Here is a 115,343-nt window from a genome sequence, read left to right on the forward strand (position 1 = left end):
TTCTCCAGAGCTAAACCCAATAGAGCAAGTATGGCAATGGTTAAGACAGCACTGTTTGGCAAATCGGTGTTTTGAAGGCTATAACGATATTGTTGAGCAGTGTTGTAAAGCTTGGAATATATTTATTCAGTGCAAAGATAGGGTAAAAAGTTTATGTACACGAGACTGGGCTAATATGGGCAAAGTCTAATGCGGATTGGTATAAGTTTAAAATGCACTTATCATGTCACATGATTCAGCTGTGATCATGAGCTAAAAATTAAACATAACTCTCACTTTAAACTTAAAGATGTATTTTATGTGCTTTTTATAAAGAAGATGTTTCTATATTAGGCATTAGTAAGATATATTGCTGCTTTAACGCTTAGGTAAAATTATGGATTGTCGTCTTGGTTGCGGTGCATGTTGTATTGCTCCTTCTATTACTAGCCCGATACCTGGTATGCCAAATGGTAAACTTGCGGGTGAACGCTGTATTCAACTAAATGACGATAACCTATGTAAGCTATTTGGTGACCCATCTAGACCAAAAGTTTGTACTGATTTCAGTGCGACGATTGATGTATGTAGCACCACCAATGAACAAGCTTTATGGCTAATCACAGAGCTTGAATCTTCTACTTCCTAAGCCAATTAATTTAACGCTGGAATTAACTTATGCAACTAACACGATATACAGATTACGGCATTCGTATTTTAATGTACCTTGCTGCGCAACCGAAAAGAGAAACGTTATTCCGTATTGCGGAAGTGACGACTGTTTTTGAGCTGTCTTCAAATCATGTTGCAAAGATCATCCACCATTTAGGCAAGCTTGGATATATTCAGACTATTCGAGGAAAAAGTGGTGGCTTTAAACTAGCAGTAAAAGCTGCAGATATTAATCTTGGTAAATTAGTGGGTGAGTTGGAGCCGTCTCTAGCCCCTGTTAACTGCACAGAGCCGTACTGTCGTTTTACGCCTGCATGTAGTTTAAAAGGAATTCTGGCTGAAGCCGTCGCCGCTTACATGGCAGTACTTAACAAGTGTACTTTGGCTGATATTGTTAAGAATGCAGATGAATTAATGGAAACACTGCCTGATATGTCTATCTCAGTACTTGAGCTGAGCTAGTTCCTTCGTTTTTAGCCATGCTAACAGGCAAAAGTTTTGAGGTATGAACAAGGTTAATACCCTTTAACTCTAGTCTGTGAAGATTCTCATTTAAAAAGCGCACTGTTTCTGGATAAGGGTGCGCTATAACAACGATGTTCCCTTCCGTTTTCGCCTTGGTAATGATTTGGCTAAATTGTTTCTCTAATGCGTTTTCACTGACATCATTATCTAAAAAAATCTCTCTTCTCAGTAAAGGCACACCGTATTGCTGAGCCTTGTCGCTTGCTTTGCTATAGCGTGTCGTAACACTATCCACAAAGTAGAGATCCTTTTGCTTTAAGCTTTCCATAAGCCAGTTCATTGGGTTGTCTAATTGAGTTAACAAGCTTCCCATGTGGTTATTCGCGCCTTTAGCATAGGGAATATTTTCAAGTGATGCTTTCAGTTGGCTTTTCAGTTGTTGCTCGCTCATATCATTAGTTAAGCCGCCATCACCCAGCTTTTTACCATTTAATGCCTGCATAGGTATATGCAACATGATTTCATTACCTTGATGGTGCCCTTGTTGAGCCAAAGTTTGGCCTAAAGGTGTATGAGGTAATACAGATAGAGTGACAGTATTGGGTAAGGTCAGTACAGCCTCATCTGATTGACGATAACCAATATCGTCAATGATGATAGCGATGTTTGCTGCTTGTACGTGTCCTGTAATGAGTAGAGCTAATCCAAAAAATATTTTGCGCACAGAGTCTGCTTTTTAGTTATGAGTAGTTATCCATGCAATAGCTGAAGAAATCTGACCATCCTGTGGTTCATCATATTGCGCAGTTGATTGCTCAATTATATCCAGATAATCAGAATTTAGAATAGCTTCGTTTGAAATTTTAATATCAGGTTCAATCCCTTTACTGTGAATGTCATTACCATCGGGGGTGCTGTACTTAGCAATAGTCAGTTTAATCGCATTGCCCATTTCTAGCATAGGGATCAAGCTTTGGACTGTGCCTTTACCGAAGCTGGTTTCACCGACTAGTGTCGCTCGTTCATTTTCTTGTAGTGCAGCCGCCAATACTTCTGAAGCTGAAGCCGAACCTTTATTAATTAACACCACCATTGGGATATCTTCAAAGATAGTGGGCTGTGAAGCGTAATAGACTTCATTAGCATCGAAAAAACGACCTTCGGTAGAAACGATTAATCCTTTCTTTAAAAAGAGATCTGCAATACTGATAGCTTGGCCAAGTAGACCTCCTGGGTTATTACGTACATCTAAAATGATGCCGCTTATGGTTTCGTTTTCCCAGAGTTTGGCTTGTTTGATGATGGCGCTGGTTGCATCATTTTGGAATGAGTTTAACTGAATATAACCAATATTATCTTTAAGAATTTTAGCGTTTATTGATTCGATATGAATAAGCTCTGGATTTAAGGCAAGCTTAAAGGGATCATTAGTATCGCGCTCAATGGTGAGGTTGATTGTTCGTTTGTTGTTACTGTTTTGCTTAATATCCATCAGTACATCAGTCAGGTTACTACTATCGATAACTGTATCGTTAAGTTGCAATACTTTATCGCCTGGCTGCAAATTAGCCCTTGCGGCTGGTGAGTTAGGGTAAGGGGTTATAATGGTGATTTGGTCATCATCTGTTGCCACTTCAAAACCGTATCCAAAGTACTGACCACTGTTGCTGTCATTGATACTTTGAAAGTCATCAGAATCTAAAAAACCAGAATAGGGATCTAGGTTGGTGAAAATGCCATCTATGGCGAATTCAATTAAATCTTCACGATCTACATCGTTAAAATAGTAGGTATGAATGGTGTCGATGACATCTAAAAGCAGAGTGTAACTGTATTCTGATTCGTACTTATAATGTTGCTCTGAACTAGATAAGCTCATTGAAAGCGCAACTGAAATACCTAAGAAAAAACATAATAAATAACGTGCAAATTGCATCATAATCGCCCCTTAATACCATTAAAGGTATATATAGGGCGTCAGTCTTTCAGCGAGAGTGGCCTTTCCTAGCCTAAGTTTATCGACAATATTTCGCTGGGTTAACGGCTTGCCCTTTGTGTCGTATTTCAAAGTATAGGCCAGAATCTGTTTGTCCGCCTGAACTCCCGACAAGCGCAATTGAATCTCCTTTTTGAACCGTTTCTCCAGGCTGAATTAATAGTGCTTGAGCATGTCCGTACAGACTCATGTAGCCTTCGCCATGGTCAACAACCATTACCATACCAAAGCCGCGTAACCAGTCCGCATATATAACAGTCCCTGGTGCGACGGCAGTGACATTGCGACCTTCAGGTGCGGCAATAACTACTCCTTTCCAGCGAATTTGTCCTGAACGACGACTACCAAACTTAGAGGCTAAATGACCTTTTGTTGGCCATGTTAATTTGCCACGTTTTTTAGCTAAGCCATCCATTTGAGGATTGTCTTTCGCTGCCAGCAAAGCCTGTTCGATAAGGCGTTTTAAGCTAGCCTCTTCAATTTGCATTTGTTCCAGTTCAGCGCCTTTACTGGTTAAAGTTCGCTGAATTTGGGCTAAAGTTTGTTGGCGTTGGCTTTTTTCTTTATTAAGTTGCTGCGCTTGTTGTTTTTGCTCAATAATTAATGCATTTAGTTTTTGCTGTTCATTGATTTGCTGACTTTTGATTGTGTCTAATTGCTCAATGGTTTCTTTGAGATTAGTGATAGCGGCAATTCTGGCATTATTCAGGTATTGATAATAAGCCAACATTCGCTCAACCGTGGCGGGATTTTGTTGGTTCAGCATCATTTTAGAGTAATCGTGATTACCTGCTAAATAGGCACTTGAAAGTTGTTTCGATAAGGTTTTTTGCTGTGTCGCTCGTCGTTTATCCAGTTGGATTTTTTCAACATCTAGCTCACTGAGTTTAGTGTTTACTTGCGAGAGAGAGGCTTGGGTTAAATTGACTTTTTGAGCAGCACTAGAGATAGCTTGCTCATCGCGTTTTAATAACGAAATGAGCTTTTCTCGTTGACGACTGGTGTCTTTCAAAGAGCTTTGTTGTTGGTTAATCTGAGCTTGAATCGCTTTAAGCTCGGATTGACGCTTATCCAGATCGGCACTTTGAACTGATGATGAAAGTATCAGAAAGCCAGCAATTATGCTGGCTTTAAACAATAGTCGTTTTTTCACGAGTGGCTATTTACTCTTTGAGTTTAATGATTGAGTGGCCTGTCATTTCTGATGGCACTTCTTGTTCCATCAAGGTTAACATAGTTGGCGCTATATCGCTCAATCGGCCACCATCTTCAATAGTGGCATCACGTCCAACATAAATAAACGGAACCAACTCGCTGGTATGCGCCGTATGCGCCTGTCCCGTTTCTTCGTTAGTCATTTGCTCAGCATTACCGTGATCGGCAGTAATTAAACATTCACCGCCTACTTTTTGTAGGGCATCTACGACGCGACCAATACAGGCATCAACGGCTTCACAGGCTTTAACTGCAGCATCAAAGTTGCCAGTGTGGCCAACCATGTCGCCATTAGGATAATTACAGATAATGACGTCATAGTCTGTTGATTCAATTGCTGCGACTAATTTGTCTGTCAGCTCAGTTGAATTCATTTCAGGCTGAAGATCATAGGTTGCTACATCAGGAGACTTAATCAGTTCACGGTTTTCGCCTTCAAATGGCTGTTCTTTACCGCCATTGAAGAAAAAGGTCACATGAGCATACTTCTCAGTTTCAGAAATACGCAGCTGAGTCTTACCTTGGTTTTGTAAGGTTTCGCCTAACGTATTCACTAAATCAGAGGATGGAAATGCTACCGGCACTTTAATGTCATCAGCGTAGTTAGTCAGCATGACAAAGTTAACCGCAGGAGTGACAGCGCGATTAAAGCCATCAAAGTCAGCATTAACAAAACTACGGGTTATTTGGCGAGCTCGGTCAGCACGGAAGTTCATGAAGATAAGCGCATCGCCATCAGATAAATGCGCCGCTTCACCAATAGTGGTTGCTGCAACAAATTCATCATTTTCGTCGCGGGCGTAAGCGGCTTCTAATGCTTCAACAGCATTAGCGTAATTGAACTCTGCTTTGCCTTGAGTGATGAGATTATAAGTTTTCTCGACACGATCCCAACGGTTATCTCGGTCCATGGCATAGTAACGACCAATGACTGAAGCAACTTTACCGTGACCTAAGTTTTCAAATAATTCTTCGAAATGAGCCAGAGAGTTTTTGGCGCTACGAGGAGGTGTATCGCGACCATCTAGGAAAGCGTGCAAGTACACTTTAGTTGCGCCACGCTCAACGGCCATTCGGCACATTGCTTCAATATGATCTTCATGACTATGCACGCCGCCTGGAGACATAAGCCCCATGATATGTACAGCGCCATTATCACTAATCGCTTTGTCGATAGACTCACATAAGGCTTGGTTTTGAGAAAACTCGTTGTCAGCAATTGACTTACTAATACGGGTTAATTCTTGATACACAATACGGCCAGAACCAATATTGATATGACCCACTTCTGAGTTACCCATTTGACCATCAGGTAGGCCGACATCTAGGCCTGAACCTGAAATCAAACTGTGTGGGTATGTAGCATTCAATTTATCTAAAACGGGGGTGTTAGCGTGAAAAATCGCATTTTGATGCGTATTTTCGCGATAGCCCCAGCCATCTAAGATAAGTAGTGCCAATGGACGCTTTTGAGTCGCCATGGAAGTACCTCTATATGAAAGTTTAAAGTTTATGAGAAGGTTAAAATTTTAATTGTATGAATATTACTACTTATGCAGGCGCTGAAAAAGTAATTTACTTTCATCTATGGGCTTCAAGTAAAGATTTCAGTGGCAAGAGCTCTGTATAAGCGCCTATGGGACTCGATGAATTATTTGCAATAAAAGCATAAATACTGTGGTTTTAATCAATGCTTGTTAATTAAATGCAATCTTTCGTCACTAAAGTGGCACTATTAAATCATCAGAGTCGATGAATAGGCGTGAACTTGCTGCATTATAAAGACGCAATCGGTATACTCTGTGGCTTATTAATTTTAGCCATTTTTAAAGTAGGCAGAGAAGATGCAAGAATATATTGAATTTTTTCAAGCTAACCCAGTACTAAGTATTGCGTGGGTTGGTTTGTTCATTGCTGTGGTAGTGACTACGATTAAAGCAGCGACCTCTAAAGTTGTTAATATCAATACGCAACAATTGACCATGCTGATGAACAAGCAAGACGGTAAAGTCATTGATGTTCGCTCTCAAGAAGAGTTTCGCAAAGGCCACATCGTAGATGCGATAAATGTGCCTTTGTCTGAAATTAAAAATAATAAAGCTACAAGCCTTGAAAAGTATAAAACGAGTCCCATTATTACTGTATGTAGTGCTGGAATGACGTCTTCGCAAGCTGCTCAACTTCTTGTTACACAGGGCTTTGAAAATGTCAGTAACCTAAAAGGCGGTATGGGTGACTGGACAGCAGCAAACTTACCAACTGTTAAAGGTAAGAAGTAAAGATAACCAGCTACTCGCTGATATTAATGTTAGCGAGTAGAACAAGATCCTACTTGTTATAAAGGGCTTAAAAGCGTTTTGTTACTTAGTTAGATCAACTTTAATCGGGATGAACTAAAACAAGGCTCTTGCCATATTTTAGGAATAAAAGCCCAAATCTAAAATTAGCTTCATAGAAAAGCTAAAACACAATTTGAAGGTAGAAAATCATGGCTGAAGTAGCTAACAACGAAGAACAAGCACCACAATTCAACATTCAACGCGTATTCACTAAAGACGTTTCTTTTGAAACGCCTAACAGCCCAGCTGTTTTCCAAAAAGAATGGAACCCAGAAGTTAAGCTTGATCTAGACACTCGTAGCAACAAACTTTCTGATGACGTGTATGAAGTTATTCTTTCTTTAACTGTTACTGCACAAAACGGTGAAGAAACTGCATTCTTATGTGAAGTTCAACAAGCTGGTATTTTCTCAATCACTGGTTTAACTGAACAGCAACTAGCTCATTCTTTAGGTGCTTACTGCCCGAACGTATTATTCCCATACGCACGTGAAACAGTAGGTAACTTAGTATCTCGTGGTACTTTCCCACAGCTAAACCTTGCTCCAGTGAACTTTGATGCATTATTTGCACAATATGTTCAACAACGTCAGCAAGACGCTGCTGCAGCTCCAGCTGCTGAAGAAGCAAACGCTTAATCAATATGAATAATACTGCCGAAATAACTGTTCTAGGTGCTGGGTCTTACGGCACCGCTCTTGCCATTTCTCTCGCAAGCAGTGGTCATAAGACCTTGCTATGGGGCCATGAGCCAGAGCACATGGAAACCCTAGCCAAAGAACGAGCTAATAACGCATTTCTGCCAGGGATCAACTTTCCTGACTGTCTTGAATTAGAAACCGACTTAGGCAAAGCGCTTGCCGCGAGTAAAAATGTGTTGGTTGTGGTACCAAGTCATGTATTTGGCCTAGTACTACAGCAGGCAAAACCTTTATTACGAGATGATGCACGCATTGTCTGGGCCACTAAAGGATTAGAGCCTGAAACCGGTCGATTACTGCAAGATGTTGCTCGTGAGCAACTTGGGGATGCTTTCCCACTGGCAGTATTATCAGGACCAACATTTGCCAAAGAACTGGCTGCTGGCATGCCAACAGCAATTTCGGTAGCGGGCACGTGTGCTGACTTTACTAATGATTTAGTGGAGCTTTTACATAGCCCGAAACGTTTACGTGTTTACGCAAATGACGACTTTACCGGTTTACAATTAGGTGGCGCAGTTAAAAACGTTATCGCAATTGGTGCGGGTATGTCTGATGGTATTGGTTTTGGTGCCAATGCCCGAACTGCATTAATCACTCGAGGACTAGTTGAGTTAACTCGTCTTGGTGTGGCTTTAGGTGCAGACAGTAATACCTTTATGGGTATGGCGGGTCTTGGTGATTTAGTTTTAACCTGTACAGATAACCAATCTCGTAATCGCCGTTTTGGCTTGGCATTAGGTAAAGGCAGCGATGTTGATACCGCTCAAGAAGAAATTGGCCAAGTGGTTGAAGGTTATCGTAATACCAAAGAGGTTTACACCTTAGCGAAACGTCTTGGTGTGGAAATGCCAATTACTGAGCAAATTTACCAAGTGCTTTATAAAGGTAAAGCGCCAGTAGATGCTGCTAAAGAGCTGCTAGGACGTGAACAAAAGTCTGAAACAATCTCAGACTGATGTTATGGCTTAAGCCAGTGTGAATGCGACTAAAAGGGTGCTAATATAGCGCCCTTTTTTGTGACTGATGAAAAATTCGCCACTGAAATAACTGACATAATTGAATGACAACAGGCTACATTTAGGTAGCGGATGAATGAGAGATGACACTTTGACACATCATGACGTAATTATTATTGGCGCAGGCGCAGCAGGGTTAATGTGTGCATCAACCGCTGGCTATCGTGGTCGTGATGTTTTGGTACTAGACAATGCCAAGCAAGCGGGTAAAAAAATCCTGATCAGTGGTGGCGGTCGCTGTAATTTCACCAATCAAAAAGTTGAGCCGCATAACTTCTTATGTGGCAACAGTCACTTTGTTAAATCCGCATTAGCCCGTTACCGCTCAAGCGATTTTATCGAATTAGTTGAACGCCATGGGATTGAATATCATGAGCGCGATCATGGTCAGCTATTTTGTAATGATTCAGCTAAAGAAATCGTCACCATGCTGATGACCGAATGTGACTGGGCTGGCGCAAAAGTGCAACTACGCACTGAGATTAATCACGTCAGTAAAAACGACCAAGGTCAATTTACTGTGACTACCTCTAACGGTGACTTTAGCTGTGACTCGTTAGTGATTGCGACTGGCGGCTTATCTATGCCAAAGCTTGGTGCATCGCCTTTTGGCTATAAATTAGCAGAGCAATTTGGTTTGTCTGTGTTGCCTACCCAAGCAGGTCTTGTGCCTTTTACTTGGCATAGTGAACAAAAAGCGCGTTTTGAACCACTATCAGGTATCGCGGTTCCATCAACGATTACCGCTGAAGATGGCACTGAGTTTAGTGAAGCCTTGTTGTTCACTCACCGCGGTTTATCTGGCCCTGCTGTACTGCAAATTTCAAATTATTGGCAAGCAGGACAAGCGATTAGCATTAACTTACTGCCAAATGAAAGTGCTAAAGACAAGATTGAAATAGCCTTGGCCAATAACCCTAAGCAAAGCTTACGCAATACCATTAGTCAGTGGTTGCCTAAGCGTCTAGTTGAAGCTCTATTTGAAGCAACGCAACTTGATAAAGCGCTTAATCAACTTGGTCACGGTGAGCGAGATCAAATCGCTAAAGATTTAAATGAATGGTCAATTGTGATGAATGGGACCGAAGGTTATCGCACTGCCGAAGTGACCTTAGGTGGCGTCGACACCAATGAGCTTTCGTCTAAAACCATGGAAGCGAAAAATATTTCAGGCTTATTCTTTATTGGTGAAGTTATGGACGTCAGCGGCTGGCTTGGCGGCTTTAACTTCCAATGGGCATGGTCATCTGGTGTGGCAGCAGGAATGGCGGTTTAGTTGTTTGGCACAATAAAGTGTTAAAGAGGCTATAAAGCTCCTTTGAACATGCATTTAAAGTATTTTGTGCAAATTTTAGATTTAAAAATCGTTTTAGGGTGTCTGTTTATAACAACATTCAATCTATACGGCTCTTTAATTTATAGGCACCTTTAATAGCGCATTTAACATCATTCTTTATACGCGCTATTAAAGGTGCTCTTAAACTGTTTTTCTTTTTCTCATTATGTCGCTTTTACAAAAGCTAATGATTACATCTTTCGCGATACTATTAGCTTTAGTGAGGGCAACATTGATTCATTAAACTCTTACCTGTCCAGTTCCGTTTACTAAAAACTTTTCAGTGGTAAGAGACTCAATTCCCATTGGGCCGTAGGCATGTAACTTAGTGGTTGCAATACCAATTTCGGCCCCTAAACCAAGCTCTGAACCGTCTGAAAATCGAGATGAGGCATTAACCATTACCACGGAAGCATCAACAATCTGTTGGAATTTTGCCGCTGCTTGTTCATTTTCAGTGCAAATAACTTCTGTATGATAACTGCCAAAATCTTCAATGTGTTTTATTGCCATATCAATGCTATCAACCACACTCACGGCTATTTCAAGGCTGAGGTATTCTTGACCAAACTGATCGGGCTGAATAGGGGTGAATGAGTTAAAATAACTGCCTATGGAGGCATCGCCGTTTACTTTGACATTATTTTGCTCGCAAATGTCATTCATCATCGGGAGAAAGCGTTCTGCAATGTCTTTATGCACCAACACGCCTTCAAGGGCATTACATACCCCAGGTCGTTGAATTTTACCATTAACGAGTATGTTAAGCGTTTTGTCCAAGTCAGCATCTTTATCGACATACAAATGACAGACTCCCTTATAATGCTGAATAACAGGGATTTTACTGTTCTCGCTTACAAAATTAATTAACCCTTCGCCACCTCTAGGGATCACTAGGTCAATATATTGTTTTAACGTTAGTAATTCATTTAATAGAGCTCGGTCTGGGTTTGGAATGACAGATACAATGGACTTTGGCAGATTATGTTTCTCAAGTTCACTTTGTAGCACATGAGCAATCGCCAAGCTTGTATTTAAGGCTTCTTTTCCGCCTCTAAGTATTACTGCATTACCTGACTTAATGCATAGTCCTGCGGCATCAGCTGTGACATTTGGCCTAGCTTCATAAATCATGCAAATAACACCGAGTGGCACTCGCATTTTTTTGATTTCAATTCCATTGGGCCTAGTTTCTATCGGTCGGGTTGTTCCTACCACTTCAGATAAGCCAGCAACCGTTTCAAGGCCGATGGCCATATCTTCAATACGTTGCGTATTTAACGTTAGGCGATCCATCATGGCGTCAGACAAACCGTTAGATTTAGCATTGGTCAAATCTTCGATATTGGCATTTAAAATATCCACATGGTTTTTTCTTAAAGCATTTGCCATATCAATGAGTAATGCTTTTTTTACTTCTGCGGATTTAGAGGCAAGTATTTTTGCACCAATTGCGGCTTGTTCTGCGATATTTTGTATTAAAGACATTATGCTCCCAATAAGGTGATGTATTGTTTAGAAAGAATTGGTTCGTCGGTATTATCTAGCTGCTCTGAAATGTGCTCACTGTTTTGAGTCGCGACGAAATTTAACAGGCAGCTACTGTAATTTGTTTTTACTTTGGCAAGTTTATCGCCATTGTCTTTTCGCACGAGTACAACATCACCTGCGGAGAAATTACCAGTGACATGGAGCAAATCTTGCGGCACAAGTAGATCTCTCGTTGCTTCATCCTTCATCATGAAGGTGTCACCCACTACCAATTCACCTTGAATTTTAGTGGTATGTTTCATCCAGTGATGTTGATCTTGCATAGGTTTTTTATGAGGGTGGAAATGTGTACCCGGATTTCTGCCTATGAGTAATTCATTAAAACTCACTTCATTGAAGCCGTTTACAATATAAGTATCGATACCATGTGATACCGCTTTATCTGCAGCTTGAATTTTAGTTTTCATACCGCCAGTGCCCACATCGCTGGTTGCTCCCCCAGCCATCTGGTATATATCTGCATTAATATCATAAACATCTGCAATTAATTGGGCTGTGCTATCTAGTTTGGGGTTGGCGTTATAGAGCCCATCAATATCTGAGCATATTATTAAAGCATCAGCATTTGCAGCGCTTGCCACCATCGCTGATAAGTTATCATTGTCGCCAACTTTTAACTTATCAGTCGTTACAGTGTCATTCTCATTAATAATTGGCAGTATATTGTTATTAAGTAAGGTATCTATAGTGTCTCTTACACTGATATATCTATCTCGTTCTTTAAGATCTGCATGGGTCAGCAGAACCTGTGCAGTATTAAAGTCAAACAATCTGTCCCATGTCGCCATCATTTCTGATTGCCCTGCAGCAGCCATTGCCTTTTTGACTGTCATGCTAGAATTATCTTCAGCGTTAAATAGGTGTGCTCCTGCAGCGACAGAGCCCGAAGATACCAGTACTACTTGAGTTCCAATCATCCGGCAACGTACGATAAAATTAGCGATACTTAATAAGTATTGGCTACTACACCCATTTCTATTTGGAGCAATAAGTGCACTTCCCACTTTAATGACAATTCTTTGCCATTGTGGGGCTTCCGGGTCAATATTCATTATCAAATTCCGTTAAGTTTTCTATTCGTGGCGTCAAACCACTCAATTGCCTGTTCTGTAGGCTGTTGTGTGTTAAGGCTAACTACTACTATTGCTAATAAGCTAGCTAAAAATCCTGGTAATAACTCATAAAAATAAGTACTTAGTGTTTGGCCGTCACTCAGTAAAGGAGCATATGCCCAAATCAAAACGGTTATCGAACCAACCAAAATGCCTGCAACAGCGCCACTATGAGTTAACTTTTTCCACCATAAGCTGAGGATGATTAAGGGGCCGAAAGCTGCGCCAAACCCTGCCCAAGCATTAGACACTAAACCCAGCACGCTACTATTACTGTCCAAAGCGATTAGTGAGGCAACAACTGCAACAGCGATGACACATACTCTACTGGTCATTAATAACTGTTTTTTAGACGGCTTTTTTGTTGAGTAACTTTGGTAAATGTCCTCAACGAGTGAACTTGAAGAAACTAATAGTTGAGAAGAAATGGTACTCATTATTGCTGCTAATATTGCAGCAAGTAGCCAACCAGCGATAAAAGGGTGAAACAAGTATTGAGACAAGACAATAAAAATGGTTTCAGGATCTGATACTGTTTGATTGCTTTTAGCTATATACGAAGCACCTATTAATCCTGTGGCCAATGCACCAATAGTCGATATTGTCATCCAAGATAAACCAATATTTTTGGCTTTATTTAGGTTTGTGTGGCAGTTAATTGCCATAAAGCGAACAATAATATGTGGTTGACCGAAGTAGCCTAGCCCCCAAGTCATTAAACTAAAAGCGGCTATCAATTCAATATTTTCTATACCTAGCGACATAGATTCAGTGAGTGCTTGTGCTTGTTCAACATCAAAGTGACTGAATGTGACAGCCGGAACAGCTACCAATGCGATAAGCATTATGACACCTTGGATAAAGTCACTTAGGCTAACAGCTAGAAAACCACCGAGTACCGTATAAATAACGACAACACTAACTGTTGCGATAATTCCCCAAACATAATTAATGCCAAAAGCCGATTCAAATAATTTACCGCCAGCAACTAAACCTGAGGCTGTGTATACGGTAAAGAATAAAATGATCACAATTGAGGCGATTAATCTAACGCTGCCGTTATTTAATGCAAAGCGCTTAGAGAAAAATTCTGGAATAGTCAGTGAGTCATCAGCTAACTCTGTGAAGATTCGTAATTTTGGGGCGACAATTTGGTAGTTAACATAAGCACCAATAACAAGTCCTAAGGCTAGCCAAATACTGTCTAAGCCACCTAAGTAAGCAGCGCCAGGTAAACCCATTAACATCCAGCCACTCATATCAGATGCGCCTGCGGACAATGCCGTTACTTTAGCACTGACATTTCGGCCACCTAGTAGGTATTCATTGTTATCTGAGGTTGATTTCTTCATGGCGTAAATACCGATAAATATTAACAACACGAAGTAAAGAATTATTGCGATTGAGGCGTAATCAAACATATATAGTACTAACTATCTCACTTATTAGAAGAGTTGGTCGATGGGAGTTTGGTTTGCTTGTTTTTTAAAAGGTTAAGACTATTTACCCCTGTTGAAAGAAGGGCTAACACAAAACCGATCCCTAGTATTATGTGGAAACATATATAACCAGATATTTCATTTTTCATTTTCAATATAACCATTGATAAGAATAATAATTAGTAGTCTAATCATTACAGGTCTAATTATCAAGCGGTGTTTGTGAGTTTTTTGTTAGATAAATGATTCAGGTTGGAAGTTAGGTAAATTATTTGCTTTAGCTTTCTGGATTTAATAGTGATAATACGCACTGGGGTAAACTTAAAAAGGCTATAACGTGGAAAGACACGAAGAGTTATTTGTTTCTATTCGTAAAATTATTCGAGCGATTGATATTCGATCCAGAAAACTAAGTAAGGAAGCAGGAGTTACTGGGCCTCAATTAATCATATTGCAGGAGCTTGCGCGAATTAAAGGGGTAACAGCTAAGGAGGTCTCAACACAAGTGAACCTCAGTCAGGCGACGGTAACCAATATTTTAGATAGATTAGAATCTAAGCATTTTATCAAAAGAGTAAGAAGCGAAAGCGATCGTCGCAGAGTCGCGCTTTTCTTAACTGATGAAGGTAAAGAAGCGCTATTAAATGCGCCACAGCCAATTGAAGAAAGTTTTGTTGAAACATTTTCAGCACTAAAGGATTGGGAGCAGTTTCAGTTACTTTCAAGTGTTGAACGAATAGCAGAAATGATGGGAGCATCAGGGATAGACGCGGCACCAGTTCTCAACCTCGGTGATTTAGATAGTCATAATCAAGCTCAAGATAACAAAAACGATTAAGCGATGATGAGACTTATAAGTCATTAAAAGAGGGCGTTTGATATTCTGTGTCAGGTTAATTTTTTAACTTTCTAGTACGCTGTCTAAACGCCCTTAAAACCAACCGCTGATAGAGCTCACTCAGCCCCCTATTATAGATAAGCATCATCCACTTCATTAGGCGTATTTAATATTCCATCCCCAGCCACTTTAAAGGCTATTTTATTACTGCTAATGGCCTGCTTTTAATCTGAATAAATTGATAAAAGATGACAGCGATGTCAGTTATTGCTTGCATCTTGTATCCATTGTTATTTATGTTAACAAGAGCGGGTGCTTTTTATGCGATATCCGTAATAAAAATAATAGCAAAGGATGGTATATGAGTTTAGGCTCCAAGATTATCGCGTTTTCAGTAGGTATATTTCTGGCATTCATTAGTACTGCTTTTTGGGGGTTACAAGCTTTATCGAGTTCTAGTGAAAGTGACAACATCGCTCGAATAAACCAACTAATGAAAAGTACCGTCAATATTGTTGAGCAGTTTGAACAGCTGGCTCAGTCAGGGCAACTTACTGAAACTCAGGCCAAACAGTATGCAAGCCAGCTACTCAGAGAAAATAAGTATCACGACTCAGAATATGTATATGTAGTAGATAATCAACTCGATTTTATCGCAGCGCCACACGATCCTCAATTACATGGCACCAGCTTTAATGACTTTCACGATGCTGATGGCAATAGCATAGGGCAAATGGTGCAACAACTCGTCGGCCAGCAAACCTCAAATATTATCACTTACCATTGGAGCTCAGAGCGTGATGGCCAAGTGGTGGACTTAACTTCAGTTGTGCAACAAACACCGGTATGGCATTGGTATGTGGGCACAGGTATCAGTTACGCTGAAGCTGACAGTCGTTATTGGTCGGTCGCAAAGTGGTTACTGACCTTTTCGATGATTATTGCCAGTGTTGCTACCATTTTATTAGTGCGTTTTGGCTTAAACTTACGTAATGCATTAGGCGCCGAAATTGAGCAAGTTCGACGATTTGTAATGGACGTTTCGCGGGGAGACTTAAAACAGAATCCGCAATTTACTTCAGCAGATAAAGACAGTGTTGTAGGTGCGATGAATTACATGCAGCTGGGCTTACAGGGCGTGGTGAAAGGAATTGGTGATGTCACCCAGCGCTTAAGTCTACAAACTCAAAATGCAGAGCAACAAGCTGCTGAATTAGATTCATTGACCAATGCCATGAATAGCGAAACCCAAATGGTGGCTTCATCAATTACTGAGCTGACCGCATCATCTGCTAATGTCGCAGAACTGGCAAAACATGCCGCCGAATCTGTTTACGCTGCCGAGCAGCAGGGTCAGCAAGCACATTTATTGACGCAACAATCGTCTGAAACTATCAATTTACTGGAGAGCCAAATTGATAACGCAGGACAAAATATTCAATTGCTTGATGATGAAGTGAATAATATTGCCAGTGTGTTGTCTGTTATCCAAAGTATTGCCGAACAAACTAACTTGTTAGCGCTAAATGCGGCAATTGAAGCTGCGCGGGCAGGTGATCAAGGCCGTGGATTTGCCGTAGTGGCAGATGAAGTGAGACAACTTGCTCAGCGAACGCAATCAAGCACCGAGCAAATTCATCAAATGATCGCCAAGCTTCAACATGCAACTCAAGATGCCAAGTTGTCAGTATCTCAAAGTGTGCAAACAAGCAGTCACACTGTCGAAAAGTCAAAGTTGGTGGCGGATGAATTGAGTAATATTGCGCAATCATTATCGGCTATCTCTTCAATGAGCGAGCAGATCTCTGTGGCGGCTCGTGAACAGTTGGCAGCAGGAGAGGATTCAGCTGAACGTATCACTGTTATTGCAGATACGGCGCAAAATACCTCGCAAGTTTCAGTTAAAGCCCATAATGCAACGGATGAAACTCAGCAACTTATTAGCCGTTTAGAAACTGAGATTAATAAGTTTTCTGTCTAATGATTATTTCAGATTACACTTATTCTGGTCGTGAATCTTTGATTACCATAAAATCTTTGCTTACCATAATAAGTACAGTCAAATAAAAAGGTCATCGATGGATGACCTTTTTTGCTGAGCTTTAGATTTTACTTCAAACGATTTTTTTACTGCATTAGCCCAATAAAATAAGGAATGATCAGCGCATTAGCTAAATCGATAAAGAAGGCGCACACTAAGGGTACGATAATAAAGGCTTGAGCTGAATAACCGTAACGCTGCGATACAGCTGACATGTTTGCCATTGCCGTAGGGGTCGAGCCAAGTGATATCCCGCCGAAACCTGAACAAATCACCGCAGCATCATAGTTTTTATCCATTACTCAGGCGGAAATAAAGCATGTTTAAAAAGATTGTTATCACGCTTATTAGCCTGCTACTTTCTGCTTGTGCCAGTCAAGTTGATACAAATGTTCCTATTCCCCCAAACTCTGCAGATATTCCCAGTGTCGATAGAGCACTCTGGAATGAGGCGCGGTTATTACAATTTCATCAGCAGTGGCAGGGCACACCATATCGATTAGGTGGGTTAACCAAAAAAGGCCTAGATTGTTCAGGTTTAGTGTATGTGGCTTATCAAGACTTGGTTGGACCCAGTATTCCAAGGACAGTTCAAGGACAAACTAGTCTAGGTACTCGCATTGTAAAGAGTGACTTACAAAGTGGTGATTTAGTCTTTTTTAAAACCACAGGCCGTGGTCGCCATGTAGGAGTGTATTTATCTGGTCATCGATTCTTACATGTGTCGACTAAAAAAGGCGTGATGATTTCGAGTATGGATAATGTGTACTGGAAGCCGCGCTATTGGTTTGCGAGTCGCCTTTAATGGCAAGTCTACAGATTGCGACGACAGATGGTTTAATTCTGTTGTTTCGTTAATTCAACTCTTGATCAATCTCTCCGCCTTAAAACTAAAACTGTGGTATTTTAGCCCCATCTAAAGTCTAAATGGTGATTTAGGCTTACAGCAATTTAAATGATCAAGTTTAAGGACCTAGTCATGACCAAAGCAAAAATCGGCATTGTTACGGTAAGTGATCGTGCAAGTGCAGGTATCTACGAAGATATTTCAGGTAAAGCGATTATTGATGTACTAAATGAATATTTAACCTCTGAATGGGAACCTGTTTATAAAGTGATCCCAGATGAAACTGCGGATATTGAAGCCACATTAATTGATATGGCAGATGTGCAAAACTGTAGTTTAATCGTGACGACTGGCGGTACAGGTCCTGCTAAGCGTGACGTAACACCTGAAGCGACTGAAGCAGTATGCGATCGCATGATGCCAGGTTTTGGTGAGCTGATGCGCGCTGAGTCATTAAAGTTTGTGCCAACGGCTATTTTATCGCGCCAAACGGCAGGTTTACGTGGCGACTCATTAATCGTCAACTTACCGGGTAAGCCTAAATCAATTCGCGAGTGTTTAGACGCGGTATTCCCAGCGATCCCTTACTGTATTGATTTAATGGATGGCCCATTCTTAGAATGTGACGAGTCTGTGATTAAGCCATTCAGACCGAAAGCTAAGTAATCGTAACAACTCACTTTAAGTGATTAAAAAGTCCGTTTAACTTAATCAGTTAAACGGGCTTTTTGTTACCGTTATGATGTATCTATTAGAGTTAAAGACTGTTTATCTGTTGCTTTAACTCATTAGCTGGATCAGTGGCAAGCTTTTCAAGCACTTGAATACGTTGTTGTAAAGCTTGGTTTTGCTCTTTTAGCTGCTCAACTTGCTTGTGTAATTGTTTACCACTACTCGAGTTTACTAAAGGGCCCAAGTGATTATGTTTAAAGTAATGCTTAAACAATTCACTGGCAGTAGTGCCAACAGTAATCACAATGACTAAAGCTACAATGGTGTATTCTTGTTCCATAACAGACTCCTTCCTATATGAGGGTTTAGCATGATGAGCAAGCTTGGTATTCAACCCTGCCTATGCATGCCATTAACGTTTACAAACCAAATACTACTTTCTCGCTTTTCAGCAGTTTCTCTAGTCCTAATGCCAGTGCAATTGACAGTACCAGTGTGGCGCTAGATGACACCAGTAATTGCAGCATCGGGATTTCACGACCTTTAATAAAGGCCATAAGTGCTTGTTGCTGACCAGAAACTGGCAGCCATTCAAGTACATCGGGTGCAATGTTGTAGCTGGCAGCTATCGATAATGCCGCTGGCACAAATAACACTATGGTTAAATATGATTGTGCTTCTTTAAAGCTTTTAGCCATAAACGACACAAACAGTTGTAAGGTTGCTGCCATAATGGCTAGCGGAGTACCAATAAATAGCATGAGACCCATAAAGTCTGGCGAGATATTCACGCTAAAACCAAGCTCTTGCCAAGGCACAAAGGTGTAGGCAATCTTCGACACAATCAGGATGAGTAATAATCCCAGCAACGCAAAGCTGGTCACTGCGATAATCTTACCTAATACTAGCTGCCTAGTGCTGATAGGGTGGCTTAGCAATAAGGCGAGTGAGTTACGCTCACGCTCACCGGCACTGGTATCAATGGCCAGATTCATTCCTGAAATAAATACCGAGTAAATCATGGTGAAAATCGCAATCCCTAGAATAAAGCCGCCTTTTGAATCAGGGGTTGCCTGATCTTCAACAATCACTTTGATAGGCTGCACTACTACAGGGTTAATCCCCCGTGCAATCAGACGCAAACTACCCATTTCGCTACTGTAAGCTTGTAGTTGCTGCTCAACGCGGCGAATTGATTGCTGCAGTTTCTCATTAGAGTTATCAGCAATCAGAGTGATTTCAGCAGGCTTAGCTTTTGCCATTTGCGCTGCATATTCATCACTGATGATCAACTCGATATCTTTGACATCTTTTGCGACAACACCTTCGTCAGTAGAGGCATTAATGCCGCGGTTATTCAGAAAGCGCACTAAGTCTGGTGCATTGTTGCCGTTAGTGATCTTAATGGAGAGATCTTCCGGGCTCGATAGTTGACCAATCAACACCATAAACATGCCGCACATTAATAGCGGTGTACCGATGGCATAATATAAACCTGCCATTACAGAGCGTTTATCACGCATGGCGTCGATAAGTTCTTTACGAACCATAGCTAGGATAGTTTTCATTAGGCTGCGATCCCTTCGTCAGTACCAATTAATTCGATAAATGCATCTTCAAGTGACTCTTTGCCAGTTTGTTGGCAAAGCTCTTCTGGACTGCCTGTGGCAACCACTTTACCGTCGGCCATGACAATCACTTGGTCACATAGTGCAGCGACCTCTTGCATCACATGGCTTGAAAACAGCACACAATGGCCAGCGGCTTTAAGGGATAATAAGATGTCACGTAATAATCGCGTGCTCATTACATCTAAACCACGGGTTGGTTCGTCCAAAATAATATTGGTTGGCTTGTGCACAATAGCCTGAGCCAATGCAGTTTTCATCCGCTGTCCTTGGGAAAACCCTTTACAACGGCGGTCAGCAATATCTTCTAGCTTGAGCTGATTAATCACGTTTTGAGTCGCTTGTTTGGCATCAGCTTTTGACATTCCGCTGAGTTCGGCAAAATAGCTGATATATTCCCGTGGCGATAAACGCTCGTATAGACCAAAAGGGTCAGGGAATAACCCTAATTGAGCCTTGGCTTTAGTAGGCTCTTTAGCGACATCAATACCATCAATTTCAGCATGACCTTCATCTGCGGCGAGTAAGCCAAATACTGTACGAAGACAGGTGGTTTTACCTGCGCCATTTGGGCCAAGTAAGCCAGTAATGTGTCCGTCATGGGCGCTAAAGCTGAGGTTATCAAGTGCTTGTACGTCACCAATTTTCTTTGATAAGTTCTTTACAGTAATCATGATTATTCTTCCTCTGCTGAAGCTTGGATCACTTCAACGGTGTTGGCATTTAAGTAAAAGCTTCGACGAACATCTTTTTCTAAACACTCCCCGTCGACGTTATCTAACGAGCCTGTTTTCACGAGATCAGCAATCAGATCATTACCACAGCTTTGGTAGGCAACCCCATGAGTAGCAAATGCTGAGGTAAAGTGTTTGGCATTGGTGAGTTTTTCGGTGGCCATGTCACCCCAACTTGGTGGGGTTGCTGGGTCTAATTCACCTGATAGCAATAATGTTGGAATATCGCTTTCGATGGCATCACTAAAACTACTATCCACTTGTGGCATGTTCCAAACACTGCAGGTGGCTTCTAAGCCCTCAATCATGGTGCGTCCCATGTAAGAGTCTTTAGCCTGCTCGCGAATTGCATCAGTGACGCGGTGAATATCCTCAGCACAAACCACAGAAGCGTGCATTCCCATTGCAATACCTGTGCTATCAGAGGTTAGGGCATATATCCCTAATACTGGCTGATAGTTACCTTGTGATGCTTGATGAATAGCATGAGGAAGCAACGAGCGAATGTTGGGCATATATAATGCCATGCGAATCGCACCATTAAATTTTCCTCGAGTGAGCAAGAAGCTGGCGACCTCATTGGTTTGCGGGTCTCGAACTTGTGCCTCAATAGGGGCTTCAGCTAGCGCATTATCGACAGTGGTAAAGTCTTGCTCAAGGGTAGGGAATTGTTCACCGCATAAGCTATTTTGCTGACAATCTTTAAAAAGCAGTGCGTAACCTCGGTCAATGGCTTTGCCAATGGCGATAACACTTTGCTGCATTGGCACCACACCATCTAAGGTGACAGTTGCAAGTGCTTGTGGATATTCACGCATATAAAGTTGCGCCATACGGGTGCCGTAAGATACGCCATATAAATGCAGTTTTTCATAGCCTAAGTGTTGGCGAATAGCTTCAAAGTCAGTTAATGCCGTTAAGCTACCGTATTGGGTCACATCAGCATCTATTTTATCTAAACAAGCTTGGGTATCTTTTACATAGTCCATGTCGTCGTCATTAAACGACAGCACTGACATATTATCGTCTTCGCAGGCTAATATGTTGGATTGTCCCGTACCGCGCTGATCAATTAGCAGGATATCGCGGTCTTGACGTACTTTCGCCAGCACGCGATCAAACCCAGCGGCATTTTCAATGGCTGATTGACCTGGTCCACCTGCAATAGCAAGCATGGCTTGGGTTTTAAAGCTGGGCTTTATCGCGGGTAATACTGCGTAATGGACAGCAATCTTTTTGCCGTCTGGCTTGGCCGGATTTTCTGCAACTAATAATGAACCGCATTGTACTTGCTCAGATAACCCATCGACATAACAGCTCGATAGTGGTGCAGAATTGATTTCAGTGTCATCTGCCATCGCTGAGAAACTTAACACAGACAGTAAACCAACTTGAATTGCGCTAATAAGCTTTGATTTTCGAGCTAATAAGCTTGGTTTGCTTACCTTGTTATAGGTTCCTTGCAACATAACTTTCCCGATGTTCATAACATCTTTCCTTTTTGCATTTCAGGATGATTGTGGTAACGTAACATTAGTGTATCGGTGTATCAATGTATTAATACAGTAAGTAAAGGCTAATGCTAGAACTAATAAAAGTCAACCCCAGTAGTGGCGAACCTATTTATCGACAATTGCATGAACAAATCGTGCGATTGATTGTGGGCGGCCAATTACCTGTCGACCAAGTGTTGCCATCAGTGAGACAACTTGCTGAACATTTAGCCGTGAATCCGATGACCGTTTCCCGTGCCATTCAGCAATTGGTTGAACAAGGCTGGCTTGAGCGTCGTCGTGGTCAACCTACGCGTGTGGCCAACAAACAAAATGCGCCAACAACCTCGAGTTTGCAGTTATTAGCCCCCCAAGCCAATGATTTAATTAGCCAAGCCAAACAATTGGGCATCAGCTTAGATGAATTACAGGTGCTAATTAACCAGCAGTGGAATAAGTGAGCGTAATAAAATAACCCAAGCGCCAGCTCAACAGTCAAAGTGATATCGCGAGTAAGATAACAAGGAACAAGTTAATGGACAGCAGCTCTGAAGCAATTCTTGAGTTTAACCAAGTCGATAAACGATTTGATGACAAGGCAGTATTATCGCAACTGAGCTTTAGTTTATCAGCCGGAATGGTGGTGGGCCTGTTGGGGCAAAATGGCGCGGGTAAATCGACCTTAATGCGTGCAGCCCTTGGGATACTCGATATTGAAGCCGGCGAAATCATCACCTTAGGCGAACCTGCGGCAAAACTTTCAACTGAGGCTAAAGCCAAAATTGGTTATGTACCGCAACAACCTTTTGGTTATGAAGGCTTTACTGTTGCCAGTGCATTAGAGCTTCACAGTAGCTTTTATCCTGAATGGGATAAGTCGCTAGAATTAGATTGGTTAAGTCGCTTTGGGCTTGAAGCTAAGCAACAAGTACAAAAATTATCTGTAGGTCAACGCCAATCATTAGCCTTAATTATGGCGATGGCTTATCGTCCGCAATTACTTATTCTTGATGAACCGGTCGCCAGTTTAGACCCCATTGTACGTCGTCAATTCATGAGTGACTTGTTCGAGCTTGCTTTAGAGTCTGGTTCAGCCGTGCTGTTTTCATCGCACATTACTTCGGATTTAGAGCGTGTCGCCAGTCATGTGGCTTTAATTAAACAGGGCGAGTTAGTGCTGTTTAAAGAAATCGATGCCATGCGTGAAGAAGTGACTTTAGTTCAGCTTGCTGAAAATCAACCTGTACCAGATGGTGTCAGAGTGCTGAATCGAAACCAGCAACAAGTGCTGGTGGACAATGCTGATCAAGTTGAAATAGCGGGTGTATTAAACAAAACCACACTCAATTTAGAGCAACTGTTCATGGAATTACACCGATGAATAGCCGAAATCCCATGACCAACTCACAAATCAAGACGAGTAAAGGTGCATTTCGTAACCCATATAAAGGTTTTTACTCGATATGGATCCGCGACTTTGGCAGTTTGAGCTTCTTAGTGTTGGCTTTACTTGGGTTAGGACTTACCGCACTGACGTTACTTACCCAACCTGAAAAAGTTGAAATGATAAATCTTACTTTGGGGATGACCATTTTATCAGTCTCCACCTCTGTGGCTTGGCAGTTTATTAAATTGACTGCCAGTGAGCACGCAGTGCTTATTCCGCATTACCGTACGCAAGTAATGGTTCAATCCATTAGTGTTTTTATTCTGATGTCATTGATTTGCTACATAGTATTTGAGTCCACTGAGCAGAAGAGCATAGGGGTATTAATGCTGTTTTTCAGTATTGGTATGGGATTTATTTATGCGTGTTTAATCAAGCCACAGCGATTTAACTTATCGGTATTTGTGTTTGTATTTATCCCTCTGGCACCCGAAGTGATCGTGTATTTACCTGAAGCGGTTGTGAGTTATTTAGTGCTTCTTCCTGTGCTACTTGGCTTTTTAATTGATAGACAATTATTACGTTTAAGCTGGAATGACGATGCCAGAGCTATTTATTTGAACGGCATAGAAACTGGTTGGATGATTGGTCCTATTGCAGGGCAAAATCGCTGGTTTATGAAATTGAGTCGTTATCTGCATCCTGCAAGCTACTTTGTTGGCCCGATGCTCGGCATGATATTAATTGCTGCACCTATTTTGAGTGTTGCAGCTATTTTTCTGTCAGCTTATATGGAAGCTGATATACCCGTATTAATGGTCTTGTCACAATTAATTATTATGGCGAGCTGCTTAATTCACTGGACACGTGTTCAACGTTGGCGCTCTGCTGAAACGCTTTATATGCTGCCTAATTTTAGTGGTAAAACGGGTTTAATAAGTCAGTTTTTTAATTCTCAATTACGTTTGTTGGCCGTTGTGATTGTTATCATGTCACTGATTTCATTAATTTCAGCTCAGTTTAATTCACAAATTACGCTAATGGTCGGCTTACATGTCGTCGCCTGTACGACTTGGGCATCTGGCTTAGCACTTGCTTTTGGCTGCATGAGTCGTTCGGTGCTTCAAGTGAGTTTCTCAATGCTTGTCGTGATTTTTAGCTCAGTATGGTTATCGACGTCGCTTGTTACCTTGCGAGAAGATAATGGCTTAAGTCTCGGATATTATTGGGGAGATCTTGGGTTACTGCTGTTAATGGCTGTTTTACTCGTTATCAGTAAAAACAAATTATGGAAAAATGGTGTTGCTTGTTTGTAAAAATAAGCCGTAATCTGTGAATTGGCACTGATTTAGACTAAAAACGCTTATTTTTCTGTGTGGCTTAAAGTAGAATGCAAAAAGCGGAACACTTGTAAGCTAAAAGGTAATTATTAATGTCTCTCGAACAATTTCATTTAGTCAGACTTCTACAGCAGCAAAGTAAAGCGTTAGAAGATAACATCGCACTCGAAGGATTTGAGATGGCAGCACCATGGAACAAAGTTTCATGGAGTCAGTTTGATACGATTACTAATAAAGTGGCACAGCTGTTAATTGATTTTGGCCTTCAAGCACAAGAAAAAGTTGTGATTGTGGCGCAAAACAGCCCGCAATGGAGCTGTGCTGATATCGGCGCATTAAAAGCCCGCGCGGTTGTGGTACCTGTTTACCCAACCAGTCCAATGGAACAAGCGGTATTTATTACCAACGATGCCCGCGCTAAAGTTATTTTTGCTGGCGATGAAAGCCAATACGCCACTGCTTGTAAAATTCAGGCACAATGCCCGAGTGTTGAACACGTTGTGGTATTCGATAGCCAAGTTAAATTAGCTTCTGACGAACACTTCCATTTTGATGATTTATTAATTGCAGAGACCACGCCTGCAAGTAAAGAAGAGCTTGAATTACGTTTATCGCAAACCAGCTTAGATGACCTACTTACCCTTATTTATACTTCAGGTACCACTGGCGATCCTAAAGGGGTGATGCTGGATTACCGCAACATTGCTTCTATGGTTGAACAGCATGATTCCGAAATTGCTTTTAAAGCAGGTGATGTGTCATTGGCATTTTTACCATTAAGTCATGTTTTTGAACGTGGCTGGAGCTTCTACGTATTGTGTCGTGGTGGACACAACGTCTACCTTTCTGACACTAACCGCGTTAAAGAAGCGATTGCAGAAGTTCGTCCCCATACTTTATGTGTCGTGCCGCGCTTCTTAGAAAAAGTGTATAGCGCGGTTCACGACAAAGTGAATAGTGCACCAGCAATTCGTCAAAAGTTATTTAACTGGGCTATTGGTGTGGGTTCGCGTCAGTTTGAAGTTAGCCAAGGCCGTAAAAAAGCTAGCACCGCATTATCGGTACAATGGAAACTGGCGAACAAACTAGTTTTTAGCAAATTACAGAATGTATTAGGTGGCCGCCTTAAGTTTATGCCTGTCGGCGGCGCGGCGTTAGATGTGAATGTTGGCGGATTTTTCCACAGCATTGGCGTACCAATCCTATGTGGTTATGGTATGACAGAAACCACTGCCACAGTGACTTGTAATACCCTTGATAACCGCGTTTCTGGTTCAAACGGTAAGCCTCTTCATGCAATGGAAGTGAAAATCGGTGCTAATAATGAAATCTTAGTACGTGGTGATACGGTTATGCGTGGTTACTACAACCGCCCAGAAGATACCGCAGAAGCATTTGAAGATGGTTGGTTAAAAACCGGTGACGCAGGCATGTTAGATGCTGAAGGTAATTTGTACATTACCGACCGTATTAAAGAGCTAATGAAAACCTCAAATGGTAAGTATATTGCGCCGCAACGTGTAGAAGGTAAGGTCAGCTGTTGTCCGTTCATCGAGCAAGTCGCTATTGTTGCAGATGCGCGTAACTATGTTTCAGCGTTAATTGTTCCTGCGTTTGAGTCTTTAGATGCGTGGGCAAAAGAGAAAGGTATTAGCTACGAGTCACCGCTTGAGCTACTTCGTAATTCATATGTGGTTGAACTTTTTGAGCAGCGCTTGAAAGAGATGCAGCATGAACTTGCAGGTTTCGAACAAATTAAGAAGTTTACTTTATTACCAGAAGCATTCTCGATGGAGTCGGGCTTAATTACTCCAACCATGAAGCTGCGCCGTAAGAAGATTTACTCTAAGTACATGAATGAAATCGATGCTATGTATGCTAAATAGCATGGGCGTTTAATAAAATATTCGCAGAGAAAAGGACACCTTAGGGTGTCCTTTTTTATTAGTTCGAACTGCGTATAATACGATGAGTAGCTGTAGTGCATGAGGTTATTGGATTAGCAGGGTATTAATTGGCGGGAAAACATCATGAGATCTATTTATCAGATATTCGCCGCGCAGCGCCAGAGAACTGGAGAACAGTAATTCGTCAGCCTTATCACACTGTCAGTTAACGCGCGAGTAAATAGCATCACACTAGTGTCATAGAAAAGCCCTATCCTCAATTCAGTTTGCCTAACTGAACCTGCTACTTTTGAAAAAACTTAAACGCTATCAATACGAACGTTATGCTGTTTTGTGCAAGGTGACCTACCGCGCTGACTTCGCGCCAGAGAAATTAGGTTTTTCACCTGAGCATTATCGTGAAATTGCCAATCGCTGGGGTAACGTTTGCGCTCGTATTTTGTGGCGTGAAGATAAAAAAGAAGTGCTGGTGGTATTTCGCGGTTCTCAAACTATGAACGAGTGGCTGATAAATTGCCAGTGCTGGCCCAAAACCAAACAGTTTGCTGATACTAAGTATAATGTTCATGCTGGATATGATTATTTATTAGAGCAGAAAACCAATCCGATCCCGCCTCATTACGATCCTAATGTCAGCTTGTTTTCTCAACTGCAGATGGTGTTATACCCATTGATTATAGCGGGTAAAAGAATATCACTGACGGGGCACTCTTCAGGTGGCTCAATGGCGATTTTAGCCGCAGACAGATTAGAGCGTTTGTATCCAAACTCGATTAAGCGTGTGGTGACATTTGGCCAGCCATCACCAGGGTTTAAAAGCTTTCAAAAAGCCTACCTATTACATCGACGTACTTACCGTATCTGCTGTGATATTGATGTCGTGACATTTTTGCCGCCGTTGCCTGGGATATTTTTCCATGTGGGCAAAATGCTATGGCTGCACAATGAACGTATTTATGAAAATACCTCACCGGTAAAACGGTTTGTGTTGAGCTTTTTCAGTTGGATAGTGTCACCGTTTGCATTTCATTACATGCACAAATACATTCGCAATAAAGACTTCTTTGATGACATCTAATATTTTGACCCTAGGCTGACACTGACTTACACTGCGGGCTGTTTTATTAAGCGCTTAATCAAAGCGAGTAATAAAGGTTGCCAATAATAATAAGAGGTCAGCATGGAAGATACCCAATTCAGTTTATCGCTAACGCCACGGTTTTGTGAGACAGACGCACTCGGTCATATCAATAATACTGTTATTCCTGTGTGGTTTGAGGCGGCGCGCGAGCCTATTTTTGAGATAGTGAATCCAGGGCAAGACTTAGCCAAGTGGAATATGATCATTGCAGGTTTCACCATCGCTTTTAATGCGCCAACTTTTTATGGCAAAGAAGTGACGGTGAAAACCCATATTAGCCGCGTCGGCAATAGTAGTTTCGAGATTGCACAAAGCTGCTGGCAAAATGGTCGCCAAACTGCTGAAGCCAAAACTACGATGGTGCATTACAACTACCAAACCGAAAAAAGCCAACCTATGTCTGATGAGGTTAAAGCGCAACTCGCTGCACTGACCGGTGAGATTGAGTAGATTATAGAGGTAGGTTTCTTATCTTTTTAAAGCCCTTTATTTTTAATGCACAAAATACAGGGCTTTTTATTGGGTGGCTATTCGGCCACTTTATGCTGTTCCAGCGCTGCTAATAGTTCTGGTGTCAGCTTGGCTTTTTGACCTGTCTTGAAATTAAACATCACTACATTGGCAGTTCCTGTGGTAGTCACTGCTTGTTGCGCCTTGCTAAAAATTTTGTAGTGCATGATAAAGCGGTCTTCTTTTACATCACTGATGTTAACGCTGACCAATAAAGTATCTGGAAAAGTCACCGGTCGCTTATATCTTGCTTGGGTCTCGCTTAACACTGGGCCGACGGCGGTTTTTTCAAGTTCTGCCATCATGTTTATCTGGCTAAAAAAATCAATTCTGGCTGTTTCGAAATAGCGAAAATACACCACGTTATTGACGTGATTAAGTGCATCCATCTCGCCCCAAGCAACGGGTATTTCGGTGATAATTGAATGCTGCTGGATGAACTGTTCCATATAAATGTTGCTCCCTGATAAAGAAGTTAAACGACTGTTTGATTTTAATTGAGATTAACAGGCATAGGCTGGTTCAACAAGTAGGGAATGCTTTGCTATCGATTCGGCAATATGTTTTGATATTGTTAATCAATCATTTGCTATGGAATGCACAGTTTGAACTCTTTTGATTACCCACGTTTACAGCAATTACTTTATCGACCAATGGTGAGTGCCAAAGCCTTACCTGGAGCGATTTTGGGTTATATCCAATCCACTATCAATAAGTTGACTGTGGCGCAAAAGCTGTACTTCATTGCCTTCATATTAATGTTTACCACTGAAGGGGTGACGTTGGTGGGGATCATTGCCATGATAGCAATGATGATTGAGTTTTGGCCCTTGTTCACTAAAACTTGGCATAGCTTGGCAGGGAAAGCCTTTCTGCTGCTGTTTTACGCCATTATCGCTAACTTTTCGTTAGTGTGGGCAGCTTCTGTCGTTAATGAAGTTTCAGGCGTTGATGCTGATCATTTAACCTATACCCACAACTTAGTGATTTTGCTGTATATGCCAGTATGGTTTGTACTGGTGAGCGGAGTCGCCTTAATGCTGCTGCAAGCGGTTATTCCAATTTACTTTGTGTTGATGCCGTTATTGAATTTGCTTGGGGTCAAATCAATACGCTTTACTAACAGTGAGTACTACCGGAAACGCACTATATTGCTACGGATGATATTAGCGTATGTGGTGTTAGCTAACCTATATTTATTAAGTGATATTGAAAACACCTTTGAAGCCAGTGATCCCAGAGCCAAAATGATCAAGTTGTTAGAACAAGAAACAGGTCAAAAACCAGAGGATATTAATGCTGGTTTACAGAAGCTCTCAGCCGTTGGTGCCAAAATTGCCGAAGCTAATACTGAGGTAGATGCTGAGGGAGAGATAGAGGTAATTTCAGCTGATGAGAATAATGACAAAGCAAGTCTTAGCTCTAAAGAGCCCATGCCTGCTGCGGATTCTGTGACTTCGAACTCGAACGAAGATACTCATCCTGATATCGCTGCAAGCACTCAAAAAGTGATTGAGGGTGCAGTTCAGCAATCAATTAAACAAGTACAACAAAACAATACTACACGTTTGAGTGTCGGGGCTGATGAAGCTGCTGAGCGGCGTTACGATATCATTCGAGAGAGTTATCGTTTGATGGTCAGAATGACAATCGCCAATTTTATTTATTATTTTGAGGGTAATCAGTTTTCGCGTTGTGAGTCTCAAGTTAATAGCAAAGTGGTTGAGTTGAATGACTATGAGATATTAGAAATCACGCCAACAAACGCAGATGAAAGTCGCTACGGTTATGACTTTTTAGTTAAAACCTGTGTATCTCCTGCATTTCCAGCAAAAGGGGAAAAATGAATAAACTTAATGGTGCTGTATTACTCTTTGTTGGATTAATGCTAGCGAGCAAGCCTGTATCGGCTAATGTTGATGTAACGCTTGATCAGAGTTTAAGTGATATCACCAAAGGGAATATTGCCTCTGCGATAGTGTTATCTGATGCCGGTTTGGTCACACTTGGTGTGGTCAACTTTGACCCCAATAATATAATCGATCTGGATGGTGTTGATGCGGGCTCTGCTGAGTCAGTTCAGCGCCGTAAAGAGCTGAATGTCTATTCTATACCTTGGGAAAGTGATTGGCTGGGGGAGCCAGAAAGCTGGCAAACAGCGAGTTTTATTAAGTTCTCTTATATTAATTCAAAGCAGTCGATTCAGATTTCAGAACGAGAAAATCAAATCGATAAGTTAAGTGAAGAAAGCTACTTACTGTTTGGTGAACAACGCTGGAAATATCAATTAAATCAAGATTGGTGGCTACAATTTGGCTTAGGTGCGCACCTTGTTTGGTATGATAATGACTTTGCTTATAGTGATGATACTGCCGAATATCGTGAGTTGCTAGATGGCAATTTGTTTAATACTAGCTTTGGTGCATGGATGATAGATCCTTCAATACAATTGCATTATCAAAATACCCTTTGGGGTAATCAATGGCAGTATATTAGCCGTTTTAGTTATGCTTTTGGTGACATAATTAAAACCGACTCTGATTTTCAGTCTGGCTCGCCTAATGTGGGGCGATTCAGTAATACCTTTATTTATCATTATCCTTTGCCTGAGCTGATGGCGTATAAAAATGAGATGCGTTTTTTGTTTAAACGCATCGATTTATCTGGCGATGCTGTCGATACCATGGGCACCAGTCATTATTATGAAACCGGTCTGGGCTGGATAGTTGAAACTCCATCACTTTCATCTTGGCTGACCAATGTGGGTATTGGTGTAACAGTCAATATCGATAGTGCGTTAAGCGGTGGCAGTGTGGTGTTGTTGTTTAATGAAGATATTTGATGATTGAGATATTTGATGTTTGAGATAGTCGGTAATCATCGCTTTAATACCAATATTGAGGCACAAAAAAACGACCATGTAGGTCGTTTTTTTATCGCTAAAATTGTTTAAGTATATTAATCAATTTTCAGTGCTGAAAAATCACTAATTTGAGTGAATTTAGCGGTTTTCTGATTATCAAAACGCACCATCTGGACAGTATGTAATCCTGCCGCATCAGCTGCTTTTAACTCTTCTACGACATCAGAGACAAACAGAACCTGTTTTGGACTTAAACTGATCGTGTTTAGAATATTGCAGTAGGCTTGCTTATCTAATTTGTTACCCGTACGAGTATCAAAGTGGCCACTGAATTTAGGCGTTAAGTCACCAGCGTCACTGTGGCTGAATAGCATTTTTTGCGCTTCAGCTGAGCCAGACGAGAAACTATAAATACGGATGTTAGCAGCTTCAATATGTGGAATAGCATCAATGAAGTCAGGGTAAATGTGACCAGTGAACTCACCACTTGCGTAGCCTTGCTTCCAAATAAGGCCCTGAAGGGTTTTAAGCGGAGTGGCTTTACGGTCTTCATCAATCCAAAGTGATAGGATTTCTGTTACGCGTTCAATAGATGCATCTTGTTCTAATGCAAGGTCACGAACGTCGCTAATACAGTATTCAACTAATGGGTTATGTTGATTTTTCTCAAGAAAATCACCCATAGCGTTCTTTGAATACGGGAATAGTACATCTTGAATAAAATCTAGATCAGTCGTGGTGCCAGCTGTATCTACGATAATCGCTCTAATACCCATAATGTCTACGTACTCCAATCCTTAAATATGCTTGACCAAGATCCTAAGCTTTATTAGGTCTGATGGCTAGTCAATTTGAACAACAAAGATGAGGATTACTCAAATCAATGATATTACAACGTTAATAGCTGCCAATACTGTTCAGTTTAGGTATTATGAATAAACGATGTAGTGATAATTGAATCAGTAACTCAAAGGGTACAGGCTATGATTTCAAAATGGGCAAAACGATTCTTTCAGATGGCTGAGCTTGTCGGTTCATGGAGTAAAGATCCGTCAACACAAGTCGGCGCTGTTATTACCAAGCATAATCGTATCGTGTCAGTGGGTTTTAATGGCTATCCTCATGGAATTTCGGATAGTGCAGAGACCGATGATCGAGATATGAAGTTACTTAAAACCCTTCATGCAGAAGAAAATGCCATTCTGTTTGCAAAGCGAGACTTAGATGGTTGTGATATTTGGGTTACCCATTTCCCATGCCCTAACTGCGCAGCCAAAATCATTCAAACTGGGATAACAGCAGTTTTCTGTCCTGAGCAGAGCGAAGACTTTTTGTCACGGTGGGGCGATAAGATTAAAGTCAGCCAAGATATGTTTCTTCAAGCGGGTGTAAAAGTGAACTGGCTTCCTGTTCATGAGCTTGAATAGTGCTAGCTCTTTTGATTAGCAACAGTATCTAGCAACACAACTTACCAAAACTAAGCCGACATTTCGTCGGCTTTTTATTTTCCACTGAAAAGCGCAATCATTGATGCACCAGCTGGCCATTCTTAATCACTTCTTTGCATGGGTTGACGCCGTATGAGTAGGCAAGTTGTGCTGGGGTAGTGATATCCCATAAGCAGAAGTCTGCCTGCATTCCTTCAGAAAGTACCCCTAAGTTTTGTTCAATACCTAGTGCTTTTGCTGCATTTATCGTAGTACCTTTCAGTGCTTCTTCTGGAGTTAATCTAAATAAAGTACAAGCCATATTTAGCATCAGTAAAGTGGAGCAAATCGGTGATGAACCAGGGTTAAAATCACTTGCTACAACTATTGGCACTTGGTGTTGACGTAATAACTCAATGGGCGGCACTTGGGTTTCACGTAAAAAATAAAATGCGCCGGGTAATAGAGTCGCGCAAGTGCCACTGGCTGCTAATGCTTTTACGCCAGCTTCATCTAAGTATTCAATATGATCCACCGATTTAGCGCCAAGCTTTGCTGCCATAGCTGAACCGCCCATATTGGATAATTGCTCTGCATGGAGTTTGATTTCAAGTCCCGCATCTTTCGCGGCAGTGAGTACTCGCTCGGTTTGGTCTAAGTTGAAGGCGATATTTTCACAAAAAGCGTCAGCGGCATCAGCTAAACCTTGCTCGATAACAGCAGGCAGCATGTCGTTGATGACTAAGTCAACATAGCCTTCAACATTATCTTTAAACTCAGGCGGAATCGCATGAGCACCAAGGAAGGTGGTTTTCACATCGACATGATGATGTTTGCCAAGCTCGCGGGCCACTTTCAAAAGTTTGATTTCAGTCTCGGTATCTAGGCCATAACCAGACTTTATCTCAACGGTGGTGACACCTTCTTTGGCTAAGGCATTTAAGCGTTGACGGCCTAACTCAAATAATTCTGCTGCATCGGCTTCACGACAGGCTTTTACGGTAGAAATAATACCGCCGCCAGCGCGAGCAATATCTTCATAGCTGGCGCCTTCGAGGCGCATTTCAAACTCATTGGCGCGGCTACCTGCAAAGACTAAGTGGGTGTGTGCATCAATTAATCCTGGAGTTAGCCAGCCACCTTTACCGCGATAGACAGGGATATCAAACACATCGAATTCAGGTAAATCTTTACGCTGTCCAATCCAAGCAATTTTGCCATCTTTTACTGCTAAAGCGGCGTCGGCAATTGCACCATAAGCGGCTGAATTTGTTGGATCCATTGTAGCGATATTGACGTCAATCCAAACATGATCCCACGACATGGCAACTCCGTTCTCTGTAAATTTTTATTATTAAAGTGACAAAACAATACTTGTTTTTACTTGTATATACAAGGTAAGGTGAAAGCCGAGTTTTTAGTCACTCAGTGGTTTAAAACATCAATGTCACCATGATATCGGTGTTGTTTACTGCAATAAAGCCCAGTGACAAACAAGTTCATCGATGACGGTGAATGAAATAACCACCAATGGATAAGACGATGGCACTAGCAAAATTTGAATTAATTAAGCAGTACATTTTAGCGCGTATTGAATCTGGCGAATGGCAAGAGAATGACCGCGTGCCATCAGAAAATCAGTTAACTGACTTAATGGATTGCAGCCGGATGACGGCGCGCCGTGCATTAACAGAATTAGTCGAGTCCGGTGTGTTAGAGCGAAGCCAAGGTTTAGGTACGTTTGTGGCAGGGCTTAAATCACAATCCTCTTTATTGGCTATTCGTAACATTGCCGATGAGATTAAAGATCGTGGCCATGGATATAGTGTTAAGCAATTAGAGTTATCACAAGTGAGTGCAGAAGGCGCAGTGGCGATATCACTGGGATTAGAAGAAGGCAGCCCTGTATTTTACTCAGTATTAGTCCATTGCGAACAAGATCAGCCCTTACAAGTAGAAGAACGCTATGTTAATCCTGCAATGATCCCTGATTACTTAAAGCAAGATTTCAATCAGCTTACTCCCCATGAATATTTATCTAAGGTCGCACCGCTGACAGAGGCCCGTCACACAGTGGAAGCAGTGATTGCCAGTGAACAAACCCAGCAGCGACTTGCGATAGCAGCAACCGAGCCATGTTTACAAATTATACGCCGCACCTGGTCCCGTAAAGGTGTGGTGAGTTTTGCCCGATTAACCCACCCAGGCAGTAAATTCAGCTTAGGTGGTCATTTAACGTTTAATCGATAACAAGTGATTAATTATAAAAAAGAAAGTCAAACCGACAAGCCATTAGGTATGAGATATCAAGTGTTTGATATCAATAATAAATAGTGCTGCGGTTGAAGATTAATAAAAGGAAAAAGCATGAACAATAGACACGACCCTAGCCGCAATATTATTGCGCCTCACGGTACGACACTCGCGTGTAAAAGCTGGCTAACCGAAGCGGCAATGCGAATGTTGATGAATAACTTACATCCTGACGTTGCTGAGAGACCTGAAGATTTAGTGGTGTACGGTGGTATTGGCCGTGCTGCGCGTGATTGGCAATGCTATGACAAAATTATTGAAGTACTGCAGCGTCTTGAAGACGATGAAACGCTTTTAGTGCAATCGGGTAAACCTGTCGGCGTATTTAAAACTCACAGCAATGCGCCGCGAGTGATTATTGCTAACTCAAACCTAGTACCACATTGGGCTAATTGGGAACATTTTAACGAGCTTGATAAGAAAGGTTTGGCCATGTACGGCCAAATGACTGCAGGCTCGTGGATTTATATTGGTACTCAAGGAATTGTGCAAGGCACTTATGAAACCTTCGTTGCCATGGCAAACCAGCATTTTGATGGTAGCGCTGCAGGTAAGTGGATTCTAACAGGTGGTCTTGGTGGTATGGGCGGCGCACAACCGCTTGCTGGCACCATGGCGGGTTACTCAGTACTGGCATGTGAAGTCGACGAAACTCGTATTGATTTCCGTCTACGTACTCGTTACGTCGATAAAAAAGCCACTTCATTAGATGAAGCATTAGCCATGATTGATGAAGCGAATGCTTCAGGTAAACCTGTATCTGTAGGCTTATTAGCTAATGCTGCTGATATTTTTGCGGAATTAGTTGCGCGCGGTGTAACGCCAGATGTGGTCACAGACCAAACATCAGCACACGATCCATTAAACGGTTATTTACCTCAAGGCTGGACGTTAGAGCAAGCGGCTGAAATGCGTAACACCGATGAAGCTGCTGTGATTAAAGCGGCTAAACAGTCAATGGCTGTTCAAGTTAAAGCGATGTTAGCACTGCAAGCATCGGGCGCGGCAACAACCGATTATGGCAATAACATTCGTCAGATGGCATTTGAAGAAGGTGTTGAAAATGCCTTTGATTTCCCTGGCTTTGTTCCTGCCTATGTTCGCCCACTGTTTTGTGAAGGTATTGGCCCATTCCGCTGGGTAGCTTTATCTGGTGATCCTGAAGATATTTATAAAACCGATGCCAAGGTTAAAGAGCTTATTCCTGATAACCCGCATTTGCACAATTGGTTAGATATGGCGCGTGAGCGCATTGAGTTCCAAGGCTTACCTGCACGTATTTGTTGGGTAGGGCTGAAAGACCGTGCTCGTTTAGCGTTAGCCTTTAATGAAATGGTTAAAAACGGCGAGCTGTCAGCGCCGATCGTCATTGGTCGAGATCATCTCGATTCAGGCTCTGTAGCCAGTCCAAACCGTGAGACTGAGTCAATGCTTGATGGCTCTGATGCAGTATCTGATTGGCCATTAATGAATGCACTATTGAATACGGCAAGTGGCGCTACTTGGGTGTCTCTGCACCATGGTGGCGGCGTTGGTATGGGCTTCAGTCAACATTCTGGTGTAGTGATTGTCGCTGATGGTAGTGATGATGCGGCTCAAAGATTAGGTCGAGTGTTATGGAACGACCCTGCTACGGGCGTAATGCGCCATGCTGATGCTGGATATGATATCGCGATTGACTGTGCTGAAGAGCAAGGTCTTGATTTACCAATGCAAGGAGTGAAGTAATGACGGCGACACAACATAGATTATTGCTAAACCCAGGTACTTTATCATTAGCTCAGTTACGTAAAATTGGCCGTGGATCAGTACATATTACCTTAGCTGAAGAAGCTAAAGCTGATATCAACACCAGCGCCGGTTTAGTTCAGCAGGTGTTGGATGAAGGTCGCACCGTTTACGGCATTAACACAGGTTTTGGTTTACTCGCGAACACCAAAATTGCGCCGGAAGATTTACAGTTACTACAACGCTCGATTGTGTTGTCACATGCTGCTGGTACTGGACAATACATGCAAGATGCGACAGTGCGTTTGATGATGGTGTTAAAGATTAACTCATTAAGCCGTGGTTTTTCAGGTATTCGTTTAGAGGTGATTAACTTCCTTATCCAGCTGGTCAATGCGGGGGTTTATCCGTGTATTCCTGAAAAGGGCTCAGTGGGTGCATCGGGCGATTTAGCACCACTTTCGCACATGTGTTTACCAATGTTAGCTGAAGGTGAAATGAGCTACCAAGGCCAGATTATCACCGCGGCAGAAGGGCTTGAAATTGCAGGGCTTAAACCAATTGAGCTTGCTGCTAAAGAAGGTTTAGCGTTATTAAATGGCACCCAAGCATCAACGGCGTTAGCGCTTGAAGGCTTATTCCATGCAGAAGACTTATTTGCTGCTAGTTCGGTGATTGGTGCAATGAGTGTTGAAGCTGCTATGGGCAGTCGTAGCCCATTTGATGCACGTATCCATGCTGCTCGCGGTCAAAAAGGCCAGATTGATTCCGCTGCGATTTTCCGTAATTTACTGGGTGATGAGTCTGAAATCAGTGCAAGTCACGTTGATTGTGAAAAAGTACAAGATCCTTATTCACTGCGTTGTCAGCCGCAAGTGTTAGGCGCATGTTTGACTCAAATTCGTCATGCCGCTGAAGTATTGGCGGTTGAATCTAATGGCGTGACTGATAACCCATTAGTATTTCAAGATACTGGCGACATTATCTCAGGTGGTAATTTCCATGCTGAACCAGTAGCCATGGCTGCTGATAACTTAGCGATTGCTATTGCTGAACTTGGTTCAATTGCCGAGCGCCGTATTGCATTGTTAATTGATTCTAGCTTATCTAAGTTGCCTCCATTCTTAGTGGAAAATGGCGGAGTAAACTCAGGGTTTATGATTGCCCAAGTGACAGCTGCGGCACTAGCATCAGAAAACAAAACTTATGCTCATCCAGCTTCGGTAGACAGTTTACCGACTTCGGCAAACCAAGAAGATCATGTTTCTATGGCGACATTCGCTGCGCGTCGCTTACGTGATATGTCTGAGAATACTCGTGGTGTACTAGCAGTTGAGCTACTTGCTGCAGCACAAGGGCTCGATTTTCGTAAGCCTTTAGCCCCAAGTGATGCCGTGGCAAGCGCCAAAGCGGAGTTGCGTGAAGTGGTTGATTATTATGACAAAGACCGTTTCTTTGCCCCAGATATCGATAACGCCACTGACTTGCTTTATACAGCTAGTTTTAATCGCTATTTGCCTGCTGGGCTATTACCGAGCTTTTAATTAGCGTTAAATAAGCTTGCGAGTAGATTCTAGTCAATAAAAAAGGACCTTCGGGTCCTTTTTTATTACTTGAAATGAACTTACATCGTTAGACCAATTGAAATAATTGCCGCTTCAGCACTGGTGTCGTAACCTGCACCAATAACAAAACCTTCCATAAAGGTGTATCTAATACCTAATTCAGCACCCCATACTTTTTCGCGGTCACGCTCCCACACAGGTTCAGCGCCCACGATAAATGGCACAATATTATCTGTGGTATTTTCTTCATAAACGAATACTGTGGCACCACCATATAGACTTAAATCTTGGGTTAAGCTGTAGCTTAAACCAAAGCGCCACATATATTCTTTAGCATAGCCTTCACCTGGCTCGGGTACGTCAATATCGTATTTATCGCCCCATGCATAACCAATGTAATATCCCCAATCAGCATAGCTAGGGTCAAAATGTCTAGCTGCAATAGTGACACCAAACATATCACCACGGGTATCAATATAATCAACTAATAATGCGACTGAAGGGGTGTAGCTTTGTGTATCTTCATCATCGGTTGTGTTTGCTTGAGCTTGTTGGCTAAATGCCACTAAGCCAAAAATAAGAGCGATAGCAAGCCAAAATTGTTTCATAGAATACCTCTACCTGTTTGGATGCTGCTATTGTTAGGCTTTGGCAATCTTAGGTCAATATTTGCTCGTGCATTTACGACAGATATCAAGGAATGTTTTATTGTTGTTGTCAGTTTGTTTTGTGGCGGTGGGGGGCTTAATGAAGTTTTGTCATATAATTGATTGTCATCGTTTAAAACAATAAATATGTTATCTTAGCCAATGGTTTTGGGCCGCTTAAGTTTAAGTAAATAAGGAATGAAGAGTGGATAACGAGTTACGCGCAAATATTTCTCAGTGGTTATTAGACGTTGGAGTGAATAGCCAGCCTTCAGATGGTGTGGCCACCTCTATTTTACTCTTCGCCAGTTTAGTGATCGCTACGATTGCGTATTACATAACTAAAAAAGTCTTCGTTAAAGCCGTAAATGCCGTTATTCGAAAGTCGACCGTGACTTGGGATGATATTTTCATGCGTTACGGTGTGCTAGAAAAGCTCGCCTTATTGGTACCTGCCATAATTGTCGATTTATTAGTGCCGATTGTGTTAACTCATCAAGAATTCTTGGGCGTTGTTCTGGATCGAGGCTTAAGTGTCATGGTGGTGCTATTTGTCATCCGCGCATGTTATGCCGGTCTTGATGCCGCAAATGAGATTGCTGATGTTCAATTGATTAGCCGTCGCTTACCGGTTAAAAGTTTTGTTCAGCTTTTTAAACTATTCTTGTTTTTCATCGGGGCGATTATTTCAGTATCAGTGCTCGCTGATCAATCACCTATTTACTTTTTAAGTGGCTTAGGTGTCGCAACCGGTTTAGTCATGTTGGTATTTAGAGATACCATCTTAGGCTTTGTTGCAGGTATTCAATTAGCGGCTAACCGTATGGTGAGCAAAGGCGATTGGATCCAGATGGATAAATACGGCGCCGATGGTGCTGTGGATGAAGTCTCGCTCAACACGGTTAAAGTGCGTAATTGGGACAATACCATTACGATGATCCCTGCCTACGCTCTGGTATCAGATGCTTTTAAAAACTGGCGTGGCATGTCTGAAAAGGGTGGACGCCGGATTAAACGTTCCATTAATATCGATGTGAATAGCATTCATTTTTTATCTGATGAAGAAGTGACTCGACTATCTAAGGTCAATTACCTTAAAGATTATTTCCCTAAAATAATTTCAGAAATCACTCATTCAAATGAACAAGTGAGTGATTTTGATATGCCTGTTAATGGTCGTCGTATGACTAATATAGGGACATTCAGGGCTTATTTAGACGCTTACCTTAAAAACAACAATAAGCTTCATACTGACATGACACTAATGGTTCGTCAGCTTGCACCGACAACCCAAGGCTTGCCCATTGAATTGTATGTGTTCACCAATGATACTCGCTGGGCATTTTATGAAGGTATTCAGGCCGATATTTTTGACCATGTGTTTGCCATTTTGCCTGAGTTTGGCTTAAAAGCATTTCAAAATCCAACAGGCAATGATATTCGCAGTATTAAAAGCGAGCCTGAGGTTCACTAAGCTTATTATTTTCGATAGAGTCGTCAGTTAAAAAACTTAAAGCCAAGCTAGGTCGCTCTAGTTTGGCTTTTTAATTTTGGCAGGTTCATATGCTGGGACCACCTTAGGGTGATGACCTGTTATGCCACGAAAAAAGTCCATTATCGCATTCATATCAGTTGTCATATCATCACTGGTATCCATAGGTGTATTGAGCACAATGGTTTTACGAGCGAAGTCGAGTCCTACGGTGATAATTGGTACCTTGGCTTTGACGGCAATATGATAAAAACCTGTTTTCCAGCGAGTGACTGCACTGCGAGTCCCTTCTGGCGCTAATGCCAATTTGTAGTGACTATTGGTTTCAAAAAGCTGTACTGCAGCATCGACCATATTATTGTTTTTTCTGCGATCAACAGGGCTGCCGCCTAGCCATTTGAAAAACCAGCCCCAAGGTGGAATAAATAATTGATGTTTTCCTAAAAAGTGGATGTTCATTCCCAGTGCTGAGCGGGCAATTATGCCAATAATAAAATCCCAGTTGCTAGTATGAGGCCCAACAACCATGATGAACTGTCCATCAGCAGATACGTTGCCTTCAAACTGCCAGCCCATTATTTTAAGAAGCCATAAGTTAATTTTACGAAACATGGATCATTTTCCAGTTTATTTATATCTGATACGCTAGAATCTAACGATAAGATAATGAAATATTTTACGAATATTATTTTTGCTAGTATTTAGGTCCTGCTGATCTTTGCTGGTTAAGTTTTGTTCGAAATGAAAGCGTTTTAATTGAGGCGGATGAATTGATGCCTAGTCATCTAAGCAAAATTCATCCAACAAAGAGTAAAACACTTTTAGTCGAACCCTTTGGGCAGCGTTTGTTGGCGATTTTTACTGCGTTATCGACTTTTTATGTAGAATAACTACACCACAAAGTCTCTGCCTTGTATAAATGGCTAACAATTCGCTGCAAAAATAACCTTGAAAGATCAACAGGCCCTAGTAATAGCTAAATTATATTGCTTTAGTACAGTGGCGAGCGATACGTAAGATGTCAGATTTATAAACAAAGTTTGCACGCCAATGATGCGATAATTAACTAACCTATCGTATTCATTGCCGTAATACAAAAGTGCCAATTCTTTATTTCTTATTGGGAAATTAGGAAGCAATCAGCAAGGAGAGTGTGTGAAGCACCATACAACAATCAGTATTAGCGTATTTTGCCTATTATTTTCAATGATGAGCATTGCAGCTGACAATAAGCCAACGAGTGAAACGCTGACTGAAAATGCTAACTCCACTGCAGCGCCAACGAATGAGCAATCTGCAGAAACTGTCACTGAACAAGCATTAAAGTCAGTTCCACTAAAGCCGGTATCAGCTGAGAAAGTCGAAGTCGGGTCAATTAAGCCTGTTGCTGTTGATGCTCAGACTCAGACTCAAACTCAAACCTCAACCGAAGTCGACCCAGTTAAACCTGAAAGTGCCAATGTGACAGATGTGGTCAATAGCACTGCCGAGGAAGTGAAGAAGCAACCAGAAACATTTACGCCAGTCACTCCGGTTGCTGCCGTTGATATTAACCCTGATGATGCTGTACCAATTTCGTTAGATGAAGTTAATGCTGACAGCGCCATTCCCACAGACCGTATTCGTTCAGTCATCTCAAATCAAGAAAAGGCATGGAATAGCGGTGATATCGACGCTTACATGCAGGGTTATTGGAACAGTGACAAGCTGCGCTTCGTATCAAATGGGAAGTACAATTATGGTTGGGACTCAATATTAGCTAGCTATAAACGCAGTTACCCAACTTCGCAGAGTATGGGAAAGCTAAGTTTTAATGTACGTGAAATAAAAATGTTGAGTAACTACGCAGCGCTAGTGGTTGGACGTTGGACATTAGAGCGAGCTAAAGACAAGCCAAGCGGCGTATTTACACTGTTAATTGAACGCATTGATGACAAATGGGTCATTACCCACGATCACTCTTCTGATTAATCGAGTGATAAAATACAATCGTTAGGGCAAGCGCTATTCAGGCTTAATACTGAATCGTTGTTGCCCTAAATTCCTTGCTTTACCATCGTAACGCACTTCGGTAAATGCAATATTACCTTGAACATCCCGCATAACAACACTGGTAGAGCGAGTGCCATATTCTGGGTGTTTGATAAAAATCGCAGATAGTAGCCTTTCCCATTCGAGGCCAATCCCTGTATTGGGTAAGCTAGTGTCATCAGCTTCAGATTCATCACGCATTAACCCTAGCATTTGTTCTACATCAGGCTCTGTATGACTTAACACATGTTGCTCTAGTGCTTGTTGCCCTTTGGCCATTTTAGGCCAAACATCATCTAATGCACCGTTACTGACCGCATGAAATCCCTTTTCTAATGGCAAGTTTTCATGAGTTGCACTGTTAAAACACCATAATTTATCATTCTGTTGATACACCAAGTTAAATGAACCGTAGTTGTTGCTGTGTTGCTTGAGCCATTGCTCGGTTAAGCTGCCGTCATTTGATAATGCTTTTAGCACTAATTCGCCACGGCTGCGCATACCTTCGTTATCGGATAGGTTGCGAATGTTGGTGAGTGCGGAAAACTGCCCCAGCTTATTGACTCCCAACCAAGTGCCACCCGCTTGTAAATCTTTACCTGCAAGAACTTTCGATGAAAGATTGGCTGGCTCAGCTGAATTGGGTGTGGCTGGCCAGAAGTGGGCAGGTTCTGTTGGGCGGTGATGAAACTCATCTCGGTTAGCACAGACGATTAAAGGCCATTTGGGATGCATGTCGACAGCGATAAATAAGATGCACATAAGCTCTACCAGCATAGGATGATAAAACATCATAACCTAAAACTTAATGGCTAAGTATGGGAGAAGGGATAATCGGTTTTTGGCACTATTTTAGGCACTATAAGTGGCCGATATTAAGTGGCCGTTATCATTTTATGTAGAGCGGCTCGTTGTCGCAGGGTTAATCGCGACAACGAGAAATGTCATATGTGTTAATGATGGTGCTTATGACTGTGTTCGTGCTTATGGCTGTGGTTATGAGCGTGGTTATGAGTGTGGTCATGATCGTGTTCATGACTGTGACCTTTAAACTTTATCAGTAGTCGACTGAGGAATTCTCTTGGACCTAAGCGCAATAAACTGGCACTAAAGACTACGCCAACCATCACCGCAGCAGTAATATTAACGCTATTTGGCAGAGTTAATACTTGATGCCAGTCTCCTAATAAGTAATAAGCAAATAATAGTGCTATTGCTAAAACTGCAGACAAAGCCGCTCTCATCGGCCAATTCATTAACTTAAGCTGACTGATGCTCAGCACAGGAGCCGCAATTAATACAAAAGCTACGGCTACATTGCTCCAGCCGCTGTAAGCTAAAGAAAGTGCTAAAACAGCTGCACCAAGATTACAAAAACGCATTGGCAAAAATACCGCCATTAATATCATCACTTGCAGTACGGGGTTTTCGAAGTGCACTGATGGATGACCAATTAAATTGGCTAAAATGAGGCTTAATGTAATCCAAGGGGCACTTCTATCAACAAGGTGAGCAAAACCAAAACGCCAACTTGATGTCGGTAAGTTCTCGTGAGGATCGGTTAGTTCAACTTTTCCAAGGGTCAACAATGCGCCGACAAACAACAAACCTATTGCTTGATACAATGCAAACCAAGGACCTAACAATAGTAAAGTGATAAATAAAGCTTCAGGGCCAGCGAGACGTTGCAACCAGCGACTGGCTAAACTGTCATTTTGCGGTGATAAACCCGCTTTAAATCGAGCACTAGCAATTAAATAGCTAACAATTAGAATCGGTGAAATGGTCAGTAACCATGTCATAAACTGTTCTGAACCATGGCTATGGGCATGATCGTGGCCGCCTGTATCAACAAACAGTAATAATGCGAGTAATCCAACCCCAAACAAACTTCCGATCCCGGCTTGATATTGGTAGCGGCCCTGTTGATCGTCATCGGAGTGACCATGAGGCTGGTGTAAGACAACATGTAAGATTGAGCCGGTTACAAAAGCTTGTAAGTAAACCGTGTTGTCGATACTTAAGTGCTGCAGAAGTTGTTCGCCAGCAAAGTAGCCTATACCTGTTAATACCATCATGGCGGCAAGGACTGCGCTAGCCCATCGGGTACCTACTTGAGGTTTTAATAGCCACCAAATAGCTACGCCGACTGGTAAGCGGTGCATGATCACACCCAAAGCTAATAGAATAGAATTACCTTCTTGCTGCGCTAATACCATAGCGCCGCCATCTGTGATGGTGTGCAGAAGTAGTCCGCCAATACCTAATGTCAGGGTGACGTTATGGGTAATATCCGAGTAACGGTGGAATAAGCGTTCGCTGGCAGTTGGCCCCCAAAGGCCCAATACCACAAATAATAAGGTGAGGATCCCGCCATGGTGAAGTAATTCGGGCAAAATGTGGATAAGGACTAGCCCGCCTAAAGAGACGAAGATAAATCCATCCAAGCCTTTTTGTAGCCCACTTCCTGATGAGAAGTAGCGATAAAAAAGCGGTCCGAATAAAAGTGCGATACAACTAGCGACTAGATAGAGCATGGAATCCAAAGAATCTAAGAAACAGGAAAAAACAATCAAGTATATCCTAGTATTCCATTTAACTTAATACTTGCTGAGCCTGATTATTGAACATCATGAGAATTTACACGGTAAAGCACGAGATAAAATTGATAAATTTAAACTGCTCATACCTGCTAAATGACTGTATTAAGTATACAATAGCGCTTCTTTGTTAATCATTAATAGACTAAATGTAATGGATATATTTTCAGCAGCCGTGATGTTGTTTTTGATCATGGACCCTTTAGGGAATTTACCGATATTTGCATCAATTTTGAGGCATATCGAACCTAAAAAACGTCGCCGAGTGCTTATTCGTGAGTTATTGATTGCGCTCGCTATTATGCTGCTGTTTCTCTTTGCTGGCGAAGCGATTCTTAATTTCCTAAATTTACGCCAAGAGTCAGTCAGTATAGCCGGCGGTATTATCTTATTTTTAATTGCGATTAAGATGATATTCCCACAACCTGGTGGCGTAGTGGGACTTGCTGCGGGTGAGGAACCATTTATTGTGCCAATGGCGATTCCGCTGATGGCTGGTCCATCAGTGTTAGCCGCGCTCATTTTACTTGCTCACAGTGATAGCTCTCGGATGGCTGATTGGACTATTGCGCTTTTTGTCGCTTGGGGTGTGAGTGCAATCATTCTGCTATTTTATAAAGTATTTACTCGCATACTAGGAGAAAAAGGCCTTACAGCCGTAGAGCGGCTTATGGGGATGGTGCTGGTAATGATTTCTGTGCAAATGTTCCTCGACGGTATTTCGAGTTATATGAAAAGTACAGCTTAGACACATAAATGATCCCTGTTAGGGTATTTTTCGTACATTAAGGCCGCAGTAGCGGCCTTTTTTGTATTTGTTTTTTGAGGGTAAGTGGCTGCTAAATATATGTTTTTAGAGCAATTTTGAGTTGCCGTTTACATGTGTAAACATTGACGCTGTAAATCTGTAGATAAAAGCTAATAAACGATTTGTAACCCGTTGGTAATAACTGTTAATGTTCGGTTAATCTATACTGATGTAAGTTGAATTATGAAACGGATTTTAGCAATACTTTTAAGCGGTTCTTTAATGGCGTGTACTCACCAGACAGCAGTGCAAAACTCGCCGACTGATATAAAACCGCCAAAGGTGCAATGTGGTGCAATGCCACCATTGCTTGATACTCAAGGGATAAGAAACAATTTACTTAAGCGTGGTGATATCACACCTGAGATGACAGAGGCGCAGCAGCAAACGGTCATTAATGAATATATTGCTAAACGCAACAATGCCTACAAAAAATGTACACAAGGGAAGTAGTTATGGCTATTAAATCTACACAAATCCAATTATCTGTTATGACTCCTTTAGCATTTACTTTGGCGGTAATATTAAGCGCACCTTCTTGGGCTGCTCCTTTAAAGCACACATCACCAGCAGATGCTGGCGTTATCAACCCCCAGCAGATTGTTTATTGGCTTACTAAACGCGGTGAATTAAGTGCTGATGCATCTGATGCAGAAAAACAAATTGCAGTTGCTAACTATACTCGCAAAGCCCGCGGTAACAATCATGCGATACCCGCTGAACAAACTAAACGAGTTGAACAAATTGCTCGAGCTAAGCAGCAACAGAATGCTGCATCAGTGGCTACTTTTGCCGATAGCGATATTAAAAAGAGCGTGAACGTACTGGCGGTATTAGTCGACTTCCCAGATTTGCCCTATAACAATAATAGGCTGACTTCAGCTGATACAGGCATGTATTACAGTAATTATTCAGTGGAGCATTATGAAGACATTTTGTTTTCAACTTCAGGGTTTACCGGACCTAATGGTGAGAATTTAGAAACGGCTTATCAGTATTTCAAGCAAGCATCAGGTGACACCTTTACCTTTAACGGTGAAGTTAAAGGCTGGGTGACCGCTGATAATAATGCTGCTTATTATGGTGGTAACGACGCTAACTTTAATGACGATGATAAAGCCGCTCCTGAACTTGTTATGGAAGCGGTGACAAAAGCAGTTGCAGGAATGACAACTGCTGAGTTAGCTCAATACGATATTGAAGACCCTTATGACATCAATAATAACGGTAATCTAGATGAACCTGATGGCATTATTGATCACATCGTTATTTTTCATTCAAGCGTCGGTGAAGAAGCCGGTGGTGGCGTGTTGGGTACCGATGCTATTTGGTCTCATCGTTACTATGTTGGCGCAAGTTCATTTGGTAGTACCTTGCCTGGAACCTCAATGAAGGTCTACGGTTATACGGTACAACCGATTGATTCAGCGACCGGTGTGATAACTCATGAGTTTGGTCATGATCTTGGTTTGCCTGATGAATATGATATTTCAGGTGGCGGTGGTGAAGGCTCTCCTGTAGGAAGTTGGTCTTTAATGTCGGGCGGCTCTTGGGTTGGGCAAGCGACAAATGGCAACTATATAGCGGGTACCAGACCTTCAGGCTTTAGCCCTTATGCTCGTTCGTATTTACAAGAACGCTATAAAGGGAAGTGGGTTAACGAGCAAACCATTAACTGGGCAGATATTGGTGAAACAGGCTTATCTGTCAACCTAGTGTCTGCGGTTAATGCAGAAGAAGTGAATCAACTATCAATTGCACTGCCTACAGCTGCTATTGAGTTTAAACAGCCACTAACAGGTGAATATCAATATCATTCTGGTAAAGGTCATATGATGACTAATACCATGAGTTTCAATCTTGATGTGCCGACTGGCGCACCTTCATCGTTATCTTTTCAAGCTCACTGGGATATCGAAGTTGACTATGATTACACCCAAGTATTAATTAATGGTGTTGCTGTTGCTGGTAACCATACCTCAGCGGTGAATCCGCTTTATAGCGGGGTTTCACATTATATCTCAGGCTTATCAAGCAATATTAGCTCTGCTAGTGGGAGCGACTCTTGGGTTGAACTGACTTACGATTTAGCCGCTTTTGAAGGTCAAAATGTCCAAGTTCAAATAAACTATATTACCGATGAAGCAGTAGGTGGTTACGGCATTACCATTGATGATATTGCCCTTACTCATCAAGGTAGTGCGGTTTATCAAGACGGCGCAGAAACGGCTGATACCGTTGTCGTTGACGGTTTTGCGCGAATTGACGATAGCTTACCGGGACAACCACAACGTTATATTGTGCAGCTACGTAATTATCAAGGTATTGACGAAGGTTTAGCGAACATAGGTTATGAGCCGGGCGTATTACTTTGGCTTGAAAACGAAAACTATGAAGACAATAACGTTTCTGAACATGCAGGTTATGGCTTAATTGGTCTAGTGGATGCTGATCAAAACATAATTAGTAATGGTTCAACAGACGTGCAAATTCGTGATGCCAGCTTTAGTTTATATCCTCAAACAACTTATCAGTCTGATGCTCATTTAAGTAATGTCAGTTTATTTGATGACAGTCGAGATTATAGTGCCCCGTTACAGCCTCAGTCAGGGCTTGAGCTACGCGAGCTTGGGTTAACAATGAGTGTCACTGCACAATCGACTAATAGTGATACTGCAACAGTCGAATTTAAACGCAATATTGTTATTACCAATCCAGGTGAAACAACACTTGAAGCGAGTTTTGACGTAGTTGTCAGCGAATATAAAGTCGACTTTACTGCCAGCGTACAAGGCGGCGACGGTGATTACACTTATGCTTGGGATTTTGGTGAAGCTAATGCTACGAGTTCAGTGGTTAATCCTACACACACCTATAGCTCGTCTGACGGTTTTGTTGTTACCCTAACAGTGACAGATTCTAATGGTGAGACTGCAACCTACAGCCGTATCGTTGAAGTTGTTATATCTATTGCTGCCGACTTTGATATCGCGATAGTGGGTGATAATGAAAGAACGGTTCGATTAACTAATAATACCGCTGGTGGCTTTGGTGAATTGAACTACTCATGGGATATGGGTGATGGTAATACGGTAACGGGTGAAAGCCCTGCCGATTACACTTATGCTGCTGATGGAAGTTATACCATTTTACTTACAGTGACGGATGAAAAAGGCAATCAGCATCTTCACGCAGTGAGCTTTACGGTACCCACAAACTCTAGTGGAGGGAATACCGAAGAGAGTGGTGGAAGCAGTGGCGGCGGTAGCGTAGGTTGGTTCAGCTTATTGATATTGGGTTTGTTGGTACGCAACAGAAGTCATTTTAAAACATAGGTTTTATTGAATAGCTTCAAATTAGTCAAAGCAAAGGCATGGTGAAAACCATGCCTTTATATTATCTACAGCGAGGCTGAGTTTATTCTTTGCCGCTTGTTTGATGGCTTAGCTCGCTCATCATATTAATTTTAGTCACAGCGGCGGGCAGGAATATTTCGCTCACTATGATATCTTGCGCTGCTAAATTGAAATAACGGCGGCGGCCCCACAAAGGCGCATTCACTTGTTGGGATAAACTGGTAGCCAGTTGAGCTAATTTACTGCAGCTTTCAAACTCAGCGACTTCGATTTTTCCTGGGACAATATCATTACTTGAAAACAATAACTCACCTAAAGGTCTAGTTCCTAAGCCTTTAAAGTTATGTTGATGATTAGAGGTTAAGTCTTCTGGTACTAACGTTCGAGCAAACACCCAAGGTTCCCCATCAAGGCACAGTAAAACTTCTCGCACCCAAACACGGCTTTGGTGAGGACACTCTCCAGCTAATGGGGTAGTGAGATGCTCGCCCAGCACTTTGACTTCAAAATCTTGGCAACAACTTCTTAATTTTTGAGTTAAACTGCCCGTAGCAAGTAACCATTCTTTTAGGGCTGTTTTTGGCATAGAATGGAATTTCTCAGGTGAAAACCACTGGATTGATTCACCGTAGGGAAAGCTTAAGCTGGTCACTGTCATTCATTACTCGTTACAATGTACAAAACGGGTGCAGTTTATCACGACAGCGCATATATAAATAATGGAGTTTGATTAACGATGGCAAAGTACGTATACGCAATTTTACTTTCAATGATGTTTTCAATGAATGTACATAGTGCCGATGAAAAAGCGGTAGAGAACTTTGCTTATTATGGTTTTGAGCCAGACATTGTCACCAACTACATTTCAAACCGTAAAAAATTAGGCTTTGTAAAAATCAGTGTTGAGCTGATGGTGAAAGACCCAGATCATTTGTTGCTTATTGAGCATCATGACCCTTTATTACGTTCAGCAATTGTAGAAGTGTTAGGTAATCAAGCCGAAGATAAAGTGAAGTCACTAACGGGGCGTGAAGATATTCGCCGTGAGTGCTACGAAACGGTTAACCGACTCTTAGAAGAAGAAACAGGACAACAAATCGTAGTTAATTTGTTGTTTACTAAATATTTATACGATTAATGAAACAGAATAAATCTCAATCAGCAGATAAATTTGCGACTAAAGACTCAGCACGTATACCCACTCATAAAGTAAAGAGTGGCAAACAAATTAAAAGTGCAGCTAATAAGGCTCATCTAGGTAAGGGTAACGCTGTAAAAGCGACCTCTAAAAAGCTGCATTCGCGAAATAAGCATAACCAAGGTTATGATTTTGATAAGCTTATTTCAGAGTGTCCCAAATTGTCCCACTTTGTAAAACCAAATCCTTACGGCAACTTATCGATAGATTTTGCGGATCCACAAGCGGTGAAATGCTTGAACGCAGCGATACTAAAAACCGATTATCAAATTGAACATTGGGATATACCTGAAGGGTTCTTATGCCCGCCAGTCCCCGGTCGAGTTGATTATCTGCATTACATTGCGGATTTATTAAGTATCAATGGCAAGGTGCCTAAAGGACAAAAAGTCAAAGCGTTGGACATAGGCACTGGAGCTAACGGCATTTATCCTCTGCTAGGTATTCAGTCTTATGGCTGGGAGTTTGTAGCCAGCGATATTGACCCTATATCTATTGCTAATGTTGCAAGTATTGCTGATAAAAATCAGGCGATTAATCGAAAGCTGACGGTACGGCTTCAACAAAACGACAGCCACATTTTTAACGGAATTATTGCTAAAAATGAGCGTTTTGATATCACACTTTGTAATCCACCTTTTCATCGCTCATTGGAAGAAGCAACCCAAGGTAGCATGAAAAAGAATGCCAATTTAGCCGCTAATCGCGCTAAAAAAGGCACAAAAAATCCACAGTCTGTGGTTTCAGAAAAAAACACTAAATCAGCATCAAGCAGTTTGAACTTTGGTGGTCAGAAAGCTGAGTTGTGGTGTGAAGGCGGAGAGCAACAGTTTCTGGCAAATATGATTACTGAAAGTCAGCAGTTTGCTTCACAGTGTTTATGGTTTAGCTCATTGGTGTCTAAATCAGAGAATTTAAAACCTTGTTATGCCTTACTAAAAAAACTATCGGCAAACAGTGTTAAAACCATTGAAATGCAACAAGGTAATAAGATTACCCGAGTATTGGCGTGGAGTTTTTTAACTGAAACCCAGCGAGAACAGTGGGCTAAATTTAGAAATATGCAATGATGGTTAACAACCTCTTTTGGAGGTTGTTAACGACATATCTATTGAGCGATATTACTTATCTTTATTGGCATCAAACTCAATGTTTTCAGCACCATGATAAACAAGGAAGTGACGGCCTTTAGCGCGAGCAATAATGGTAATTCCCATCTTTTGGGCGAGTTCAAGGCCCATTTGGGTCACACCGCTACGAGACAATAATACTGGAATACCCATCTTGGCGACTTTTATCACCATCTCTGAGGTTAAACGACCGGTAGTGTAAAAGATTTTATCGTTACCATTTTCACCTTCAAGCCACATGTCACCTGCTAAGGTATCCACCGCATTGTGGCGACCCACATCTTCGATGAATGCTTGTATTTGGTCGTCTTTACAAATTCCACAACCATGAACAGCACCTGCATTTTTGTAGGTGTCATTGTAGGCGTTGATATTTTTTAGCAGGCTATACAAGGTGGATTGTTTAAGCTCAGGTGTAGGCAAGTTGATGTCATCAAGTCCTTGCATAAAGCCACCATAAACAGTGCCTTGGCCACAACCTGATGTGACTGTTTTCTCTGATAGTTTTTCATCTAAATCAGCTGTTTTTTCTTGGGTCAAGATAGCCGCTGAGTTGACGTCCCAATCGACAATGATTGATTCAAGCAAGTTAGCATCACTGACAAATCCTTGGTTTTTTAAATAGCCAAGTGCTAAGGATTCAGGCTTTGCGCCTAAGGTCATTAGGGTAACAATGGGCTGCCAATTCAAGTAAACCGTAAGAGGACGTTCACAGGCGACAAACTTATCAATGCTCTCACCTAATTCGTTTATGGCTTTAACAGGTAGCGTTAATGGGACTTCTGCTTGTGTTTTGACTAGCTTAAGTGGAGCGCTGGCACGGGTATTGGATTGTGTCATTGATATTGAGGCCTCTGACGGTGTCATCCATAGCCATCATCGGCTTAAAGATGAGAATCGTGATTAAAACTAACTGCATATCAGCATAGCAACTTTTGTTCCTCCAACAGCAAGTAGATTGTAAATGCGTGATCTAACACAAAAGTTAATCAGTAACAGCTAATTAACGTAGCCTTATGTCCTAGTAAAATTAGCAATATGGACAAATTGTCCTACTCTTAGAGTTGATTAAGCGATCTAGGTCAAACTTTTGGTTTTATTTAACCTGGCACTATTATTGCAGATTAATTGCTATATAGAGAAATAAGACCTTTATTTTCAATATTCTAGGTCATGAATTTGTTAAATAACTTGATGTATTTATTGTGTTTTTGTTTGTTTCTCGTTGGTTTATATTTTTAAGGGCAAAGCTTTTATGCAACATACTGAAGATGTTTGGCCTATGTACGTTTCGCTAAAGAAAGTAGAGAAGATGGTTGGCCGTTGGCCATCTGTTACTTGGGAAGTTGACCAAATACTTCCTGCGACACATGAAGCGCCTGAAGGGGCGAAGTTAGTTTTATTTGAATTACATAAAGATGAGCGTGGCAGTTACCGAATCAATTTAGATATGGATAACACCATGCTTTACATCGTTTGTGATGAACTCAGCGATGGAACATGGGTTCCGGCAGCTATTTCTTGTGACCAAAATGTCGCAGCAGGCTGTTTAGAGTCAGAAACGCCAGTGCTTAATATCCCAATGCCAGAAGCGCTTGCTTGTTGGGTTGAAGCATTTATTACACGTCATGGCGAGGTTGTTATTTCAGCTAGTCGTCGTAAGCACGTTAATCGCCGCAAGGATCAAGGCCCAAGTACAGATCACCTTCGGAGTCATTAATGAGCGATAAACCTAGAGGTTTTTTCTCGCGTTGGAGTGAGCGTCGAGAGCAAGTTGAAGCTGAAGCTGCCCAAGAGTTAGCGGATAAAGAACAACTCGCAGAAGCAACACAAGCTGAGTCAGCAGATGGCAATGAACATCTTGAGACTGAAACTGTAGCTACAGATGCTGACAAAATACTTGAAGTTGAAGATTTACCGGATCCAGAGAAAATTGAAGTTGGCGGTAGTTTTGCATCGTTTATGGGAGCTAATGTATCTCCTGAGGCAAAATCAGCAGCGTTAAAAGCATTATGGAAACAACCGCAATATAACGAAATCGATGGCTTACTTGAGTATGCCCTTGATTACAGCAACCAACCTAAGTTGAGCCCAGAAGTTTCAGCTGAGTTGGCGAAAAAAATCTTCCGTCATGTCGTTAAGGACGAAGAAGAAACAGCTGAAGATGAAACGTTATTAGCAAGCGAGGGAGATGACACGGTTGGTGATGCAACTGATGCCCCGCAAGTATTAAATGAGAAGAGTGAATTAGTCGCTGAAACAGGTTTAGTTAATCAGAGTGATGATCTGGTTATGGCACAGGAAGTGGAACAACCGCTTCAAGAGCAAACTAAAGCTTAATTATCAGCAAATAATTTTATGTCCACTATTTTGGTGTGTCAGGTAAAGAACTTATAGATTTCGAGCTGATGTGATTGATGCTTAAAGATGAAAGCCTCAATGACTAATGGATTTACAGCACAGAATAAGTCTTCCACATGCTAAAAACTGTTCAGGAACGCAATGTGAGCAATAGTCAAACCCCGCTTGAACTACAACAAGTTCGTCAGCAGGTATTAGCACAGACTCAAGTGATTCAAAACTTGATTCCGCCAACAGTCAGTTACACGACTGAAGGCAATGTGTTAGTCATCGGCCCAGAAGATTTGGCCCGATTAGCTGCAGACAAACTGTCTACTATGGCCAATACCGTCATTTTGGCCAACGAAGCAATTACTAGCCAAGATGAAGAACATCTTGAAGCGGTAATGAATGCTGCTGTTAATAGTGAGAGCTATTACAACAAACTTATCTCGGTTAAAGGCTTTTTAGGCCAATTCCAAGTAACGGTGGAAAGTGAAGGCCAAGACAGCAATGCTGCTGAATTGAGCTTAGTGGCAATTCGTAAACCACACTTTGATATTGTTTTAGACTTAAGCATGAACCCATGCCTTAACCTTGAAATGCTGCCACCTGGTTATTTTTACGTAGGCCAAGATGCTGAGAAATTAGCGGATGCATTAGATCAAATTCCAGATTTAGTCGGTGAGTTTGATAAACCTCGTTATGTGAAAGTGAACAGTGATATTTGTGCTCATAACCGTAATGGTGTTAATGGTTGTAACCGTTGTTTGAACTTCTGCCCTGCAGATGCCATCAGCAGTATCGAGCAGAAAATTGAAATCGACCCATACCTTTGTCACGGTGCTGGTAGTTGTACCAATGCCTGTCCAACGGGGGCAATCGCTTTTGATTTACCAACGCCGCAAGCACTTCACAGCTATATTCAAAAGCTAGTTAGCCGCTACCTTGAGCAAGCTCAAGCCGCGCCAGTTATCTTATTCCATGACAGTGCCGTTGGTGCTGAGCACATTACCGCTGATTTAGTGGGTGACATTATTCCGGTTGAACTGGAAGAAATCACTGTCGCCAGCATCGATCACTGGATGTCAGCATTAGCTTGGGGTGCTCGTCAGGTATTAATTTTAAATACTGATGCGACAGCGCCGACATTGACGCAAATGTTGAATGGTGAATTGTCACTAGCGAACACCATTTTAGATGAAATGGGTCAGCCGCAGCGTATCAGCTTGATTGATACACAAACGTTGGCATCGCTAAATGACAAGCTAGCTATCAGTTTAGATTGGCCATTAATCGTGCCTGCGGCGTTCTCGCCAACGACAAAGCGTGAAACTTTATATGCTGCGATTGATCATCTTAATGAGCAAGCAGCAGCGACTGAAACCAGCATTGCAATGAGCAATGTGCCTTACGGTAAAGTCGAAGTAAACGCTGATAAATGTACCTTGTGTATGTCATGTGTTGCGACGTGTCCAACCCAAGCATTAACTGATGGTGGTGATAAACCTGCGCTTCACTTTGTTGAGCAAGATTGTGTTCAATGTGGCTTGTGTGAAAGTTCATGTCCTGAAGATGTGATTAGCATTACATCACAAATCAATCTCAATCAGGCATCACGTCAAGAGCGTCAAACTTTAAAAGAAGAGCCTCCATTTGAATGTATTCGCTGTGGTACAGCGTTTGCGACTCAATCTATGGTTCATCGCATGATAGATATGATTGGAGGTCACTCAGCATTTAACGCCAACATCGAGCGTTTAAAAATGTGTGGTGATTGCCGCGTAAAAGATATGTTTGAAGACATTCTTGAAGACCCTGAGAAGCAACTTCGATAAGAGACCCGATATGACCGAATTAGTTAGAGAAATTTCAGAAAACGATCAGCTACGGGCAGATATTTACCAAATATTGGCAGCCTTATTACGTCGTCAACCAAGTGCAGAGCTACTTGCATTTTTAGCTGAACTTGAAATTGATGCAGAAGAAGAAAATGACATCACTGCAGCTTGGGCTGCATTGAAAGTTGCTGCAACCAAATACACAGAAAAAGAACTTGAAGAAGAGTACTTCAATATTTTCTACGGTGTGGGACGTGGTGAAGTATTACCTTACGGTAGCTGGTTCATGACAGGTTCATTAATGGACAAGCCTTTAGCATTGTTACGCCAAGATCTACTGCAATTAGGTTTTGCTCGTGAAGATGAAGTCAAAGAGCCAGAGGATCATGTTGCTGCATTATGTGAAGTAATGGGTACTTTGATTTTAGAAGCACCTGGTTACCGTCAATTAGCGTTTTACCAACGCCATATCGGCAGCTGGATTGCCCGTTTCTGTGACACATTAGAAAAGACACCAAGTGCTGCTTTTTACGCACCTGTTGCACAGTTAGCAAAAGCATTTTTTGAAATTGAAGCGAATGAATTTGAGCAATTAAGCTTAAACATTCCTGTTAACTGCCCTGGTAGTGAAGCAGAAGCTGCAGCATCAGAAAGTGCGGAAAAAATTGAACCTTCAACTAACGAATTGGCATCTTAATTTAGCCATTGTTATTGCTGGTGCAAAGATTTATGCCGCTGGATATAAATTCATCGGCATAGACCGAAACGGGAGGCAACTCCCACTCAATCTAGGGTGTCAGAACCCTGTTATTTAAGCGTTATATTAAGGAGAGACTATGAAGAAGCAAGCTTCCGTCATGGATCGTCGTCAAATGCTAAAAGCATTGGCCGTCGGTAGTGCCGCTGGCGCAGTTGCGACTGTTAGCGGACAAGCTCTTGCTGCCTCACCAGAAGCCACACCAGTTGTGGGCAAAAGTGATGGTTACAGAGAAACAAGCCATGTACGTAGTTACTACGACACATTACGTAGTAAGTAATTTAAGGAGAATATGTGATGCGATTAACCCGCAAAACAGAAAAAGTTGAAGTAGCAGAAAAACCTGCTCTTGGACTGAATCGTCGCCAATTTTTGAAGTCAGCAACATTCGCTACCGGCGGAATTGCAGCGGCATCAATGCTTGGTGCTGGAATGATGCGTAAAGCTGAAGCCAAAGATGTGCCACACGATGCACCAACTGAAGTAAAACGTACTATTTGTTCTCACTGTTCAGTGGGCTGTGGTATTTATGCTGAAGTACAAAATGGTGTTTGGACTGGTCAAGAGCCAGCATTCGATCATCCATTTAACGCTGGTGGTCACTGTGCTAAAGGTGCTGCATTACGTGAGCATGGTCATGGTGAGAAACGTCTTAAGTACCCAATGAAGCTGGAAGGCGGAAAGTGGAAGAAACTTTCTTGGGATCAAGCGATTGAAGAAGTTGGTCAAAAAGCATTAGACATCCGTCAAGAGTCTGGTCCTGATTCAGTATTCTTCATGGGTAGTGCTAAGTTCTCTAACGAACAAGCTTATATGTACCGTAAATTAGCAGCAATGTGGGGCACGAACAATGTCGATCACTCTGCACGTATTTGTCACTCTACCACTGTAGCCGGTGTTGCAAACACTTGGGGTTACGGTGCGCAAACGAACTCATTTAATGACATTCGTAAATCGAAAGCGATGATGTTCATCGGTTCGAACCCTTGTGAAGCTCACCCAGTTTCAATGCAACACATCCTTGAAGGTAAAGAGCGCGGCGCGAAAATTATCGTAGTCGACCCTCGTTTCACCCGAACTGCAGCTAAGTCTGATGAGTTCGTGCATATTCGTCCTGGTACGGATATTCCTTACATTTATGGTTTGTTGTGGCATATTTTTGAAAACGGTTGGGAAGACCAAACTTTCATCGACCAACGTGTATACGGTATGGAACGTATCCGTGAGGAAGTGAAAAAGTGGAATCCTGCAGAAGTTGAAAATGTTGCTGGTGTACCTGAAAAGCAAATGCATCGTGTGGCTAAACTACTAGCAGAAACTAAACCTGGTACTGTGGTTTGGTGTATGGGTGGTACTCAGCATCACGTCGGTAATGCTAACACTCGCGCATACTGTATCCTGCAATTAGCCCTTGGTAACATGGGTGTTGAAGGTGGTGGTACTAACATTTTCCGTGGTCACGATAACGTTCAAGGTGCAACTGACTTTGGCTTATTGTTCGACACGCTACCTGGTTACTACGGCCTGAAAACAGGTTCTTGGAAACATTGGTGTAATGTATGGGATCTTGATTACGATTGGGTTAAAAACCGCTTCGACCAAGCTCAGCATTTAGGCCAAGACCCAATGACTTCAACGGGTATCCCATGTTCACGTTGGCATGATGGTGTACTTGAAGACAAATCTAAGATTGCTCAGAACGACAACATTCGTATGTCATTCTTCTGGGGCCAATCTGTCAACACTGAAACTCGTGGTCGTGAAGTGCGTGAAGCATTGAACAAAATGGACACAGTAGTTGTTGTGGATCCTTTCCCAACAATGGCAGGTGTTATGCACGAGCGTACTGATGGCGTTTACTTATTGCCTGCAGCAACTCAGTTTGAAACTTACGGTTCTGTGTCAGCTTCAAACCGCTCACTACAGTGGCGTACACAGGTTATCGAACCATTATTTGAGTCAAAAGCTGACCACATTATTATGTACAAGCTGGCGAAAAAGTGGGGCATCGAAGCCGAATTCTGTAAGCATATTAAAGTGAATGGCGATGAGCCATTAATTGAAGATATGACTCGCGAGTTCAACAAAGGTATGTGGACGATTGGTTACACAGGCCAAAGCCCTGAACGTTTGAAAATGCACCAAGAAAACTGGGGCACGTTCGATATTGAAAGCTTAGAAGCACCAGGTGGTCCAGCTAAAGGTGAAACTTACGGTTTACCTTGGCCTTGTTGGGGCACACCAGAAAACAAACATCCAGGTACACAAATTCTGTACCGTACTGGACGTGAAGTTAAGTATGGTGGCGGTAACTTCCGCGCACGTTACGGTGTTGAGCATGAAGGTAACAACATTCTTGCTGAAGGTTCTTACTCTAAAGGCAGTGAAATCCAAGACGGTTATCCTGAATTTACCGCAGACATGCTTAAACAGCTTGGCTGGTGGGATGATTTAACCGCTGAAGAAAAAGTTCATGCTGAAGGGAAAAACTGGAAAACAGATATTTCTGGTGGTATCCAACGTGTTGCGATTAATCACGGTTGTATCCCTTATGGTAACGCGAAAGCGCGTGTTATCGTTTGGAACTTCCCAGATGATATCCCAATCCATCGTGAGCCATTATATACCCCTCGTCGTGACTTAGTGTCTAAGTACCCAACTTACGAAGATCGTATGGTTGCACGTCTTCCTACTCTGTATAAGTCTATTCAAGATAAAGACTTTGCAAAAGACTTCCCATTAGCAGTAACTACGGGTCGTTTAGTTGAGTATGAAGGTGGAGGTGAAGAAACGCGCTCAAATCCATGGCTTGCAGAATTACAGCAAGAAATGTTTATTGAGATTAACCCTGCTGATGCAGCAGATCGCGGCTTACGTGATGGTGATGACGTATTCGTTCACAGTCCAGAAGGCGCTAAAATCACAGTTAAAGCAATGGTGACTCCACGAGTCATTGCTGGTGAATGTTTCATGCCATACCACTTCGCGGGTGTTTTCGAAGGCAAGAGCCTAGAGAAGAATTACCCTGAAGGCACGGTGCCTTACGTTATTGGTGAAGCAGCCAATACCGTAATGACCTACGGTTATGACGTTGTGACTCAGATGCAAGAGACTAAGTCTAGCTTGTGTCAGATCAGCAAAGCCTAATTAACTTGATGAGGAGATAAGCCACTATGGCAGTCATGAAATTTTTGTGTGACACAAAACGCTGCATCGAGTGTAACGGTTGCGTCACAGCTTGTAAGAACGAAAACGATTCCGCTCTAGAGTGGGGTATTCAACGTCGTCGCGTGGTTACTATCAATGATGGTGAACCAGGCGAAGCATCTATCTCAGTTGCATGTATGCACTGTACTGATGCACCTTGTATGGCCGTATGTCCGGCGGATTGTTTTTATCAAACCGACGACGGCATTGTATTGCACGATAAAGATACTTGTATCGGTTGTGGTTACTGTTTCTATGCTTGTCCTTTCGGTGCTCCACAGTTCCCGAAAAAGACTGCATTTGGTAGCCGAGGCAAAATGGATAAGTGTACTTTCTGTGCCGGTGGCCCAGAAGAGAACCATTCAGATGCCGAACGTCAGAAATATGGTGCAAACCGTATTGCTGAAGGTAAATTACCTATGTGTGCAGAGCTTTGTTCAACCAAAGCATTGTTAGCTGGTGATGCAGATATCGTATCGACTATTTACCGCGAGCGTATGGCAAAACGTGGTAACCCAGATGCTATCTGGGGCTATGACCCAAAAACGGGTGATATGGTTTAGGCAGTGCATAAGGTTACGGACTTAGTCCGTAACCAAGCAAGGAGTGACAATGTTAAACAAACAGTTAAACAAATCACTGCGTAGCTTGTTTGCACTGTTGGTTCTGGTGATGGGGTTAGGGTTTTCAACCACAACTTTGGCAGCAGATGAACAATCAAGTAAGCAGCAGGCAGCAAAGGATAATCCAGCTGAGTTATGGCGAGCGGTTAAGGGCGGTGAAACTGGCCGCACTACTGCTCAAGGTATTGAGCCGGGTGTGCTGATTAATGTTGGCGGTAATGAAGGTAGAATAATCAGAGATGACTATATTACTCCTGGAGTAGCATTAGCTCTCGTAGGTGTATTTGGTGCATTTTTAGTATTTTATTTTGTAAATGGCCCAGCAAGGTTAGGTAAAGGTTTTTCAGGCAAAATGATTGAGCGATGGTCTAAGGCAGATATTTGGCTGCATTGGATTATGGCGATTGCTTGTTTAGCTTTGATGCTGACAGGTCTGGTGATCATATTAGGTAAAATTGTAATACAACCTTATGTGAGCAGCAGTATTTGGGCTGGTATTATCGCCTTTAGTAAATTGGTACATGATTGGACGGGTCCAATATTCATCGTGTCTTGGTTGATATGTATCGTTAAATGGATGCCGCTTCAAACCATTAAAATGTACGATCTTAAATGGTTTTTAGTGGTTGGTGGTTACATCAACTTTGGTCCGTTTAAAGGTAAGCATCCAGACAGTGGTTTTGCTAATGCTGGTGAGAAAATGTGGTTCTGGACACTTGTGCTGTTCGGTCTATTTATCAGTGTTTCAGGCATGATGCTTGTATTACCTGGTTTAGATTTACCACGTGAAGCCTCTATGTTGGCATTGCTTGTTCATGGCGTGAGTGCCGCAATCTTAATTGCATTTACTATTGTGCATATTTGGATGGCAACAGCCTTGAGTGAAGGTGGTTTAGAGTCAATGATCTCTGGCTACTGTGATGAAAACTGGGCAGTTCAACATCACAACCTTTGGTACGATGAAATCAAAGCCAATGGTACGTTGAAATACCAAAAGTAAATTAGCAAAGCAATCTAGCTTACGCTGTGAAAAACACCTCAACTGAGATTATCTCGTTGAGGTGTTTTTATTTGGCAGCTATTTTTTACTGATATGTCGATAAGCTCTTTATTCATAGTACCCAGTGAATATAATTAGTGAAGGTTTTTATTATGTAAACAAGCTGTCTTTTCAAAGGGCGATATTCATGGGCTAAAACGCCCGATAAATAAACCTTGGGCATATCTCTCACTGACTCGATTTCAAAAAGTGACCTTCCTCTAGATTGTGATTTCCCTTCTCAATTAAGCACTGCTATAACCTGTCGTTTTTGACTGTAACCTCCGAACAAATAATCTCTCTATCTTTGCCATATTTTAAATAAAGACGTCATTCGATTGTTAATGGGTTCATTAAAGCCAGTTAATCTTATTTTACTAACGTTTTAATAGCTAAAAGTACTACAGAAGCTAGTTTTAAGTACCAAAAGCTATATGCAAATGGGAAGGCTTATCACTACTCATTAAGCATGACAATCCGGACTAACTTTATGAGATGTTAAAGTTTTTAACAATAGTTTCTTAGCCAATTGACGATTGGTTATCGGTGCAATGAGAGGTACTTATTTTAAAGTATGACTCAGTTAACGCTTTGTCGATTTTGTGTCGTTTTTTGGATTATGAACGGGGGTCAGATCAATTTATTTCAGCCTATCTCCCTATATATTAGCCGCGTTAATTTATGAAGATTATTCATTTAGAAGTGTTTTTACCTTTTTGGTCCACTTTCATTAACTCGTTGTTAACAACTGGTTTTTGGTAATCGAAAAGGCCTATGAGGGCATCAACCAAGATGTTGATGTGATTTAAACCGGGAGTAAAGATGAAGAAGCAACAGCCTGATCTGAACCGCAGATCTTTGCTGAAAGCCATCACCGTAGGTAGCGCTGCTACTGCAGCTATCGCTGTATCAGGTGTGAGTGTGGCTAAAGCAACCGAGAGTAACATTGGCAGCACTGATGCTAAAGGTTACAAAGAAACTGCGCATATTCGTAGCTACTACGATAGCTTACGCGGCTAAATTCAGGAGAAATAAGCGATGAAGTTAACTCGCAAGTCTACCGCAGCTCCTAAAGCTGCAAGCAAGTCGCTCGGTATCAACCGTCGTCAATTTATGAAGAATGCAGGTATTGCTACTGGTGGTATCGCCGCTGCTTCATTAATGGGCACAGGTATGATGCGTAGAGCTGAAGCTCATGATGTACCGCATGACGCACCAACTGAAATCAAACGTACAGTATGTTCTGCATGTGCTGTTGGTTGTGGTTTATACGCTGAAGTACAAAATGGCGTTTGGACAGGTCAAGAGCCTGCATTCGATCATCCATTCAATGCTGGCGGTCACTGTGCTAAAGGTGCAGCAATCCGTGAACATGGTCATGGTGAGAAGCGTCTTAAATACCCTATGAAACTTGTTGATGGCAAGTGGAAGAAATTATCTTGGGAGCAGGCTTACAATGAAGTCGGCGACAAGATGCTAGATATCCGTGAAGAGTCAGGTCCTGATTCTGTTTACTTCATGGGTAGTGCCAAGTTCTCGAACGAAGGCTGTTACATGTACCGTAAGTTTGCGGCTATGTGGGGCACGAACAACGTCGATCACTCTGCACGTATTTGTCACTCTACCACGGTAGCTGGTGTTGCTAACACTTGGGGCTACGGTGCGCAAACAAACTCTTTCAATGATATCCAGAATGCAAATGCAATCTTCTTCATCGGTTCAAACCCGGCTGAAGCGCATCCAGTTGCAATGCAGCATATCTTATTAGCGAAAGAGAAAAACAACGCAAAAATTATCGTTGTTGACCCTCGTTTCTCACGTACTGCAGCGCACGCTGACCTACATTGTGGTCTACGTCCTGGTACTGATATCCCATTCATCTACGGTATGCTTTGGCACATCTTTGAAAATGGTTGGGAAGATAAGACGTTCATCAAAGAGCGTGTTTTCGAAATGGAATCAATTCGCGCTGAAGCGAAAAAATTCCCACCAAAAGAAGTTGCTAACGTAACGGGTTGTACTGAAGAAGAAGTTTACCAAGCAGCTAAGCTGATGGCAGATAACCGTCCTGGTACAGTTATTTGGTGTATGGGTGGTACTCAGCATCACGTAGGTAATGCTAACACTCGTGCATACTGTCTACTTCAACTAGCCCTAGGTAACATGGGTGTTTCTGGTGGCGGTACTAACATTTTCCGTGGTCACGATAACGTTCAAGGCGCAACTGACTTAGGTCTACTGTTTGATAACCTTCCTGGTTACTACGGTCTGACTTCTGCAGCATGGGATCACTGGACAAACGTTTGGGATCTAGACAGAGAGTGGGTTAATGGTCGTTTCGATCATGGCACTTACTTAGGTCGTGAGCCAATGACGACTCCTGGTATGCCTTGTTCTCGCTGGCACGATGGTGTGTTAGAAGACAAGAGCAAGCTAGCTCAGAAAGATAACATTCGTATGGCATTCTTCTGGGGACAATCAGTTAACACTGGTGTTCGTCAAAATGACATCCGTGATGCACTAGACAAGATGGACACTGTAGTGGTTGTGGATCCTTTCCCAACTATGGCAGGTGTTATGCACCGTCGTCAAAATGGTGTTTACTTACTACCAGCTTGTACTCAGTTCGAAACTGAAGGTTCTGTTTCTAACTCAGGTCGTTCACAGCAATGGCGTGAAAAAGTTGTTGAGCCATTATTTGAATCAAAAACTGACCTTGAGATTATGTACCGCTTATCTCAAAAGCTTGGTTTTGCTGAGCAATACACCAAACGTATCGAAAAAGATGCCAATGATGTATTAGTGATTGAAGATATTACTCGTGAAATCAACCGCGGTATGTGGACAATTGGTATGACAGGTCAAAGCCCTGAGCGTATCAAGCAACACACTCAAAACTGGGGCACGTTCAGCAACAAGACTCTTGAAGCTGCTGGCGGACCAGCTAAAGGCGAAACTTACGGTTTACCTTGGCCTTGTTGGGGTACGCCAGAGCAGAAGCATCCTGGTACTCAGATTTTGTATAACACAAGCAAACACGTTAAAGACGGTGGTGGTAACTTCCGTGCACGTTACGGTGTGGAATACAAAGGTGAAAACCTACTTGCTGAAGGTAGCTTCTCTAAAGGCGCTGAAATCACTGACGGTTACCCAGAGTTCACTGCCGACATGCTTAAGCAATTAGGCTGGTGGGACGAACTAACAGCTGAAGAAAAAGCATCAGCTGAAGGTAAGAACTGGAAGACTGATATTTCAGGCGGTATCGTTCGTGTTGCTGTTAAGCACGGCTGTATCCCATTCGGTAACGCTAAAGCGCGTTGTATCGTTTGGAACTTCCCAGATGTTGTACCTGTTCACCGTGAGCCGTTATACACATCTCGTCGTGATCTTGTATCTAAGTACCCAACGCATGACGATATGCAAGTTCATCGTCTACCTACGCTGTACAAGACTATTCAAGACAATGATAACAGCGCTAAGTACCCACTAGTCATGACTTCTGGTCGTCTGGTTGAGTATGAAGGTGGTGGTGAAGAGTCTCGTTCTAACCCTTGGTTAGCAGAACTTCAACAACAAATGTTTGTTGAAATGAACCCTGCTGACGCAGCTGATCGCGGTCTTCGTGATGGTGACAATGTTTGGTTAGAAGGTGCTGAAGGCGGCCGCATTAAGATTAAAGCTATGGTTACTCCACGCGTTAAGCCTGGTGTTACTTGGATGCCTTACCACTTCGCAGGTGTGATGAGTGGTGAAAGTCTTGAGCCTAACTATCCGGAAGGAACAGTTCCTTACGTTATCGGCGAGTCTTGTAATACTGCAATGACCTATGGTTATGACCCTGTAACACAAATGCAGGAAACCAAAGCGTCGCTTTGTCAAATTGAGAAAGCATAACTGCAGCTTAAGCTAGGAGAATTGCCAAATGGCTACAATGAAATTTTTATGTGATACCAAGCGCTGCATTGAATGTAATGGTTGTGTCACAGCTTGTAAAAACGAAAATGACTCTGCTCTTGAGTGGGGCATTCAACGTCGTCGCGTAGTAACTATCAATGATGGTATGAAAGGCGAAGCGTCAATCTCAGTTGCATGTATGCACTGTAGCGATGCACCTTGTATGGCGGTTTGTCCTGCAAACTGTTTCTACAAAACAGAAGACGGCATTGTACTTCACGACAAAGATACTTGTATCGGTTGTGGTTACTGTTTATATGCATGTCCTTTCGGTGCTCCACAGTTCCCTCAGTCAGGCGCTTTCGGCAGCCGTGGCAAGATGGACAAGTGTACTTTCTGTGCCGGTGGCCCTGAAGCTGATCACTCTCATGAAGAGCGTGAAAAGTACGGTGCTAACCGTCTTGCAGAAGGCAAACTTCCTATGTGTGCTGAACTTTGTTCAACCAAAGCATTACTTGCTGGTGATGCAGAAATCGTTTCTGCCATCTTCCGTGAGCGTGTTGCTTATCGCGGTTCTAACAAAGGTGTTTGGGGTTAACCTCCAAACTTGTTAGTCAGCTTAGCTATGATGCCTGAGATGACTCAGGCATCGAGTAGCATAGAGGATGTATTATGAACAAGTGGTTCAAACAAATTGGCGTAGTTATCGCACTGATGTTAAGTGTTATGACATTCGCACACGCAAGTGGCAGTGGTGAAGAATCTCTTACCGTTCAAGATGGCAATGCACAGTTATGGGCACAGCTTAAAGACGGTGTAGAGGGACGTACCACTTCTACAAGTGAGTTCCATGCGCAACCAATCAATACTTATGATTTACGTGTATTCGAACTTCGTAGTGACTTATTAGCGCCAGCTTTAATGGCTGCGCTATTTGGTATGATCATCATCTTCTTACTGTTTATTAAAATAAACGGTATTTCAAAATTACACGGTGGTTTCACCGGTAAGATGGTGTATCGCTGGTCTAAATTTGATGTATCAATTCACTGGTTAGGTGCGATTCCTTGCTTGTTATTGATTCTAACTGGTTTAGTACTACTTGCTGGCCGTTTCTTCTTCCAACCGTATATCGGTGAAGGTATGTGGTCTAGCTTAGTCTACATTGCTAAAGAAGTTCACGATTATATGGCTATCCCATTCATGTTGGGTTGGGCGTTAATGACGGTACTTTGGGCTAAAAACCAAATGCCTAAGATGTACGATCTTAAGTGGATGATGGTTGTTGGTGGTTACATCAACTTCGGTCCATTTAAAGGTAAGCACCCTGACGCTGGTTTTGCCAACGCTGGTGAAAAAATGTGGTTCTGGGCTTTCGCTCTATTCGGTCTATTCATATCAGTATCAGGAATGTTATTACTGTTCCCGAACTTATTTGAACCAAGCCGTAACCTAAGCTTACTGGCTCTTGTTGTTCACTCAGTAAGTGCTATCGTTATCTGTGCTTTCTCTATCGTGCATATCTTCATGGCGACAGCTATGTCTGAAGGTGGTATGGATTGTATGGTGTCGGGCTACTGTGATGAGCAGTGGGCTAAGCAACATCACAATCTTTGGTATGACGAAATCAAAGAAAAAGGCGAGCTTAAATATAAAGACTAATTAGTCTTAATTTAAAGTCGTAAACACCCTTAAAGGCACTGCTTTTGAGGGTGTTTTTGTATCTGGAATATGAACCCCATATTGTTAACATTAATCTTTGTTATATTTAACATGTGGATAGTGTACATTAGGTGTTGGTTATTTAATGAGTGCTAATCTGTGATCTCCTTGGTAAAAATCAACTGTCATTGTTGTGATTAACCTCCAAGTTATAGATAGTTCACATAATGGTTACTCGATTGAGAGTACTCTGCATAATCGACAACTCATTAGCGTTGTTAGTGTGTACATATTTTTAGATAGGAAGTGCTATGTCATCAATAATTAAGCCATCAGATAAAATTATCCAATCGCCTTACGAAGCGAATATTACCACCCCAGATTGGATGATTAATGGGATGGAGAAAGTGATGCAGTTTTATGTCGATCGTAATTTACGATTGGATACTGTATCTGCTGAAATGATGCCAAAGCCGGTTGAAGGTAAAAAGTACATGCTTTATGCGCATGTGCCTTTTTGTCATACCCTGTGTTCATACTGTACTTTCCATCGCTTCCTGTTTAAGGAAGAAAAAGCGCGCAGCTATTTTGTTTCTTTACGTAAAGAAATGGATATGGTCAAAAACTTAGGTTATGACTTTGAATCTATGTACATCGGTGGCGGTACCACGACTGTTCTAGAAGATGAACTTGCACGCACCATTGAACACGCAAAAACCTTATTCCCCAATATAAAAGAAGTGTCGTGTGAATCTGACCCTCAACATTTAGACAGTGAAGGCTTTAAGCAGTTAAAAGGCTTAGTGGACCGTATGTCGATTGGTGTTCAGAGTTTTAACGATGACATTTTGACCATGACTGATCGAATCGAAAAATTTGGTACGGGTCAGCAAACATTTGATCGCATCATGGCGGCAAAAGAATTATTCCCGATTATTAACGTCGATTTGATTTTTGGTTTCCGTGGTCAAACGGATGAAATTATCCAGCACGATTTGGATATGGCATCGAAGCTTGATCCTCGTCAGATAACCACTTACCCATTGATGATTACTCACCAAACACGTAAGAGTGTTAAAGGAAAACTTGCCGCGCCGCACGGAGATATGGTTCGTCAATATCGTCAAATTTTGAATAGCTTGAATGGCCAATACACTCAGTTATCAGGTTGGGCATTCGGTAAAGCCAATAACGAAGGCTTTGATGAATACGTTATCGATTTCGATGAATATTTAGGGGTGGGTTCTGGATCATTCAGCTTCTTAGATGACACATTGTATGTGAATACCTTCTCACTCAAGAAATACCAACAGCGTATTGAAAACGGTCTGATGGGTGTTGAGCAACAAAAACAATATGGCAAAAAAGAAGTGATGCAATACCGCTTCTTACTGGGCATGTTCTCAGGTCGTTTATCACGTAAGTATTTCCGCGATACGTTTGGTGTGAATTTAGATACAGCGTTATTTAAAGAAATGGCATCAATGAAATTGATGGGTGCGATTAAAAATGACCCTAATGATCCTGACAACATTATTTGGACCGATAACGGTAAAATGATGGGATTATTGATGATGAAAGAATTCTATTCAGGCATGGATAATGTACGTGCACAACTGCGTAAGCCATTAAAGCCAGAAGATATGTAATTCTGAGCTTTTTTGAAATAGCTAAAATCAAGGCAGTGATAATCCTCACTGCCTTTTTTGTTTTTTGCAGTATACTGATTTCGATATCGACCGAAGGTGCTATTCATTTTAAGCGTTTTTAAGACCTTCAATTTGAGATTGAATGCTGAATATAGAGACTGCTATGGCCAATATTTTACTGCTTGCCAATATTAACTGTGATCGACTACTTCAATTAGATAAACCGCTACAAACAGGCGGACGCTTCCATTATCAAGATGGTGGTTTAAGGCTAGGTGGAGGCGGTGCTAATACAGGCATCGGTTTAGTTTGGGCAGGTCATTCTGTGTCTCTAGTCAGCCAAGTGGGCAATGATAAAGTTGGTAATTGGATACTGGCTCAAGCCAGCACTCAAGGTCTCGACTGCCGTTTAGTTGAGCGATTTAATGGCAATACCTGCGAGATGCTATTGGTGATGACACCGGATGGTGAGCGGACGATTATTCGCCCTGAACGACCTATTTTTGAATTATCTTCCCCGCCTAAATGGCAACAATTTGATGCTCTTTATACAAACTCTTCAGCTAAGGGCATCAGTGGTTGGACTGAGTCCGCTTTAGGCTATTGTCTTGTGGTTTCGCAACTAGCCAAAGATGAACGAGTGCGCCCATGTCATATTCTCATCGCTTCTATTACTGATATGCAGGGGCGCTGCAATCAAGACAAATGGCGCTTTGCAACTCAAATAGCCGGTGAATCATTGCGCTACTTTGTGGTAACCGATGGTGAAAATGGCGCCATCGCTTACAGTGAGCATGATCAAGTACATGTGCCTGCTGTTCTATCAGAGGTGGTGGATACTACAGGCGCAGGCGATGCATACGCCGCAGGTTTAATTCACTTTCTGTGTCAGCAAAAATCCATCACAGAAGCGATGGAAGAAGGGGCGAGGTGGGCGGCTTTTGCTGTCGCGACACACAGCTCAGTACCTGGAGAAGGGTTAAAAAATTATTTACAAAAATGAGGCTAATTTGCTTTTTAGATTTATTTCATTTTTCCGTCACATAACTGTCGCTAACCTGTCATGAATTGCTTCTATAATTTCGCCGTAATTTGTTGAAAGCCAAATCTTTTCCGCTAAAGATTTGTTTCAAATAAATCTTCCTACTTCCTGGGAGCTCATCACAACCCTATTTTATTTGTTCGAATTTATGACCCTGTATTCCCCCATTTACAGGGTCTTTTTTTGTCTTGAAAAAACTTATCAAAATAAGCTAAACCGTAAACACTGAGATTTGAAGGTAAAAGTCGCCGCGACCTTAATGTTTATCGTTTAGAGCAAAATTGGTTTAACCCGTTCGTGTATACCAGCTCGCTTAGAGGTTATTATCTATGCGACGATTATTTTGGTGCTGAATATCGTCAACTGAATCTTCAGAAGATTTAACTCATCAAACTAATATCGCATTGTACCAAGGCAAAAGAACACGCCCTAGTATTGTCCTATTTATTAATTGTATTATTAAAAACACTACTACAAACATAATGACGAGAGAGTCTTAATGGCAGGCCATGTTTTAGCAAAAAAAATCTCAGGTTTATTTCGTGGAGATAAGATTGACGCCATTAAGGGTGTTGAAAGTGCCATGAACAATAAGCTTCCGGTACCAACGCTTAAGGTGACTAAAAACAGCGTAGAAGGCGACACCCAAGCCGACCCTGTTCATCACGGCGGGGAAGAACGTGTTTTGCACCATTTCCCGCGAGAGCATTATGGCCAATACCGTCGCTGGGATTTAATCACACACTTTAAGGATGTCCCCGCCATGGGGGAAAATATTAGCACTGTTGGTTTAAACGAATCTCAAGTGAATATTGGCGATATTATTCAAATCGGTGAGGTGTTATTGCAAGTAACACAGCCACGCTCACCTTGCTTTAAACTCAATTTGCAGTTTGGACACCCTAAATTTGCTTTAGCGATGCAAGAAAGCCGCATGTGTGGTTGGTTTTATAAAGTACTCCAAGAAGGCGAGATTAAAGCCAGTGATAGCATTGTATTAATTGAAAGAAAAACTGACATCAGTATTGCTCAGGCGATGAAGATATACTTTTTAGCTGATGTCGATCCTGAGCAATACCAGCAGTTGATGCAGTGTGAAGGCTTAGCTGAAAACTGGATTGCCAGTATGCAAAAACGTATTGATACTCAGCAAATTGAGAATTGGCAATATCGATTGTATGGCCCAGAAGGTGAGCCAGCTTAACGACATTTTTTCGATAATGAAAACCGATAATGAAAACCGATAATTAAAACGAATTATGACAAGGATGCACAATGAGTGAAATGGTAGAAAAAGAAGCCAGAGACATGGGGTTACTGGTTTATGCAGCGAGCTTTGCAGGTTACATCATTCCGCTAGGTAGTATTATTGGTCCACTTATCGTGTGGCTGATGAAACGAGATGAATTTGAGTTCGTTAATGAATGTGGCAAAAACTGTATTAATTTTAAATTGAGCCTACTAATATATGTGATTATCAGCAGCATTTTAGCGATTGTTGGCATCGGTTTTATACTGCTAATGGCATTAGCCCTAGCTGATATCATTTGCACTATTATCGCAATAATTAAAGCGGGCGAGGGAGTGGCATATCGTTACCCGTTAACGATTAACTTTATCCAGTAGCTCTGGCAAGGTTTGCAAAAAAGAACATAAAAAAACGCACTGATTAAAGTGCGTTTTTTTGTTTAAGTCCTGTTTACATGTTCGGGTAGTTTGGACCACCGCCGCCTTCAGGGGTAACCCAAGTGATATTCTGGCTTGGGTCCTTAATGTCACAGGTTTTGCAGTGAATACAGTTTTGCGCGTTAATCACAAACTTGTTCTCAGCGCCTTCTGCAACAACTTCATATACGCCAGCAGGGCAATAGCGTTGTGCAGGTTCATTGTATTTGATTAAGTTAACTGCAATAGGAGTCGAAGCATCTTTAAGCTGCAGATGACACTTCTGATCTTCTTCATGGTATGTGTTCGATAGGTACACTGATGACAACTTATCAAAACTGAGCTTACCATCTGGCTTAGGGTATTCAATCGGAGTGAAGTCTTTGGCTAAGCCCATGTCTGCATGATCAGGCGTTTCATCACGTAACGTAATTGGGAATTTGCCGCCAAACCAGTTTTGGTCGATAAAGTTAAATGCACCACCTAAGTAAGTGCCAAACTTATGCAGAGCAGGGCCAAAGTTACGTGACTGGAATAACTCTTCATGCAGCCAACTTTGTTCAATGCGTGATTGGAAACAATCGAGATCTTTACCCGCCTCAACACCTGCCATTAACGCTTCACCTAAAGTTTGCGCTGCAACAATACCGCTCTTCATCGCAGTATGTGTGCCTTTGATTTTGGCAAAGTTTAATGTGCCAGCATCACAACCAATAAGCAGTCCACCAGGGAAACTCATTTTAGGTAGTGAATTTAATCCACCTTTAGCAATAGCGCGGGCACCATAAGTTAAGCGCTCACCACCGGTTAAGGTTTGGCTAATGACTGGATGTTGTTTATAACGCTGGAATTCGTCAAATGGGCTGATATGAGGGTTTTTGTAATTAAGGTCAATAATCAAACCTACAGCCACTTGGTTATCTTCCATATGGTAAAGGAAGCCACCTCCAGATGTGCCTTGATTTAACGGCCAGCCACCAGTATGAACAACTTTACCTTCTTGGTGTTGCTCAGCTGGGATTTTCCAAATTTCTTTAAAGCCTAAACCGTAATGCTGCGGCGTTTTACCATTATCAAGATGATACTTAGCAATTAACTCTTTACCTAAATGACCACGACAACCTTCTGAGAAGACTGTGTATTTGGCATGTAACTCCATACCAGGCATGTAGCTGTCTTTTTCTTCGCCATTAGCGCCAACACCCATATCGCCAATCAAAATGCCTTTAACGCTATTATCTTGATTAAATAACACTTCGCTTGCGGCAAAACCTGGGAAGATTTCTACACCTAAACCTTCAGCTTTTTCAGCTAACCAACGCGTTAGGTTACCAACACTAATGATGTAGTTACCTTCGTTGTGCATCGTTTTAGGCACTAAGCTGTTAGACATTAACTTAGATTTTGACTCTGAGCTGAGTAAATAAATCTCATCATGAGTCACTTTGGTGTTAAGTGGGATATCGGAATCACGCCAATCAGAGAACAATTCATCCAATACTTTAGGTTCAAAAACCGCACCAGATAATATGTGCGCTCCAACCTCAGAGCCTTTTTCAACCACACAGACGGTCATTTCTTTGTCTGCATCTTGTGATATTTGCATTAATCGACATGCAGTAGCGAGTCCGGCAGGTCCTGCCCCGACTATTACTACATCGAATTCCATAGATTCGCGTTCCATCATCTCACCTTTGATCTTCGTTTCCCATTTTTGGCGGGTTTGTTGTTTTTATTGTTTTACTCACCTTACCTCAAAAATGCCCTAGGTCACAGTAGCAACTGTGATTTTGAGCTCGTGAGCTAGCTCGCAATTCTTTACAGATTTTGTTCAAACTGGGACAAAATGTCATAAAAAGGTTCTGATTAGAGTGAATTTAGGCCTATAATCAAGGTTGACGGTTCTCCGAGCTTTATATCCTACGTCCACAGATACGGGTATTTAGCCGTGGTAATAATGCCACCGGGGTGAGTAAAGAAATGCACTTACCTCCCACACTTGGAAAGGTTAACATGTCCCAACTACAAGACAGCTTTGGTCGAAGATTTCACTATCTGCGGATGTCAGTCACTGACGTTTGTAATTTCAAATGTACCTATTGCCTACCTGACGGTTATCGACCTGATGGCAAGCCTAAGTTTCTCGCACTAAAAGAAATAGAAAATTTAGTGGCGGCTTTTGGCGAAGTCGGTACTCAAAAAATCCGCATTACCGGTGGTGAGCCGACCCTTAGAAAAGATTTTACTGATATCATTCGTGTCGTTGCTGATAATGACAACATCAATACCGTTGCCACCACAACCAATGGTTATCGTCTCGAGAAGCATGCCAAAGAATGGTATGACGCAGGTCTGCGCCGGATTAATGTTTCGGTTGATAGTCTAGACCCTAAAATGTTTTACCAAATCACTGGCGAGAATAAGTTTGATCAAGTCATGCGTGGTATCGACGCAGCGCTTGAGGCAGGTTTTGAGCGAATTAAAATCAATGCTGTACTGCTTAAAGGCTTAAATGACAAAGATTTGCCACGTTTTTTACATTGGATCAAAAGCACACCGATAGACTTGCGCTTTATTGAACTAATGGAAACAGGCTTAGGTCATGATTACTTTAAAGCTCATCACTTAGCTGGCCTTGATATCAAGTTAAAACTTGAGTCAGAAGGTTGGTTATATGACTTACCGAGTGTTGATGACGGCCCAGCTCAAAACTTCAGTCACCCAGACTACCAAGGTCGTATCGGCTTGATTATGCCGTACGCCAAAAACTTCTGTGCCAGTTGTAACCGTTTACGAGTGTCTGCAAAAGGTAAATTGCATTTGTGTTTGTTTACCGAAAACGGCCTTGATTTACGTGATTTATTGCAACATGAATCCCAACGCGCAGAGCTTATTGAACGTTTGCACAGTCAATTAGCACAGAAAGAAGAAACCCATTATTTACATCAAGGGATCACAGGCGTGACCAAGCATCTAGCTTCTATTGGCGGTTAATATAGAGCGGAGTTTGGTGGCTTAAGGTGTTTGCAGTTTGACTGCTAAACAGTATTCCTTTCCCAGACAGATATTAAGACTTAAGAAGGCAAGTTAGCATGAGCAATTGTTTTACCCATATCAATGCCGATGGCAACGCCCACATGGTCGATGTGACTGAAAAAACTGTCACGGAACGTGAAGCCCGCGCGGAAGCATTCATTGAAATGGCGCCTAGTACGCTTGAAATGATCATGAGTGGCAGCCACCACAAAGGTGATGTATTTGCTACAGCACGTATTGCTGGTATCCAGGCAGCTAAAAAGACCTCAGATTTAATTCCTTTATGTCATCCGTTAATGTTGACCAAAGTAGAAGTTGACCTTGAAGCTCAGCCAGAACTTAACCGTGTCCGTATCACGAGCTTATGTAAACTTTCTGGTAAAACAGGTGTGGAAATGGAAGCATTAACCGCAGCTTCAACAGCGGCGTTAACCATTTATGACATGTGTAAAGCCGTTCAAAAAGACATGATTATTTCTCAAGTACGCTTACTTGAAAAGCGTGGCGGTAAGTCAGGTCATTTCCAAGCAGAAGATTAATTTTTGCTGGTATTTGAGCGCTACCAAGAGTTCAACGTTAATTGAAAGACCAACTCAATACGAGACATCGACATGATCCAAGTTCTATTTTTTGCACAAGTTAGAGAGTTACTCGGCACGGCTAAAGTTGAAGTTGCAGCAGAGGGTATTACCAATACTGAGCAACTGCGTGAAGCATTAGCAGCTAAAGATGATAAATGGGCTAAAGTATTGTCGTCAGAAAAATTACTGGTCGCCGTGAATCAAACGATGAGTGCATGGGATGCGGTAGTTGTTGATGGCGATGAAGTTGCCTTTTTCCCACCAGTAACAGGTGGCTAAATTATGACGGCAACGGCTAATAACAACCCAAGACAAGTGGTTCGTGTTCAAACCGCTGATTTCAGTGTGGCTGATGAATATGCGGCTATTGCTAACGATAATAGCGACGGCGCAGTGGTGACCTTTGCTGGTAAAGTCCGCGACTTTAATGATGGTAGTGCCGTCACTGATTTAACGTTAGAACATTACCCTGGTATGACCGAAGCTGTGCTAGTGCAATTAGCTGAACAAGCCTATGAGCGCTGGCCATTAAATTACGTCACCATTATTCACCGTGTGGGTCGCATGGAGTTGGGTGAGCAAATCGTATTTATTGGCGTTACCAGCATGCATCGCAAAGCAGCATTTGCAGCTTGTGAGTTCTTAATTGATTTCTTAAAAACTAAAGCCCCTTTTTGGAAACTAGAAGCGGGTGAAGAAGGCAATAATTGGGTTGAAGCACGTGATTCAGATGAACAAGCTGCATCAATGTGGAATGACGACGCAAAGTAAATTAAGGATGCTAGGTTTATGACTGTTAGTCGCCGTTCACTACTTGGTATTCAGCGAGTACTGCTTAGTAGCTTGCTAGGTTTAGTGACCTTAGTTTCGTGTTCAGTTCACGCTGCGAAACCACCTGCTATTGCAGCAGCGGCGAATGTTAAGTTTGCATTAGATGAAATCGTGACAAACTTTACCGCAGAAACTGGCTTGAAATTGCGGGTGTCTTACGGCTCTTCAGGAAACTTTGTTGCACAAATTCAGCATGGCGCACCATTTGAAATGTTGCTTAGCGCTGATGAGTTTTATGTGCAGCAGTTACACAAGGCCGGTAAAACCGATTCTGATGGTGATATTTACGCCATTGGCAAGCTTGCCCTTGTCGCTCCTAATAACTCTTCTCTTAAACTCGATCCGCAATTAACTGGCCTAGCTGAAGCCGTCAAGCAAGGTGAGATTAAGCGCTTTGTTATCGCCAACCCAGCTCATGCGCCTTATGGTGAACGTGCTCAAGCATTATTGACAGAACAACAGCTTTGGTCTGATTTAAAGTCCACTATCATCATGGGCGAAAATGTATCCCAAGCGGCTCAATTTGCCTTAAGTGGCTCTGCCCAAGGTGGCATTGTGGCTTTATCGTTGGCATCAGCGCCGCAATTTACCAAGATGGGCCGTTATGTTGAAATCCCACAATCTTTTTATCAGCCGATTAATCAACGCATGGTCATGACGCCTAAAGCCGGCGACACAACCAAACAGTTTTATCAGTACATGCAAACCAGTGCTGCGCAGCAAGTTCTAAAAAGTTATGGCTTTGGTTTTCCTGCTAACGCCGATGATAAACATCATTTACACCAACCTAAACTCAGCTCGCCAAGACCTAGACAGCAAGTGGCGGAGCAGTAATTTATGGATTGGCAGTCACTGTGGCTTTCCGCCAAATTAAGTACCGTTACTGTGTTAATCCTGATCCCTATGGCTATTTTTGTGGGACGTTTTCTGGCCTACAAACAATTTCGAGGTAAATCATGGGTTGAAGCACTCATTATGGTGCCATTAGTGTTGCCGCCGACTGTGATTGGCTATTATTTGCTGGTGGGTCTAGGTAGTCAAAGTTTGATTGGCCAATGGGTTGAGCAGTTTACTGGTACTCAGTTAGTGTTTAATTTTTCTGGCTTAGTGATCGCTTCCATTCTAGTTAATATTCCTTTTGCAGTGCAGCCTATCCAACGGGCATTTGAAACCATTCCTCATGATATTCCAGATGCCGCAGCGTGTTGCGGCATGAGCTGGTGGCGCATCTTTTTAAAAATCGAACTGCCAATGATTTGGCCTGGGATTCTGACGGCGGTGGTATTGTGTTTTTCTCACGTATTGGGTGAGTTTGGCGTGGTATTAATGCTTGGCGGCAATATAGCCGGTGAAACTAAAACGATCTCGATTGCCATTTATGACAGTGTGCAAGCTTTTGACTTTGAAGCGGCGGGTACTATGTCGCTAGTGTTGTTAGTATTTGCTGTGAGTGTTCTCGCCATTACCACCAGTTTGTCGAAGCGTTTAGGAGGCCATAATGCCAACCAACAACGCTGATCTACACTGCGAAATATCACAACAGTCGCCGATTCCTTTAACCGCTAAATTTAGTTGTAAAGCTGGGGAAGTATTGGCTGTCGTTGGGCCATCCGGTGGTGGTAAAACAACACTACTGCGGATGATTGCTGGATTAAGTTCTTCTGAGCAAGGCAAGATCGAGTGCGGCGGCAAGACATGGTTTGACGATGAGCAACATATCCATTTGTCACCACAACAACGTCATATTGGCTATGTGCCGCAACATTTTGGTTTATTTCCTCACCTCACGGCGCTGGAAAATGTCATTTCTGGCTTAGATCACATACCTAAGATCGAACGTAAGGCAAGAGCCTTAGACTGGCTTGAGCGAGTTAACTTACACGGGCTCCCTGCTAGGCTGCCTGCTCAGTTATCTGGCGGTCAGCGTCAGCGTGTGGCCTTAGCAAGAGCGTTAGCACGTGAACCTTCAGTATTATTGCTTGATGAACCCTTTTCAGCGGTAGATAGAGAAACCCGTGAGCGTTTATACATGGAGCTTGCCCGCTTAAAGTCGCAGTTATCTATTCCTGTTGTCATGGTGACCCATGATATGAATGAAGCTTTGTTACTTGCTGACAAAATGATTTTAATCAGCCAAGGCAAAATGCTACAACAAGGTAAGCCATTTGAGGTGTTATCTCACCCTTGTAATGAAACCGTCGCCAGACAAATGGGGCTGCGGAACATCTTCAATGCTGAGGTGAGTGGTCGCGATGTTGATGCTAATATCACTTGGCTTAAAATGGGTGAGCAAATTATTGCTAGCGACAGTGCGCCAGAGTTAGTGGTCGGGCAGCAAGTGCGCTGGGTCATTCCTAATCAAGGTATCCGTTTCAATGCCATTACCAGTGGGCGATTATGCCGTAGCATTAATAAACTCGATATTGTCATTGAGTCTATGCTTATCATGGGTGAGTCAGTGCGAGTGAAAGCCAGAATGGCTGATGTTGATGAGGTGTTCAATATGGATATACCTTCACACTTAGCTGAGAAACTCTCTTTAAAGTCTGGGCTTGCGACCACGATTGCGCTTAAATCTGAACAAGTTCATATTCTAGAATCATGATCAATTATTAATCTTACAATGCTTGGGTCTTTTGCTGGGCTTAGGTAAAGTAGCACTATTCCAATTCTCATCTTGAGGCTTTCATGTTCCGTATCGTTCTGTCGTTGTTAGTCGTATTTCCATCTATGGTAATGGCAACCACGAGTATGCATACATTACTCTCGAAGGGTGAATACGTAAGACCGCTTATCGTGATTGAACAAATTGAAGCAGAATATAATGGTATTGTTTCATCGTTTGATATGGATATTGAAAACGGTCAATTAGTATATGAAATTGACCTATTAAATCTTGATGACAGTGAAATTACCGAATTGTCATTTGACGCCTCTGATGGCAGTTTAATCACTAAAAAGTTATCTGTGTTTGAACCGGATGATTTGGACCAAATCAAAGCTGCTCGAGTCTTAGCTAAAAAAGAAATGACCTTTACTGAACTCGTCAGAATGGCACAACAAGATCAAGCAGGTTATTTAATTGAAGCTGAGTTAGAGCATGACCTAGCGATCAGTTACCTAGAGTTAAAATTACTCAATGTTTCTAGCAAGCATACTATTGCTTTTGATATTGAAGAATTACGTCCGTTACCATTATTACAATGGGATTAGCTTTAACGGGCTAAAAGTATCTTTGCAGTGAAGGCTGTAGCATTAAGGAATAGCACTATGCGAGTATTAATCGTTGAAGATGACGCAACCACATTACAATACGTTGCCGAAGGTTTTACCGCTCAGCAATATCAAGTTGATACTGCGACCAATGGACATGATGGCCTGCACCAAGCCAAGCATAATCAATACGACATTATTATTTTAGACCGCATGTTACCGCAGTTAGATGGATTGACTTTGCTGACAGCGCTTAGAAATAATGGCAACCAAACCCCTGTATTAATTCTATCGGCACTTAGTCACGTTGATGAGCGAGTGAAAGGCTTACGCGCGGGGGGCGATGACTACATGACTAAACCTTTTGCCTTTGCTGAATTGCAAGTACGCGCCGAAAAGCTTATTCAGCGTAATGCACCTTCTGCGGCTAATACCGACCTTGAAGTGGGCAATTTAAGAATGGAATTGCTGACACGTAAAGTGACATTAGATGAGCATGAATTAATGCTGCAACCTAAAGAGTTTCAGCTGCTTAAATATCTAATGGAACACCCTAATCAAGTGATAAGTCGTACCTTATTGTTTGAAGCTGTATGGGATTACCACTTTGATCCCCGCACTAATGTGATTGATGTTCATATCGCCAAATTACGTCGTAAATTTGAAGAGCTAGGCCATCCAGAAATCATCGAAACTGTTCGAGGGGCTGGATATCGCCTTTGCAAAGGGAATTAAACCCTACCAAAGCAGTGCTTGGCGGATAACGCTGATCTTCTCAACCTTGGTGACCTTGTTAATTGTGTTGTTGGTATTTGGTTTATACCGCCAACTCGTGATTGAGCAAGAGAATCAGGTTGAGCAGCATCTTGCGACTGAAATGCAACGCTATCAACAGCTTGCATTAACCGTTGACCGACGTAGTTTTGCTGCGCAAATTCGAGCCGCTGATCCTAAAACGGCCCTTATTGCTTGGCGTAACAGTGTTGATATGGTGGGCGCACTTAGTTTTGTGCCTGACAATATGCCTGTATTGCCGAAAACCCGAGATTTTCCCATCTTAACCGGTGGTCCCGATAAGCTGCATATTCTTACTGGTGGCATCGTAATGACCCATTATGGGCCGGTATTGATAGCAACTCGAACCGATAACCTAGCGGCGTTAATCGACAAATTTATTAATGCAGCCTTTTGGGCTGTGGCGTTTACACTTGGTATTACTTTAGCTGTCGGATTCATATTTTCAAAAGCGATTTTAAGACGGTTAGTTCAGTACAATTTATTGTGTGAAAAGATTGAGCAAGGTGAGTACAACACCCGTTTACCTGTCAGTCATAATGAAGATGAATTTGATATGTTGGCGGGGCAGTTCAATCGGGTGCTTGATACCTTAGAAAACAATTTGATGGCAGTTCGCGGGGTGACCGACAATATTGCCCATGATTTAAGAACCCCTTTGTCGCATTTGCGAATTGGTATCGAACAATTACCTAATAAGCCTACTGAGCAAGTTTCTGATCAGACGGCAATGCTGCTGGAAGAATTGGATCATTGTCTGGCAACTTTTGATGCCATGTTATCTTTAACGCGCATTGAAGAAGGTCAGCAAACCTTAGATATGCAGCCTGTGAGCTTGCAGCTGCTGTGTGAAGACTTATTTGAGATGGCAGAAGTGGTCGCTGAATCAAAACAGCAAAGCTTAACTTTAACGGTTGAAAAAGATGTGACGATATCTGGGGATAAATACCTATTATTCCAAGCCTTGTTTAACTTGGTGGATAATGCGATTAAATATGCGCCTGAAGATGCGACAATTCAAATTGTGCAATCAGGTAAAACCATCCAGATAATTGATAATGGTCCGGGGATCAGTGATGAAGATAAGGAAAGAGTATTTGACCGCTTAGTGCGTCTCGACCCAAGTCGTCATCACAAAGGAACAGGGCTTGGTTTATCCATGGTTAAAGCGATTTTATCTCGTCACCATGCTAAAATTGAGCTTCAAGATAATCAACCAGGACTGATTGTCGATATTCGATTCTAGTCCTCGTTGCTAAAATCTGTCAGTGACCTAACTAGAATCGAGACTATGTACCAACTCATAGAACAGCATCCAGATTTCATCGTTATCAATAAGTCTCCCAAAGTGCATTTCCATAGCCAAGACGGCAGTGCGGGTGTGGTTGCACAGGTTGAAGTCGACTTAGGGATTAAGCTGTATGCTGTGCACCGCCTCGATACGCCAACTTCTGGTTTACTTATTTTAGCTAAATCTTCCCAAGCCGCAGCTGTATTCACCACATTGTTCAGTGAACATAAAATACAGAAATTTTATCTGGCCATTGCTAAAGGTAAGCCTAAAAAGAAGCAGGGTGGGATTATCGGTGATATGGCAAAATCTCGTCGTAGTATGTATAAGTTACTTCGAACTAAGACCAATCCTGCCATCACTCAGTTCTTTTCTCAGTCTATTGAAAATGGTTTACGGTTATATTTACTTAAGCCATTAAGTGGTAAAACCCATCAACTGCGTGTTGCGCTAAGCAGTATCGGCGTGCCTATTTTAGGTGATGAGTTATACGGCGGCGATATTGCTGATAGATGTTACTTGCACGCCATGATGTTGGATTTTGAATATCAAGGACAACACTATCAATTTAAACAGCTTCCAGAAATTGGTAGCGAGTTTATTCATCCGTTAGTGGGGAAGCTGTTACAAAATGACTGGCAAAACCCTGCGAATTTATCTTGGCCGAAGGTATAATCTTTAGTTGTAATTTGGCTTCGTTGTATTGGCCATTTTAATGCAATTACGGCCACTGGCTTTAGCTTCATACATGGCTTTATCGGCCAACTGGAGTAATGCCTCCACTGGTAAACCTTCATGAATAGTGGCACAACCAATACTGGCTTGAATGGCAATAGGTGTACCACGCCATTCGAAGTTCACTTCCGCTAAGGTTTGTTGCAGCTTTTCAGCGACGCAAAGGACTTTTTGTTCCGAGGTTAGCGGCAGTATCAATACAAACTCTTCACCGCCGTAGCGACACAAATAATCAATTTTACGGGTCACATTATTGAGTTGTTTAGCGGCAACTCTTAGTACTTCATCACCTGCTGTATGTCCGTGTGTATCGTTAATTTGTTTAAAGTGGTCTAAATCAATCAGTATTACACTGTAACTCACTTTATCTCTTAACCAGCGAGCATGTTCTAAAGCCAATTTACTTTGCAGAGCGTTACGGTTCCAAAGCCCTGTAAGAGAATCTTTGTTCGCCAAGGTCATAATTTTTACCACAAGGCGATTGATGGTGTTGCCAATTATGAGAATGTTCACTAATAGAATTAATACAATGTAGACCCAAAGGATCGGTAAGGATTCTTCAGTATTAAATGCTGCATAGGTGGCAACTTTCTCTGGGAAAAGTAAGATAATACATGCCCTTGCTAAAAACATTACCCCAATGAGCAAAATAGGGATCACCAACCAATATGTAGCAAAAGCGGTAAAGTTTGCTTTGAAGGCAACGTAATGATCTTTAGCCAGCATGAAGAAACAAACTGCAGCAGCGAGCGATAAAATTATCATTAAGTATGCTGCGCTGGCCGTGTGAGGCTTTGCCAGTAACATTAAGCTGATTGAGATAATAATAACTGCTAAATCAAATCGATGACTGGATTTTAAATGATAAAGACGCTGAGCTCCCCAGCGTAAAAAGCAAAAACCAACTAGAATTATATTGTCAGCCACTAGCCAATGCAGGTAACTTGGTTCTTGGGTACGTTGAGTGTAGAGCAGCATGCCTAATAAAACACAGAAATTAGCTAGCGCAAAGCGCCAGCTAGCACTAGGTGCGACCCGCATAGGAACAACCATTACTGTCCAAGCGATTGTTCCTGTGAAGCACAAGATACAAATCACTTGAATTAGAATAAGACTATTGCTGTTTTCTATCATTAAACCTAGATTAAATGTTTAAAAATTAAAGATAAGTTTATTGTGTAGAACATCATAGTCATATTTTATGTGTTACACAAACTGTTGCATTTATGCACTGTATTGGGCACTGTTTGATTAATTTAAATTTTAAAAAGGAAAATAAACAATTATGGATACAAATAAACTCTTGCTTGCTGTTATCGCTATTTTATTACCACCAGTTGCCGTGTTTTTGAAAAAAGGCATGGGCAAAGACTTATTGATCAATATTATTTTGTGTTTACTTTTCTTTTTCCCTGGCTTAATTCACGCGATTTGGGTGGTGGTTCAAGATTAGCCATTGGCCAATAAGGCATTAGTGGCTAATACAATTACTGCAGTTACTGCCTGAGTCAGATGTAAAATACCGATTCTGATGTCATTTGGAATTGGTATTTTTATGTCTAGGCTTGTAGAATCGCACTCCGATTATTTTTGGCTTATACCAATCGGGATAAATAAGTGATCATATTCTTATGCTGATTTATTAAATGGCTATGAGCAAGACTGCGACATCAATGAGTATAAGGTGAAATGACCATGAATAGACGTAAAAAGATTAACCAAACACTTAAAGGTAAAGCAAAGAAAGCCAATGCCAAAAAGGCTGGCAGCAATAAGCCTAAGTATGTTTCTAAAGCGGAGCGCGCATTGGAGCAACAAATAGTCATAAGTGATGACAATCAAACTCAACCGATTGAAGCCGTGGTTGCCACAGAGCAAGTAGGTTAATTGGCGTGTTTAATTCCTGTGTTTAACAGCGCTTTTTTACAGAACTGCTTAACAGATCTTCTTAGCAGAACATGGTTAAAAACATGAGCAAAAAGTTTAGCTAGACAGTCAATTAATTAGCTTTTTTGATGGTCGCGCCTAAACAACTCCCATTCTTCGATGACTTCTCCATCAGCTAGTGTACAAAGCGATACATCCCCATTGATATGCTCAATCGTTTCTCGACTTCCGCCTTTCTCAATACAGTAATCTGCAGCTGGATTTGTCATATGGAGCGGCTTAACGTCATCACCTGAACAGGCTGAGAGGGTACTTAGAAGGGTGCAGCAGAAAAATATCTTACTAAATTTTACTAACTGGCTTTTGATTCTGTAGATAACGTCACTGGCTATAGTCGATTGAGCAAACATAGTGAATTCCTATTACAGGGTTCCGTTAATAAGATCTATGAAAAATCTTCATAAAAGAACGCTGATAATTCGGCAGTTTTTCTTTTATCAACTATAGCCAATAATGGCGGTTTTGGTAAAAATAGCTTATTGATAAGTTAGTTTGGCAGAAACAAACTTAAGCAATCGGTTACGCTTCGCCTGAACAAACAGCACAATTGGCTTGTTTGGGAAGTTTCATCTCACGAAATTCCATCGTCATCGCATCAATCATCAAGATGCGTCCACTCAGACCTTGTCCCATTTCACTGATGGCTTTAATGGCTTCAGTTGCTTGAATACAACCCACTAAGCCTACAACAGGCGCTAGAATACCTGACTCGACACAGGTGAGTTGTTGCTCGCCAAATAAGCTGCTGTAGCAATGATAACAAGGTGAAGATGCTTGATAATCAAACACTGTTACAGTGCCTTCCATTCGAATAGCGGCTGCAGAGATAAAGCTGACCTTATGTTTAAAGCAACTTTTATTAAGCTGTTCTCTTACTTGCACATTGTCAGTACAGTCCAGCACTAGCATATGCTCAGCGACCAATTGTTCAATCCTATCTTCATCAAGAAATTGATTGATAGTATTAATGGTAATCAATGGGTTTAGTTGCGCTAATGTTTGTTTGGCAGAATCCACCTTAGCTTGGCCGATGTTTTCATCATGGTGTAACACTTGGCGTTGTAAGTTTGATAACTCTACCGTATCAAAATCAACAATGGTCATTTCACCCACACCAGCAACTGCTAGGTACTGAGTCACAGTACAACCTAAACCGCCAGCACCAATGACCAATACTTTGGCTTGCTTGAGCTTCTCTTGGCCTTCAATATCCATTGCTTTAATGGATATTTGACGGCTATAACGCAGCATTTCGTTGTCTGACAATATCTCGCCATCGTCAGCCTCAAGGATATTGGCTGTGTTTGGGGTTAAATCATTCATGATACTTCCTTAACCTTTAACACAATACGCTGTTGAACGGCTCAACATTAACTGTCGTACCCGCTGCAACATCGCCTTGTTCTTGCTCTAAGTTAATAAAGCAGTTGGCTAGGCTCATCGAAGTCAACATACCCGAACCTTGACCGCCAGTGGTGGCGACGATCAATTCACCTGCTTCGTTACGACTCAAAACACCACGTTGGTATTCGGCGCGACCAGGTTGTTTACGTATTGGGCTAGACAAAGTGGCTTTAACTATTAGTGGCTCTTTAACGGTTAAGCCTTGCATCTTATTGATGATCGGCCAAACTAGCTTATAGAAGGTCACCATTGAAGATACTGGGTTGCCAGGTAAGCCGCAAAATACTGCTTTGCCTAACTTACCAAAGGCAAAAGGTTTACCGGGTTTAATCGCGAGACGCCAAAAGGTGATTTCACCTTCTTCAGATAAAATTTGCTTGGTGTAATCAGCATCACCCACAGAAACGCCACCAGAGGTTAGCACCATGTCTGCTTTGTCCGCTGCTTCTTTAAATGCACCGCGAATGGCTTCCTTATCGTCTTCGATAACGCCTAAGTCAATCCATTCAACATTTGCTTGGGTCAGTAGCCCTTTGATTGAGTAGCGGTTTGAATCGTAAATTTGTCCTGGAGCAAGGTCGCTTCCAACCGGGCGTAACTCGTCACCTGTTGAGAAGAAAGCGACTTTAAGGCGTGCTTTAACGCGTACTTGGCTAATACCTATAGTGGCTAAAACGCCCATTTCAGCAGCGCGAATTTGGGTGCCACTTTTAAGAACGTTAGTGCCTGCGATAAGCTCTTCACCGCGGTAGCGAACACTATTACCTTTCGCTTTAGGATGTTCAATGGTGATGTTATTTCCGTCTGCAGTGGTTTTTTCCTGCATTTGAACGGTATCGTAACCCGTTGGAACAGGGGCACCTGTCATAATGCGAATACAGCTATTTGCAGGAATATTGCCTTGATATGGGTGACCAGCAAATGAGGTACCGACTAAGGTCAATGTCGTTGCGTTGTCACCAGTTAGTTCATCAAATTTGAATGCATAGCCATCCATTGATGAGTTATCAAAAGGCGGGAGATCAATACAAGATGCCAAATCTTCAGAAAGAATGCGGCCAACAGCTTCATTTAAGCTGACCATTTCACTGTTTTCAGTCACACTGACTTGAGCTAATAGCGCTTTAATTGCATCAGCAGGCGCCATTAAACCAGGTTGTGCACAGGCATCAGATTTTGTTGACATCGTTGCTCCTCACATGACATTGCCATGTTGTGGTTCATCTAAGATCGACTTAGATAATAAGATTCATTTTTGATACTGCATTATGCCATGATAGCGACAGATAACTATGATCAGACCGAAGGTTTTTTATATCTATGACGACCAAAAGTGACGATGTGAGCGAGAAACCCAGTAAGTCATCACCTAAAGATGTCGATTGGTTTCTTTACATGATCAAGTGTCATAACGGGCACATCTATACAGGTATCACGACTGACGTTAAAAGGCGTTTTTCAGAGCATCAAGCTGGTGGTGCTAAAGGGGCAAAATACCTTAAAGGAAAAGGCCCGTTAACCTTGGTTTACCAAGAAAGCGTTGCTGACAGAAGTTTAGCGACTAAACGAGAAATAGCGGTAAAAAAACTGTCTAGGGTGAAGAAGCTGGCGTTAATTGCTTCTTATCAGCATGACCAATATGACCAGTACCATCTATAGTGTCTATGATTAGTGTTTATATTGGGTGTTTGTGAAGCTTACGCCATGCTCAAGTTAAGGCATTAACCTGAATAAAAACCACTCTACGCATCTTTTTCTAGTTAAAAGCTTAGAGTGGCTTCATTGTTGAGAACGTTGCTAATGAGTTTTACTTGAAATCCATATTTAACCGACAGCTAATTGATACCTAACCGACTAACGAGAACGCAATACTGGATATTTCATATATTGCTCATCGAAGTACGGACTTCTTTCATAAAACCAACGTAATCTTGCTTTAGGATCATTAGCAAAGGCTTCGTCTTCTAGTGCCAGTTTAAATTCTTTAGCTAATGACTCATCCTCTTTGAGCATTTGGGCTGCCAATGGTTCTACCGCATAATCTTCAATGTATTCAGTACGGGTGAAAATGCTATTAAAAAAGCCCCATTGGAAAAATGAGTCTGCAGACTGAGGCTCGAGTAACAAAATGGCTAAATCACCTAATGGCTGATTTGTGGCAATCTGTACGGTACCAATCGGTAACGTCGTTTCGATATTCACCTTGTTGCTGGTGGCCTGAACTCTTTGCCTACCTTCATAATCCTTATGATTAAATTGCGGCTCTGAAAATTGGTACTGGCTGACTTTTACCGTTTTAGCTTCTGTCAGTTGTGTCATTCTCACACCATGAATCGAAAGGCGGTCAAGCACTTGTTGCCACTGAGCTGCCACATAATAAAACTTGGGGCGTTGGGTAATGATATTGGGTTCAGTATTTCCCATCACGGGTAAGTTTGGATATAGCTTAGGTTGACCATTCCAGCGCACCACATCATTGCCACTGATTTCACTGGTCTCAAGGGTATAATCAATGCCCTTAAAATCCCATCCAGCTTGATCAACTGTGTTCCACGTTAATGGGACTTGCTGCTGACGTCGGTATTTATCTTCATAAATGGCGGCTTTTAACTTAGTGCCGTGTGTCGCGACTGTTTTTAAGGTTTGCTCAAGCATGACGTATGTGCCGAGAACACGCTGCTTAAAAGGTTTTAAACTGTGGTTTTCAATGAGAATGGTCGGCAAATGGCGTGCATCGCCATAACCGTTTGAAAATCGCGGGCTTGGATTCCAGTAGGATAATCCTTTTGTAAGGTCGGTGTTATCTAGAGCGAACACAAGTGGCCCAGGAACGTGACCATTATCAGTGAGTGCTGATTCAACTTCTGGACGGTAGTACTTTTCTAACCAATCAAAACTTGCCGGGCTGTAACCTTGTTTAACGTTATAACCAAAGGTGACATCGTATTGGTAATCAATGCCGTCAGTGACATGAACGTCAATATATAAGTCAGGTTGCCACACATTGATGGCGCGGATCATATGTTGTAATTCTAGAGTATCTAGTTTGGCGTAATCACGGTTTAAATTTAAGTTTCTAGCGTTAGTGCGCCAACCCATATCCACAGGTCCACGTTGATTTACGCGGTTAAACTCAGAGCTGCGCTCATGGCCGTCGACACTTAAAATAGGTACAAATAATAGGTTTACCTTATCGAGCAATGCCTGTTTATCACCTTGGGTAATATCTCTCAATAACATCATCCCAGCATCTTTTCCGTCAATTTCACCAGAATGAATACCCGCTTGAACTAACACGGTTGGTTTGTTGCTTTCAGATAGCTCCGCGGGGGTTGTCGCGCCAGATTCAGATGCGATTACCATCCAAATATCACGCCCTTGAGGGCTTTTCCCCAAAGATGTTTGCGCTAATAAGGCGCTGTTATCGACTAAGTTTGTTAACCATTGATGAGTGTCATCATAATTAGGGCTTTGGGTTAATGCTTGCTGCTCGAATGGTGTCGCCCATGGGGAATCGGCAGGTTTTATCAATGTTTCGCTAGCGCCTTGCCAAGTTAATATAGGCGGGAGGATTTTATCATTGATAAATACAGGTTCGGCATAGGTTGAATCGGAATAGGTTGACTGGTTATGGTTTGATTCGACATTTTGGGGCACGGCAATGCTTGAATCTATTGCTTGCTGCTCTTCAGTTGCCGCCACGCTGGCAAACGAAAACATGGAATTAATAATCAAACTTGCGAGAAAAGCGCGCCGCATAGATATCCCTATGATATGAGCAAAAGTGTTGTTTTATCATAAATTAAATCGAGTATGAGACAAGAGGAAAAAGCGAGGTTATTGAGTTTAAAGCTGCCTAAAATGTAACAAATAAAAAAGCCTCAATATCATTTGAGGCTTTGTATCAAAACAGCAATACTGTTGCGCTAATAGTTTTACGCTGGTAATGAGCGTTTTACTTAGGCATTAACTTAAGCATTTTTATTAGCTATTTGGTCCAGCGGCTTTAATAGCATCAGACACTTGGTATTTAGCAAAGTTTGCTGTGAACTCTTCTGCCAGTTGCTGGGCATATTTAGCATACTCATTTTTGTCTGCCCAAGTGTTAACTGGGTTTAATAACTGAGTATCCACACCTGATACAGCAACAGGTACCGCTAAATTGAGCTTGTCGATATGCTGGGTTTCAACATCCTTTAGCTCGCCACTTACAATTGCATCGACAATTGCACGAGTTGTAGGGATATCAAAACGCTTACCAACGCCATGAGGGCCGCCTGTCCAACCTGTGTTAACTAGGTACACTCGGCTTCCGAACGATTCAATGCGTTTCATCAATAGCTCTGCGTAAACACCCGCTGGGCGAGGGAAGAAAGGAGCACCAAAGCAAGTTGAGAAGGTCGACTGAATTGCTGAAGTTGAGCCCATTTCAGTTGAGCCCACTTTTGCAGTGTAGCCTGACAAGAAGTGATAGGCCGCTTGCTCTTTCGTTAACACTGAAACTGGTGGTAATACACCTGATACATCACACGTTAAAAACACCACTGAGTTTGGTTCTGCACCGCGGTTTTCTTCTTTGCGTTGAGCAATGTGCTCAAGCGGATAAGCTGCGCGGCTATTTTCTGTGAGTGTCGTATTGCTGTAATCAGGCACTCGACTTTCATCTAGCATCACGTTTTCAAGCACAGTACCAAAACGAATAGCATCCCAGATAACAGGCTCATTTTTCTGGCTTAAGTCGATGCATTTTGCATAACAGCCGCCTTCAATATTAAATACGCCGCCTGGTGCCCAACCGTGTTCATCATCGCCAATCAAGAAACGCTTTGGATCTGCTGATAAGGTTGTTTTACCTGTGCCAGATAAGCCGAAGAATAAGGTGGTATCGCCATCATGTCCCACATTCGCAGAACAATGCATTGGTAATACGCCTTTGGCAGGCAATAGGAAGTTTTGAACCGAGAACATTGATTTTTTCATTTCGCCAGCATATTTAAGTCCGGCAAGTAGGACTTTTTTAGCTTCGAAATTGATCATGACCACAGCATCTGAGTGAGTGCCGTCACGGGCTGGATCACAAACAAACTCAGGCGCATTCATGATTTGCCATACGTCTTTATCACCGCGGTTAAATTGTTCCGGTGTGATAAATAAGTTGCGGGCAAAAATTTGATGCCAAGCATATTCGGTAGTGACTCGAACAGGAAGATAATGCGCATCGTCAGCACCAACTTCAAGTTCAGATACAAATATGTCTTTTTCAGAAAGATAAGCTTCAACTCGGCCCCACAGTGCATCAAAGGTATCTGCTGCAATACCTTTGTTGACTGAACCCCAATCTATTTCATCTTGAGTATTAATCTCTTGAACAATGAAACGATCATTGGGTGAGCGACCTGTGCGCTCGCCTGTTTTAGCTACTAGTGCGCCATTGGCGGTTAACTGCCCTTCATTACGTTGTAAAGCAAGTTCAATTAACTCAGCGCTAGTAAGGTTAAAGTGTACGCTGTTGGTTCCATCTGTCATCGGGTGCTTCTCCGTTTAAAATAGGTCGTTTATCGGTCTTTGCTGCCGATTCATATTTTGGATGACTTACGTTCTCGCTTGCTTATGCTAAAACTAATTTAGCAATGTCATTGTAACGTAATAAATAAGATAGGTAACTAACAGTTTGGTAACTTTTTTGTAAGTTGGGTGGGATGTTTAGTTTTAAGATAGATTTTTTACACAAAAAAAGCGCCTAAAGCGCTTTTTTGTGAAAGTTATTATGTTATCTCGATCAGTTGTTGCTGCTTCCAGCATCAAGGTTGCCAGCATAAATAGCGGCAATATCGATAGAGTCGAAGGTATACATTTTAGGACAGTATTCACATCCCATTTCAATTTTGCCTTCTTCCGTTAGAATTTCTTCAACTTCACTTTGCTCAATCGTTGCCAGAGCCTTAGCGCTACGCTCTCTTGAGCAAGTACATTTGAAGCTAACATCAACAGGGTCAAAAAGACGTACATCTTCTTGGTGGTAAAGGCGATGTAAAATATCTTCAGCTTCTAAGGTAAATAACTCTTCTTGCTTAATGGTTTCAGTTAGCGCCAATAAGTGATTGAAGTCTTCATTTTCTTCAGTTTGAGTTGGTAATACCTGTAACAGCATTCCCGCGGCTTGTTTACCGTCAGCAAATAATGAAATATGTGTTGGTAATTGCTCAGACTGATTAAAGTACTCTTCTAAACATCCTGCTAAGTTTTCATGATCTAATGACACGATACCTTGGTATCGCTCACCTTCATCAGGAGTCAAAGTAATCACCATGACACCTTTGCCGAATAAATCAGTTAGTGATGCATCATCAGCAAACTCACCATTCCAGCGGGCTACACCGCGGAGTGCTTGTAAGTTTGTGCCATTAATAACAGCAACAGAAACGGGTCCATCACCTTGTAATTGCACACTGATATCACCAGAAAACTTGATGGTTGCAGTTAATAGTGAAGTCGCAGCCATAAGCTGACCCATAATCAATTGCAGCGCCTTTGGGTATTCATGTGCTGAAAGAATTTCTTGATAACTTTTATCAAGTTGAACCATTTCACCACGGACATCGGCATTATCAAATAAGTAGCGATGTAAAATATCTTTGCTCATGTTTAATCTCGTTTGTTGTGCCGTAAATATCGTTATAGATCTTTAAAGCGAATGAGTTGGCGACGTTGTTTTTTATCCGGCTTATTTTCTGGGGCGGGATTATTCAAAATATTCAAACGTCTGGCTTCGGCATTAAACGCTCTTTTGCTAATGCTTTCGGCTGTTTCTTCATATAGCGTTTGCGCTACAGCAGCTCCTTGTCGGTGTTCCGACAACTGAGCAATAATTATTTCCCTGTCATCATGGCCTTGGCGTAAACGGATCTTGGCACCAACCTCAGCTTGTTTGCTAGATTTAGCCCGTTGACCGTTATAGTGCACCTTTCCACCATTGATCATCTCTTTTGCTAGTGAGCGAGTTTTGTAAAAACGTGCCGCCCATAACCATTTATCAAGTCGAACTGTCACTGTTTTAGATGGAGCTTGATTCATTTAACACCCCCAAAAGTGGTATGAGTTCACACCGTTGACATTTTTCATATATAAAATGGAGGAAAGAACCTAATATCGTGGCGTTTCTCACAGCCTTTTTAGGCGCGCAAATGTAGCATATTCGGTGCAATTTCGCCAATCCATATGCTACGGGCTTGTTGCGATAAGCTTGGTGAGTTAGCATGAAGCAGTATTTCCTAAATTAACAGAATTAGAACAGCGACCTGCTAGAGGGTCAAAGCCGAATATGGATGTATTAGATAAAATTATAACTAAGGCTGCGGGAATTCCCCAAAAGCCGTTAAGCACAGCTGTATTCTGGTTAGGATTAGTGATTGTGCTATTACTGACAGCGCAGATTACTTGGAAGTTAATGCCAGTAAATTCCCAGGCAGTTGCATGGCAACCTTCGCCCACTTCGGTAGCAAGCGCTAAACGCGTTGAGATAAGTCGTGTCCAAAAATTGTCTTTATTTGGTGAGAAAGACGCCAATGCTGATAGTCGACCAAATAAACCTGCCCCTGTCGAACAGATTACCGATGCGCCTAAAACCAACCTTTCTATACTGCTGACTGGTGTTGTGGCTTCAACTTCTGACACGAATGGTCTGGCAGTCATTGAATCTAAAGGCAATCAAGAAACCTACGGTTTAGGTGACAAAATCAAAGGTACTTCTGCGTCACTAAAAGAAGTCTATGCTGACCGAATTATTATTACTAATGCTGGGCGTTATGAGACCTTGATGTTGGATGGCTTAAGCTATACCACCCAAAGCCAAGCCAACCAGTCCCTGCAGCAAGCGAAAAAAGATCGACAAGTACAACGCGATGACCGCCGACTTGATGCTGAGGTTGCGCAGGAGATTAGTAAATCTCGTGATGAACTCCTAGCCGACCCAAGCAAGTTAACAGATTACCTTGCCATATCTCCAGTTCGCGGCGCCGAAGGTGTCAGCGGCTACCGCCTCAACCCAGGTAAAGATAGAACTTTATTTGCGGCTGCAGGATTTAAAGCAAATGATTTAGCCAAATCCATCAACGGCTATGATTTAACCGATATGGGACAATCATTAGAAGTTATGGCGCAATTACCAGAATTAACAGAAATCGGCGTCATGGTTGAACGTGATGGACAGTTAGTAGAAATAATTTTTAGTTTGCCAGAATAGTACTGGCAGTAGAGGATTGAAAATAATGAAGAGTTATGGAATTCGACGCAAGTTAGTAGCAGGGATGGTTGCTGGTATTGCAATGCTTGCTTCTCAAGCGGCTTGGTCGGAGCAATATGCTGCCAACTTTAAAGGCACAGACATTCAAGAATTCATTAATATTGTGGGTAAAAACCTCAATAAAACGATTATCGTGGATCCAACTGTTCGCGGAAAAATCAACGTACGTAGTTACGATTTATTAGATGATGATCAGTATTACCAATTCTTCCTCAATGTACTGCAAGTGTACGGTTATGCCGTTGTTGAAATGGAAAATCGTGTCATTAAAGTGATTAAGGATAAAGATGCAAAAACTGCCGCTATCCGTGTTGCTGATGATGGTACTCCGGGCTTAGGCGATGAAATGGTCACGCGCATTGTTGCCTTATATAACACTGAAGCTAAGCAACTTGCACCGCTATTACGTCAACTTAATGATAACGCTGGCGGTGGTAACGTTGTTAACTATGACCCATCAAACGTATTGATGATTTCTGGTCGTGCCGCCGTTGTAAACAAGTTAGTTGAAATCGTACGCCGTGTTGATAAACAAGGTGATACAGAAGTGCAAGTCGTGTCTCTTGAATACGCTTCAGCAGGTGAAATTGTACGTATTGTTGACACTCTATATCGCTCAACAGCGAATCAAGCACAAATGCCAGGTCAAGCGCCAAAAGTGGTTGCTGATGAACGTACTAACTCAGTCGTTGTCAGTGGTGATGAAAAAAGCCGTCAACGTGTGGTTGAATTAGTAAGACGTTTAGATGCTGAACAAGCAACTACAGGTAACACTAAGGTTAGGTATTTACATTACGCCAATGCGGAAGACCTCGTTGAAGTGCTAACCGGCTTTGCTGAGCAATTACAATCAGATCAAGATACCGGTCAAAGTGGCAGCAAACGTCGTAAAGAGATTAATATTATGGCCCACCTTGATACTAATGCGTTAGTCATCAGTGCCGAGCCAGATCAAATGCGTACCATTGAAAGTGTGATTAATCAGCTGGATATTCGTCGTGCACAAGTATTGGTTGAAGCGATTATTGTAGAAGTGGCTGAAGGTGATGACGTAGGCTTTGGTATTCAGTGGGCTTCCGCATCAGGTGGCGGTACTCAGTTTAATAACTTAGGCCCAACTATTGGTGAGATTGGCGCGGGTGTATGGGAAGCACAAGAACAAGAAGCTTCACAAACATGTACCGGTTCTGGTGATAACCTGACCTGTACCGATAACCCAGCAGTTCAAGGTGACATTACCTTACTCGCTCAAGCATTGGGTAAAGTTAATGGTATGGCATGGGGTATTGCAGCAGGTGATTTTGGCGCATTAGTACAAGCAGTATCTAGCGATACTAAATCAAACGTACTTGCAACTCCTTCTATCACTACCTTAGATAACCAAGAAGCGTCATTCATCGTTGGTGATGAAGTACCGATTCTAACCGGTAGTCAAAACTCAAGTAACGGTAACTCTAATCCATTCCAAACGGTAGAACGTAAAGAAGTGGGTGTGAAACTCAAAGTGGTTCCGCAAGTAAACGAAGGTACAGGGGTTAAACTTACCATTGAGCAAGAGACCTCTGGGATTAACGGTAAAACTGGCGTCGATGTTACCTTTGCGACTCGTCGTTTGACGACGACTGTCATGGCGGACTCAGGACAAATTGTCGTGTTAGGTGGCTTGATTAGTGAAGAGACTCAAGAGTCTGTTCAAAAAGTCCCTTTCTTGGGCGATTTACCGATTATTGGTCACTTATTTAAATCTTCTTCAAGTGGTGTGAAAAAGAAAAATCTAATGGTGTTTATCAAGCCTACGATTATTCGTGACGGTATTACCATGGAAGGCATTGCTGGACGTAAATATAACTACTTCCGCGCTCTGCAAATTGAGCAGCAAGAACGCGGTATTAATCTAATGCCAGGCAGTGATGTACCTGTGCTTGAAGAGTGGGATCAAGAGTCGTATCTACCTGATGAAGTGAACGAAGTACTCAATCGTTACAAAGAAGGTAAAAACTTAGAAACTAAAATGCGTGAAACGGATCCAGCACTGAAACACATCAGTGAAAGTAAAGATAAAGACAAGCAATTAGCGGAAGGCGCTGCTGCAGCAGCAGAGGAAGCCGCTGCTGAAGAACAAGAAGATGATGCCAATGAGTGAAGCAGAAATGACTGAGCAATTGGCACAAGTGTCAACCGACTTAGGCTTGGAAGCAGAAGAACTCAATGATGAGGTTTTTCACTCTACCAGTCGTGAGCGTTTACCATTTGCTTTTTCTCATCGTTTTAATTTGGCATTAGCAAAAGAAACAGATGCGCTAAAGTTATATTACACCAGTGAAACTCCGTTAGAGGCGATGCTAGAAGTGCGTCGCTACGCTGGCGAAGAGCTAGTGCTGTGTAAACTGCCCGTTGAAGAGTTTGAAGCCAAGCTGACACAAACTTTCCAAGCTAACTCTTCTGAAGCTCAACAGCTGATGGAAGATATTGGCAATGAGATGGATTTATTTACGCTTGCTGAAGAACTGCCGCAAACTGAAGATTTATTAGAAGGCGATGATGACGCGCCAATTATTAAATTAATTAATGCGTTATTGTCTGAGGCTATTAAAGAAGAAGCTTCAGATATCCACATTGAGACCTATGAGAAGCAATTAATCGTCCGCTTCCGTATTGATGGTGTACTAAAAGAAGTCCTAAAACCTAATCGTAAGCTGTCTTCATTACTCGTATCGCGTATTAAAGTGATGGCGCGTTTGGACATTGCTGAGAAACGCGTACCACAAGATGGTCGTATCTCATTACGTATTGCTGGTCGTGCGGTTGATGTGCGTGTATCTACCATGCCGTCAAGCCATGGCGAACGTGTGGTACTGCGTTTATTAGATAAGAATACCGGTAATCTCGATTTAAAATTGTTGGGTATGACCTTATCGATTCGCGAACAGTTCGATGCGATTATCCGTAAACCACACGGTATTATCTTGGTAACAGGCCCGACAGGTTCAGGTAAAAGTACCACCTTGTATGCTGGCCTAACTGAGATCAATTCAAAAGATACCAACATTTTGACCGTAGAAGATCCTATTGAGTATGAACTCGAAGGTATCGGTCAAACTCAAGTGAACATGAAAGCCGATATGAGCTTTGCTCGTGGCTTACGTGCCATCTTACGTCAAGATCCAGATGTGGTGATGATTGGTGAAATCCGTGATTTAGAAACGGCGCAAATTGCGGTTCAAGCCTCGTTAACGGGTCACTTAGTGATTTCTACTCTGCATACCAATACAGCGTCGGGTGCAATTACCCGTTTGCAAGATATGGGTGTTGAACCTTTCCTCGTATCTTCAAGTTTACTTGGTGTACTTGCGCAGCGCCTTATTCGTACTCTTTGTAATGAATGTAAGATCCCACATGAACCTGATGAACGTGAACGCGAATTACTCGGCGTTACAGCCAACGATACCCGAATGATTTACCGTGCCAATGGCTGCAAAGAATGTGGTAACAACGGTTACCGTGGCCGTACAGGTATTCATGAGCTATTGGTAGTTGACGATAATGTCCGTGAATTAATTCATGGCGGCCGTGGCGAATTAGCCATTGAAAAATATGTGCGTCAGACTATCCCAAGTATTCGTCATGATGGCATGAGCAAAGTGCTTGATGGGGTTACCACTTTAGAAGAAGTACTGCGTGTGACTCGCGAGGAGTAATCAATGGCAGCGTTTGAATATAAAGCCCTTGATAGCAATGGCAAGCAACAAAAAGGTGTCATCGAAGCTGATACAGCGCGCCACGCTCGTAGTCAGTTACGTGAACAACGCTTGATGCCACTTGAGCTGCAACCTGTTGCAGAAAAAGAAGCAAAAGCCAAAAGTAGCGGTTTAAAGTTATTCCAACGCGGTATTTCAGTGGCCGAACTGGCATTGATCACTCGTCAAATCGCAACGTTAGTTGCGGCTGGTTTACCGATTGAAGAATCCTTAAAGGCTGTGGGTCAACAATGTGAGAAAGATAGACTTGCCAGCTTAGTAATGGCTGTACGCTCTCGAGTTGTTGAAGGTTATAGTCTTGCTGATTCTCTTGCTGAATATCCTCACGTCTTTGATGATTTATATCGTGCAATGGTGGCATCAGGTGAAAAATCTGGCCATTTAGAAGTGGTATTGAATCGTCTTGCTGATTACACCGAGCGCCGTCAACAACTCAAATCAAAGCTGACTCAAGCGATGATTTATCCCATTGTGCTGACAGTTGTGGCGATTGGTGTTATTGCCGTGCTACTTGCTGCGGTCGTACCAAAAGTGGTTGGTCAGTTTGAGCATATGGGCCAAGAGCTACCAGGCACAACGCAGTTTTTGATCCTTGCATCTGACTTTGTTCAATCTTATGGATTGGTGGTGCTTGGATTGTTATTTGCTGCATTTGTATTGTTTAAACAGATGCTTAAAAAACCTAATTTTAGAATGTTATTTGATACTTGGCTGCTAAAGGCACCAGTTATCGGTAAGGTCAGCAAAGGGATTAACACAGCGCGATTTGCAAGAACCTTAAGTATTTTATCGGCCAGTTCGGTGCCATTACTTGAAGGCATGCGCATTGCGAGTGAAGTATTGCTTAATGTGAAAGTCAGAGCTGCTGTTGATGATGCTACAGCACGCGTACGTGAAGGTACCAGTTTAGGCGCGGCACTGACAAATACTAAACTTTTCCCACCAATGATGCTCTATATGATTGCATCGGGTGAAAAAAGTGGTCAGTTGGAGCAAATGCTAGAACGTGCTGCAGATAACCAAGATAGCGAATTTGAATCAAACGTGAATATTGCCCTTGGGGTGTTTGAACCAATGCTTGTCGTCAGTATGGCGTCAGTCGTGTTGTTCATCGTAATGGCAATTTTACAGCCTATTTTAGAATTAAATAACTTAATCAGCGGCTAAGCGCAGTAAGTTATTAATCTTATTTTTGTCACGCATCATCGGGTGCGTATCGGAGGAAGTCGTCAATGCAAATGAATCGTAAACAACGTGGTTTTACCCTATTAGAAGTCATGGTGGTTATCGTGATCTTAGGTATTTTAGCCTCAATGGTGGTACCAAACTTAATGGGTAACAAAGATAAAGCTGATTTACAAAAAGCGGTATCTGACATTGTTGCATTAGAAAATGCACTTGATATGTACCGTCTTGATAACAGTGTTTATCCAACGACTGATCAAGGCTTAGATGCACTAGTTCAAAAGCCAACGTCTTCTCCTGAGCCACGTAACTATCGTCCAGATGGTTACCTTAAGCGTTTACCTCAGGATCCATGGCGTAATGATTACTTCTTACTCAGTCCTGGTGAGAATGGTCGTATTGATATTTTCAGTGCAGGACCTGACGGTCAAGTTGGCACTGAAGATGATATCGGCAACTGGAACCTACAGAACTTCCAGTAATGGAAGTTTGATTTGATATTGCATCATGAACGTTAAACGCCAATCTGGGTTCACACTGCTGGAAGTGTTACTTGTTGCACTGTTGATGGGCTTAGCGGCCGCAGCTGTGACAATGACCACCAGTACCGCAGGACCAGAGCAAGCGTTAACAAAAACGGCAAGAAAGTTTATTGCTACGACTGAATTGGTCATTGAGGAAACAATCCTAAGTGGCCAATTTTTAGGTATTGTCGTTGAAGAAGATGAATATGAATTTGTCTATTACAAAGAAGGTAAGTGGGAACCATTAACCGGTGACCGCCAGCTTGCTCCGCAGCAAATGGAAGAAGGGGTGGAGTTAAGTTTATTGTTGGATGGCTTACCTTTAGTACAAGACGATGAAGATGATGAGTCTTGGTTCGATGAGCCTTTGATTGAAGAATCAAAAGAAGACAAAAAGAAAAACCCTGAACCACAAATCCTGCTATTTCCAAGTGGTGAAATGACGACGTTTGAGCTGAGTTTCTTAACAGATGATGAGAACGGTAAAGAAGTCGAAATCTTGGTAGTCGGTGATGCTTTAGGGCGTTTAGCTATAGGAAGTTTCGATGAAGATCAGTAAAGGCATGACCTTACTCGAAGTCATTGTTGCTTTAGCGGTATTTTCCATCGCAGCTGTAGCAGTAACCAAGAGTATTGGCGACCAAATGGCGAATTTACCCATTTTGGAAGAACGTACTCTAGCTCAGTGGGTCGCGAGTAATCAGATGGTTGAAGCGCGTCTGATTCAGCAGTTCCCTGAACTTGGCACTAAAAATGGCCAAGTTGAACTGGCGGGAAAAGATTGGTATTGGCGTCAAGAAGTGATTAAAACGACGGACGACAATTTTAGAATGATAAGAGTTTTAGTCAGCGACGAAGATAGGTTTAACCGAATCGTTGCCCAAGTGAGTAGTTATGTTCACAACGAAGGCTAGTTCTCGACAATGCAGCCAAGCAGGTTTTACCCTGCTGGAAATGCTTATCTCAATTGCGATTTTTGCCATGATAGGTTTGGCGGCAAATGCCGTGCTATCAACGGTAATGAAAAATGACGAAGCAACGAAAGAGTTTTCGGTTCGTCTGAAAGCGTTGCAACAAGGTTTCGGCATAATCGAACGTGACTTAGGTCAGATAGTCGCCAGAACACAACGTGGCTTGGACGGAGAGCGCACCAGTTCAGTATTTCAGACAGGCGATAATATGCTGGACTCTGAAACCGAAGCATTAGTGTTTTTTCGTTTAGGTTGGCTAAATCCAGATGGCATGTTGCCCCGTGGTAGCCTGCAATCAGTGGCTTATATTGTACAAGATGGTCGATTAGAGCGTTGGTATTACCCATACCCTGAACCAGTAGTGGGCGCTGAACCGCTAAAAAGTTTAATTATCGAAGACGTCATTGATATTAAATACTCCTTTTTTGTAGGAGAGAAATGGGAAACTGAAGTCGATGCATCTACATTGCCTTTAGCGATTGCCATGGAAGTCGAAATTGAAGGTCTCGGTATTATTGAACGACGTTTCTTACTACCAAAAGGCGGTAATAGTTCAAGCTCCGGTGATGACGGAAACGGCAGTGGTGGTAATAACGGTGATGATGACAGTGAGCAGACTGACGAAAGTAGTGATACAGGTAATAACTCATGATGAAGCGTCAATTACCCGGTATTCGTAAACAGCGAGGTGTTGCCTTGCTAGTGGTACTGCTGATTGTGGCGTTAGTCGTCATTATTGCAACTAATATCACCAGCCGAAACCAGCTTTCCATGCGCCGAACTTTGAATTTAGCTCAGTACGATCAGGCTTATTGGTATGCAATATCAGCTGAAGAACTGGCGAAAAAGACATTAAAGCAAGATATGGAAGACAGTGACGGCACTGTACATCTCCAGCAATACTGGGCACTGGCTGATGTTATTTTCCCCGCTGAATTTGGTGAAATTGGCGGTGAGATGATGGATATGCGTTCCTGTTTCAATCTGAATGCGTTATCGGTGACAACATCAGAATTAGAAAATGGTCAACCAAAGTTAACCGTCGCTGCAATGCAATATAAAGCCTTACTAGTGGCGTTAGGTATGGATGATTTTGGGGCGGAAAGACTGACCCATACACTTATTGATTATATTGATGATAATACAACATCAATGCCTTATGGCGCTGAAGATGCCGAGTATGAATCTCGTAATGTGCCATACCGCGCTGCAAATACGTTATTGAATCATCGCAGTGAACTTAGAGCGGTGATGGGTTACAACCAGCAGGTGTATTTGACATTATTACCCTATATTTGTGCGATTCCAGGTAATAATCAGCAGTTATTGAATGTGAATACCATTGAGGTTGAACAGGCGGCATTACTGGTTGGCATGCTAGATAATAAAATTAGCCTGAGCGATGCTGAAAGCTTAATAAACCAAAGACCTGCCGATGGTTTTGAGACCGCTGCAGAGTTCTGGGAAAATAATACCCTTGCTAGTATCGCCATAGAAAGCAATATGAAATCGAGCATTGTTGTCGATAGTAATTTCTTTTTACTTAAAGCAGGCGCTAGAGTGGATAACGCAACCTTTAGAATGGATAGCGTATTACAACGAAGCGGCAATAATTTTGACGTGCTGTCTCGCCAATATGGCGGTCAGCAATAATGAACAAGCGAAACAACCCGCTGCAATTAGCATTGATGGCATTGCAGCTTGTGGAGAATAACAGTGTCTGAACGGCTTTTTATCCGATTAGGAAAAACATCAGAAAGCCCTTGTTCTTGGCTAGTGTGGTCAGAACAGGAGCAAGAAATCATTGCCTCAGGTGAGTTAAGCGATGCTGCTAGTTTGAATAGCTTAACTGAGCGTGCCGGTAACCGTCCGGTTGATGTTTTAGTGCCTGCATCTAGCATGACATTGACGCAAATCAATTTGCCTGAAAAAAATCAGCGCCAAGCGTTAAAAGCATTGCCTTTCATGCTTGAAGAAACCATAGCCTCCAATGTTGAAGAAATGCACTTTGTGGTTGGTCCTCGAGATGGCGAGCAACTAAACGTTGTGGCAGTTGCCCATGAGCAAATGCAAGATTGGATGTCTTGGTTACTTGAAGCGGGCATTAAAGTAAAACGCATTGTGCCAGATTGTTTAGCATTACCATTGGAGCAATGCCGCTGGGCAGCCCTTGATATGGGTGATGAGTTATTGCTTAGAACGGGTGAAGGTAGCGGAGTTAGCTTACCCAAAACCTGGTTAGATTTTGCATTGCCAAAACTGATGCCAGAAAAACAAGAAGATGAAGCACCGTTAAATATTGCTGCCTACAGTGAAGATTTAGTCTTTATGGACGCAGAGGTCGAACCAAAACCATTAGATTTACCTATGATGGTGTTGGCGAAAGGTATTTTACAAGCACCAGTTAATTTATTAAGCGGCGTTTATTTACCTAAGCGTGAATACAGTAAGCACCTAATGCTGTGGAAGAACGTTGCCATTATTGCTGCAGTTGCCATAGTACTTTCTTTGGTTAATAAAGGACTTACGATTCACCAACTAGAAAGCCAAACCGCTGAAGTGAAGCAAGAAAGTGAAGCTATCTTTAAGCGTGTTATTCCTAGTGTAAGCCGTATCGTTAATATCCGTAGTCAAATGGACTCGCAATTACGCAGTATGCAGGGGCAAGGCGGTGGAGCGGCATTTTTTGAAATGCTTGATGGTTTACGTGGCTCATTTGAGCAAGTGCCTGACTTGAAACCAAACTCATTACGCTTTGATGCCAATAGAAATGAACTTCGAATGCAAGTGACTGCTAAGACTTATGATCAGGTTGATAAGTTTAAAGAACTTGTCGAAGCACGCTATGACCTCGATATGGGCGCAATTAACAGTGGTGAAGATGAAGTGAACACAACCCTGACATTGAGAGGCAAATAAGATGGAAAATTTGCAGACCTGGTGGAAAGGCTTAGCCCTTCGTGAGCAGCAACTCGTTGCCTGTTGTGGTGTGTTTGTCATCATTGGTATTTTGTATTGGGGCATTTGGAGTCCGATTTCTCAAGCAGCTGAAAATGCTGAGATGAGACACCAATCAGAATTACAAACCCTAAACTATGTAAAACAAACAGCCAATAAAATTGCAGGCCTTAAACAGTCGGGTTCAAAACCAACATCAACGGGTAGTTTGAGTTCTGTAGTGAATCAGTTAGCGGGTCAATATAAGTTAGAGATTACTCGTATGCAGCCACAAGGGGATAAAATCCAATTGTGGATGGATGATGTACCGTTTGACAGTTTATTAAATTATTTGCATGAACTTGTAGAAGAGAAAGGCTTAACACTGGAAAGTGTCGATTTATCAGAGTCGGATATCGCAGGTTTTGTCAAAGTACGTCGTATTCAGCTGTCTAAGTAAGCAGGTATTGTAGTGAGTTTGATTAAGAAAATTATAATTGGCGTATTCATCTACCTTATATTTATGGTGGTTTATATTCCTGCTAATTGGGTTGTGGGTATTGCTCCATTACCAAACAACATCAAAATCAGTGGCGTGACTGGCACGTTATGGCAAGGTAGTGCCGATCTTGTGTCTGTTGACCGTCGTTTGATAGAACAAGTAAAGTGGGATTTAAACCCTTGGGCATTACTTATCGGTACTGCTAATGTTGATCTGCAAATCGGTAGTCGTGCCACACCTGTGAGTGGTCAAGGTGATATTAGCTGGTCACTGTCAGGTATCTCGGCAGAGAATCTACGCTTTGAAGCCCCGAATCAGTTTTTACTAGGTAATGCTCGTTTACCTTTTAGAACGAAAGTAGAAGGCGATGTCAGTTTAATTGTCGAACGTCTTGAGCAAGGTGAACCTTGGTGTGAACAGTTAAGCGGCAAGTTATTTTTAAACCGTATTGATGTGAAAAATCAGTTTGGTGAATATCCGTTAGGTGATATTGCCCTAGGATTGAGCTGTGTAGACGGCATGGTGCAATTAAATACAGATGACACGATGAACACCATGGGAATTGAAGGTGTTGCATCACTTGGCGAGAATAATCGTTTCTCTGTTAGCGCTAAGATTAAGCCGACACCAGAACAACCTGAAGATTTAACTCAAGCATTATCTTTTTTGGGTAAACAAGATAGCCAAGGTTATTACCCAATTAATTATAATGGGGTTATTCCAGGTTTATAACTGAATCAGCTTACGTTGTAATTTAATAAAAAGGCATGTGGATAACATGCCTTTTTTGATCTTAGCGTTTAAGGGGCTTTTATTTTAGTTAATTGATATTGGCTAATAGATCATGGTGGAGCATTTGATAATCGTGGATAGCGGGGAAGTCAAAAAAGTCCTTATGAGGTTTTTGGCTATCAGGGTTAGAAATACCCAGTTGAAAACCAATACCTGCTTTTTTAGATGCTTCTAGAATATGCTCGTTATCATCAACAAATAAACAGCGACTAGGATCTAAGTTAAATTGTTTAATTGCATGCTGCCAAAATAATGGGTGTTCTTTAGGGTAACCCGTCTCGTGACTTGAAAATGTCGCATCTAATCCATGGGCCAAATTGGTATGTTCTAGTTTTAACTCAAGGCTTTTCGGATGAGCATTGGTCATTAAAATACGCTGCTTACCAGCTTGATGAAGAGCTCGTAAGAAAGGCATACTATCTTGACGCATTTGGATACGCTCAACGAGTGAGTAGTGCAGGGTTAAAATATCTAAGCCTAATTTCTGTTGCCAATAATCAATACAATACCAATCTAAAGTACCTTCCACTTTTTGATACGACTGCTCAACTAATTGCTGTGCTTCTGCCACAGAAATTTGTCTTTGTTGACTCAGCTGCTGGGGCACCAGGGTTAACCAAAAATGGTTATCAAAATGCAGATCCAGCAAAGTGCCGTCCATATCGAGCAAAACTGTGTCTATCTTATGCCAAGGAAACATGAAAATTCCAGTTGTAGAATATAGCTAGGGTAGTAAGATTGTAACTTGTCTACGTAAATTCGTCATATATGAGGTCTTAATGACAACTCGGCATAAAAAGCCTGAAATCTTGCATCGTGAAATCGTCGCAAAAAGTCGTTTATTTCAAATTGAGCAACTCCATCTTAAGTTTTCTAATGGGGTAGAGCGCCAATATGAAAGAATGAGTGGCGCTAGTCGTGGTGCAGTGATGATCGTTCCTGTACACCAAGGCAAGTTGTTATTAGCCAAAGAATATGCCGCAGGCACCGATAATTATGAGCTTGGATTTCCAAAGGGATTGATTGATCCTGGTGAAGAAGCCATAGAAGCAGCCAACCGTGAGCTTCAAGAAGAGATAGGTTTTGCCAGTAAAAAACTCACTTTACTAAAAGAACTCAGTTTAGCGCCAGGTTACTTTGCCAGTAAAATGCAGATTTTTATTGCTGAAGATTTGTATGAAAGCACCCTAGAAGGCGATGAACCAGAACCGATAGAAGTTATTCCTTATCCGTTAGAACAATGGCAAACCTTACTCGACAATGAAGATTTCTCAGAGTCGAGAAGTGTCAGTGCGTTATTCCTCGCGCAGCAGTTTTTAGCAAAATAGTCGTTATAAATTAAAATAAAAACAAAATATTAGCCTAAGTTAACTACAAAAAAACCTTAATTTGGTCTAACTTGACAGTATTCAGCGTATTATTTGGCGATTGGAGTCGTTATGAAGCCAGAAGAAATTATTGAGCAAGTCATCACTATTGCCACAGAGGCAGGTCAAAAAATTCATGACATTTATGTCAAAGGCGATTTTGACCGAGAAATAAAGTCAGATAATACACCTGTAACGTCTGCTGACTTAGCAGCGAACGAAATTATTTGTGCAGGACTTGCGGCATTGACTCCTGATATTCCTATTCTTAGTGAAGAAGCTGCTGATATTCCTTTTTCTGAACGCGCTGAATGGCAACGATATTGGCTTGTTGATCCGCTAGATGGTACCGGTGAATTTATTGCTGGCAGTGGTGATTTTTCTGTCATTATCGCACTGGTAGAACATAATCGACCTGTGATGGGCGTGGTATATGTTCCTATGACCAAAGTGTGTTATTACGCGATTGCTGGTTTAGGAGCTTACAAGCGTGATAGCAAAAATGAAGTGCGCATCATGAGCCGACAAATTGAAAGTATCGAAGAGTCTGGATTAAAGTTAGCTGTTAGTCGCCGTCAAGATCCTCAATCAGTATTGAAATTATTAAGCCACCCTAAGAGCTGTGAGTTAGTCGTTTTAGGTGGAGCAGCATTAAAGAGCTGTTTAGTGGCTGAAGGGCGAGCTGACTGTTATGTCCGTCTTGGTCCTACAGGCGAGTGGGATACTGGCGCTGCGCAAATTATTTTGGAAGAAGCGGGTGGCTCATTGATGGATATCAATTTACAACCTATGAGCTATAACGAGCGTGAAACACTAGAAAATCCTAATTTTATTGTCGTTGGCAGCCCTAGTTTAGCTTGGGATGATATATTGACCACCTAGTGACTATTTTTTATTAATTAGCTGAATAAATTAATAAAACCAAGCCCTCTTCGGAGGGCTTTTTTGTGTCTGTTATCTAGCGCTTCTAGGTTATTGAGTAGTGATTGAGTAAAAATAAACTTATTATGAACATTGTTTTTTATTTTGTTTGTTGTTAGTTTAGTCACACTTAAACATCTTAAAGGACAACCTGATGGCGAGAAGGAAAGAACATACTCATGAAGAAATTCATGATATGGCCATTAAATCTGTGATGGAATACTTACAAACTGCCCAGCTTGAAAGCTTAAGTCTACGTAAAATCGCCACGCAAATTGGTTATGCACCGAGTACTCTAATTAATATCTTTGGTAGTTATCAGCATTTATTGCTGTCTGTATCTGAACAGGTATTAACGGATTTATATCAGCAGTTAACGGTAAGTGTGGAAACAGCATCGGATCAAGATGTAAATCTGGCTAACAACACTAATGTTCATAACATTGAAGCGAATAAGGCTAGGGCGATTGAAGCGATTGAGATAATGGCCCACAGTTACTTTCAGTTTGCTAATGACCATCCAGCTTGTTTTAAACTGGTATTTGAGTTGTCTGCACCAGAAGGAGTCGAGTTGTCATCAAAACATAAGCTTGCTATTGATACATTGTTCAACTTAATTTCCGAGCAGCTAAATGTTCTTTTTGCTGAGACTAACCATGAGGATATTGTATTAATGAGCCGAGTATTGTGGGGTGGTATCCATGGTTTAACTTGTCTTGCCATCGATGGAAAACTCTTTACCGAACAAGCAGCGTTACCCGCTATGCTCAGTAGTCATGTTCGAGGATATTTATTAGGTATGACTCAAGAAAAGGACTCTTCATGTTGTTAACTAAACGATTTCTTCCCTATTTTGTAACTCAGTGCTTAGGGGCATTAAACGATAATATTTATAAGAATGTATTACTGCTGCTTGTGACGTATAGCCAGGTCAGTGAGCTACCCATTAGTGTGAATATGTTTGTTAACTTAGCCGCTGGGGTATTTATTTTACCTTTCTTCTTATTTTCAGCTCATGCAGGAATGGTTGCCGATAATATGGACAAGGCAATGCTGATCCGTCGTTTGAAGTTACTTGAATTGATCATCATGTCCTGCGCAGCCTTTGCGATTTTATCTCAGAGCTATTTAGTCATGCTATTGCTGCTATTTATGATGGGGAGTCAATCTGCTTACTTTGGGCCTGTAAAATACTCATTATTACCGCAAACATTAAAAGAGAATGAGTTGGTTACGGGTAATGCTTGGGTAGAGATGGGCACCTTTATCTCAATCTTAGTGGGAACATTATCAGCTGGCTTAATCGTCGCCAGTGATCATAGTTTAATCGGCGCAGCGGCGATTGTAGTGACATTAGCTGCTATTGGTTACCTCTCAAGTCGCGCTATTCCAGCATTACAGCCACAGGGGAAAATTGAAAAAATCAAATTTACACCTTTATCTGGCACTTGGCGTAGCATCGCTAAAGTAAGAAAAACACCAGGGATATGGATGGCTATTTTAGCGATTAGCTGGTTTTGGTTTTTAGGCGCGACTTACCTTACTCAGTTTCCTAACTTTGCCAAATTACACTTACATGCTGATGCTACCGTAGTGTCGTTATTGCTTGCCTTGTTCTCGATTGGTATTGCAGTTGGTTCATGGATTTGTGAGCGAGTGTCATACGGACATGTAGAGCTAGGTGTTTTGCCCTTCGGCGTTTTAGGTTTAACTGTGTTTGGGGTTGATTTAATTTTTGCGATACCACCTGCGCCAGCTGACTTGACCTTTGTTTATGGTTTTAGCGCGTTCATTACTGACCCTCAGCATTTCAGAGTGATGGGTGATTTATTTATGGTCGGGCTGAGTGGCGGTTTATTTATCGTGCCACTATATGCTTTCATTCAGTCGCGAGCTGCTAAAGATGAGTGTGCGCAAGCCATTGCTGCCAATAACATCATTAATGCGCTGTTCATGGTTATCGCTGCCATACTGTCGATAATTTTGCTGGGTGTGCTTGAATGGAGTATCCCAGAGCTATTCTTACTATTAGCTGCGATGAATACCGTGGTGGCATTATATGTATATTCACAAGTGCCTGAATTTGCCCAGCGCTTCATCAGTTACTTGTTGAGCCACTTTATGTATCGGGTAAAGGTTACTGGACGAGAACAGATCCCTGCTCAAGGCGCTGGTGTGATCGTGTGTAACCACGTCAGCTATGTTGATGCCTTGATTATTATGGGCTCATCAACCCGTCCAATGCGTTTTGTAATGGATAAATCAATCAGTGAAATACCTTTGCTTAAATACTTATTCCGTCACGCTGGAGTTATACCAATTTGTTCGCCAAAGCAATGTGAGAAGACCTATGAAGCATCATTTGAGCAAATACACCAAGCGCTCAGTAATGATGAATTAGTATGTATTTTCCCAGAAGGGCGTTTATCTAAAGATGGTGAGATTGCAGAGTTTAGACCGGGAATTGAGCGAATATTAAAGCGCGATCCTGTTACCGTAATTCCGATGGCGTTAAATGGCTTATGGGGCTCGTACTTCAGCCATAAGGGCGGTCATGCATTAACAACTCGCCCAAAACGATTCTGGTCAAATGTGGAAGTGAATATTGGTGAAGCAGTAGATGGTGTTGAGTTAGGTCGCCACGGGTTACATCAAAGTGTTGCTGAGTTATTTAATCATAAATCTAGCTAGATTTAGTTAGATTTAGTTAGGTTTAGTTAGGGCCTGTTTATCTTTGTTGGTTGATTTTTGTTCGAAATAAAAGCGTTTTAATTGAGGCGCATTCAATATTGAATGCGCCTTTATATTGACTGTCGATACGATTAATGAAGCTTTTTTATAGTTGGCTCTTTGCAGTTAGCCATTGATTAATCGCCTGATGGTCACCACTAAAAATGATGCGTTGTTGTTTTTTCGCTAGCTGATACTGGTACATTGGATCGTAGTAATGCTGCAGCAAAGTAGAGATCCAATCAAAGTGTGCCGATAAGTCATTTCGATTAAATTGGCAGTTGATAGCTTGCTCAATCAACACGATTAACTCCGCATGTATCTTGCCGCCAAGGCGTTTTTTAATACTGTTAATGCTATTGAGTAGGTAATCAGTAAAGGCACGTTTTCCTTGTTCTGCTCCATAACGGTTAATATAGGTATTGGCTTTATCCACTACATAGGCTTGATGGATACGAGTGAGTCGTTTATCGAAAGACTCTTCTAAAACGATAACTTGACTGCGCTGCATTGCTTGATAGAAAACTTGCGGGATAGCGGAGCGACCAATGAGATAACTCTCATCCTCTAGTAGCGTAAATTGATATGGCAGTTGCTGTTGTTTAAGTAGTTTAACCGCTAAGTTATTTTCGAAGTTTATTTGAGTTGGCTGAGGGTCGATATTCTTTCCAAAACTCGAGCCGCGATGATTGGCTAAACCTTCTAAATCGATTGCTTCATTTCGTTGCAATAACAAATCTGTTTTACCACTGCCGGTAATTCCACTTAGCATCAACAGTGGTTGTTCGATTGCTGCTGACTCGATTGTTTGAATAAGGTATTGGCGCATAGCTTTGTATCCACCCTCGATGAAAGGGATGTCGCTACCCGCCTCTTTAATCCATTGCTGACTCAGCTTTGAACGCAAACCGCCACGAAAACAGTATAGATAAGCCTGAGGGTGCTTGGTGATGTATTGTTGCCATGCCTCTACTCGTTGCTGCTTGGTCTTACCGTTTACTAAGCTATGGCCAAGTGCTATCGCCGCATTTTGACCGTGTTGTTTATAACAAGTGCCGACTTGCTTGCGTTCATCATCAGACATTAACGCTATATTGGTTGAAGCGTTAAATGCGCCTTTGCTGTATTCAATAGGCGCGCGAACATCGAGAAGAGGAATATCCTCGAGAAAGATACCTTGATACTCACTACTAGCAATCATATTGGAACTCATTAGCAGATATCCACTAATGCTATAGGTTTATCTGTCTCAGTTTGGTTAACTGGGGATAACTGACCAATACAGATGGGTTTTACCCCTTGTTCAGTTAAACAGTCCATAAGTTGCTGTTCGGCATTAGCAGATACCGAGATTAATAAGCCACCGCTAGTTTGCGGGTCGCATAAAATTGCTTTTTGTTTGTCTGTTAGCGAACCTAAATGTTGCTTATAACTGTCAAAGTTTCGCTGGGTGCCACCTGGAATACAGCCAAGATTAAGATAGTGTTCTGCTTTATCCAAAAGTGGGATTTGATCAAACGATAACGTCGCGGCTAAGTTTGCGCCTTGGCAGACTTCAATTAAATGTCCTGCTAAGCCAAATCCAGTGACATCGGTTAAGGCATTCACTCCATTGATGTTAGCAATTTTTTGCCCCACTTTATTAAGCTGACACATAGCATCAATAGCTATGTGGCTGTCTTCTTTAACAAGTTTTTTTTGTTTTTGAGCTGTGGTTAATATTCCTATACCAATGGGTTTAGTCAGGTAAAGTTTATCACCTGCTTGAGCTTGGTCATTACGTTTAAGTTTAGCGAGAGGGATTTGCCCCGTTACTGCTAAACCAAAAATGGGTTCGGGCGCATCAATGCTATGACCTCCTGCAAGCATAATTCCCGCATCAGCGCAGGCTTGTCTGCCACCTTCAATAACTTTTTGCGCCACTTCGGCTGGTAAGGTATTCACCGGCCAACCTAGTATTGCAATGGCCATTATCGGTGTACCGCCCATGGCGTAAATGTCACTTATAGCGTTAGTGGCTGCAATACGGCCAAAGGTAAAAGGATCATCGACAATTGGCATGAAAAAGTCAGTGGTACTAATGATGCCAGTTTCTTGATTGAGCTGATAAACAGCTGCATCGTCACGGCTTTGGTTACCAACTAATAGGTTAGGGTCAGTAAAAGCGGGAATATCACTGGCGAGGATAGTGCTGAGCACTTGAGGGGAAATCTTACAACCACAGCCAGCGCCATGGCTGTATTCTGTGAGCTTAATATCGGTGTCAGCCATGAAATGAATAATCCTCAATAAAGTCGATTATCCATCATAAACACAAACGGCTACCTTGCAAGGCAGCCGTTTCACATTAATGACAATGACTGGTTTTAATAAGCCGCAGTAATGTTTTGCCAATTTTTCTTTTGAGCTAACAGGCGTGCTTTTAGTTCTTCAACTTGTAAACTTAGCTGCTGATAGCTTAGTTGCTTACGTTTCGCTTCAATTAAGCTCTTTTTAGCTTGATAGTACTCAACTAAGTGTAACTTCATTAAATCATATTCTGCTTGGAAGTTAGCAATGATCTCATCACAGTTAGGTAAGTGAGCAACTTTGTCTTGAGCTCTAAGTAGTTGCATCTGTAGTTTCGCACTTTCAATACGTTCTTGCGGCACTACGCGTAAGTCTTTAGCCAATCCAACCCAATGCATCGATTTAATTAACCACTTGGTTGGATCGTAATGCCACCACTTAATACCGTTACGGTAATCATTCTCGAAAATATGGTGGAAGTTATGGTATCCCTCACCATAGGTTAATAGCGCAATAACACCATTATCTCGTGCGGTATTTTTATTGGTGTATGGCTGACTTCCCCAGATGTGAGCAAGAGAGTTAATAAAGAAAGTACAGTGATGAACAACAACAAGGCGAAGTAAACCTGCCATCAGTACCATTGAAATAATATCGCCGTTTAACCAACCTAAAAATGCAGGTAGGCCAATATTCATCAACACAACTAGAGAAAGGTAGTGTTTGTGCTGCCACATGACGATGGCATCTTTTTGTAGGTCACGCACGTTATTGTAATCATGATAACGACTCGCTTGGTATTCACGTAGCATCCATCCAATATGGCTGTACCAAAAACCTTTTTTTGCCGAATAAGGGTCTTTGTCGTTGTTATCCACATGCTTATGGTGAATACGGTGATCCGAAGACCAATGCAGAGCACTGTTTTGTAAAGCAAGTGCGCCACCTAAAGCAAATAGAAAACGCATGACAGGATGAGCTTTATAAGCTTTATGTGACCACAACCTGTGGTAGCCGGCTGTAATTGATAAGCCGCTGGCGAAAGCAAGCACCACAAAGGCAACCCATTCAATAGCTTCAAAGCCATGGGTTATTCCACGCCAAGGCACCAGCGTGATGGCACCCAGTAAAGTGAGTGCAAATAGAGATGTATTTAACCAAATAATCGGTGGTTTTTTCATTAAGATAATCCAAAAAACTTATTGGGCGTACAGTTGTACGCTAATTTAACTTACCCTCATTCCGTGGTCAAGCTTTGAAAGGCTGTGTTTCTTTGATAAAAACGGTATTATCTGTGCACTAACATTTACTAAATGGATTCTATACATGGGTGTAAGAGCATTACAGAAAGAAAAAACCCGTCGTGCATTGGTAGATGCCGCTTTTAATCAACTCAGTGCTGAGCGTAGTTTTTCTAGTTTGAGTTTACGTGAAGTTGCAAGGGAAGCAGGGATTGCACCAACATCTTTTTATCGCCATTTTAAAGACATGAATGAGTTAGGTCTGACAATGGTAGATGAAGGCGGATTAACATTAAGACAGATGATGCGTAAAGGTCGTCAACGTGCTGAAGCTGGTGGCAGTGTTATTCGTATTTCCGTTGACACTTTTGTGGAAGTATTAGAATCAAATCCTAACGTATTCCGCATTCTGTTACATGAACGTTCAGGTACTTCGGCAGCTTTTCGCGCTGCAGTAGCTAGAGAGATTGAACATTTTATTTCTGAGTTATCTCATTACACTGAAGCGACAGCTGGTAGAACGCCAATGCTTGCAAGAGTGCAGGCTGAAGCATTAGTGACCTTAGTGTTTAATGCTGGTGCATCAGCATTAGATATGAAGCGTGCAGATAGAAAAGTATTAGCAGATCACTTGGTACTTCAATTACGTATGGTGGCTAAAGGTGCAGAAGCACTTCAGCACAAGATTGAAACTAAGTAGCTTTTAGAAAGCTGCTACCTTAAATACAGAAAAGGCGGTGTTGTGATATCACAACACCGCCTTTTTGATCTTACTGTTTAATCAACAATAGCAAGTTAAGCTTGAGATTTTCGCTCAAGTAATACGCCAGATTCCATATGATGGGTATATGGGAACTGATCAAACAAAGCAAAACGCGTTATTTCATGAGTTTGACTTAACGTTGCTAAGTTCGCTTTCAAAGTTTCCGGATTACAAGAGATATACAGAATACGGTCGTAATTCTGCATTAATGACAGCGTATCATCGTCGATCCCTGCACGTGGTGGGTCAACAAAAATAGTATTGCAATCATAGCTATCTAAATCGATACCTTCCAAGCGTCGGTACTTCCGTTTCTTCGCCATTGCATCACTAAAGTCTTCTGCAGACATACGAATTATCTGTAGGTTTTCAATGTGGTTAATCGCGATATTATATTGCGCAGCATCAACAGATGGCTTGGCAAGTTCGGTCGCAAGTACTCGATCAAAGTTAGGCGCAAGTGCGATAGTGAAATTACCGTTGCCGCAATACAGCTCAAGTAAATCACCGGTACTGTCTTTAGTGGCTGAAATGGCCCACTCCAGCATTTTGACAGACACTTTAGCGTTAGGCTGAGTAAAGCTGTTTTCGATTTGTTTATACTTAAGTTCGGTGCCATCTACAGTAAGGGTTTCAACAACGAAGTCTTTATCTAAATCGATTTTTTGCTTACGTGCACGGCCGATAAAGTTAACGTTAAACTTTTTAGCTAAGCGTTGCTTCATTTGTTCAGCTTGCTCGCGCCACTCATCATTAAGCTGACGATGGTAAAGTAGTGATACAAGAATTTCGCCACTGAGCGTAGATAGGAAGTCTACTTGGAAAAGCTTAAAACGTAAGTCATGATTTGGACGTAGCTCTTCCATTAATGCTGTCATCATTTCATTGATGAGGTTTCCAGCAGGAAGATATTGCTCACAACGTACTTTTTCGTTCAACGCTTTATCAAACATGTAATAGAATAAGTCGTCGCCATCATGCCAAACACGAAACTCGGCGCGCATGCGGTAATTAGCAGGCTCTGAGGCAAAAACTTCTAAGCTAGGCGGAGTAAACTCGGCAAAGGTCTGTTCAAGCTTGATACGCTTTTCTTCGAGTTGCGCATCATAGTTTTTAGGATCCATTGCAGCTAAATTCATTTTGTTCCACCATAGGCTGTAAATTAAGGGCGCAAATATTATACTACACACCGCTGTTGTCCAGTGGATTGGCGTGTTCTTCGAACATTAAATCAAAATATAATCGAATTCTTATTAATAACCACTTACAACGGAGAATATCTTGGTCGGTCCCATACTCATTTTTGATTCAGGTATTGGTGGTTTATCGGTATTTGAACCTATTCATAGCCAATTACCTCATCATGATATTTATTACTTATTTGATAATGCCCGTCTTCCCTATGGGGATCTCAATGAGCAAGAGTTAATTCGAGGTTGTGTTGAGTTAATCATCAAACAGGTTCGACAAATTAATGCATCTATTGTCGTCGTCGCCTGTAATAGTGCCAGTACCTTGGTATTACCTGAACTGAGAAAGCAATTAACTATTCCAATTGTCGGAGTTGTGCCAGCTATTAAGCCTGCCGCACAAATATCAAAAACTCGGCATATAGGTTTACTAGCAACACCTGGCACAGTAGCTAGACAGTATACTCAAGACTTAATTAGCTCATTTGCTGGTGGCTGCAACGTGACTTTAGTTGGTTCATCTGAACTTGTACTTATCGCCGAAGCCAAAGCAAAAAGACAAACAGTTGATCACGCTAAAATCGCAGACATACTCACACCAATTAATAGTACTGACCTAGATACTTTAGTTTTAGGTTGTACTCACTTCCCATTATTACGCCAAGAGATTGATGAAGCTTTAACACATAAAGTGGTGTTGTTAGATTCTGGAGATGCAATAGCAGCAAGAGTGATGTCTTTTATAGATACTAATGAAAATGATTCGACTGATATTCAAGGGACGCTAAAAGCAGGGTAT

Annotated in this window: 111 protein-coding genes, 2 pseudogenes and 1 riboswitch (1 of these 114 running past the window's edge); of the genes and pseudogenes, 78 read left to right on the forward strand and 35 right to left on the reverse strand. The window is 42.0% G+C overall.

Going from position 1 to position 115,343, the window contains the following annotated elements; translation table 11 throughout:
- The 3 genes and pseudogenes from L2735_RS12845 to L2735_RS12855 all read left to right on the forward strand — a co-directional run.
- Positions 1 to 190: pseudogene (locus L2735_RS12845) on the forward strand (IS630 family transposase); the annotation flags it as partial.
- 186 nt (positions 191 to 376) lie between these two features.
- On the forward strand, positions 377 to 628 hold the full coding sequence (locus L2735_RS12850; RefSeq protein ID WP_153916644.1) for a YkgJ family cysteine cluster protein: 252 nt from the start codon (positions 377 to 379) through the stop codon (positions 626 to 628).
- 29 nt (positions 629 to 657) lie between these two features.
- Positions 658 to 1,113: an Rrf2 family transcriptional regulator gene (locus L2735_RS12855; protein ID WP_248985088.1), complete on the forward strand. Its 456-nt coding sequence runs from the start codon at positions 658 to 660 to the stop codon at positions 1,111 to 1,113.
- On the opposite strand, the gene L2735_RS12860 is transcribed toward L2735_RS12855, so the two are convergent.
- From L2735_RS12860 to gpmM, 4 genes are all read right to left on the reverse strand, one after another.
- Positions 1,088 to 1,840, reverse strand: coding sequence for a divergent polysaccharide deacetylase family protein (locus L2735_RS12860; RefSeq protein WP_248985089.1), 753 nt, complete (start codon positions 1,838 to 1,840; stop codon positions 1,088 to 1,090). The genes L2735_RS12855 and L2735_RS12860 overlap by 26 nt on opposite strands.
- Positions 1,841 to 1,852: 12 nt before the next feature.
- Positions 1,853 to 3,055, reverse strand: a complete 1,203-nt coding sequence (locus tag L2735_RS12865; RefSeq protein ID WP_248985090.1) for a S41 family peptidase — start codon at positions 3,053 to 3,055, stop codon at positions 1,853 to 1,855.
- Positions 3,056 to 3,131: 76 nt separating this feature from the next.
- Complete coding sequence (locus L2735_RS12870) at positions 3,132 to 4,265, reverse strand: murein hydrolase activator EnvC family protein (RefSeq protein ID WP_248985091.1); 1,134 nt, start codon at positions 4,263 to 4,265, stop codon at positions 3,132 to 3,134.
- A 10-nt stretch (positions 4,266 to 4,275) separates the two neighbouring features.
- Positions 4,276 to 5,808: a 2,3-bisphosphoglycerate-independent phosphoglycerate mutase gene (gene gpmM, locus L2735_RS12875; RefSeq protein ID WP_248985092.1), complete on the reverse strand. Its 1,533-nt coding sequence runs from the start codon at positions 5,806 to 5,808 to the stop codon at positions 4,276 to 4,278.
- A 363-nt stretch (positions 5,809 to 6,171) separates the two neighbouring features.
- Here gpmM and L2735_RS12880 point away from each other — a divergent pair, with 363 nt between their 5' ends.
- The 4 genes from L2735_RS12880 to L2735_RS12895 all read left to right on the forward strand — a co-directional run bounded on the left by L2735_RS12880 (position 6,172) and on the right by L2735_RS12895 (position 9,662).
- Complete coding sequence (locus L2735_RS12880; RefSeq protein ID WP_248985093.1) at positions 6,172 to 6,606, forward strand: rhodanese-like domain-containing protein; 435 nt, start codon at positions 6,172 to 6,174, stop codon at positions 6,604 to 6,606.
- Positions 6,607 to 6,815: 209 nt separating this feature from the next.
- Positions 6,816 to 7,304 carry a protein-export chaperone SecB gene (gene secB, locus L2735_RS12885; protein ID WP_153916651.1) on the forward strand — a complete coding sequence of 163 codons (489 nt, stop codon included), beginning with the start codon at positions 6,816 to 6,818 and terminating at the stop codon, positions 7,302 to 7,304.
- Positions 7,305 to 7,309: 5 nt separating this feature from the next.
- Complete coding sequence (gene gpsA / locus L2735_RS12890; RefSeq protein WP_248985094.1) at positions 7,310 to 8,326, forward strand: NAD(P)H-dependent glycerol-3-phosphate dehydrogenase; 1,017 nt, start codon at positions 7,310 to 7,312, stop codon at positions 8,324 to 8,326.
- A gap of 151 nt (positions 8,327 to 8,477) precedes the next feature.
- The gene (locus tag L2735_RS12895) at positions 8,478 to 9,662 is read left to right on the forward strand and encodes a BaiN/RdsA family NAD(P)/FAD-dependent oxidoreductase (protein ID WP_248985182.1); all 1,185 of its coding nucleotides are present in this window, start codon (positions 8,478 to 8,480) and stop codon (positions 9,660 to 9,662) included.
- A gap of 300 nt (positions 9,663 to 9,962) precedes the next feature.
- Here L2735_RS12895 and L2735_RS12900 read toward each other — a convergent pair whose 3' ends face one another.
- Genes L2735_RS12900 through putP form a run of 3 tightly spaced genes read right to left on the reverse strand, consistent with a single transcriptional unit; the run spans position 9,963 to position 13,806 of the window.
- Positions 9,963 to 11,210 carry a glutamate-5-semialdehyde dehydrogenase gene (locus L2735_RS12900; protein WP_248985095.1) on the reverse strand — a complete coding sequence of 416 codons (1,248 nt, stop codon included), beginning with the start codon at positions 11,208 to 11,210 and terminating at the stop codon, positions 9,963 to 9,965.
- On the reverse strand, positions 11,210 to 12,325 hold the full coding sequence (proB, locus tag L2735_RS12905) for a glutamate 5-kinase (protein ID WP_248985096.1): 1,116 nt from the start codon (positions 12,323 to 12,325) through the stop codon (positions 11,210 to 11,212). The genes L2735_RS12900 and proB overlap by 1 nt, the downstream gene beginning before the upstream one ends.
- Positions 12,326 to 12,327: 2 nt before the next feature.
- Positions 12,328 to 13,806: a sodium/proline symporter PutP gene (gene putP, locus L2735_RS12910; protein ID WP_248985097.1), complete on the reverse strand. Its 1,479-nt coding sequence runs from the start codon at positions 13,804 to 13,806 to the stop codon at positions 12,328 to 12,330.
- A 355-nt stretch (positions 13,807 to 14,161) separates the two neighbouring features.
- On the opposite strand from putP, the gene L2735_RS12915 reads away from it, so the two are divergent.
- Positions 14,162 to 14,662, forward strand: coding sequence for a MarR family winged helix-turn-helix transcriptional regulator (locus L2735_RS12915; protein WP_248985098.1), 501 nt, complete (start codon positions 14,162 to 14,164; stop codon positions 14,660 to 14,662).
- 361 nt (positions 14,663 to 15,023) lie between these two features.
- Positions 15,024 to 16,643 (forward strand): methyl-accepting chemotaxis protein, encoded by a 1,620-nt coding sequence (locus L2735_RS12920; protein ID WP_248985099.1) that lies wholly within the window; start codon positions 15,024 to 15,026, stop codon positions 16,641 to 16,643.
- A gap of 146 nt (positions 16,644 to 16,789) precedes the next feature.
- Here L2735_RS12920 and L2735_RS12925 read toward each other — a convergent pair.
- Positions 16,790 to 17,005, reverse strand: a pseudogene (locus L2735_RS12925) (sodium/glutamate symporter); the annotation flags it as partial.
- 17 nt (positions 17,006 to 17,022) lie between these two features.
- On the opposite strand from L2735_RS12925, the gene L2735_RS12930 reads away from it, so the two are divergent.
- Both L2735_RS12930 and mog read left to right on the forward strand, forming a co-directional pair.
- The gene (locus tag L2735_RS12930) at positions 17,023 to 17,508 is read left to right on the forward strand and encodes a C40 family peptidase (RefSeq protein WP_248985100.1); all 486 of its coding nucleotides are present in this window, start codon (positions 17,023 to 17,025) and stop codon (positions 17,506 to 17,508) included.
- A gap of 174 nt (positions 17,509 to 17,682) precedes the next feature.
- Positions 17,683 to 18,216, forward strand: a complete 534-nt coding sequence (mog, locus tag L2735_RS12935) for a molybdopterin adenylyltransferase (RefSeq protein WP_153912954.1) — start codon at positions 17,683 to 17,685, stop codon at positions 18,214 to 18,216.
- Between the two features lie 91 nt (positions 18,217 to 18,307).
- Here mog and L2735_RS12940 read toward each other — a convergent pair whose 3' ends face one another.
- The 4 genes from L2735_RS12940 to L2735_RS12955 form a co-directional block, all read right to left on the reverse strand.
- The gene (locus L2735_RS12940) at positions 18,308 to 18,562 is read right to left on the reverse strand and encodes a hypothetical protein (RefSeq protein ID WP_248985101.1); all 255 of its coding nucleotides are present in this window, start codon (positions 18,560 to 18,562) and stop codon (positions 18,308 to 18,310) included.
- A gap of 79 nt (positions 18,563 to 18,641) precedes the next feature.
- Positions 18,642 to 19,790 (reverse strand): ABC transporter permease, encoded by a 1,149-nt coding sequence (locus L2735_RS12945; protein WP_248985102.1) that lies wholly within the window; start codon positions 19,788 to 19,790, stop codon positions 18,642 to 18,644.
- Positions 19,790 to 20,524, reverse strand: coding sequence for an ABC transporter ATP-binding protein (locus L2735_RS12950; protein ID WP_248985103.1), 735 nt, complete (start codon positions 20,522 to 20,524; stop codon positions 19,790 to 19,792). Before L2735_RS12950 ends, L2735_RS12945 begins: the two co-directional genes overlap by 1 nt.
- 2 nt (positions 20,525 to 20,526) lie before the next feature.
- Complete coding sequence (locus L2735_RS12955) at positions 20,527 to 22,071, reverse strand: alpha/beta hydrolase (RefSeq protein ID WP_428848313.1); 1,545 nt, start codon at positions 22,069 to 22,071, stop codon at positions 20,527 to 20,529.
- Positions 22,072 to 22,163: 92 nt separating this feature from the next.
- On the opposite strand from L2735_RS12955, the gene L2735_RS12960 reads away from it, so the two are divergent.
- The 6 genes from L2735_RS12960 (at position 22,164) to L2735_RS12985 (ending at position 28,302) form a co-directional block, all read left to right on the forward strand.
- Complete coding sequence (locus tag L2735_RS12960) at positions 22,164 to 22,538, forward strand: GntR family transcriptional regulator (RefSeq protein ID WP_248985104.1); 375 nt, start codon at positions 22,164 to 22,166, stop codon at positions 22,536 to 22,538.
- Positions 22,539 to 22,612: 74 nt separating this feature from the next.
- A complete protein-coding gene (locus L2735_RS12965) occupies positions 22,613 to 23,458 on the forward strand; it encodes an ABC transporter ATP-binding protein (RefSeq protein WP_248985105.1) in 846 nt (281 codons plus the stop codon).
- Positions 23,459 to 23,472: 14 nt separating this feature from the next.
- Positions 23,473 to 24,780 (forward strand): glycosyltransferase family protein, encoded by a 1,308-nt coding sequence (locus L2735_RS12970; protein WP_248985106.1) that lies wholly within the window; start codon positions 23,473 to 23,475, stop codon positions 24,778 to 24,780.
- A gap of 116 nt (positions 24,781 to 24,896) precedes the next feature.
- Positions 24,897 to 26,690 carry an AMP-dependent synthetase/ligase gene (locus L2735_RS12975; protein ID WP_248985107.1) on the forward strand — a complete coding sequence of 598 codons (1,794 nt, stop codon included), beginning with the start codon at positions 24,897 to 24,899 and terminating at the stop codon, positions 26,688 to 26,690.
- 310 nt (positions 26,691 to 27,000) lie between these two features.
- Positions 27,001 to 27,789 carry a lipase family protein gene (locus tag L2735_RS12980; RefSeq protein WP_248985108.1) on the forward strand — a complete coding sequence of 263 codons (789 nt, stop codon included), beginning with the start codon at positions 27,001 to 27,003 and terminating at the stop codon, positions 27,787 to 27,789.
- Positions 27,790 to 27,891: 102 nt separating this feature from the next.
- The gene (locus L2735_RS12985) at positions 27,892 to 28,302 is read left to right on the forward strand and encodes an acyl-CoA thioesterase (RefSeq protein ID WP_248985109.1); all 411 of its coding nucleotides are present in this window, start codon (positions 27,892 to 27,894) and stop codon (positions 28,300 to 28,302) included.
- Between the two features lie 77 nt (positions 28,303 to 28,379).
- Here L2735_RS12985 and L2735_RS12990 read toward each other — a convergent pair whose 3' ends face one another.
- Positions 28,380 to 28,811, reverse strand: a complete 432-nt coding sequence (locus L2735_RS12990; RefSeq protein WP_248985110.1) for an acyl-CoA thioesterase — start codon at positions 28,809 to 28,811, stop codon at positions 28,380 to 28,382.
- 156 nt (positions 28,812 to 28,967) lie between these two features.
- Here L2735_RS12990 and L2735_RS12995 point away from each other — a divergent pair, with 156 nt between their 5' ends.
- Positions 28,968 to 30,209 carry a hypothetical protein gene (locus L2735_RS12995; RefSeq protein WP_248985111.1) on the forward strand — a complete coding sequence of 414 codons (1,242 nt, stop codon included), beginning with the start codon at positions 28,968 to 28,970 and terminating at the stop codon, positions 30,207 to 30,209.
- Positions 30,206 to 31,204: a Solitary outer membrane autotransporter beta-barrel domain gene (locus L2735_RS13000; protein ID WP_248985112.1), complete on the forward strand. Its 999-nt coding sequence runs from the start codon at positions 30,206 to 30,208 to the stop codon at positions 31,202 to 31,204. The genes L2735_RS12995 and L2735_RS13000 overlap by 4 nt, the downstream gene beginning before the upstream one ends.
- 116 nt (positions 31,205 to 31,320) lie before the next feature.
- Here L2735_RS13000 and mtnC read toward each other — a convergent pair whose 3' ends face one another.
- Complete coding sequence (gene mtnC, locus L2735_RS13005) at positions 31,321 to 32,001, reverse strand: acireductone synthase (RefSeq protein ID WP_248985113.1); 681 nt, start codon at positions 31,999 to 32,001, stop codon at positions 31,321 to 31,323.
- A gap of 207 nt (positions 32,002 to 32,208) precedes the next feature.
- On the opposite strand from mtnC, the gene L2735_RS13010 reads away from it, so the two are divergent.
- Positions 32,209 to 32,652 carry a dCMP deaminase family protein gene (locus L2735_RS13010; RefSeq protein WP_248985114.1) on the forward strand — a complete coding sequence of 148 codons (444 nt, stop codon included), beginning with the start codon at positions 32,209 to 32,211 and terminating at the stop codon, positions 32,650 to 32,652.
- Positions 32,653 to 32,749: 97 nt separating this feature from the next.
- Here L2735_RS13010 and hutI read toward each other — a convergent pair whose 3' ends face one another.
- Positions 32,750 to 33,976 (reverse strand): imidazolonepropionase, encoded by a 1,227-nt coding sequence (gene hutI, locus L2735_RS13015; RefSeq protein ID WP_248985115.1) that lies wholly within the window; start codon positions 33,974 to 33,976, stop codon positions 32,750 to 32,752.
- Between the two features lie 218 nt (positions 33,977 to 34,194).
- Here hutI and hutC point away from each other — a divergent pair, with 218 nt between their 5' ends.
- The 3 genes from hutC (at position 34,195) to hutH (ending at position 38,237) form a co-directional block, all read left to right on the forward strand.
- The gene (hutC, locus tag L2735_RS13020) at positions 34,195 to 34,902 is read left to right on the forward strand and encodes a histidine utilization transcriptional repressor HutC (RefSeq protein ID WP_248985116.1); all 708 of its coding nucleotides are present in this window, start codon (positions 34,195 to 34,197) and stop codon (positions 34,900 to 34,902) included.
- Positions 34,903 to 35,019: 117 nt separating this feature from the next.
- Entirely contained in the window at positions 35,020 to 36,693 is a 1,674-nt protein-coding gene (gene hutU / locus L2735_RS13025; RefSeq protein ID WP_248985117.1) for a urocanate hydratase, read from the forward strand.
- Positions 36,693 to 38,237 carry a histidine ammonia-lyase gene (hutH, locus tag L2735_RS13030; protein ID WP_248985118.1) on the forward strand — a complete coding sequence of 515 codons (1,545 nt, stop codon included), beginning with the start codon at positions 36,693 to 36,695 and terminating at the stop codon, positions 38,235 to 38,237. The genes hutU and hutH overlap by 1 nt, the downstream gene beginning before the upstream one ends.
- Before the next feature lie 80 nt (positions 38,238 to 38,317).
- Here hutH and L2735_RS13035 read toward each other — a convergent pair whose 3' ends face one another.
- Complete coding sequence (locus L2735_RS13035) at positions 38,318 to 38,866, reverse strand: TonB-dependent receptor (RefSeq protein WP_248985119.1); 549 nt, start codon at positions 38,864 to 38,866, stop codon at positions 38,318 to 38,320.
- Between the two features lie 244 nt (positions 38,867 to 39,110).
- Here L2735_RS13035 and L2735_RS13040 point away from each other — a divergent pair, with 244 nt between their 5' ends.
- Positions 39,111 to 40,379: a mechanosensitive ion channel family protein gene (locus tag L2735_RS13040; RefSeq protein WP_248985120.1), complete on the forward strand. Its 1,269-nt coding sequence runs from the start codon at positions 39,111 to 39,113 to the stop codon at positions 40,377 to 40,379.
- Between the two features lie 57 nt (positions 40,380 to 40,436).
- Here L2735_RS13040 and L2735_RS13045 read toward each other — a convergent pair whose 3' ends face one another.
- Complete coding sequence (locus tag L2735_RS13045) at positions 40,437 to 41,009, reverse strand: lysophospholipid acyltransferase family protein (RefSeq protein WP_248985121.1); 573 nt, start codon at positions 41,007 to 41,009, stop codon at positions 40,437 to 40,439.
- Positions 41,010 to 41,945: 936 nt separating this feature from the next.
- On the opposite strand from L2735_RS13045, the gene L2735_RS13055 reads away from it, so the two are divergent.
- Positions 41,946 to 42,368: a YybH family protein gene (locus L2735_RS13055; RefSeq protein WP_248985184.1), complete on the forward strand. Its 423-nt coding sequence runs from the start codon at positions 41,946 to 41,948 to the stop codon at positions 42,366 to 42,368.
- Between the two features lie 33 nt (positions 42,369 to 42,401).
- Here L2735_RS13055 and L2735_RS13060 read toward each other — a convergent pair whose 3' ends face one another.
- Both L2735_RS13060 and L2735_RS13065 read right to left on the reverse strand, forming a co-directional pair.
- The gene (locus tag L2735_RS13060) at positions 42,402 to 43,190 is read right to left on the reverse strand and encodes an NRDE family protein (RefSeq protein ID WP_248985185.1); all 789 of its coding nucleotides are present in this window, start codon (positions 43,188 to 43,190) and stop codon (positions 42,402 to 42,404) included.
- 191 nt (positions 43,191 to 43,381) lie between these two features.
- Positions 43,382 to 44,965, reverse strand: coding sequence for a metal transporter (locus L2735_RS13065; protein WP_248985186.1), 1,584 nt, complete (start codon positions 44,963 to 44,965; stop codon positions 43,382 to 43,384).
- 217 nt (positions 44,966 to 45,182) lie between these two features.
- Here L2735_RS13065 and L2735_RS13070 point away from each other — a divergent pair, with 217 nt between their 5' ends.
- The 3 genes from L2735_RS13070 to L2735_RS13080 all read left to right on the forward strand — a co-directional run bounded on the left by L2735_RS13070 (position 45,183) and on the right by L2735_RS13080 (position 49,171).
- Complete coding sequence (locus tag L2735_RS13070; RefSeq protein WP_248985122.1) at positions 45,183 to 45,776, forward strand: YhgN family NAAT transporter; 594 nt, start codon at positions 45,183 to 45,185, stop codon at positions 45,774 to 45,776.
- 243 nt (positions 45,777 to 46,019) lie between these two features.
- The gene (locus L2735_RS13075; RefSeq protein WP_248985123.1) at positions 46,020 to 46,289 is read left to right on the forward strand and encodes a hypothetical protein; all 270 of its coding nucleotides are present in this window, start codon (positions 46,020 to 46,022) and stop codon (positions 46,287 to 46,289) included.
- 2 nt (positions 46,290 to 46,291) lie between these two features.
- A complete protein-coding gene (locus tag L2735_RS13080) occupies positions 46,292 to 49,171 on the forward strand; it encodes an immune inhibitor A domain-containing protein (protein ID WP_248985124.1) in 2,880 nt (959 codons plus the stop codon).
- Between the two features lie 82 nt (positions 49,172 to 49,253).
- Here L2735_RS13080 and L2735_RS13085 read toward each other — a convergent pair whose 3' ends face one another.
- Complete coding sequence (locus L2735_RS13085) at positions 49,254 to 49,850, reverse strand: chorismate--pyruvate lyase family protein (protein WP_248985125.1); 597 nt, start codon at positions 49,848 to 49,850, stop codon at positions 49,254 to 49,256.
- Positions 49,851 to 49,928: 78 nt separating this feature from the next.
- On the opposite strand from L2735_RS13085, the gene L2735_RS13090 reads away from it, so the two are divergent.
- Both L2735_RS13090 and rlmF read left to right on the forward strand, forming a co-directional pair.
- A complete protein-coding gene (locus L2735_RS13090) occupies positions 49,929 to 50,330 on the forward strand; it encodes a flagellar basal body-associated protein FliL (RefSeq protein WP_248985126.1) in 402 nt (133 codons plus the stop codon).
- Positions 50,330 to 51,460 (forward strand): 23S rRNA (adenine(1618)-N(6))-methyltransferase RlmF, encoded by a 1,131-nt coding sequence (gene rlmF, locus L2735_RS13095; RefSeq protein ID WP_248985127.1) that lies wholly within the window; start codon positions 50,330 to 50,332, stop codon positions 51,458 to 51,460. The genes L2735_RS13090 and rlmF overlap by 1 nt, the downstream gene beginning before the upstream one ends.
- Positions 51,461 to 51,511: 51 nt before the next feature.
- On the opposite strand, the gene L2735_RS13100 is transcribed toward rlmF, so the two are convergent.
- Complete coding sequence (locus L2735_RS13100) at positions 51,512 to 52,360, reverse strand: formate dehydrogenase accessory sulfurtransferase FdhD (protein WP_248985187.1); 849 nt, start codon at positions 52,358 to 52,360, stop codon at positions 51,512 to 51,514.
- Positions 52,361 to 52,775: 415 nt separating this feature from the next.
- On the opposite strand from L2735_RS13100, the gene L2735_RS13105 reads away from it, so the two are divergent.
- The 16 genes from L2735_RS13105 (at position 52,776) to L2735_RS13180 (ending at position 71,200) form a co-directional block, all read left to right on the forward strand.
- The gene (locus tag L2735_RS13105; RefSeq protein ID WP_248985128.1) at positions 52,776 to 53,240 is read left to right on the forward strand and encodes a DUF3305 domain-containing protein; all 465 of its coding nucleotides are present in this window, start codon (positions 52,776 to 52,778) and stop codon (positions 53,238 to 53,240) included.
- Positions 53,240 to 53,860, forward strand: coding sequence for a DUF3306 domain-containing protein (locus tag L2735_RS13110; protein WP_248985129.1), 621 nt, complete (start codon positions 53,240 to 53,242; stop codon positions 53,858 to 53,860). Before L2735_RS13105 ends, L2735_RS13110 begins: the two co-directional genes overlap by 1 nt.
- 137 nt (positions 53,861 to 53,997) lie before the next feature.
- Positions 53,998 to 55,698 carry a 4Fe-4S binding protein gene (locus L2735_RS13115; RefSeq protein ID WP_248985130.1) on the forward strand — a complete coding sequence of 567 codons (1,701 nt, stop codon included), beginning with the start codon at positions 53,998 to 54,000 and terminating at the stop codon, positions 55,696 to 55,698.
- A gap of 10 nt (positions 55,699 to 55,708) precedes the next feature.
- On the forward strand, positions 55,709 to 56,398 hold the full coding sequence (locus L2735_RS13120) for a TorD/DmsD family molecular chaperone (protein WP_248985131.1): 690 nt from the start codon (positions 55,709 to 55,711) through the stop codon (positions 56,396 to 56,398).
- 139 nt (positions 56,399 to 56,537) lie between these two features.
- A complete protein-coding gene (locus L2735_RS13125) occupies positions 56,538 to 56,738 on the forward strand; it encodes a twin-arginine translocation signal domain-containing protein (RefSeq protein ID WP_153912917.1) in 201 nt (66 codons plus the stop codon).
- A 17-nt stretch (positions 56,739 to 56,755) separates the two neighbouring features.
- The gene (locus tag L2735_RS13130) at positions 56,756 to 59,605 is read left to right on the forward strand and encodes a formate dehydrogenase subunit alpha (protein ID WP_248985188.1); all 2,850 of its coding nucleotides are present in this window, start codon (positions 56,756 to 56,758) and stop codon (positions 59,603 to 59,605) included.
- Between the two features lie 26 nt (positions 59,606 to 59,631).
- The gene (fdh3B, locus tag L2735_RS13135; protein ID WP_248985132.1) at positions 59,632 to 60,228 is read left to right on the forward strand and encodes a formate dehydrogenase FDH3 subunit beta; all 597 of its coding nucleotides are present in this window, start codon (positions 59,632 to 59,634) and stop codon (positions 60,226 to 60,228) included.
- A gap of 49 nt (positions 60,229 to 60,277) precedes the next feature.
- Positions 60,278 to 61,288 carry a formate dehydrogenase subunit gamma gene (locus tag L2735_RS13140; protein ID WP_248985133.1) on the forward strand — a complete coding sequence of 337 codons (1,011 nt, stop codon included), beginning with the start codon at positions 60,278 to 60,280 and terminating at the stop codon, positions 61,286 to 61,288.
- Between the two features lie 861 nt (positions 61,289 to 62,149).
- Complete coding sequence (locus tag L2735_RS13145) at positions 62,150 to 62,347, forward strand: twin-arginine translocation signal domain-containing protein (protein WP_248985134.1); 198 nt, start codon at positions 62,150 to 62,152, stop codon at positions 62,345 to 62,347.
- An 18-nt stretch (positions 62,348 to 62,365) separates the two neighbouring features.
- Positions 62,366 to 65,221, forward strand: a complete 2,856-nt coding sequence (locus L2735_RS13150) for a formate dehydrogenase subunit alpha (RefSeq protein WP_248985135.1) — start codon at positions 62,366 to 62,368, stop codon at positions 65,219 to 65,221.
- Between the two features lie 28 nt (positions 65,222 to 65,249).
- Positions 65,250 to 65,819, forward strand: a complete 570-nt coding sequence (fdh3B, locus tag L2735_RS13155) for a formate dehydrogenase FDH3 subunit beta (RefSeq protein WP_065110515.1) — start codon at positions 65,250 to 65,252, stop codon at positions 65,817 to 65,819.
- A gap of 74 nt (positions 65,820 to 65,893) precedes the next feature.
- Positions 65,894 to 66,883: a formate dehydrogenase subunit gamma gene (locus L2735_RS13160; protein ID WP_248985136.1), complete on the forward strand. Its 990-nt coding sequence runs from the start codon at positions 65,894 to 65,896 to the stop codon at positions 66,881 to 66,883.
- Positions 66,884 to 67,194: 311 nt separating this feature from the next.
- The gene (locus L2735_RS13165; RefSeq protein WP_248985137.1) at positions 67,195 to 68,532 is read left to right on the forward strand and encodes a coproporphyrinogen III oxidase family protein; all 1,338 of its coding nucleotides are present in this window, start codon (positions 67,195 to 67,197) and stop codon (positions 68,530 to 68,532) included.
- Between the two features lie 163 nt (positions 68,533 to 68,695).
- The gene (locus L2735_RS13170) at positions 68,696 to 69,535 is read left to right on the forward strand and encodes a PfkB family carbohydrate kinase (RefSeq protein ID WP_248985189.1); all 840 of its coding nucleotides are present in this window, start codon (positions 68,696 to 68,698) and stop codon (positions 69,533 to 69,535) included.
- A gap of 538 nt (positions 69,536 to 70,073) precedes the next feature.
- Positions 70,074 to 70,778 carry an MOSC domain-containing protein gene (locus tag L2735_RS13175; protein WP_248985138.1) on the forward strand — a complete coding sequence of 235 codons (705 nt, stop codon included), beginning with the start codon at positions 70,074 to 70,076 and terminating at the stop codon, positions 70,776 to 70,778.
- 71 nt (positions 70,779 to 70,849) lie between these two features.
- Positions 70,850 to 71,200 (forward strand): DUF4870 domain-containing protein, encoded by a 351-nt coding sequence (locus tag L2735_RS13180; RefSeq protein WP_248985139.1) that lies wholly within the window; start codon positions 70,850 to 70,852, stop codon positions 71,198 to 71,200.
- A 73-nt stretch (positions 71,201 to 71,273) separates the two neighbouring features.
- On the opposite strand, the gene L2735_RS13185 is transcribed toward L2735_RS13180, so the two are convergent.
- A complete protein-coding gene (locus L2735_RS13185) occupies positions 71,274 to 72,923 on the reverse strand; it encodes an electron transfer flavoprotein-ubiquinone oxidoreductase (RefSeq protein WP_248985140.1) in 1,650 nt (549 codons plus the stop codon).
- 208 nt (positions 72,924 to 73,131) lie between these two features.
- Positions 73,132 to 73,265: riboswitch (molybdenum cofactor riboswitch) on the forward strand.
- Here L2735_RS13185 and moaA point away from each other — a divergent pair.
- The 11 genes from moaA to L2735_RS13240 all read left to right on the forward strand — a co-directional run bounded on the left by moaA (position 73,253) and on the right by L2735_RS13240 (position 81,661).
- A complete protein-coding gene (gene moaA / locus L2735_RS13190; RefSeq protein WP_248985141.1) occupies positions 73,253 to 74,233 on the forward strand; it encodes a GTP 3',8-cyclase MoaA in 981 nt (326 codons plus the stop codon). Its footprint overlaps the riboswitch before it by 13 nt.
- Before the next feature lie 98 nt (positions 74,234 to 74,331).
- Positions 74,332 to 74,814, forward strand: a complete 483-nt coding sequence (gene moaC / locus L2735_RS13195; RefSeq protein WP_248985142.1) for a cyclic pyranopterin monophosphate synthase MoaC — start codon at positions 74,332 to 74,334, stop codon at positions 74,812 to 74,814.
- Between the two features lie 72 nt (positions 74,815 to 74,886).
- Positions 74,887 to 75,135, forward strand: coding sequence for a molybdopterin synthase sulfur carrier subunit (gene moaD, locus L2735_RS13200; RefSeq protein ID WP_248985143.1), 249 nt, complete (start codon positions 74,887 to 74,889; stop codon positions 75,133 to 75,135).
- A gap of 3 nt (positions 75,136 to 75,138) precedes the next feature.
- Positions 75,139 to 75,627 carry a molybdopterin synthase catalytic subunit MoaE gene (gene moaE, locus L2735_RS13205; RefSeq protein WP_248985144.1) on the forward strand — a complete coding sequence of 163 codons (489 nt, stop codon included), beginning with the start codon at positions 75,139 to 75,141 and terminating at the stop codon, positions 75,625 to 75,627.
- A gap of 18 nt (positions 75,628 to 75,645) precedes the next feature.
- A complete protein-coding gene (gene modA, locus L2735_RS13210; protein ID WP_248985145.1) occupies positions 75,646 to 76,521 on the forward strand; it encodes a molybdate ABC transporter substrate-binding protein in 876 nt (291 codons plus the stop codon).
- A 3-nt stretch (positions 76,522 to 76,524) separates the two neighbouring features.
- Entirely contained in the window at positions 76,525 to 77,205 is a 681-nt protein-coding gene (modB, locus tag L2735_RS13215) for a molybdate ABC transporter permease subunit (RefSeq protein ID WP_248985146.1), read from the forward strand.
- Entirely contained in the window at positions 77,186 to 78,292 is a 1,107-nt protein-coding gene (locus L2735_RS13220) for an ABC transporter ATP-binding protein (RefSeq protein WP_248985147.1), read from the forward strand. Before modB ends, L2735_RS13220 begins: the two co-directional genes overlap by 20 nt.
- 83 nt (positions 78,293 to 78,375) lie before the next feature.
- Positions 78,376 to 78,900: a PepSY domain-containing protein gene (locus L2735_RS13225; RefSeq protein WP_248985148.1), complete on the forward strand. Its 525-nt coding sequence runs from the start codon at positions 78,376 to 78,378 to the stop codon at positions 78,898 to 78,900.
- Positions 78,901 to 78,957: 57 nt separating this feature from the next.
- Positions 78,958 to 79,635: a response regulator transcription factor gene (locus L2735_RS13230; RefSeq protein ID WP_220754018.1), complete on the forward strand. Its 678-nt coding sequence runs from the start codon at positions 78,958 to 78,960 to the stop codon at positions 79,633 to 79,635.
- A gap of 70 nt (positions 79,636 to 79,705) precedes the next feature.
- Entirely contained in the window at positions 79,706 to 80,941 is a 1,236-nt protein-coding gene (locus L2735_RS13235; RefSeq protein WP_283104638.1) for a sensor histidine kinase, read from the forward strand.
- Between the two features lie 45 nt (positions 80,942 to 80,986).
- The gene (locus L2735_RS13240) at positions 80,987 to 81,661 is read left to right on the forward strand and encodes a TIGR01621 family pseudouridine synthase (protein ID WP_248985150.1); all 675 of its coding nucleotides are present in this window, start codon (positions 80,987 to 80,989) and stop codon (positions 81,659 to 81,661) included.
- A gap of 3 nt (positions 81,662 to 81,664) precedes the next feature.
- Here L2735_RS13240 and L2735_RS13245 read toward each other — a convergent pair whose 3' ends face one another.
- On the reverse strand, positions 81,665 to 82,762 hold the full coding sequence (locus tag L2735_RS13245) for a GGDEF domain-containing protein (RefSeq protein WP_248985151.1): 1,098 nt from the start codon (positions 82,760 to 82,762) through the stop codon (positions 81,665 to 81,667).
- Positions 82,763 to 83,006: 244 nt separating this feature from the next.
- Between L2735_RS13245 and L2735_RS13250 the strand changes: the two genes are divergently transcribed.
- Together L2735_RS13250 and L2735_RS13255 are read left to right on the forward strand one after the other, a co-directional pair.
- Positions 83,007 to 83,174, forward strand: coding sequence for a YqaE/Pmp3 family membrane protein (locus L2735_RS13250; RefSeq protein ID WP_248985152.1), 168 nt, complete (start codon positions 83,007 to 83,009; stop codon positions 83,172 to 83,174).
- A gap of 242 nt (positions 83,175 to 83,416) precedes the next feature.
- Positions 83,417 to 83,608 (forward strand): DUF2986 domain-containing protein, encoded by a 192-nt coding sequence (locus L2735_RS13255; RefSeq protein WP_248985153.1) that lies wholly within the window; start codon positions 83,417 to 83,419, stop codon positions 83,606 to 83,608.
- Positions 83,609 to 83,724: 116 nt separating this feature from the next.
- Here L2735_RS13255 and L2735_RS13260 read toward each other — a convergent pair whose 3' ends face one another.
- From L2735_RS13260 to moeA, 3 genes are all read right to left on the reverse strand, one after another.
- On the reverse strand, positions 83,725 to 83,877 hold the full coding sequence (locus L2735_RS13260) for a putative hemolysin (RefSeq protein ID WP_248985154.1): 153 nt from the start codon (positions 83,875 to 83,877) through the stop codon (positions 83,725 to 83,727).
- 310 nt (positions 83,878 to 84,187) lie between these two features.
- On the reverse strand, positions 84,188 to 84,991 hold the full coding sequence (gene moeB, locus L2735_RS13265; protein WP_248985155.1) for a molybdopterin-synthase adenylyltransferase MoeB: 804 nt from the start codon (positions 84,989 to 84,991) through the stop codon (positions 84,188 to 84,190).
- A 16-nt stretch (positions 84,992 to 85,007) separates the two neighbouring features.
- On the reverse strand, positions 85,008 to 86,258 hold the full coding sequence (gene moeA, locus L2735_RS13270; RefSeq protein WP_248985156.1) for a molybdopterin molybdotransferase MoeA: 1,251 nt from the start codon (positions 86,256 to 86,258) through the stop codon (positions 85,008 to 85,010).
- A 134-nt stretch (positions 86,259 to 86,392) separates the two neighbouring features.
- Between moeA and L2735_RS13275 the strand changes: the two genes are divergently transcribed.
- A complete protein-coding gene (locus tag L2735_RS13275; RefSeq protein WP_346348136.1) occupies positions 86,393 to 86,731 on the forward strand; it encodes a GIY-YIG nuclease family protein in 339 nt (112 codons plus the stop codon).
- A gap of 195 nt (positions 86,732 to 86,926) precedes the next feature.
- Here L2735_RS13275 and L2735_RS13280 read toward each other — a convergent pair whose 3' ends face one another.
- The 4 genes from L2735_RS13280 to hslR form a co-directional block, all read right to left on the reverse strand.
- A complete protein-coding gene (locus L2735_RS13280; protein ID WP_248985157.1) occupies positions 86,927 to 88,831 on the reverse strand; it encodes a M14 family metallopeptidase in 1,905 nt (634 codons plus the stop codon).
- A gap of 225 nt (positions 88,832 to 89,056) precedes the next feature.
- Entirely contained in the window at positions 89,057 to 90,598 is a 1,542-nt protein-coding gene (locus L2735_RS13285) for a phosphoenolpyruvate carboxykinase (protein ID WP_248985158.1), read from the reverse strand.
- A gap of 253 nt (positions 90,599 to 90,851) precedes the next feature.
- Positions 90,852 to 91,715 carry an Hsp33 family molecular chaperone HslO gene (hslO, locus tag L2735_RS13290; RefSeq protein WP_248985159.1) on the reverse strand — a complete coding sequence of 288 codons (864 nt, stop codon included), beginning with the start codon at positions 91,713 to 91,715 and terminating at the stop codon, positions 90,852 to 90,854.
- Between the two features lie 32 nt (positions 91,716 to 91,747).
- Positions 91,748 to 92,146: a ribosome-associated heat shock protein Hsp15 gene (hslR, locus tag L2735_RS13295; protein ID WP_248985160.1), complete on the reverse strand. Its 399-nt coding sequence runs from the start codon at positions 92,144 to 92,146 to the stop codon at positions 91,748 to 91,750.
- A gap of 247 nt (positions 92,147 to 92,393) precedes the next feature.
- On the opposite strand from hslR, the gene gspC reads away from it, so the two are divergent.
- From gspC to L2735_RS13355, 12 genes are all read left to right on the forward strand, one after another.
- Positions 92,394 to 93,314 carry a type II secretion system protein GspC gene (gene gspC / locus L2735_RS13300; protein WP_248985161.1) on the forward strand — a complete coding sequence of 307 codons (921 nt, stop codon included), beginning with the start codon at positions 92,394 to 92,396 and terminating at the stop codon, positions 93,312 to 93,314.
- A gap of 25 nt (positions 93,315 to 93,339) precedes the next feature.
- The gene (gspD, locus tag L2735_RS13305; RefSeq protein ID WP_248985162.1) at positions 93,340 to 95,517 is read left to right on the forward strand and encodes a type II secretion system secretin GspD; all 2,178 of its coding nucleotides are present in this window, start codon (positions 93,340 to 93,342) and stop codon (positions 95,515 to 95,517) included.
- Positions 95,510 to 97,072: a type II secretion system ATPase GspE gene (gene gspE, locus L2735_RS13310; RefSeq protein WP_248985163.1), complete on the forward strand. Its 1,563-nt coding sequence runs from the start codon at positions 95,510 to 95,512 to the stop codon at positions 97,070 to 97,072. The genes gspD and gspE overlap by 8 nt, the downstream gene beginning before the upstream one ends.
- 3 nt (positions 97,073 to 97,075) lie before the next feature.
- Positions 97,076 to 98,299 carry a type II secretion system inner membrane protein GspF gene (gspF, locus tag L2735_RS13315; RefSeq protein ID WP_248985164.1) on the forward strand — a complete coding sequence of 408 codons (1,224 nt, stop codon included), beginning with the start codon at positions 97,076 to 97,078 and terminating at the stop codon, positions 98,297 to 98,299.
- Positions 98,300 to 98,364: 65 nt separating this feature from the next.
- A complete protein-coding gene (gene gspG / locus L2735_RS13320; RefSeq protein WP_153912882.1) occupies positions 98,365 to 98,799 on the forward strand; it encodes a type II secretion system major pseudopilin GspG in 435 nt (144 codons plus the stop codon).
- Positions 98,800 to 98,824: 25 nt separating this feature from the next.
- Complete coding sequence (gene gspH, locus L2735_RS13325) at positions 98,825 to 99,400, forward strand: type II secretion system minor pseudopilin GspH (protein WP_248985165.1); 576 nt, start codon at positions 98,825 to 98,827, stop codon at positions 99,398 to 99,400.
- Positions 99,387 to 99,755, forward strand: coding sequence for a type II secretion system minor pseudopilin GspI (gene gspI / locus L2735_RS13330; protein ID WP_248985166.1), 369 nt, complete (start codon positions 99,387 to 99,389; stop codon positions 99,753 to 99,755). The genes gspH and gspI overlap by 14 nt, the downstream gene beginning before the upstream one ends.
- Positions 99,736 to 100,464: a type II secretion system minor pseudopilin GspJ gene (gene gspJ, locus L2735_RS13335; protein WP_248985167.1), complete on the forward strand. Its 729-nt coding sequence runs from the start codon at positions 99,736 to 99,738 to the stop codon at positions 100,462 to 100,464. The genes gspI and gspJ overlap by 20 nt, the downstream gene beginning before the upstream one ends.
- Positions 100,464 to 101,465 (forward strand): type II secretion system minor pseudopilin GspK, encoded by a 1,002-nt coding sequence (gene gspK, locus L2735_RS13340; protein ID WP_248985190.1) that lies wholly within the window; start codon positions 100,464 to 100,466, stop codon positions 101,463 to 101,465. Before gspJ ends, gspK begins: the two co-directional genes overlap by 1 nt.
- Before the next feature lie 63 nt (positions 101,466 to 101,528).
- Positions 101,529 to 102,731 carry a type II secretion system protein GspL gene (gspL, locus tag L2735_RS13345; RefSeq protein WP_248985168.1) on the forward strand — a complete coding sequence of 401 codons (1,203 nt, stop codon included), beginning with the start codon at positions 101,529 to 101,531 and terminating at the stop codon, positions 102,729 to 102,731.
- Between the two features lies 1 nt (position 102,732).
- A complete protein-coding gene (locus L2735_RS13350; RefSeq protein ID WP_248985169.1) occupies positions 102,733 to 103,209 on the forward strand; it encodes a type II secretion system protein M in 477 nt (158 codons plus the stop codon).
- A gap of 12 nt (positions 103,210 to 103,221) precedes the next feature.
- Complete coding sequence (locus L2735_RS13355; protein WP_248985170.1) at positions 103,222 to 103,983, forward strand: type II secretion system protein N; 762 nt, start codon at positions 103,222 to 103,224, stop codon at positions 103,981 to 103,983.
- 88 nt (positions 103,984 to 104,071) lie between these two features.
- Here the strand turns inward: L2735_RS13355 and yrfG are convergent, their stop codons facing one another.
- Entirely contained in the window at positions 104,072 to 104,743 is a 672-nt protein-coding gene (gene yrfG / locus L2735_RS13360) for a GMP/IMP nucleotidase (RefSeq protein ID WP_248985171.1), read from the reverse strand.
- A gap of 79 nt (positions 104,744 to 104,822) precedes the next feature.
- Between yrfG and nudE the strand changes: the two genes are divergently transcribed.
- The 4 genes from nudE to L2735_RS13380 all read left to right on the forward strand — a co-directional run bounded on the left by nudE (position 104,823) and on the right by L2735_RS13380 (position 109,022).
- The gene (nudE, locus tag L2735_RS13365; protein ID WP_248985172.1) at positions 104,823 to 105,371 is read left to right on the forward strand and encodes an ADP compounds hydrolase NudE; all 549 of its coding nucleotides are present in this window, start codon (positions 104,823 to 104,825) and stop codon (positions 105,369 to 105,371) included.
- A gap of 111 nt (positions 105,372 to 105,482) precedes the next feature.
- On the forward strand, positions 105,483 to 106,292 hold the full coding sequence (cysQ, locus tag L2735_RS13370; protein ID WP_248985173.1) for a 3'(2'),5'-bisphosphate nucleotidase CysQ: 810 nt from the start codon (positions 105,483 to 105,485) through the stop codon (positions 106,290 to 106,292).
- A gap of 193 nt (positions 106,293 to 106,485) precedes the next feature.
- A complete protein-coding gene (locus L2735_RS13375; protein ID WP_248985174.1) occupies positions 106,486 to 107,163 on the forward strand; it encodes a TetR/AcrR family transcriptional regulator in 678 nt (225 codons plus the stop codon).
- Positions 107,154 to 109,022 carry an MFS transporter gene (locus L2735_RS13380; RefSeq protein ID WP_248985175.1) on the forward strand — a complete coding sequence of 623 codons (1,869 nt, stop codon included), beginning with the start codon at positions 107,154 to 107,156 and terminating at the stop codon, positions 109,020 to 109,022. The genes L2735_RS13375 and L2735_RS13380 overlap by 10 nt, the downstream gene beginning before the upstream one ends.
- Positions 109,023 to 109,167: 145 nt before the next feature.
- Here L2735_RS13380 and mnmH read toward each other — a convergent pair whose 3' ends face one another.
- The 3 genes from mnmH to L2735_RS13395 all read right to left on the reverse strand — a co-directional run bounded on the left by mnmH (position 109,168) and on the right by L2735_RS13395 (position 112,531).
- Positions 109,168 to 110,274, reverse strand: coding sequence for a tRNA 2-selenouridine(34) synthase MnmH (gene mnmH, locus L2735_RS13385; protein WP_248985176.1), 1,107 nt, complete (start codon positions 110,272 to 110,274; stop codon positions 109,168 to 109,170).
- Entirely contained in the window at positions 110,274 to 111,332 is a 1,059-nt protein-coding gene (selD, locus tag L2735_RS13390) for a selenide, water dikinase SelD (RefSeq protein ID WP_248985177.1), read from the reverse strand. The genes mnmH and selD overlap by 1 nt, the downstream gene beginning before the upstream one ends.
- Before the next feature lie 95 nt (positions 111,333 to 111,427).
- Positions 111,428 to 112,531, reverse strand: a complete 1,104-nt coding sequence (locus tag L2735_RS13395) for an acyl-CoA desaturase (protein ID WP_248985178.1) — start codon at positions 112,529 to 112,531, stop codon at positions 111,428 to 111,430.
- 145 nt (positions 112,532 to 112,676) lie between these two features.
- Between L2735_RS13395 and fabR the strand changes: the two genes are divergently transcribed.
- Positions 112,677 to 113,291 (forward strand): HTH-type transcriptional repressor FabR, encoded by a 615-nt coding sequence (gene fabR, locus L2735_RS13400; RefSeq protein ID WP_248985179.1) that lies wholly within the window; start codon positions 112,677 to 112,679, stop codon positions 113,289 to 113,291.
- A 95-nt stretch (positions 113,292 to 113,386) separates the two neighbouring features.
- Here fabR and trmA read toward each other — a convergent pair whose 3' ends face one another.
- The gene (gene trmA, locus L2735_RS13405) at positions 113,387 to 114,493 is read right to left on the reverse strand and encodes a tRNA (uridine(54)-C5)-methyltransferase TrmA (RefSeq protein WP_248985180.1); all 1,107 of its coding nucleotides are present in this window, start codon (positions 114,491 to 114,493) and stop codon (positions 113,387 to 113,389) included.
- Between the two features lie 142 nt (positions 114,494 to 114,635).
- Here trmA and murI point away from each other — a divergent pair, with 142 nt between their 5' ends.
- Positions 114,636 to 115,343, forward strand: the 5' portion of a protein-coding gene (gene murI / locus L2735_RS13410) for a glutamate racemase (RefSeq protein ID WP_248985181.1). The gene runs 84 nt beyond the window's last position; only the first 708 of its 792 coding nucleotides appear in the window; the start codon lies at positions 114,636 to 114,638; its stop codon lies off the right edge, out of view.

It is taken from the genome of Shewanella olleyana (assembly GCF_023283825.1).
Taxonomy (GTDB): Bacteria; Pseudomonadota; Gammaproteobacteria; order Enterobacterales; family Shewanellaceae; genus Shewanella; species Shewanella olleyana.

What these genes read in the sequence shown, in the direction of transcription:
- L2735_RS13395 (WP_248985178.1), bottom strand. Translation starts at nt 112,531, where the DNA reads ATGAAAAAACCACCGATTATTTGGTTAAATACATCTCTATTTGCACTC.
- L2735_RS13035 (WP_248985119.1), bottom strand. Translation starts at nt 38,866, where the DNA reads ATGAAACAATTTTGGCTTGCTATCGCTCTTATTTTTGGCTTAGTGGCA.
- L2735_RS13150 (WP_248985135.1), top strand. Translation starts at nt 62,366, where the DNA reads ATGAAGTTAACTCGCAAGTCTACCGCAGCTCCTAAAGCTGCAAGCAAG.
- secB (WP_153916651.1), top strand. Translation starts at nt 6,816, where the DNA reads ATGGCTGAAGTAGCTAACAACGAAGAACAAGCACCACAATTCAACATT.
- L2735_RS13145 (WP_248985134.1), top strand. Translation starts at nt 62,150, where the DNA reads ATGAAGAAGCAACAGCCTGATCTGAACCGCAGATCTTTGCTGAAAGCC.
- gspK (WP_248985190.1), top strand. Translation starts at nt 100,464, where the DNA reads ATGAAGCGTCAATTACCCGGTATTCGTAAACAGCGAGGTGTTGCCTTG.
- mtnC (WP_248985113.1), bottom strand. Translation starts at nt 32,001, where the DNA reads ATGGGTATTAGAGCGATTATCGTAGATACAGCTGGCACCACGACTGAT.
- L2735_RS13380 (WP_248985175.1), top strand. Translation starts at nt 107,154, where the DNA reads ATGTTGTTAACTAAACGATTTCTTCCCTATTTTGTAACTCAGTGCTTA.
- fdh3B (WP_248985132.1), top strand. Translation starts at nt 59,632, where the DNA reads ATGGCAGTCATGAAATTTTTGTGTGACACAAAACGCTGCATCGAGTGT.
- moeA (WP_248985156.1), bottom strand. Translation starts at nt 86,258, where the DNA reads ATGTCAACAAAATCTGATGCCTGTGCACAACCTGGTTTAATGGCGCCT.
- L2735_RS12850 (WP_153916644.1), top strand. Translation starts at nt 377, where the DNA reads ATGGATTGTCGTCTTGGTTGCGGTGCATGTTGTATTGCTCCTTCTATT.
- L2735_RS13140 (WP_248985133.1), top strand. Translation starts at nt 60,278, where the DNA reads ATGTTAAACAAACAGTTAAACAAATCACTGCGTAGCTTGTTTGCACTG.
- moaE (WP_248985144.1), top strand. Translation starts at nt 75,139, where the DNA reads ATGACGGCAACGGCTAATAACAACCCAAGACAAGTGGTTCGTGTTCAA.
- hutC (WP_248985116.1), top strand. Translation starts at nt 34,195, where the DNA reads ATGGCACTAGCAAAATTTGAATTAATTAAGCAGTACATTTTAGCGCGT.
- L2735_RS12855 (WP_248985088.1), top strand. Translation starts at nt 658, where the DNA reads ATGCAACTAACACGATATACAGATTACGGCATTCGTATTTTAATGTAC.
- L2735_RS13275 (WP_346348136.1), top strand. Translation starts at nt 86,393, where the DNA reads ATGACGACCAAAAGTGACGATGTGAGCGAGAAACCCAGTAAGTCATCA.
- modB (WP_248985146.1), top strand. Translation starts at nt 76,525, where the DNA reads ATGGATTGGCAGTCACTGTGGCTTTCCGCCAAATTAAGTACCGTTACT.
- hutH (WP_248985118.1), top strand. Translation starts at nt 36,693, where the DNA reads ATGACGGCGACACAACATAGATTATTGCTAAACCCAGGTACTTTATCA.
- L2735_RS12975 (WP_248985107.1), top strand. Translation starts at nt 24,897, where the DNA reads ATGTCTCTCGAACAATTTCATTTAGTCAGACTTCTACAGCAGCAAAGT.
- moeB (WP_248985155.1), bottom strand. Translation starts at nt 84,991, where the DNA reads ATGAATGATTTAACCCCAAACACAGCCAATATCCTTGAGGCTGACGAT.
- selD (WP_248985177.1), bottom strand. Translation starts at nt 111,332, where the DNA reads ATGGCTGACACCGATATTAAGCTCACAGAATACAGCCATGGCGCTGGC.
- L2735_RS13220 (WP_248985147.1), top strand. Translation starts at nt 77,186, where the DNA reads ATGCCAACCAACAACGCTGATCTACACTGCGAAATATCACAACAGTCG.
- L2735_RS13100 (WP_248985187.1), bottom strand. Translation starts at nt 52,360, where the DNA reads ATGACACAATCCAATACCCGTGCCAGCGCTCCACTTAAGCTAGTCAAA.
- L2735_RS13115 (WP_248985130.1), top strand. Translation starts at nt 53,998, where the DNA reads ATGCTAAAAACTGTTCAGGAACGCAATGTGAGCAATAGTCAAACCCCG.
- modA (WP_248985145.1), top strand. Translation starts at nt 75,646, where the DNA reads ATGACTGTTAGTCGCCGTTCACTACTTGGTATTCAGCGAGTACTGCTT.
- L2735_RS13105 (WP_248985128.1), top strand. Translation starts at nt 52,776, where the DNA reads ATGCAACATACTGAAGATGTTTGGCCTATGTACGTTTCGCTAAAGAAA.
- L2735_RS12970 (WP_248985106.1), top strand. Translation starts at nt 23,473, where the DNA reads ATGACCAACTCACAAATCAAGACGAGTAAAGGTGCATTTCGTAACCCA.
- L2735_RS13280 (WP_248985157.1), bottom strand. Translation starts at nt 88,831, where the DNA reads ATGCGGCGCGCTTTTCTCGCAAGTTTGATTATTAATTCCATGTTTTCG.
- fdh3B (WP_065110515.1), top strand. Translation starts at nt 65,250, where the DNA reads ATGGCTACAATGAAATTTTTATGTGATACCAAGCGCTGCATTGAATGT.
- hutI (WP_248985115.1), bottom strand. Translation starts at nt 33,976, where the DNA reads ATGTCGTGGGATCATGTTTGGATTGACGTCAATATCGCTACAATGGAT.
- L2735_RS13170 (WP_248985189.1), top strand. Translation starts at nt 68,696, where the DNA reads ATGGCCAATATTTTACTGCTTGCCAATATTAACTGTGATCGACTACTT.
- moaA (WP_248985141.1), top strand. Translation starts at nt 73,253, where the DNA reads ATGTCCCAACTACAAGACAGCTTTGGTCGAAGATTTCACTATCTGCGG.
- L2735_RS13120 (WP_248985131.1), top strand. Translation starts at nt 55,709, where the DNA reads ATGACCGAATTAGTTAGAGAAATTTCAGAAAACGATCAGCTACGGGCA.
- L2735_RS13375 (WP_248985174.1), top strand. Translation starts at nt 106,486, where the DNA reads ATGGCGAGAAGGAAAGAACATACTCATGAAGAAATTCATGATATGGCC.
- gspH (WP_248985165.1), top strand. Translation starts at nt 98,825, where the DNA reads ATGAACGTTAAACGCCAATCTGGGTTCACACTGCTGGAAGTGTTACTT.
- L2735_RS13075 (WP_248985123.1), top strand. Translation starts at nt 46,020, where the DNA reads ATGAAACGGATTTTAGCAATACTTTTAAGCGGTTCTTTAATGGCGTGT.
- mog (WP_153912954.1), top strand. Translation starts at nt 17,683, where the DNA reads ATGACCAAAGCAAAAATCGGCATTGTTACGGTAAGTGATCGTGCAAGT.
- trmA (WP_248985180.1), bottom strand. Translation starts at nt 114,493, where the DNA reads ATGAATTTAGCTGCAATGGATCCTAAAAACTATGATGCGCAACTCGAA.
- L2735_RS12940 (WP_248985101.1), bottom strand. Translation starts at nt 18,562, where the DNA reads ATGGAACAAGAATACACCATTGTAGCTTTAGTCATTGTGATTACTGTT.
- L2735_RS13110 (WP_248985129.1), top strand. Translation starts at nt 53,240, where the DNA reads ATGAGCGATAAACCTAGAGGTTTTTTCTCGCGTTGGAGTGAGCGTCGA.
- L2735_RS13085 (WP_248985125.1), bottom strand. Translation starts at nt 49,850, where the DNA reads ATGACAGTGACCAGCTTAAGCTTTCCCTACGGTGAATCAATCCAGTGG.
- gspD (WP_248985162.1), top strand. Translation starts at nt 93,340, where the DNA reads ATGAAGAGTTATGGAATTCGACGCAAGTTAGTAGCAGGGATGGTTGCT.
- L2735_RS13180 (WP_248985139.1), top strand. Translation starts at nt 70,850, where the DNA reads ATGAGTGAAATGGTAGAAAAAGAAGCCAGAGACATGGGGTTACTGGTT.
- L2735_RS12880 (WP_248985093.1), top strand. Translation starts at nt 6,172, where the DNA reads ATGCAAGAATATATTGAATTTTTTCAAGCTAACCCAGTACTAAGTATT.
- L2735_RS12950 (WP_248985103.1), bottom strand. Translation starts at nt 20,524, where the DNA reads ATGATTACTGTAAAGAACTTATCAAAGAAAATTGGTGACGTACAAGCA.
- L2735_RS13060 (WP_248985185.1), bottom strand. Translation starts at nt 43,190, where the DNA reads ATGTGCATCTTATTTATCGCTGTCGACATGCATCCCAAATGGCCTTTA.
- L2735_RS13185 (WP_248985140.1), bottom strand. Translation starts at nt 72,923, where the DNA reads ATGGAACGCGAATCTATGGAATTCGATGTAGTAATAGTCGGGGCAGGA.
- L2735_RS13230 (WP_220754018.1), top strand. Translation starts at nt 78,958, where the DNA reads ATGCGAGTATTAATCGTTGAAGATGACGCAACCACATTACAATACGTT.
- moaD (WP_248985143.1), top strand. Translation starts at nt 74,887, where the DNA reads ATGATCCAAGTTCTATTTTTTGCACAAGTTAGAGAGTTACTCGGCACG.
- L2735_RS13225 (WP_248985148.1), top strand. Translation starts at nt 78,376, where the DNA reads ATGTTCCGTATCGTTCTGTCGTTGTTAGTCGTATTTCCATCTATGGTA.
- moaC (WP_248985142.1), top strand. Translation starts at nt 74,332, where the DNA reads ATGAGCAATTGTTTTACCCATATCAATGCCGATGGCAACGCCCACATG.
- L2735_RS13175 (WP_248985138.1), top strand. Translation starts at nt 70,074, where the DNA reads ATGGCAGGCCATGTTTTAGCAAAAAAAATCTCAGGTTTATTTCGTGGA.
- gspE (WP_248985163.1), top strand. Translation starts at nt 95,510, where the DNA reads ATGAGTGAAGCAGAAATGACTGAGCAATTGGCACAAGTGTCAACCGAC.
- L2735_RS12955 (WP_428848313.1), bottom strand. Translation starts at nt 22,071, where the DNA reads ATGAACATCGGGAAAGTTATGTTGCAAGGAACCTATAACAAGGTAAGC.
- L2735_RS13045 (WP_248985121.1), bottom strand. Translation starts at nt 41,009, where the DNA reads ATGTTTCGTAAAATTAACTTATGGCTTCTTAAAATAATGGGCTGGCAG.
- L2735_RS13245 (WP_248985151.1), bottom strand. Translation starts at nt 82,762, where the DNA reads ATGCGGGTCGCACCTAGTGCTAGCTGGCGCTTTGCGCTAGCTAATTTC.
- hutU (WP_248985117.1), top strand. Translation starts at nt 35,020, where the DNA reads ATGAACAATAGACACGACCCTAGCCGCAATATTATTGCGCCTCACGGT.
- gpmM (WP_248985092.1), bottom strand. Translation starts at nt 5,808, where the DNA reads ATGGCGACTCAAAAGCGTCCATTGGCACTACTTATCTTAGATGGCTGG.
- L2735_RS13350 (WP_248985169.1), top strand. Translation starts at nt 102,733, where the DNA reads ATGGAAAATTTGCAGACCTGGTGGAAAGGCTTAGCCCTTCGTGAGCAG.
- L2735_RS13080 (WP_248985124.1), top strand. Translation starts at nt 46,292, where the DNA reads ATGGCTATTAAATCTACACAAATCCAATTATCTGTTATGACTCCTTTA.
- L2735_RS13240 (WP_248985150.1), top strand. Translation starts at nt 80,987, where the DNA reads ATGTACCAACTCATAGAACAGCATCCAGATTTCATCGTTATCAATAAG.
- gspI (WP_248985166.1), top strand. Translation starts at nt 99,387, where the DNA reads ATGAAGATCAGTAAAGGCATGACCTTACTCGAAGTCATTGTTGCTTTA.
- putP (WP_248985097.1), bottom strand. Translation starts at nt 13,806, where the DNA reads ATGTTTGATTACGCCTCAATCGCAATAATTCTTTACTTCGTGTTGTTA.
- gpsA (WP_248985094.1), top strand. Translation starts at nt 7,310, where the DNA reads ATGAATAATACTGCCGAAATAACTGTTCTAGGTGCTGGGTCTTACGGC.
- gspF (WP_248985164.1), top strand. Translation starts at nt 97,076, where the DNA reads ATGGCAGCGTTTGAATATAAAGCCCTTGATAGCAATGGCAAGCAACAA.
- rlmF (WP_248985127.1), top strand. Translation starts at nt 50,330, where the DNA reads ATGAAACAGAATAAATCTCAATCAGCAGATAAATTTGCGACTAAAGAC.
- L2735_RS12990 (WP_248985110.1), bottom strand. Translation starts at nt 28,811, where the DNA reads ATGGAACAGTTCATCCAGCAGCATTCAATTATCACCGAAATACCCGTT.
- L2735_RS12985 (WP_248985109.1), top strand. Translation starts at nt 27,892, where the DNA reads ATGGAAGATACCCAATTCAGTTTATCGCTAACGCCACGGTTTTGTGAG.
- gspG (WP_153912882.1), top strand. Translation starts at nt 98,365, where the DNA reads ATGCAAATGAATCGTAAACAACGTGGTTTTACCCTATTAGAAGTCATG.
- L2735_RS12900 (WP_248985095.1), bottom strand. Translation starts at nt 11,210, where the DNA reads ATGTCTTTAATACAAAATATCGCAGAACAAGCCGCAATTGGTGCAAAA.
- L2735_RS13010 (WP_248985114.1), top strand. Translation starts at nt 32,209, where the DNA reads ATGATTTCAAAATGGGCAAAACGATTCTTTCAGATGGCTGAGCTTGTC.
- L2735_RS13160 (WP_248985136.1), top strand. Translation starts at nt 65,894, where the DNA reads ATGAACAAGTGGTTCAAACAAATTGGCGTAGTTATCGCACTGATGTTA.
- nudE (WP_248985172.1), top strand. Translation starts at nt 104,823, where the DNA reads ATGACAACTCGGCATAAAAAGCCTGAAATCTTGCATCGTGAAATCGTC.
- yrfG (WP_248985171.1), bottom strand. Translation starts at nt 104,743, where the DNA reads ATGTTTCCTTGGCATAAGATAGACACAGTTTTGCTCGATATGGACGGC.
- L2735_RS13260 (WP_248985154.1), bottom strand. Translation starts at nt 83,877, where the DNA reads ATGACAAATCCAGCTGCAGATTACTGTATTGAGAAAGGCGGAAGTCGA.
- gspC (WP_248985161.1), top strand. Translation starts at nt 92,394, where the DNA reads ATGGATGTATTAGATAAAATTATAACTAAGGCTGCGGGAATTCCCCAA.
- L2735_RS12945 (WP_248985102.1), bottom strand. Translation starts at nt 19,790, where the DNA reads ATGAAAACTATCCTAGCTATGGTTCGTAAAGAACTTATCGACGCCATG.
- L2735_RS13125 (WP_153912917.1), top strand. Translation starts at nt 56,538, where the DNA reads ATGAAGAAGCAAGCTTCCGTCATGGATCGTCGTCAAATGCTAAAAGCA.
- hslR (WP_248985160.1), bottom strand. Translation starts at nt 92,146, where the DNA reads ATGAATCAAGCTCCATCTAAAACAGTGACAGTTCGACTTGATAAATGG.
- L2735_RS13165 (WP_248985137.1), top strand. Translation starts at nt 67,195, where the DNA reads ATGTCATCAATAATTAAGCCATCAGATAAAATTATCCAATCGCCTTAC.
- proB (WP_248985096.1), bottom strand. Translation starts at nt 12,325, where the DNA reads ATGAATATTGACCCGGAAGCCCCACAATGGCAAAGAATTGTCATTAAA.
- L2735_RS12930 (WP_248985100.1), top strand. Translation starts at nt 17,023, where the DNA reads ATGTTTAAAAAGATTGTTATCACGCTTATTAGCCTGCTACTTTCTGCT.
- L2735_RS13065 (WP_248985186.1), bottom strand. Translation starts at nt 44,965, where the DNA reads ATGCTCTATCTAGTCGCTAGTTGTATCGCACTTTTATTCGGACCGCTT.
- mnmH (WP_248985176.1), bottom strand. Translation starts at nt 110,274, where the DNA reads ATGAGTTCCAATATGATTGCTAGTAGTGAGTATCAAGGTATCTTTCTC.
- L2735_RS13285 (WP_248985158.1), bottom strand. Translation starts at nt 90,598, where the DNA reads ATGACAGATGGAACCAACAGCGTACACTTTAACCTTACTAGCGCTGAG.
- L2735_RS13070 (WP_248985122.1), top strand. Translation starts at nt 45,183, where the DNA reads ATGGATATATTTTCAGCAGCCGTGATGTTGTTTTTGATCATGGACCCT.
- L2735_RS12865 (WP_248985090.1), bottom strand. Translation starts at nt 3,055, where the DNA reads ATGATGCAATTTGCACGTTATTTATTATGTTTTTTCTTAGGTATTTCA.
- fabR (WP_248985179.1), top strand. Translation starts at nt 112,677, where the DNA reads ATGGGTGTAAGAGCATTACAGAAAGAAAAAACCCGTCGTGCATTGGTA.
- cysQ (WP_248985173.1), top strand. Translation starts at nt 105,483, where the DNA reads ATGAAGCCAGAAGAAATTATTGAGCAAGTCATCACTATTGCCACAGAG.
- gspJ (WP_248985167.1), top strand. Translation starts at nt 99,736, where the DNA reads ATGTTCACAACGAAGGCTAGTTCTCGACAATGCAGCCAAGCAGGTTTT.
- L2735_RS13130 (WP_248985188.1), top strand. Translation starts at nt 56,756, where the DNA reads ATGCGATTAACCCGCAAAACAGAAAAAGTTGAAGTAGCAGAAAAACCT.
- L2735_RS13255 (WP_248985153.1), top strand. Translation starts at nt 83,417, where the DNA reads ATGAATAGACGTAAAAAGATTAACCAAACACTTAAAGGTAAAGCAAAG.
- L2735_RS13090 (WP_248985126.1), top strand. Translation starts at nt 49,929, where the DNA reads ATGGCAAAGTACGTATACGCAATTTTACTTTCAATGATGTTTTCAATG.
- hslO (WP_248985159.1), bottom strand. Translation starts at nt 91,715, where the DNA reads ATGAGCAAAGATATTTTACATCGCTACTTATTTGATAATGCCGATGTC.
- L2735_RS12965 (WP_248985105.1), top strand. Translation starts at nt 22,613, where the DNA reads ATGGACAGCAGCTCTGAAGCAATTCTTGAGTTTAACCAAGTCGATAAA.
- L2735_RS13000 (WP_248985112.1), top strand. Translation starts at nt 30,206, where the DNA reads ATGAATAAACTTAATGGTGCTGTATTACTCTTTGTTGGATTAATGCTA.
- L2735_RS12920 (WP_248985099.1), top strand. Translation starts at nt 15,024, where the DNA reads ATGAGTTTAGGCTCCAAGATTATCGCGTTTTCAGTAGGTATATTTCTG.
- L2735_RS12960 (WP_248985104.1), top strand. Translation starts at nt 22,164, where the DNA reads ATGCTAGAACTAATAAAAGTCAACCCCAGTAGTGGCGAACCTATTTAT.
- L2735_RS13250 (WP_248985152.1), top strand. Translation starts at nt 83,007, where the DNA reads ATGGATACAAATAAACTCTTGCTTGCTGTTATCGCTATTTTATTACCA.